At 40.6% G+C, this 100,208-nt stretch carries 79 protein-coding genes, 6 tRNA genes, 1 pseudogene and 1 riboswitch (1 of these 87 cut by a window edge); of the genes and pseudogenes, 59 read left to right on the forward strand and 27 right to left on the reverse strand.

Going from position 1 to position 100,208, the window contains the following annotated elements:
• The 6 genes from HMPREF9009_RS15480 to HMPREF9009_RS15505 all read right to left on the reverse strand — a co-directional run.
• Positions 1-220 carry the start of a thiazole synthase gene (locus tag HMPREF9009_RS15480; protein WP_049702638.1) on the reverse strand. 554 nt of this gene lie to the left of the window's left edge, so the window shows 220 of its 774 coding nt (coding positions 1-220); its start codon is at positions 218-220; its stop codon lies beyond the left edge, outside the window.
• A gap of 153 nt (positions 221-373) precedes the next feature.
• Entirely contained in the window at positions 374-994 is a 621-nt protein-coding gene (locus HMPREF9009_RS15485; protein ID WP_008022656.1) for a thiamine phosphate synthase, read from the reverse strand.
• A 4-nt stretch (positions 995-998) separates the two neighbouring features.
• On the reverse strand, positions 999-1,199 hold the full coding sequence (gene thiS / locus HMPREF9009_RS15490) for a sulfur carrier protein ThiS (protein ID WP_049702639.1): 201 nt from the start codon (positions 1,197-1,199) through the stop codon (positions 999-1,001).
• A gap of 60 nt (positions 1,200-1,259) precedes the next feature.
• Positions 1,260-1,353, reverse strand: a riboswitch (TPP riboswitch).
• A 55-nt stretch (positions 1,354-1,408) separates the two neighbouring features.
• A complete protein-coding gene (locus HMPREF9009_RS15495) occupies positions 1,409-3,391 on the reverse strand; it encodes an ATP-binding protein (RefSeq protein WP_049702640.1) in 1,983 nt (660 codons plus the stop codon).
• Between the two features lie 148 nt (positions 3,392-3,539).
• Complete coding sequence (locus HMPREF9009_RS15500; protein ID WP_049702641.1) at positions 3,540-4,157, reverse strand: superoxide dismutase; 618 nt, start codon at positions 4,155-4,157, stop codon at positions 3,540-3,542.
• A 75-nt stretch (positions 4,158-4,232) separates the two neighbouring features.
• Positions 4,233-5,972 carry a hypothetical protein gene (locus HMPREF9009_RS15505; RefSeq protein ID WP_049702642.1) on the reverse strand — a complete coding sequence of 580 codons (1,740 nt, stop codon included), beginning with the start codon at positions 5,970-5,972 and terminating at the stop codon, positions 4,233-4,235.
• Between the two features lie 146 nt (positions 5,973-6,118).
• Here HMPREF9009_RS15505 and HMPREF9009_RS15510 point away from each other — a divergent pair, with 146 nt between their 5' ends.
• On the forward strand, positions 6,119-8,497 hold the full coding sequence (locus HMPREF9009_RS15510; protein ID WP_049702643.1) for an ATP-dependent helicase: 2,379 nt from the start codon (positions 6,119-6,121) through the stop codon (positions 8,495-8,497).
• A 25-nt stretch (positions 8,498-8,522) separates the two neighbouring features.
• Positions 8,523-9,215 (forward strand): hypothetical protein, encoded by a 693-nt coding sequence (locus HMPREF9009_RS15515; protein ID WP_004313158.1) that lies wholly within the window; start codon positions 8,523-8,525, stop codon positions 9,213-9,215.
• Positions 9,216-9,317: 102 nt separating this feature from the next.
• Here the strand turns inward: HMPREF9009_RS15515 and HMPREF9009_RS15520 are convergent, their stop codons facing one another.
• On the reverse strand, positions 9,318-10,892 hold the full coding sequence (locus HMPREF9009_RS15520; protein WP_049702644.1) for an ATP-binding protein: 1,575 nt from the start codon (positions 10,890-10,892) through the stop codon (positions 9,318-9,320).
• Between the two features lie 124 nt (positions 10,893-11,016).
• Here HMPREF9009_RS15520 and HMPREF9009_RS15525 point away from each other — a divergent pair, with 124 nt between their 5' ends.
• From HMPREF9009_RS15525 to HMPREF9009_RS15680, 34 genes and pseudogenes are all read left to right on the forward strand, one after another.
• Complete coding sequence (locus tag HMPREF9009_RS15525) at positions 11,017-12,573, forward strand: ATP-binding protein (RefSeq protein WP_049702645.1); 1,557 nt, start codon at positions 11,017-11,019, stop codon at positions 12,571-12,573.
• A gap of 9 nt (positions 12,574-12,582) precedes the next feature.
• On the forward strand, positions 12,583-14,199 hold the full coding sequence (locus tag HMPREF9009_RS15530) for a redoxin domain-containing protein (protein ID WP_049702646.1): 1,617 nt from the start codon (positions 12,583-12,585) through the stop codon (positions 14,197-14,199).
• Positions 14,200-14,267: 68 nt separating this feature from the next.
• The gene (locus HMPREF9009_RS15535; RefSeq protein ID WP_049703346.1) at positions 14,268-15,224 is read left to right on the forward strand and encodes a PD-(D/E)XK nuclease family transposase; all 957 of its coding nucleotides are present in this window, start codon (positions 14,268-14,270) and stop codon (positions 15,222-15,224) included.
• Positions 15,225-15,933: 709 nt separating this feature from the next.
• Positions 15,934-16,974: a winged helix-turn-helix domain-containing protein gene (locus HMPREF9009_RS15540; RefSeq protein ID WP_049702647.1), complete on the forward strand. Its 1,041-nt coding sequence runs from the start codon at positions 15,934-15,936 to the stop codon at positions 16,972-16,974.
• Between the two features lie 174 nt (positions 16,975-17,148).
• Positions 17,149-17,373: an NVEALA domain-containing protein gene (locus tag HMPREF9009_RS15545; protein WP_004312301.1), complete on the forward strand. Its 225-nt coding sequence runs from the start codon at positions 17,149-17,151 to the stop codon at positions 17,371-17,373.
• Positions 17,342-18,424, forward strand: a complete 1,083-nt coding sequence (locus tag HMPREF9009_RS15550; protein ID WP_049702648.1) for a BF3164 family lipoprotein — start codon at positions 17,342-17,344, stop codon at positions 18,422-18,424. Before HMPREF9009_RS15545 ends, HMPREF9009_RS15550 begins: the two co-directional genes overlap by 32 nt.
• A 207-nt stretch (positions 18,425-18,631) precedes the next feature.
• The gene (locus HMPREF9009_RS15555; RefSeq protein WP_004312299.1) at positions 18,632-18,874 is read left to right on the forward strand and encodes an NVEALA domain-containing protein; all 243 of its coding nucleotides are present in this window, start codon (positions 18,632-18,634) and stop codon (positions 18,872-18,874) included.
• 5 nt (positions 18,875-18,879) lie between these two features.
• On the forward strand, positions 18,880-19,107 hold the full coding sequence (locus HMPREF9009_RS25345) for a hypothetical protein (RefSeq protein ID WP_008648128.1): 228 nt from the start codon (positions 18,880-18,882) through the stop codon (positions 19,105-19,107).
• Between the two features lie 336 nt (positions 19,108-19,443).
• The gene (locus HMPREF9009_RS15560) at positions 19,444-20,493 is read left to right on the forward strand and encodes a BF3164 family lipoprotein (RefSeq protein ID WP_032856302.1); all 1,050 of its coding nucleotides are present in this window, start codon (positions 19,444-19,446) and stop codon (positions 20,491-20,493) included.
• Positions 20,494-20,501: 8 nt separating this feature from the next.
• On the forward strand, positions 20,502-21,389 hold the full coding sequence (locus HMPREF9009_RS15565; RefSeq protein ID WP_049702649.1) for a DUF1573 domain-containing protein: 888 nt from the start codon (positions 20,502-20,504) through the stop codon (positions 21,387-21,389).
• A gap of 19 nt (positions 21,390-21,408) precedes the next feature.
• Positions 21,409-23,415: an ATP synthase subunit B family protein gene (locus HMPREF9009_RS15570; RefSeq protein WP_032849629.1), complete on the forward strand. Its 2,007-nt coding sequence runs from the start codon at positions 21,409-21,411 to the stop codon at positions 23,413-23,415.
• A gap of 41 nt (positions 23,416-23,456) precedes the next feature.
• The gene (locus tag HMPREF9009_RS15575) at positions 23,457-25,277 is read left to right on the forward strand and encodes a glutaminase domain-containing protein (RefSeq protein WP_232313593.1); all 1,821 of its coding nucleotides are present in this window, start codon (positions 23,457-23,459) and stop codon (positions 25,275-25,277) included.
• Positions 25,276-25,377 (forward strand): annotated as a pseudogene (locus HMPREF9009_RS26240) (signal peptidase I); the annotation flags it as partial. The gene HMPREF9009_RS15575 and the pseudogene HMPREF9009_RS26240, both read left to right, overlap by 2 nt.
• Positions 25,378-26,325: 948 nt before the next feature.
• The gene (locus tag HMPREF9009_RS15580; protein WP_004312293.1) at positions 26,326-26,550 is read left to right on the forward strand and encodes an NVEALA domain-containing protein; all 225 of its coding nucleotides are present in this window, start codon (positions 26,326-26,328) and stop codon (positions 26,548-26,550) included.
• A complete protein-coding gene (locus HMPREF9009_RS15585; protein ID WP_198154753.1) occupies positions 26,519-27,601 on the forward strand; it encodes a BF3164 family lipoprotein in 1,083 nt (360 codons plus the stop codon). Before HMPREF9009_RS15580 ends, HMPREF9009_RS15585 begins: the two co-directional genes overlap by 32 nt.
• 207 nt (positions 27,602-27,808) lie before the next feature.
• A complete protein-coding gene (locus tag HMPREF9009_RS15590) occupies positions 27,809-28,120 on the forward strand; it encodes an NVEALA domain-containing protein (RefSeq protein ID WP_049702652.1) in 312 nt (103 codons plus the stop codon).
• A 105-nt stretch (positions 28,121-28,225) separates the two neighbouring features.
• Positions 28,226-29,350 carry a 6-bladed beta-propeller gene (locus HMPREF9009_RS15595; RefSeq protein ID WP_049702653.1) on the forward strand — a complete coding sequence of 375 codons (1,125 nt, stop codon included), beginning with the start codon at positions 28,226-28,228 and terminating at the stop codon, positions 29,348-29,350.
• Between the two features lie 151 nt (positions 29,351-29,501).
• Positions 29,502-29,831: a hypothetical protein gene (locus tag HMPREF9009_RS15600; protein WP_147402065.1), complete on the forward strand. Its 330-nt coding sequence runs from the start codon at positions 29,502-29,504 to the stop codon at positions 29,829-29,831.
• Between the two features lie 13 nt (positions 29,832-29,844).
• On the forward strand, positions 29,845-30,969 hold the full coding sequence (locus HMPREF9009_RS15605) for a 6-bladed beta-propeller (RefSeq protein ID WP_049702654.1): 1,125 nt from the start codon (positions 29,845-29,847) through the stop codon (positions 30,967-30,969).
• A 198-nt stretch (positions 30,970-31,167) separates the two neighbouring features.
• On the forward strand, positions 31,168-33,078 hold the full coding sequence (locus HMPREF9009_RS15610; protein ID WP_232313594.1) for a transglutaminase domain-containing protein: 1,911 nt from the start codon (positions 31,168-31,170) through the stop codon (positions 33,076-33,078).
• Positions 33,069-34,949 (forward strand): DUF5127 domain-containing protein, encoded by a 1,881-nt coding sequence (locus HMPREF9009_RS15615; RefSeq protein WP_049702656.1) that lies wholly within the window; start codon positions 33,069-33,071, stop codon positions 34,947-34,949. Before HMPREF9009_RS15610 ends, HMPREF9009_RS15615 begins: the two co-directional genes overlap by 10 nt.
• Complete coding sequence (lepB, locus tag HMPREF9009_RS15620) at positions 34,946-35,821, forward strand: signal peptidase I (protein ID WP_049702657.1); 876 nt, start codon at positions 34,946-34,948, stop codon at positions 35,819-35,821. The genes HMPREF9009_RS15615 and lepB overlap by 4 nt, the downstream gene beginning before the upstream one ends.
• Positions 35,822-35,851: 30 nt before the next feature.
• Positions 35,852-36,136, forward strand: coding sequence for an NVEALA domain-containing protein (locus HMPREF9009_RS15625; protein ID WP_049702658.1), 285 nt, complete (start codon positions 35,852-35,854; stop codon positions 36,134-36,136).
• 12 nt (positions 36,137-36,148) lie between these two features.
• Positions 36,149-37,135 carry an NHL repeat-containing protein gene (locus HMPREF9009_RS15630; protein ID WP_049702659.1) on the forward strand — a complete coding sequence of 329 codons (987 nt, stop codon included), beginning with the start codon at positions 36,149-36,151 and terminating at the stop codon, positions 37,133-37,135.
• On the forward strand, positions 37,119-37,652 hold the full coding sequence (locus HMPREF9009_RS15635; RefSeq protein WP_232313595.1) for a hypothetical protein: 534 nt from the start codon (positions 37,119-37,121) through the stop codon (positions 37,650-37,652). Before HMPREF9009_RS15630 ends, HMPREF9009_RS15635 begins: the two co-directional genes overlap by 17 nt.
• A 227-nt stretch (positions 37,653-37,879) precedes the next feature.
• Complete coding sequence (locus HMPREF9009_RS15640; protein ID WP_083444203.1) at positions 37,880-38,164, forward strand: NVEALA domain-containing protein; 285 nt, start codon at positions 37,880-37,882, stop codon at positions 38,162-38,164.
• A 7-nt stretch (positions 38,165-38,171) separates the two neighbouring features.
• Entirely contained in the window at positions 38,172-39,329 is a 1,158-nt protein-coding gene (locus tag HMPREF9009_RS15645) for a 6-bladed beta-propeller (protein WP_232313596.1), read from the forward strand.
• Between the two features lie 9 nt (positions 39,330-39,338).
• Entirely contained in the window at positions 39,339-40,982 is a 1,644-nt protein-coding gene (locus HMPREF9009_RS15650) for an O-antigen ligase family protein (protein WP_049702661.1), read from the forward strand.
• Between the two features lie 127 nt (positions 40,983-41,109).
• Positions 41,110-41,475 (forward strand): NVEALA domain-containing protein, encoded by a 366-nt coding sequence (locus HMPREF9009_RS15655; RefSeq protein WP_049702662.1) that lies wholly within the window; start codon positions 41,110-41,112, stop codon positions 41,473-41,475.
• A 73-nt stretch (positions 41,476-41,548) separates the two neighbouring features.
• Positions 41,549-42,796 carry a 6-bladed beta-propeller gene (locus HMPREF9009_RS15660; RefSeq protein ID WP_049702663.1) on the forward strand — a complete coding sequence of 416 codons (1,248 nt, stop codon included), beginning with the start codon at positions 41,549-41,551 and terminating at the stop codon, positions 42,794-42,796.
• Positions 42,797-42,833: 37 nt separating this feature from the next.
• Positions 42,834-43,928 carry an efflux RND transporter periplasmic adaptor subunit gene (locus HMPREF9009_RS15665; RefSeq protein WP_049702664.1) on the forward strand — a complete coding sequence of 365 codons (1,095 nt, stop codon included), beginning with the start codon at positions 42,834-42,836 and terminating at the stop codon, positions 43,926-43,928.
• A gap of 22 nt (positions 43,929-43,950) precedes the next feature.
• A complete protein-coding gene (locus HMPREF9009_RS15670; RefSeq protein WP_049702665.1) occupies positions 43,951-47,034 on the forward strand; it encodes an efflux RND transporter permease subunit in 3,084 nt (1,027 codons plus the stop codon).
• 81 nt (positions 47,035-47,115) lie between these two features.
• The gene (locus HMPREF9009_RS15675) at positions 47,116-48,576 is read left to right on the forward strand and encodes a TolC family protein (protein ID WP_085931287.1); all 1,461 of its coding nucleotides are present in this window, start codon (positions 47,116-47,118) and stop codon (positions 48,574-48,576) included.
• Between the two features lie 279 nt (positions 48,577-48,855).
• Positions 48,856-52,101 (forward strand): efflux RND transporter permease subunit, encoded by a 3,246-nt coding sequence (locus HMPREF9009_RS15680; RefSeq protein ID WP_049702666.1) that lies wholly within the window; start codon positions 48,856-48,858, stop codon positions 52,099-52,101.
• A gap of 49 nt (positions 52,102-52,150) precedes the next feature.
• On the opposite strand, the gene HMPREF9009_RS15685 is transcribed toward HMPREF9009_RS15680, so the two are convergent.
• A complete protein-coding gene (locus tag HMPREF9009_RS15685) occupies positions 52,151-52,708 on the reverse strand; it encodes an NAD(P)H-dependent oxidoreductase (RefSeq protein ID WP_049702667.1) in 558 nt (185 codons plus the stop codon).
• 175 nt (positions 52,709-52,883) lie between these two features.
• Between HMPREF9009_RS15685 and nspC the strand changes: the two genes are divergently transcribed.
• The 9 genes from nspC (at position 52,884) to nagA (HMPREF9009_RS15730) (ending at position 57,361) form a co-directional block, all read left to right on the forward strand.
• A complete protein-coding gene (gene nspC, locus HMPREF9009_RS15690; protein ID WP_049702668.1) occupies positions 52,884-54,023 on the forward strand; it encodes a carboxynorspermidine decarboxylase in 1,140 nt (379 codons plus the stop codon).
• Between the two features lie 118 nt (positions 54,024-54,141).
• A tRNA-Gly gene (locus HMPREF9009_RS15695) sits at positions 54,142-54,214 on the forward strand.
• A gap of 34 nt (positions 54,215-54,248) precedes the next feature.
• Positions 54,249-54,330 (forward strand) — tRNA-Leu (locus HMPREF9009_RS15700).
• A 23-nt stretch (positions 54,331-54,353) separates the two neighbouring features.
• Positions 54,354-54,437 (forward strand) — tRNA-Leu (locus HMPREF9009_RS15705).
• Between the two features lie 19 nt (positions 54,438-54,456).
• Positions 54,457-54,529: transfer RNA gene (locus HMPREF9009_RS15710), tRNA-Gly, on the forward strand.
• Between the two features lie 32 nt (positions 54,530-54,561).
• Positions 54,562-54,643 (forward strand) — tRNA-Leu (locus HMPREF9009_RS15715).
• A 37-nt stretch (positions 54,644-54,680) separates the two neighbouring features.
• A tRNA-Gly gene (locus HMPREF9009_RS15720) sits at positions 54,681-54,756 on the forward strand.
• A gap of 244 nt (positions 54,757-55,000) precedes the next feature.
• On the forward strand, positions 55,001-56,167 hold the full coding sequence (gene nagA, locus HMPREF9009_RS15725; protein ID WP_049702669.1) for an N-acetylglucosamine-6-phosphate deacetylase: 1,167 nt from the start codon (positions 55,001-55,003) through the stop codon (positions 56,165-56,167).
• 21 nt (positions 56,168-56,188) lie between these two features.
• The gene (gene nagA, locus HMPREF9009_RS15730; RefSeq protein WP_009039517.1) at positions 56,189-57,361 is read left to right on the forward strand and encodes an N-acetylglucosamine-6-phosphate deacetylase; all 1,173 of its coding nucleotides are present in this window, start codon (positions 56,189-56,191) and stop codon (positions 57,359-57,361) included.
• Between the two features lie 247 nt (positions 57,362-57,608).
• Here nagA (HMPREF9009_RS15730) and HMPREF9009_RS15735 read toward each other — a convergent pair whose 3' ends face one another.
• On the reverse strand, positions 57,609-57,971 hold the full coding sequence (locus HMPREF9009_RS15735) for a thioredoxin family protein (protein WP_008639955.1): 363 nt from the start codon (positions 57,969-57,971) through the stop codon (positions 57,609-57,611).
• Between the two features lie 236 nt (positions 57,972-58,207).
• Here HMPREF9009_RS15735 and HMPREF9009_RS15740 point away from each other — a divergent pair, with 236 nt between their 5' ends.
• From HMPREF9009_RS15740 to HMPREF9009_RS15750, 3 genes are read left to right on the forward strand one after another with little or no spacing between them, the layout of a single operon-like run.
• Positions 58,208-59,473, forward strand: coding sequence for a TolC family protein (locus HMPREF9009_RS15740; RefSeq protein ID WP_049702670.1), 1,266 nt, complete (start codon positions 58,208-58,210; stop codon positions 59,471-59,473).
• A gap of 22 nt (positions 59,474-59,495) precedes the next feature.
• Positions 59,496-60,590: an efflux RND transporter periplasmic adaptor subunit gene (locus HMPREF9009_RS15745; RefSeq protein WP_049702671.1), complete on the forward strand. Its 1,095-nt coding sequence runs from the start codon at positions 59,496-59,498 to the stop codon at positions 60,588-60,590.
• A gap of 14 nt (positions 60,591-60,604) precedes the next feature.
• A complete protein-coding gene (locus tag HMPREF9009_RS15750) occupies positions 60,605-63,730 on the forward strand; it encodes an efflux RND transporter permease subunit (RefSeq protein ID WP_049702672.1) in 3,126 nt (1,041 codons plus the stop codon).
• A gap of 88 nt (positions 63,731-63,818) precedes the next feature.
• On the opposite strand, the gene HMPREF9009_RS15755 is transcribed toward HMPREF9009_RS15750, so the two are convergent.
• From HMPREF9009_RS15755 to HMPREF9009_RS15770, 4 genes are all read right to left on the reverse strand, one after another.
• Positions 63,819-65,150 carry a sensor histidine kinase gene (locus tag HMPREF9009_RS15755; RefSeq protein ID WP_049702673.1) on the reverse strand — a complete coding sequence of 444 codons (1,332 nt, stop codon included), beginning with the start codon at positions 65,148-65,150 and terminating at the stop codon, positions 63,819-63,821.
• 20 nt (positions 65,151-65,170) lie between these two features.
• A complete protein-coding gene (locus HMPREF9009_RS15760; protein WP_049703350.1) occupies positions 65,171-65,845 on the reverse strand; it encodes a response regulator transcription factor in 675 nt (224 codons plus the stop codon).
• A 141-nt stretch (positions 65,846-65,986) separates the two neighbouring features.
• Positions 65,987-67,651, reverse strand: a complete 1,665-nt coding sequence (locus HMPREF9009_RS15765) for a long-chain fatty acid--CoA ligase (protein WP_004316977.1) — start codon at positions 67,649-67,651, stop codon at positions 65,987-65,989.
• 280 nt (positions 67,652-67,931) lie between these two features.
• On the reverse strand, positions 67,932-69,398 hold the full coding sequence (locus HMPREF9009_RS15770; protein WP_049702674.1) for a potassium/proton antiporter: 1,467 nt from the start codon (positions 69,396-69,398) through the stop codon (positions 67,932-67,934).
• Positions 69,399-69,564: 166 nt separating this feature from the next.
• Here HMPREF9009_RS15770 and HMPREF9009_RS15775 point away from each other — a divergent pair, with 166 nt between their 5' ends.
• Positions 69,565-70,749: a uracil-xanthine permease family protein gene (locus tag HMPREF9009_RS15775; protein ID WP_004316975.1), complete on the forward strand. Its 1,185-nt coding sequence runs from the start codon at positions 69,565-69,567 to the stop codon at positions 70,747-70,749.
• Positions 70,750-70,956: 207 nt separating this feature from the next.
• On the opposite strand, the gene hcp is transcribed toward HMPREF9009_RS15775, so the two are convergent.
• The 6 genes from hcp to HMPREF9009_RS15805 form a co-directional block, all read right to left on the reverse strand.
• Positions 70,957-72,588: a hydroxylamine reductase gene (gene hcp, locus HMPREF9009_RS15780; RefSeq protein WP_004316974.1), complete on the reverse strand. Its 1,632-nt coding sequence runs from the start codon at positions 72,586-72,588 to the stop codon at positions 70,957-70,959.
• Between the two features lie 149 nt (positions 72,589-72,737).
• Positions 72,738-73,406 (reverse strand): Crp/Fnr family transcriptional regulator, encoded by a 669-nt coding sequence (locus HMPREF9009_RS15785; RefSeq protein ID WP_008022634.1) that lies wholly within the window; start codon positions 73,404-73,406, stop codon positions 72,738-72,740.
• Between the two features lie 10 nt (positions 73,407-73,416).
• The gene (locus HMPREF9009_RS15790) at positions 73,417-74,730 is read right to left on the reverse strand and encodes a sensor histidine kinase (RefSeq protein WP_049702675.1); all 1,314 of its coding nucleotides are present in this window, start codon (positions 74,728-74,730) and stop codon (positions 73,417-73,419) included.
• Positions 74,727-76,067, reverse strand: coding sequence for a sigma-54-dependent transcriptional regulator (locus HMPREF9009_RS15795; protein ID WP_049702676.1), 1,341 nt, complete (start codon positions 76,065-76,067; stop codon positions 74,727-74,729). The genes HMPREF9009_RS15790 and HMPREF9009_RS15795 overlap by 4 nt, the downstream gene beginning before the upstream one ends.
• Positions 76,068-76,142: 75 nt before the next feature.
• Complete coding sequence (locus tag HMPREF9009_RS15800; protein WP_008017978.1) at positions 76,143-76,946, reverse strand: hypothetical protein; 804 nt, start codon at positions 76,944-76,946, stop codon at positions 76,143-76,145.
• On the reverse strand, positions 76,927-77,730 hold the full coding sequence (locus HMPREF9009_RS15805) for a metallophosphoesterase family protein (protein WP_008022631.1): 804 nt from the start codon (positions 77,728-77,730) through the stop codon (positions 76,927-76,929). Before HMPREF9009_RS15805 ends, HMPREF9009_RS15800 begins: the two co-directional genes overlap by 20 nt.
• A 302-nt stretch (positions 77,731-78,032) precedes the next feature.
• Between HMPREF9009_RS15805 and HMPREF9009_RS15810 the strand changes: the two genes are divergently transcribed.
• Together HMPREF9009_RS15810 and HMPREF9009_RS15815 are read left to right on the forward strand one after the other, a co-directional pair.
• Positions 78,033-78,707 carry an ABC transporter ATP-binding protein gene (locus tag HMPREF9009_RS15810; protein WP_004316968.1) on the forward strand — a complete coding sequence of 225 codons (675 nt, stop codon included), beginning with the start codon at positions 78,033-78,035 and terminating at the stop codon, positions 78,705-78,707.
• 14 nt (positions 78,708-78,721) lie between these two features.
• The gene (locus HMPREF9009_RS15815) at positions 78,722-81,040 is read left to right on the forward strand and encodes an ABC transporter permease (protein ID WP_008022630.1); all 2,319 of its coding nucleotides are present in this window, start codon (positions 78,722-78,724) and stop codon (positions 81,038-81,040) included.
• Positions 81,041-81,079: 39 nt separating this feature from the next.
• On the opposite strand, the gene HMPREF9009_RS15820 is transcribed toward HMPREF9009_RS15815, so the two are convergent.
• Complete coding sequence (locus tag HMPREF9009_RS15820; protein ID WP_049702677.1) at positions 81,080-82,441, reverse strand: MATE family efflux transporter; 1,362 nt, start codon at positions 82,439-82,441, stop codon at positions 81,080-81,082.
• Positions 82,442-82,591: 150 nt separating this feature from the next.
• Between HMPREF9009_RS15820 and HMPREF9009_RS15825 the strand changes: the two genes are divergently transcribed.
• The 3 genes from HMPREF9009_RS15825 to HMPREF9009_RS15835 all read left to right on the forward strand — a co-directional run bounded on the left by HMPREF9009_RS15825 (position 82,592) and on the right by HMPREF9009_RS15835 (position 85,487).
• Positions 82,592-83,239, forward strand: a complete 648-nt coding sequence (locus tag HMPREF9009_RS15825; RefSeq protein ID WP_008639975.1) for an HAD family hydrolase — start codon at positions 82,592-82,594, stop codon at positions 83,237-83,239.
• 260 nt (positions 83,240-83,499) lie between these two features.
• On the forward strand, positions 83,500-84,321 hold the full coding sequence (panB, locus tag HMPREF9009_RS15830) for a 3-methyl-2-oxobutanoate hydroxymethyltransferase (protein ID WP_004316964.1): 822 nt from the start codon (positions 83,500-83,502) through the stop codon (positions 84,319-84,321).
• 8 nt (positions 84,322-84,329) lie between these two features.
• Positions 84,330-85,487 carry an MFS transporter gene (locus HMPREF9009_RS15835; protein ID WP_004316963.1) on the forward strand — a complete coding sequence of 386 codons (1,158 nt, stop codon included), beginning with the start codon at positions 84,330-84,332 and terminating at the stop codon, positions 85,485-85,487.
• Positions 85,488-85,590: 103 nt separating this feature from the next.
• Here HMPREF9009_RS15835 and HMPREF9009_RS15840 read toward each other — a convergent pair whose 3' ends face one another.
• On the reverse strand, positions 85,591-87,807 hold the full coding sequence (locus HMPREF9009_RS15840; protein WP_004316962.1) for a RelA/SpoT family protein: 2,217 nt from the start codon (positions 87,805-87,807) through the stop codon (positions 85,591-85,593).
• Positions 87,808-87,913: 106 nt separating this feature from the next.
• Between HMPREF9009_RS15840 and HMPREF9009_RS15845 the strand changes: the two genes are divergently transcribed.
• The 5 genes from HMPREF9009_RS15845 (at position 87,914) to HMPREF9009_RS15865 (ending at position 93,514) form a co-directional block, all read left to right on the forward strand.
• Positions 87,914-89,431, forward strand: a complete 1,518-nt coding sequence (locus tag HMPREF9009_RS15845) for a DUF4301 family protein (protein WP_015531024.1) — start codon at positions 87,914-87,916, stop codon at positions 89,429-89,431.
• A gap of 167 nt (positions 89,432-89,598) precedes the next feature.
• Positions 89,599-90,222, forward strand: a complete 624-nt coding sequence (locus HMPREF9009_RS15850) for a chloramphenicol acetyltransferase (protein ID WP_049702678.1) — start codon at positions 89,599-89,601, stop codon at positions 90,220-90,222.
• Between the two features lie 34 nt (positions 90,223-90,256).
• Entirely contained in the window at positions 90,257-91,651 is a 1,395-nt protein-coding gene (locus HMPREF9009_RS15855; RefSeq protein ID WP_008639981.1) for an acyloxyacyl hydrolase, read from the forward strand.
• Between the two features lie 47 nt (positions 91,652-91,698).
• Positions 91,699-92,262, forward strand: a complete 564-nt coding sequence (locus tag HMPREF9009_RS15860; RefSeq protein WP_004315309.1) for a Crp/Fnr family transcriptional regulator — start codon at positions 91,699-91,701, stop codon at positions 92,260-92,262.
• 97 nt (positions 92,263-92,359) lie between these two features.
• Positions 92,360-93,514, forward strand: coding sequence for an acyltransferase family protein (locus HMPREF9009_RS15865; RefSeq protein ID WP_049702679.1), 1,155 nt, complete (start codon positions 92,360-92,362; stop codon positions 93,512-93,514).
• A 111-nt stretch (positions 93,515-93,625) separates the two neighbouring features.
• Here HMPREF9009_RS15865 and HMPREF9009_RS15870 read toward each other — a convergent pair whose 3' ends face one another.
• From HMPREF9009_RS15870 to HMPREF9009_RS15895, 6 genes are all read right to left on the reverse strand, one after another.
• Positions 93,626-94,582 carry a PD-(D/E)XK nuclease family transposase gene (locus tag HMPREF9009_RS15870; RefSeq protein WP_049702680.1) on the reverse strand — a complete coding sequence of 319 codons (957 nt, stop codon included), beginning with the start codon at positions 94,580-94,582 and terminating at the stop codon, positions 93,626-93,628.
• Between the two features lie 279 nt (positions 94,583-94,861).
• The gene (locus HMPREF9009_RS15875) at positions 94,862-95,806 is read right to left on the reverse strand and encodes a fimbrillin family protein (protein ID WP_049702681.1); all 945 of its coding nucleotides are present in this window, start codon (positions 95,804-95,806) and stop codon (positions 94,862-94,864) included.
• Between the two features lie 43 nt (positions 95,807-95,849).
• Positions 95,850-96,794: a fimbrillin family protein gene (locus HMPREF9009_RS15880; protein ID WP_049702682.1), complete on the reverse strand. Its 945-nt coding sequence runs from the start codon at positions 96,792-96,794 to the stop codon at positions 95,850-95,852.
• Positions 96,795-96,847: 53 nt separating this feature from the next.
• Positions 96,848-97,732, reverse strand: a complete 885-nt coding sequence (locus HMPREF9009_RS15885) for a FimB/Mfa2 family fimbrial subunit (protein WP_053095313.1) — start codon at positions 97,730-97,732, stop codon at positions 96,848-96,850.
• Positions 97,714-98,703, reverse strand: coding sequence for a DUF3575 domain-containing protein (locus tag HMPREF9009_RS15890; RefSeq protein WP_229077639.1), 990 nt, complete (start codon positions 98,701-98,703; stop codon positions 97,714-97,716). Before HMPREF9009_RS15890 ends, HMPREF9009_RS15885 begins: the two co-directional genes overlap by 19 nt.
• A 436-nt stretch (positions 98,704-99,139) precedes the next feature.
• Positions 99,140-100,081, reverse strand: coding sequence for a tyrosine-type recombinase/integrase (locus HMPREF9009_RS15895; protein WP_049702684.1), 942 nt, complete (start codon positions 100,079-100,081; stop codon positions 99,140-99,142).
• Positions 100,082-100,208 lie beyond the last annotated feature (127 nt).

Here is a 100,208-nt window from a genome sequence, read left to right on the forward strand (position 1 = left end):
CACCGGAGGTGTTGGGCAATAACTGAATATTCGGATGAATGATATGTTTCAGCATGTCGTCTTCTTTGTTATCCATGTCGATTCGTTTCATGGCAACAGTTACCATTTCCGTACCCGAAGCCAGGATAGCTTGTTCCATTACTTCATTGGAATTGAATTTTCCTGTTCCCAGGAAAAGGCGGGAGCTAAATTCGCGTCCCGCAATTACTAACTTTTCCATTCTATATATTTTAGTTGATTATTTAAATGCTGATTTTTTGAGACAGAAGAACATAAGAACAAAAATAAAACAGTAGAAATAATTATCTAAGTGCAGCTTTTATGTTCTTTTGTTCTTCTGTCTGAATTAAAATTCCATTTATCATTTGATAAATTATAGATCACTTTCAATGATTCTACGTGTTTCTTCTACCGGATTATCTGCTCCGAGAATAGTTCCTGACAGGGCTATTCCATTTACTCCTGTATGAAGTATGGCAGGAATATCCTCAAAAGTGATTCCCCCGATAGCTACAACGGGGATTTCGATATTCGCTTCCTTCATCTGTGAAAGAATAGAAGAATAGCCCTCCAAACCCAGTACAGGGCTTAGATTCTTTTTAGTGGTAGTAAACCGGAAAGGACCGATGCCGAGATAATCGGCTCCGGCACGATAGTGTTGTACGACATCTTCGAAAGTGTTTGCAGTGCCGCCGATAATAAAGGCTTCACCAAGTATTTGGCGGGCCTGGTCGATAGGCATATCCTTTTTGCCTAGATGTACACCGTCCACTTCCAGCTTTTTGGCCAGTTCGACGTGGTCATCCAGAATCAGGATTGCTTCGTGCTCTTTGCAAAGCGGCTTCAGTTGCAGGGCTACTGCTTCCACTTCTTCGAGAGGAGCGTCTTTCATACGTAGCTGGATCCATTTGCATCCGCCTTCGAGTGCCATACGTGCCGATTCGAGGTACGAATACCGTTCGGTCTGATGCGTGATAAATTGTAGACTAATCATCTCCTTATCCTCCACAAGCAGCTTTGATAATCACTAGGTTATCGTTCTCGTGTAGAATGAAACACTCCCATTCGGTACGGGGAATCATTTTGTTGTTTACGGCGATAGCAATGCCTTGAACCGGAAGTTCGAGCTGTGCTGTCAGTTGCGTAAGGGTAGAAGCAGGAGTCATTTCCACCTCTTTGTTGTTCACTTGTACTTTCATTGTCCTATCAGAATAAATAAGTTGAAAGTAAATACAAAGAGCGTGCTTAAATGGAAAGGCGATAAGAAGAAACACAATCCCTACGTCAGTATTAACTGCCTCAGGTTCCTAGGGTATAATCTCAGCCCCTCATGGGGCACCCCTTTGTCTTTACGGGAGCAAAGTAAGCGAAAAAGAAACAGAAAAACACTAAATCAGTCGATTTTTTTTCATTTTTCTGTTGATTCCTGTTTTTTGATGGGATGAGAAAAGATAAATCGGGCGCCATTTTTGTAGCTCTTGTCAATCCATATATCACCTCCCATATATTGGATGGTCAGTTTACAGATAGCCAGTCCCAACCCTGTACCTTGCACGAATTCATTCAGCTTTTCGAAACGTTGGAATACGAGTTCCTGTTTATCTTCGGGGATTCCCGTGCCGGTATCTGTCACCGAGAACAGCATACATTGCTTTTCTTCGTCCACTTCATAATCCAGCGTGATACTTCCTCCGGCAGGAGTGAATTTCAAGGCATTATTCAGCAGGTTGATAATAATCTGTTGCAGACGCAACGGGTCCGTGTAGAGCATGTAAGGCTCCTTAGGCATTTGGAGTTTGATGTCTACATCCACTGTCTTGTTCCGGTTGGTGAGAGTAATCATATTCTGGCAATGGTTCACTAGCTCGCACCATTCATAGTTGAATTGCAGCTTTCCTGATTCCAGGCGTGATATATCCAGTACATCGCTAATCAGTTGGAGCAATAAATTGGAATTAGTCTGGACGATATCCGCATATTCTTTCAATTCATCATTCTGCTCTACCGAACCGATAATCAGGCTGGAGAAACCGACAATTGCATTTAAAGGTGTCCGTATCTCATGGCTCATATTCGAGACAAAAGCACTTTTTAATTGATTAGCTTCTTCGGCGCGCTCTTTGGCGTCGCGTAATTCGATTTCAGACTCTTCCAGTTTCTCTTTATCTTCCCGCAATTGTTGCGTGGTTCTTTCAAGGTGATTTTTCAGGATTTTCGTCCGGTAATAGTAATACAGGGAAATCATCAGACTTCCTACTAATACGAGGAAGATAATCAGGATAAATTGCACTTCTGTCTTGTAGGCTACAAAGAAGGGGATAGGCTGATTGATAACCATTGAGTTGACAGGCAACTTCTTGTTTTCAAATCCCCATTCCTTTAGTTTCTTCGCGTCAAATTTATATCGGTTGGGTAAGACATTGATGCTGCTGATACCCGTTTCCTTCTGGTCTAAAAAGCGGTAAGCATATTCTCCCATATTTTTTCCCACTCCTTCATATTGCGGGACATATCCTCCGATGGCCCAATAGCCTATTGCGGTGGAAGTCATACTGAACACAGGCAGGAGTGGATTGGCTTTGGAAAAAGCATAAACGGAGTTGTTCATGTAAGTGATTCCCCGGCTGTCAATTCTCCAGATACCAAGAAGCATTGCTGTGTTTCTGGGAAGATTGCGCAATTGATTGGCAGCCATATCGAGTGTGTGGATGCGGCCGTCAATATAGGTGATGGATAACTGCGGGAAATGTTGCAGGTTTTTCTTGAACCATGCCAGTTCGGCAAGTCCGTTATAGGTATTATCCGATACAAATACCAGGTGCTCTGTGTCCGGGTAGAAATCCTGTATCATTTCGATATCTTTGCTGATGTTATATTCGTATGTATCACAGTATTTTACGTTGTACTCCTTCATTCGTTCCGTTAAGTTGATACTTACAGGATTATAGTTCCGCATATCGATTGAATCCTCCGGAATACGGATGCCGTTGCGTGATGCCATTGCGCAGAAAACAGGAAGCTGCTTATATTTCTCATCTTCAAGATGAAGGAAACTGCTCCATGCTTCACCACCCAAAAGAATCACTAATTTAGCTTTCGGATGTTTGTCTAAAATATCGGTTAATGTTTTTTTCCATTGGTGCGCCTGCGTTAAATCCGTCGCATTCATGTTTTCTACAATGGTCGAGTATCTTCCTCCCAATTGGGTGTAGGTTTCTATAAATGTGCTGATGTTATCGTAGGTATATTTAGTGTCAGAATTGTATGAGGTAATGAACAGGATCTCTTCCTCTGGTTCTTCTGTGGCGGCAGCGTTGCAGAAAAGGGGGAAGAAAAGAAGAACGGCAATGGAGACAATATATCGTATCTCTTTTCTTTTATATAGTACCATAATTGTTTGTTATGCTAGTTTATAGGTTGCAAAAATACAACTAATGCGTTTGATATATAATAAAAGTTTGTTTTTTTAGTCTGTAAAAAAGGTCGCTGTGAAAACACAACGACCTTTTTCATAAGTATAGTTTTGCTAGTAAATCCGGTTACATTCTTTTTTCAACCACATCCCAGTCGATGATGTCCCACAGGGCATTTACGTGGTCGGCGCGGCGGTTCTGATAATCCAGATAATAGGAGTGTTCCCAAACGTCAAATCCGAGAAGCGGTTTCAAACCGGCACGTACCGGATTGCTGCCGTTGGCTTCTTTCGTGATTTTCAGTTTACCGTCTTTCCCAACGGATAGCCAGGCCCATCCTGAACCGAACAATCCGACTGCTGCTGCGTTGAATTCTTTCTTGAAGTTTTCAAAGCTACCGAAGTCACGTTTGATGGCTTCTCCCAGTTTGCCTGACGGTTCCTTCTTTGAGGGTTTCGGGGCAAATTGCAGGAAGTACAGATTGTGATTCAATACTTGTCCGGCGTTATTGAATATAGCTCCGTCCGGTGCGGTTGCAACGATTTCTTCTACCGTTTTACCTTCATATTCTGTTCCGGGTACGAGGCTATTCAGATTATTTACATACGTTTGTAGATGTTTTCCGTAATGGAAATCTATTGTTTGCTGACTGATTACAGGTTCCAACGCATTGTTTGCGTAAGGAAGTTTAGGCATTTCGTAAGTCATGGTCATCATAATTAAAGACATTAATATAGTATTCATAATGTTACAAGTTTTAATTGGCTTGTTATACTATAATAACAGAAGCCTTCTGCAAAATGTTCACAGCATCTTACTTTATTTGTAAATGTACTGTATACGTTCCACCTCTTTCGGGTGATCGCGGTTGGTCCGGCAGATCCATTGGCCCGTATTGTCATATTCATAATAAGAATTGCCGTCAATCCGGTTCCCGTATTTATCGTACAGGCAAGTCAGGCATCCGGACGTTTTTTGGTTATTACCCAAAATCCGTTGGTAGACAATCTGCGATAGATAACCGTATTTATCGTATTCATAAGCATCTTTTTGTGAAATAACCTGATCCGGAGAATTGGCAAAAAGCAAGTTTTGATGTTGGGATGAAATCAATCTTCCTTTATCATCATATTTGTTGGCGGTGTAGGTCTGAAGTTCTCCGTTCTTATTATATTCTTTGGTTTCGGTCAATAATCCCTGTTTATTATAGGAGCTTATGACGACTCTTCCGTCTGCATACTTGAGCGAATCACTCTCAATACTTCCATCGGTACCGATGCGGCGTGTCCGCCGGTAGAGATCCGTTTTGGTTTTCGGATTCGTTTGTACCTCAAAGATGCAGTGACCTTGCGGGTCGTATAATCTATTCGTCTGTATTTCATTACTTGGCTGCCCGTTCTTCATGGTAAGTGCCAGGGTGGAGACGAGCTGTCCTTTATCGTCATACGAATAAGTGGTCGAGGTGGTTCCTGTGCTGTCGTTTTCCGCAGACTTTATCAATCGCCCTCCATTATAGTATTTCACGGAAGTAGGGGTGGATATGATTGTTTGCAGAATAAAAGGTGCCCGCAGTGCGTTGGCCTGGTCGCGAAATTCCTTGTATCTGTGTGTGCAAAGAAAATCCTGCAACATACTTAACGATTCGGAACTGACAATGGCAGGTTTTAAAAGCTCAAAATCAGCTTTTTCACTAAGATATTCAAGGTCATCCAGGTGCGTACGTGCTGTGGAAGTCAGGTAAGGTGATTGCTTATAGTCGTCAATGATCTGTCGGATAGCTGTTGCATTTCCTTTCTCCCGGAGACTGTCAATCCCTTGAAACAGAAAGTCGTCGTATAACGTGCGGACTTCCGAAAGGAAGGGACGTGTATCTTTATCAGTGAAGAATTTCTGCATGGCGGCATTATCAAAGAATGCTTTGAAATTCGCAGAGGTCGGATTACTCTTTACAATCTGATAAAGCCGTTTGTTCTCCGCAGTGTTGATTTGAGAGATAAACTTGCCGTTCGGATATTCCGAGATATACGTTTGATAGATGTTCAGCGCAGGTGTTTTCAGCATCCCTTCCAGTAGGGCCAGTTCGCGGATGTCCCGCACCTTTTGCAAGAGGGCGGAGTCTGCCGGATAGCCGCTTGACTGGATGCTGTCCATCAATGTCTTGCTAAAGGGAATCTGCTCTTTCGATGCTTCTAAGATGGAGATAACAGCCTGTTCCGCTTTGTCTTGTACGTTGGAAAGCTGTATTTTCTCTTCTTCGCAGATATTCGGAAAATAAGCTTTCGTAGCTTGTTCGTAACAGCCGAAATAGTTGGTGGCAGCTTGCTCACTTTGTTTGTTCCACAATTCGTTGAGAACGTCCAACAATGCCAGTTCTTCGGCATAATAGGTTTGCGTCTCGTCATCTATCTTATCACGGTTTTTCTGCCATTTGTCGGCGTCATTATCGTTCAGATACCTTAGCAGCTTTTCCAAGCGGCTCTGTTTTTGTGCCATTGCCTGTGGAATGCAGGCAACCAGAAACAAACTTAAAATAATTGATAAAAATATACTCCTTTTCATTGCTTTTTGGGGTTAGGTTAAAATAGTTAGTGATGAAAATTCATAAAAATACCTTCATTCTCGAATGAATATTATACTTTTGTATTGAGAACAAATTTGAGTGCCAAGGGTTTGTTAAAAATCCACATTGTTTTTATAATGCTGTTATGAATACCAATTATATAGATGAATTGAACGAGAGTCAGTGTGCAGCAGTGACTTATAATGACGGTCCTTCGCTGGTGATAGCCGGTGCGGGTTCGGGGAAGACGCGTGTGTTGACTTATAAAATCGCTTACTTGCTGGAGCAGGAGAACGGGTACAATCCGTGGAATATCCTTGCGCTGACCTTTACTAATAAGGCTGCGCGCGAGATGAAAGAGCGTATTGCCCGGCAGGTAGGTATGGAACGGGCACGTTATTTGTGGATGGGTACTTTCCATTCCATTTTCTCACGTATTCTTCGTGCCGAAGCACAATATATTGGATTCACTTCCCAGTTCACCATCTATGATACGGCTGATAGTAAGAGCCTGCTTCGTTCCATCATTAAAGAGATGGGGTTGGACGAGAAAACTTATAAGCCGGGAGTAGTGCAGGCACGCATCTCTAATGCAAAAAACCATTTGGTCACTCCTACGGGGTATGCTGCCAATAAAGAGGCTTACGAAGGAGATATGGCTGCCAAGATGCCTGCTATCCGTGACATCTATACCCGTTATTGGGACAGATGCCGTCAGGCGGGAGCGATGGATTTTGATGATTTATTGGTATATACCTATATTCTGTTTCGTGACTTTCCGGAAGTGCTGGCACGTTATCGCGATCAGTTCCGTTATGTGTTGGTGGATGAGTATCAGGATACGAATTATGCGCAGCATAGCATTGTTCTGCAACTGACAAAGGAGAATCAACGTGTCTGTGTGGTGGGAGATGATGCGCAAAGTATCTATTCTTTCCGTGGGGCGGATATTGATAATATTCTCTATTTTACGAAAATCTATCCCAACACGAAAGTCTTTAAACTGGAACAGAATTACCGTTCTACGCAAACCATTGTTTGTGCTGCCAATAGTCTGATTGAAAAGAACGAACGTCAGATCCGGAAAGCCGTGTTCTCGGAGAAAGAAAAAGGGGAACCCATCGGTGTGTTTCAGGCGTATAGTGATGTGGAAGAGGGTGATATTGTGGCTAATAAGATTGCGGAGCTGCGTCGGGAATATCACTACGGATATGCTGAATTTGCCATTCTATATCGTACGAATGCGCAAAGCCGTATTTTCGAAGAGGCTCTTCGGAAACGGAGTATGCCTTATAAGATTTACGGGGGACTCTCGTTCTATCAGCGGAAAGAGATAAAAGATGTGATTGCTTATTTCCGTTTGGTGGTGAATCCGAATGATGAAGAAGCGTTTAAACGAATCATCAATTATCCGGCTCGTGGCATTGGAGATACCACGGTCGGGAAGATTATATCAGCGGCTACCAATCATGGCGTAAGTCTTTGGGCGGCAGTCTGCGAACCATTGAGTTACGGACTGGATATAAACAAAGGAACTCATGCAAAACTGCAGGGCTTTCGTGAACTGATAGAAGGTTTTATTGCCGATCAGGCGGATAAGAACGCTTATGAAATAGGAACGGATATTATCCGTCAGTCCGGTATTATCAATGATGTTTGTCAGGACACATCCCCCGAGAATCTAAGTCGTAAGGAGAACATAGAAGAGTTGGTGAATGGTATGAATGACTTCTGCGCTTTGCGGCAGGAGGAAGGCGATCCGAATGTGTCTCTTACTGATTTCCTTTCGGAAATTGCGTTGCTCACCGATCAGGACTCCGACAAGGCGGATGATGGGGAAAAGATAACGTTGATGACCGTCCATTCGGCGAAAGGATTGGAGTTTAAGAATGTATTTGTAGTCGGTCTGGAAGAAAATCTGTTTCCCAGTGGGATGGTCGGAGATTCTCCCCGGGCGCTGGAAGAAGAACGTCGCTTGTTCTATGTAGCTATTACCCGTGCGGAAGAACATTGCTATCTGTCTTTTGCCAAAACCCGTTTCCGTTACGGAAAGATGGAGTTTGGAAGTCCCAGTCGTTTCCTGCGTGATATTGATGTTGATTATTTGCGGTTGCCGCATGAAGCAGGAGTGAGCCGTGCTGTGGATGAAGGTGCGGGACGTTTCCGCAGGGAGATTGAAGGGGGCTTTGCCCGTTCTGCTTCTTCGTCGCGTGCGCCTTTCGGTAGTAATTCTTCCGAGCAGCGTGAACGTCCGAAAGCACAGATTATTGCTCCCAGTGTGCCGAGAAATTTGAAGAAGGTAAGTGCTGTTGGTGGAAGTAGCAGTGCGCAGATGGCGTCTTCCGGTTCAGCATCGGTAGCAGGAGTACAAGTCGGACAGATGATAGAGCACGAACGTTTCGGATTGGGCGAAGTGCTGAAAGTGGAAGGAACGGGAGACAATGCGAAAGCCACTATTCATTTTAAAAATGCGGGTGACAAACAACTATTGTTGCGTTTCGCTCGTTTTAAAGTGGTAGAATAAATAATAACACTAAATAGAGAGGCTCATGAAGAAACAACTAACAGTAATTTTGCTTTCCGCTTTGCTTTTGAGTGGATGTGCGTCGGGGCGTATGGGAAATCCGGGAGCTATCATGGCAGGTGCTTCTATCGGAGGTAGTCTGGGAAGTTCGATAGGCGGACTTATCGGAGATAATAATCATGGCTGGAGGGGCGGTTATCGTGGCTCTGCTATTGGAAATATTGTAGGAACCATTGCCGGTGCGGCTATTGGAAACGCATTGACGGCACCGAGACAAGAGCAGATAGAGGAGGATGCGTATATTCCTGAAGTACGGGAAGTACGTGTGCAAAAGTATAAGAAGCAGCCGCAAGTGCAGCCGCCCATTTCTCAACTGAAGTTGCGCAAAATCCGTTTCATTGATGATAATCGTAGTCATGTGATTGATGCGGGAGAAAATAGCAAGATTATCTTTGAGATTATGAATGAAGGGAGAAAGCCTGTCTATAATGTGGTTCCTGTGGTAGAAACGGTAGGAAAGGTGAAGCATCTCGGCATCTCTCCTTCGGTGATGATTGAGGAAATTCTTCCGGGTGAGGGTATCCGTTATACGGCTTCGATTCATGCAGGTGAAAGGTTGAAAGATGGTGAAGTGACATTCCGTGTCGCAGTGGCGGACGAGAATGGGGTGATTTGTGATTCGCAGGAATTTACCTTGCCTACACAGCGCGGAAACTAGAGTTAAAAGCCCGAAATATCCGGTTTAAATATAGTGACGGTATATGCCTTGGATAGTGACGCTATCCTGTGCATATACCGTCACTATGTTGGTGGGATAGCGTCACTCTTTAATGATCCATTTTCCTAAATTCCGTTTCTCGGCATCAAAGGAAACACCTACCTTTATGAGCTTCCTGCCGTCAACACTATAAGGTAACATATAATCTTTTTCATCTATCTGCCGTAAAGCGTCTTCGGCTGTACCCTCTAGTTTGAATTCGAATACATAGATATAATTGGCAGTCTTTACTACAGCATCTGCACGACCGATGGCAGTGCGTACTTCCGCTTGTGGGAATTGGCCCATTAGTTTGAAAACTAGATAGAATACAACTTGATAATAACGTTCCGTTTTCGAATTCAATTCGTAGGGGAAGTCAGCGAAGAAACAGCTCAAACGGGTGAGGAATGCTTCAACGTCTCCATTACATAGTTCGCGAACAAATTTACCGATATAAAAAGACGTATCGGTTGATGAAACTGAAGTATAAAAAGGGGTGGCAAAGTTGAGAAAACCGTATTTCACTTCTTCATTGGGAAATCCCAATGTATATACCCTGAATTTCGGGTCGTAAGACTTTATCGTCAAATACCCACTCTGATAAATCATCGGTACAGGATTGCCGATATTTGCCCTGTCGTCACTCAAAGAGACGGAAGAAACTTCGATGCCATCAAGTTCACGAAGGTCAAAATCAGTCTTTTTAAGTATCTCCACCAGGAAAGTGGGAGTGCCGCTGGCAAACCAATAGTCACCGAAACGCAGTTTGTCAAGGGCGCTAAGTACGCTAAACGGGTTATATATTGGGGCAAATCCCTTGCTCGGAGTAAAACGGTAACCGTCATATTGTCGGGTAAGTTGTTCCACTACATTGTCATAAGTTGCTTCCGTTTGTGCGGCCAGTGCTTGAAGTTCAGGAGCAAAAGTTGCTTCTATTTCAGGGCGAGTCATGCCGCAGAGAGCATTATATTCAAGGTCAAAGCTGATATCGTTGAGTTGATTCAGTGTGCTGAATATCCCCATTTGCGCAAATTTTGTCACTCCGGTGATAAAGACAAACTGCAAGTAAGCATCGGTACTTTTGAGCACGGTATAAAAGGCTGTCAATGTTTTACGATAGTCGTCTTGCAATTCCGGATTATCGAATGATTGTAGCATGGGTTTATCATATTCATCAACGAGCACAACTACCCTGCGTCCGTTTTGTTCATAGGCTTGTTGGATGATTGTGGCGAACCTGCCGGAAAATGTCATTGTTCCTTTATCAACACCGTATTGTGTTTCCCACCTTGTCAGGTGAAATTCCAACATTTTCTCTAATCGTTCTTTGCTGTCATATTTTTCAGCATTTAAGTCGAGGTGAAGTACCGGATATTCGAACCAATTCTGTTCCAATTGTTCGATAGCAAGTCCCTTGAAGAGTTCTTTCTGTCCTTTGAAATAAGCTTCAAAAGTAGATAGTAGCAGACTCTTTCCGAAACGCCGCGGACGACTAAGGAAACAAGGAGCACCTGCTTGTACCAAACGAAACACCAACGCAGTCTTATCCACATAAAGAAAACCTTCAGAGCGGAGTTTTTCGAAGCTTTGTATTCCTATCGGGAGTTTGCGGAGCATATTAACGGATGGATTCATAACAACTTTCATTTTGATATAACAATGATATGGGCAAAGATAACAAATTCGGATTGTATTTTGTCCAAGATATGCGTAAAAACGTTATCTTTGTTCATGTTTCAACAAAAAACATTAGATTGATATGAAAGAGATATTTAGAAGATATCCTATCGGGATACAGAATTTTGAGCAGTTACGTAATATGGATTGTGTATATATTGATAAAACCGCATTGATTTATCAATTAGTCCATACTGATACTGTGTATTTCCTTAGCCGCCCCCGCCGTTTCGGAAAAAGTCTTCTAGTCTCTACTCTTGACGCCTATTTCTCCGGAAAAAAAGATTTATTCAAAGGACTGGCAATAGAACAGTTGGAACAAGAATGGACTGTTTATCCTGTGTTGCATATTGATTTCAGCAGAACAAAATATACCGCTATCGAAGACTTGCAAGAGCAACTGAATCTTTATCTAAGCGGATGGGAGAGGATTTATGGGAAAAATGAAGAAGAAACGAGCTATGCAGCGCGTTTGACGGGTTTGCTTCAGCGAATTTACCAACAGACAGGAAAGCAGGTTGTCGTATTGATTGACGAATATGATGCACCTTTATTGGATAGTAATAGTGACTCTGCTTTACAAGGACAATTACGAACTGAAATGCGGAAGTTCTTCAGTCCTCTCAAAGCCCAAGGGCAATACCTTCGTTTTTTATTTCTGACAGGTATCAGTAAATTCAGTCAGATGAGTATATTTAGTGAGTTGAATAACTTGCAGAATATCAGTATGAGCGATGATTATAGTACTATTTGTGGTATTACAGAAGGTGAATTGCGGAGTCAAATGCAACCGGATATTGAGAGGATAGCGCAGAAGAACAATGAGACTTATGAAGAAGCCTGCCAGCATTTGAAACGGCAATATGACGGTTATCACTTTAGCAAGAATTGTGAAGATATTTACAACCCGTTTAGTCTTTTCAATGCTTTTTCTCAAAGGGATTATAAAAGTTTTTGGTTCTCTACCGGTACGCCCACTTTCTTGATTGAAATGTTACAGCGAATGGACTTCAGTCTCAATTTATTGGAGAAGATGGAAGTGAAAGATGAGGACTTTGATAAAGCGACGGAGGTTATCACCGATCCGATTCCTGTACTTTATCAGAGCGGTTATCTGACTATCAAAGGATATGAATCTCTTTTCCGTACATATACATTAGGCTATCCTAATGAAGAAGTTAAAATAGGCTTTATTGAGACGTTGATTCCCTCTTACCTCAATCAGCCGACCCGCGAAAGTAATTTCTACGTAGTCTCTTTTGTCAGGGATTTGATGAAAGGTGATATTGAGCAGTGCCTTCTTCGTACTCGTTCTTTCTTTTCTTCTATACCATACGATTTGGAGAACAATCAGGAGAAGCACTACCAAACTATCTTCTATTTGTTATTCTGTTTGATGGGGCAATATGTGGATGTAGAGGTTAAGAATGCTATTGGCAGAGCAGATGTGGTGATAAAGATGTCTGATGCGATTTATGTGTTTGAGTTTAAAGTGGACGGAACACCCGAAGAAGCGTTGGCGCAAATTAATAGTAAACAATATGCTATTCCTTATGAGATAGATCATCGCAAGGTTGTTAAAATTGGAGTAAACTTTGATAGTACGACACGGACGCTGGGACAGTGGAAAATAAAATAGGAAAATAATATGAGAAACACACTATTAGCAGTTGGAATTGTCCTGATGGGAATCTCTGTTTCGGCACAAACCAGAGTGATTGAATATCCGGCAACAGGAGCACGTACAACTGATGCACTGGAGTTATATCAAGTTGAGGTTTCAGATACAGCTGTTGTTATTAAGGGCGATATGTATAGTCGTCCCAATTCATGGGTTAGCATAGCGTCTTCCTCTGTACTAAAAGGAAGACAAACAGGGAAAATGTATCGTCTGATACGTGCGACAGGTATAAAATTGGATAATAAGGAATATATGCCTGTATCCTGTAACCGTTCATTTACATTACAATTCGAACCAATAGATAAACGTGATAAATCAGTGGATTTTGATGAAATGCTGACTGGAGACAATGGCTTTCAGATAAATGACATTTCTTTAGAGAAGCCGGATCAAAAGAAGAAAATACATTGTCGTATTGAAGGTAAAGTGATTGATAATCCCGCATACAGTCGTTTAATGTTGATGCCGGAAGGCACTGATCCCCGTGTGCAGGAATGGATTTCTGTCCCGGTGCGTGATGGAAAATTCTCTTATGATTTATATGTTGATAAAGAAGAGCCCTATATATTATATGCCTGGAGCGATCAGATGAATGGTGCGTGGCATCCGATTTCTTTCTTTTCCGAGAATGGTAAAATAGAATTGGCCTTGTATTCAATGGAGAAAGAACCGGAAATACATTCGAATGCACCGTTGACAAGTGAACTTCTTCGTTTCCGGAAAGAAACGAATGATCGATTTATGTTTCCTCTTGAGAAAGAGAGAGAACGTTTAGAGCAGGAAGGGAAAATAGAAACTCCGGAGATGAGGGTTTTACATGGGCAATTTGCAAAGACGGAGGACAAGCAGGAATTAGATGCGATTCGCAAAAAGGCACGTCAACTGGAAAAAGAAGGGAAAGCATATACGGAAGAATATAAAGCATTTGAACAAAAGAGCCAGGAAGTGTATAGTAAATATAGGGAATATCAAAATGAGTATATCCAGTCAAATCCTACTTTAGTGGGACTTTACTTATTGACTCGTCAGGCAAGAAGAATGCATGATTCCGATGAAAATATGACTACTTATATCAATCTATACCGTACAGTATACGCTGAAAAATTTACTGATAATCCTATGACGGAGTATATGAAATTATGGATTGTAAGTAACGAAATAAAGATCGGCGGAAATTTTGTTGACTTTACAGCACCTGATTTACAAGGTGTTCAATATACATTATCCGAAGAGATACAGGGAAAAGTAGCGTTGATCGATTTATGGGCTTCATGGTGTGGTCCTTGTCGTCGTACTTCTATCAGTATGATTCCTGTTTATGAAACGTATAAAGATAAAGGATTTGTAGTAGTGGGCGTAGCTCGTGAACGCAAGGCTGCTGATATGAAAAATGCTGTTGCTAAAGACAAATATCCATGGCTCAATCTTCTGGAATTAAATGATGCAGGCAAGATCTGGGAGAGGTATGGTGTAGGTAATGGTGGCGGATGTACTTATCTGGTGGATAAAAATGGGAAAATATTGGCTATTCATCCTACTGCGGAGGAGGTGAGAACTTGGTTGGAGAAGCTGCTTTCGGATTAAACCACGGACATAATATAAGAAGAGACATTTTATTGGGAATCAAACATTTTCTGCTTACCTTTGTTAGCATGAAACAAGATAACAAGAAAGGAGACGAACTTATGCCGAGTAATTATATTCGTTTCGATTGGGCTATGAAGCGTTTATTGCGTAATAAAGCCAATTTTGCTGTTCTTGAAGGCCTTCTGACTACTCTTTTGAATGAAAAGATAGTCATTCAGAAACTTTTGGAGAGTGAAAGCAATCAAGAAGATGAATTTGATAAGTATAATCGTGTAGATATGCTTGCTGAAAACTCGAAAGGTGAACTTATTCTGATTGAAGTTCAGAACAATAATGAGTATGCTTATTTCCAACGTATTCTGTTTGGTACTTCTAAAGTGACCGAGTATATTAATCGTGGAGAAGGCTATTATAAGGTACGTAAAGTATATAGTGTCAATATTGTCTATTTTTCTTTGGGTAGTGGTAAAGATACCGTATATCACGGTAAAACGGAATTCCGGGGAATTCATCAGGGAGATATGCTTGAACTGACTCCTTTTCAGAAACAAACTTTTAAAGTGGATACAGTAAGTCAACTTTATCCTGAATATTATATTTTGAAGGTCAATGATTTTAATCAGGTAGCTAAAAGCCCATTGGAAGAATGGATCTATTATCTGAATACAGGTGATATTCCTGATAGTGCGACTGCTCCAGGTTTAACAGAAGCCCGTGAACGATTAAAACTTGACAAGATGACTAAAGCAGAGCTTGATGCTTACTATCGCCATTTGGATAATATTGTCATATTAAAAGATAATATATTTACGGAACGTGCAGAAGGACGTGCAGAAGGACGTGCAGAAGGACATGCTGAAGGTCGTGTAGAGGGTCATGCTGAAGGACGTGTGGAAGGTATTAATGAAGGCCGTCTGGAAGAGAAAAGGGAAGCAGCAAGCAATATGAAGACTCTGAATATTCCTCTTGATGTTATTTCGCAAGTCACAGGCTTGTCCATAGAAGAAATAAAGGCGTTGTAATAAACGCCTCTATATAATTGTTAGTATCCTATATCATCTTAGACATGATATAGGATTTTTTTATATATGGAAGTCTTGAAATGAGAACATACATAAAAATTGGATATCTTATGCGTTTCTCCTGCTTGAATTTAAAACAGAGTCTTGTATGCGAATAAATATGTGAGTAATTAGGGATTGTGGAAATCCGTGGTGCTTTGTTTTTAGGTTATTTGGATGCTTATTGTTTGCTGTAAAGAGGCTATTTGCGGATATTCGTTTGATTATTTGATAAGTACTTTCTTTTTGCTATATTTGATTTGGATGGAATATAGTGTGAAATAGCTGAAAATATACCGATAAATTTGGGTCTCACCGATGAATGTATTGTTCCTCGGTGAGGAAGGGAGCGACGCACACCGGGCAACGAGTCGTTCCTCGGTGAGGAACAAAGCTTAGTTAGCGGTAAATAATTCGTTTTTTATCCCTTATTTATGTAATATTTAGTCTGAAAACGGTATATTCTTGCATTGATTTATGCATTTATTTCTCTTCTTGCTTTTATTTTGATTTAATATTTATAGAGTGAATCTTAAAAATAGACTAATTTCTTTGGTTGGAAAGGTTAATTTTGATATAACCAAAAACTCAAAATATTTTTTATATTGTCTGTCAATTATTACAAATAATGCTACCTTTGTGCTATTCAAACAGATAAATAAGTCACACTATGAAATTACTAACGAAACTAAGTGGTACAATTACATTTAAAGATAGACAAAAGATGCACTTTTTGCTAATAATATTTTTAGGGGAGATAGTATTATTTTTCATTCTAGGACAATTATATTGTGAGGCTAGAAAAAAAATGTTCAGTGAAAGAGTGGAAAGTGTTTTCAAAGCAGTTTTTTTGCAACATTTACAAGAAGATGCTTTTGACGGTTATCTTTACACTAGTGAGAGGAAACAGCGATTGGAGGAGTATCCTGATACGGTTTATATAACAGATGAAAGCGGAAAACGTGGATACTGTTTGGATAAAGAAAAAAGTCGTAGAAATATAACATCTGATCCGCGATTACGTTTTTTACATACTGCTTATTTATCTAAACATCCTTTAGTAGTGGACTCTTTATATGAAAAGTGGCAACTGCATTTGAAACAGCAAAGTTTGTCTGGCACTTTTGCGTTGCAGCTTTTGGTATCCGATAAAGATGAAAACATTACAGAAAGTGTATACCCTGACTCTTTTTTACATGAAAATTGTATACCAGAATTCGATATTACGGCAGGTTATCGTTGCGAGGTTGAAGCAAAAGGTTTTTTCTACTTTTCATTTTTTACTCTTGTGGGGGTAAGAGGCTTTGTTTATGGCTTTATTTATTGGCTGTGTGCAGTTATTATTAATATAGTGATATTTTTTAGAAAGAGATGGCAAAAGAACATTGTTGCTCCTACCTCTGTTCATATCTATCATATGGACCAAGGTATTATGTTTGATGCAGATTTGAGAAAGCTTATATTTGGTAAAGAGGAAATTCAGATATTACCACAAACAGCTATTTTATTAAAACATTTTTTAGAAGCTCCAGATTACATATTGAAAGACGAAGAAATCAAGAAAATATTTTGGTCGGATAAATCAAATAATGATCCGAGACTTCATAATGCAATAAGTCGTTTGCGAAGAGTTTTTGAGAATGTTCAATCTATTGAGATTCAAAGATATGAAAATATTGGATATCAATTGCAAATTAGAAGGAACAAATAAGAAACTATAATTTCCGATGAAATGGGATTTTTTTGAATGAGAGCCTTATCTCTATGATAGTATATATAGTAGATAGATTCGGTTAGATAGAAATGGATAGATTAATTTATTGGTGGTTGTAATCCAATTGCCTACTTTCGTTTCCATTAATTAATCGATAAAACTATAGTATATATGAAGAAACTATTATTCTTTTCTATTCTGATAATGGCGGTTCTTTCTGTAAATTACTCATTAAAAGAACCTCGAGTAAATACATTATTATTAGATAATATTGAAGCTTTGGCGGCTGACGAGCAAGATGTGCCTACTAATTGTTGGGGCAGTGGTTCTGTAGATTGTCCGGTTACAAAAGTTAAAGTAGAATATGTTGCTACCGGATATAGTCTTGAAAAATAATATAAGTCTCCTGTTTCTTTCTTTTTTCTTGTTTATCTCTTGTGACCATAAGCATAAAGAATATGCAAAAGGTGTATTATTCTATTCGGGATTTCCGCACGAGAGAGAATTAAGAGGAGAAGTGATAGAGCTTGATACTGCCTTGCTTCGTTATCCGTTTAGGATACGAATCGAAGGGGATAAAGCCATTGTGATGGATTTACATGGTCTTGATCATTATGGACACTTGTTCCAATATCCCGGTTTTCAGTATTTATCTTCTTTTGGCAAGCGTGGTGATTCACCTACAGAAATGTTATCAATGGAGAACTTTCGTTTACAGAATCATGGAGTCTGGACATTGGATGCCAATAAAAGTGAATTAACTAGGTTAGACTTTTCTTCATCCGGTGATTCACTGCTTCGTGACGAAGCGGTAACATTGGATGAAGATATACTTCGACCACTTGATTTTGCTATATATAATGATTCATTGTTTATTATTCCTGACTATTCCGGTGAAAATCGTTTATGTCGAGTTAACTGTAATGGTAAGCTTATAGATAAGATAGGAATTATTCCGACTATTGATGAAAAAGCATTGGAAAATGCTCGTCCGGCGTTAGCCCAAGCATGGAGGAGCTTCCTTGACTACAATCCTAACAATGGAATACTGGCGGTAGTCACCCAGTTGGGAGAAGTCCTTGAGGTCTATAATTTGAAAGATAGTACTCATGTTGTTCGTATAGGTGAGTATGGCGAACCTGAATTTAAAATATCAGATGGATATGGTATACCAACGGGTATTATGGGATTTAGTGATGTACAAGTAACAGATAGTGCCATTTATACTGTATTTCATGGAACGTCTTTTAAGGAGATCGCAAGACAAAGCGGAAGGCTTCCTGATGGAGGAAAATATATTTATGTATTTAGTTTGAAAGGAGAACCGTTATGTAAATATGTGCTCGACCATTATATATATGGTATTTGGGTGGATGAAGCTACGAAAACGATAATAGCGACAGATGTAAATAATGATGAGCCAATACTTAAGTTTAACTTTGGCTGAATGAGATAATTAACTTGATTAAAAGGAGCAGGATGATGAGTTTGTTTATCTTGCAGGATTTGCTTACATATCACCTGCTCCTAAATCTTTAAAAAAGATTCGGATGCAAACATAAGAATAAAAATTAATGTAGCAAACTATTGCTATTCTGTTGAAATGATAGATGCAGAAGAGAAAAATAAAATGTAATTTAAAGATTATTGAAGAATGAAAAAGAAAGTATTAGGTGTGATAGCAGTTGTTGCTGTCGCTGCTATTGCGGGATATAATGTATATACTTCGCAGAATGATGTGAAGTTGTCTGACTTGGTGTTGAGCAATGTGGAAGCTTTAGCTAATGCAAAAGAAGGTGGAAATGAATGCATAGGTTGTGTTTATACAAGATTGCAAATTTGTCGAACGTTAGGAGATTGGGGTGCATGCCTTGGTGAATATCGTCCATATATTTAAATATTATGAAAGCTAAAAGTTTATATGTTGTAGTAGGTATAATTTGTTTGTTTATATCTACATTTAGTATATATAATTGGAATACTAAAAGCTCTTCTGCCTTGTTACTTTGTAATGTTGATGCGTTAGCTAATAATGCGGAAGTGGATTTTGACTTTTGTGTAGTTACATCAGGTATTTGTGTGATATATAGTGATGGGCTAGCTATAAGGGGCTATAAACTATACCAATAAATTCTAATGAAGGTGATGAAAGTGCATGGAAAATATGCTTGTTAACATTTACTTAGAGTTTGAAACTATACTTTCATCAGTATAATTCTGTATATTATTGCTATAACTGTTGGTTTTTAATATCCTCTTGGGATTGGGGCTGAATAAAAAAGGTCGAAAACTTGATTTTTACCCCCCTCTACAGGTATCTGTAGAAGGGGTAATTGTGAAAAAATCTTTTTAGTCAGCCCCAATTGAAGTGTATTGACAACTTCTAGATTTGTTATGCATAAATAAAGCCGATTAAAATATAGCTTTATAAAAATATTCTATAAACTATTATGAATTTAGTATATTATGAAATTGAAATATGTTTTTGTGTTGATTTTCTTTTGTGCATGTAAAAATGTTAAAACAGACTGTCAAATAGACGATTTGTTTACGAATAGGATATTCTTGGAATATGAAAAGATACCATCAAACGGTTATATTTGGGGAACTCCAATGGATATGATATATTGTGATTCAGCAATTATTGTTTTCGATGAGAAGTCTGAAGATGGTTTATTTCATTTGGTCGATTTGAATGATCTAGATTCAATATATGATTTCGGAAAGAAAGGGCAAGGTGTTAATGAATTCTTAATGCCTTTTGATATACAGTTATTTGGTAAGAACTCCATAAGTGTTTATGATTTATATAAAAAGACTTTGAATGTTATGAACATATCAGATGTGAAAAATCGAATTTCGAACTTTTCAGTTTTAACTAAAGATACTATTCCTGGGACTATTAAAGTGTTTCCTACAGCATTTAATACTTTTGTATCTTTGGGATTTTACGAAGACTGTATGTTCAGACTTTGGGGTACTGGACTAATAGAAGAAGAGCATTTTATGGAATATCCATATAAAGATGGAGATGAGAAACAAATAGCAAACAGGTTGCGTGGTATGGCTTATCAAGGTATTATCCGTTTAAATCCATTTATGGATAAATTTGTTTATGCAGTAAATACTTCTGAAATTATTCATTTTTATAAAATAAATAATACTGATATTTCTTTAATAAAGAAATATGAAATGAACTACCCTATTTATAAAACTCAAGTTGAAGGGGACATGCGAGCTGCCCCAATTTCATCTTCCAATAATAGTACATTTATAAGTTTGTGTATTTCTCCTAAATATGTATATGGACTTTATTCAGGCAAAAATTTTAAAGAAAATGGTTTAGAAACACTTGCAGGAACAATAATTTATGTTTTTGATTGGAATGGAGAAGCCATAAAAAAGTATGAACTGAATGTGCCAGTTACACTGATTAGTGTGGATAATAAAGATGAGATGTTGTATGCTTTCTCTAATATGCCTGATCCTGAATTAATAAGATTTAAAATAAAATAGATAAACATATGTATAGAATGATTGTTATCCCTCTGATTTCTTTTGTTATATGTTTTTCTTTGTTTTCATGTTATGAGCATGATGAAAAAAAAATAAAGAGGTTAGTTGAAGAATGGACTTATAAGGAAATAGATTTTCCTAGTGTTCCTATTTTTACGAAATTTGCTAGAGATACAATTATGGGGTATTATGAAAGAGATTGTGACTACAAAATATTAACATATGTCGATTCAATCGGTTGTATACGGTGTCACTTAAGTTTTAGTGCATGGAAACCTTTTATTGAATTGCTAAAAGATACTTGTCCTTCATGTAATGTTCTTTTTTTTATTCATCCTATGAGCAGGAAAAATATTGAGTATTTACTAACGAAAGAAGGCTTTGATTATCCTGTATGTATTGATGAACATGATAGTATCAATAAGTTGAATCATTTTCCTATAGAAACGATCTTTCAAACATTTTTGTTGGATAAGAATAATAGGGTAGTTGCTATTGGCAATCCTATTCATAATCCTAAGATAAAAGAACTTTATTTGAATATTATTACAGGGAAAAAATCTCTGTTGAAGGAGATTGATAGTAGAACTCCAACAACAGTTGTTTTATCTACATATCAGTTCAATATAGGAACTTTTAATTGGGGAAAAAAGCAATTTGTAGAGTTTTCATTTACTAATTCAGGTGATAATCCGTTTGTTGTAGAAGAAATTTATACTCCATGTGGGTGTACTACAGTGGAATATTCTAAAGAACCTGTTCAACCAGGTGGAAATTTGAAAGTGAAGGTGGAATATCAAGCTGAACATTCTGGGCATTTCGATAAAACGATAACCGTGTATTGTAATGCAGAAGGCTCTCCGTTCCATTTGAAAATTAGTGGAAATGCAAAATGAATAATTAAGAAAAGGTTTGATGAAGTATTTGGGATATATTCAATTTATAGTCTTGGTGCTGTTTATTTGGCTAGGATGGCAAATAATAGATAGGATTACATTCAGAGAAGAAATGATAACTCCTCTCGGAGCTGCTTTGCAATCTGCTAAAAACAACAGGAAAGAATTGGAAAAAGTACTCCGTCATTATCAAAAGAATCCTGCTGATAGCCTAAAATACAAAGCTGCTTGTTTTCTAATTGAAAATATGCCTTTTTACTCTTATTCAACAAGCAAGCAGTTAGAAAACTATAAATCTTATTATGCATGGCTGAAAAAGAGTAGAGGACAGACAGCGAAACAGGTTGCGGATTCAGTCAAGAAAGTATATGGTCCGTTAGGAGAACCTGAAAAGAAACATGATATAAGAGAAGTGGATTCCGCATATTTATGTAACAATATTGAATGGGCATTTAAAGTTTGGCGAGAACAACCATGGGGCAAAAATGTTTCTTTTGAAACTTTTTGTGAGTATATATTGCCATATCGCATTGAGGATGAAACACTCGAATATTGGCGTGAAATGTATTATGAAAAATATAATTCATTGCTGGATTCATTAAGGATGTCTGATGTTTTGGATAAAGAAGACCCTATTGTTGCTGCAAAATATTTGAGAGACAGATTATTGGATAAAGAACATTATTTTACTTCTACATCACCTGCGCTTATGGGACATATTGGTCCTAGATATGTACAATATATATCTGGAAGTTGCAGAGAGGCAACGGATTTTGGTATCTATTTGTTCCGATCCTTAGGGATACCCTGTGGTGTTGACTTTGTACCTATGCGTAGTGGCGTGAATGCCGGACATTTTTGGCTAGTTGCATGGGATAAGAATCAAGAAGCTTTTGCTGCTGATTTTCCAAAAGCCTTTGAACGACAATGTGAAAATATGTGGTATAAAGAGGAGAATACGGCCAAGGTATATAGGAATACTTTTTGCGTCAATAGAAAAATGTATGAAGAAATGAGAAAGTATGAAGAAGAACTATACCCATTTTGGCGTTTACCAAAGTTTGTAGATGTAACTCGTGAATATGCTTATTATTATAAAAAAGAATTAAAAATACCTCCATCAAAAATATATAGAGAAAAATGTAACGGGAAGATTGCTTATTTGTGTGCAAGTAAACGGGATAAATGGGTTCCGGTTGCTTGGACGGAATATGACGTCAACAACATGACATTCAGGAATATAAAAAAAGGAATGATTATGCGGATAGCAACTTATGAGGAAGGAGTGCTCCATCTTGTAACGGATCCTTTTTATGTAGATCCGCATACCAATGAACTTCATTTTTATTCAAAACATGAAGAAATTCAAGATGTAGTATTGTATTCTAAGTACAATATTTTTAAAGGAGAAATTCATCTTAGAAGAAGAATGTTGGGAGGGGTGTTCGAAGGGAGTAATCAGCCTGATTTTTCAGAGAAGGATACTTTGTTTATGGTGCAAAAGGTGCCCGGTCGTTTGAAAACGGTTGTACGGAGTTGGTCAGATAAGAAGTATCGTTATTTTAGATATTTTGGAGCCAAGAATACGTATTGTAATGTGGCTGAAGTTGAATTTTATGAATGTAATGACACTTCTGCTTTGAAGGGAAGCATTATAGGAACTCCTTTGGAGGATACCGATAAAGGATTGAATTATTACAATGTTTTTGATGGCAAAACTAAGACTTCTTTCAACTATTCCAGACCGTCCGGTGGTTGGAGCGGGTTAGATATGGGAAGGAAAGTACGGGTAGATAGAATAGTTTATACACCACGTAATAGAGATAACTATATTCGCCCTGGGGATACATTCGAGTTATTATATTGTGATAAGGAGTGGAAATCAATGGGAAAGAAACAAGCTCTTTCTGATTCATTGGTTTATTCGGGTGTTCCTAAAAATACACTTTTATTATTGCGAAATCATACTCGCGGGGTGGAAGAAAGAATTTTTGTTTATGAAAACGGGAGGCAGATATGCAAATAAATAACAAAATCGGGTGGGGGATAAGAATAATATTTTTATGGATGATCTTTTCTTTACATGCATGTTGCAATGATAAAGAGGAGAATGAAGTTATTCCTATATGTATTGCGTCCAATCATTCATTAATGGCATTGGTACCGGATTTTTCTATCCAAACTGTTGGAAATACATTGCATACAAAATATCCGAAGTTATCAAGAAATAAGGAGTTTCCGATGATCGGAATTTTAAAAGTAGATGGTAAATCTTATCGTTTTATGGGAGGTGATTCGTTGCGTCCTTTTCCACTAGTACCTCTTTCTACAATTAATTGTGGGTGGCCTGCTAGATACTCTTATTTGCATCCAAAGGATGATTGGATGCGGAAAGAATATGATGATAAGGAGTGGTATAACGGGTTAGGAGCTTGGGGAGCAGAGAATCGTCCTTATCCTATTCACTCAACATGGACCGTAGCCGATATTTATATTCGCAGACATTTTAACATAAATGATAAAAAGAAATTGGAAGGATATAAATTATATGTTTGTTCTAAATGTGATGACCATGCAGAAATCTATTGTAATGGAGAACCTATTTATCAGGTAGATTATTTTAGCAATAGAATTGAATGTAAACAACTCTCCGATGAAGTAGTTGCAAAGTTACATAATGGCGATAATGTGATAGCCGCACATGGGTGGAATACGAAAGAAAATGCTCTGTTGGATTTTGGATTGTACATGGAAAATAAAACCTATAACGATGTGGATGTGGCAATATTGAAACAAATGAATGTACAAGCGACGCAAACTCATTACATTTATCAATGTGGAGATGTTGAGTTATACCTTGATTTTGTTTCTCCTTCTTTGTTACTAGAACAATGTTTAATGGGATGTCCGGTAGGTTTTATTTCTTATCAAATTCATTCTGGTAAATCAGAAATTCATGATGTAGAAATTTTATTTGATATAGATACAGAATGGATGTTTGGGAAAAATAGAGTAGAAAGCCTGTCTGAACAGGATTGGTGTATTGTCAAGTCTGATAGCTTGTATATGGGGATAGCTGCTGAAGAAACGGCTTATTCATATAATGAAGGGCATGTGCTGCTTTCGCAGAAACTGGGGAAAAACAAGAAAGATCAGGGTGTATTACTTTTTGGCTTTAATGAAGGGAAGGGTTTGCAATATGAGGGGGAAATTCTACATCCTTATTGGAATAAGGATGGAAAAAGAGAATTGAAGGATGCTTTGTTGTTTATCGGTGACAATTATAAGAAATTAATGAGGGAATGTGACAGGTTGGATGGGCAGTTGAACAGGCGAGCTTTTCAAACGAGAATCCCATCGTTTGCACGCCAGATGATTTTAGATTATCGAAAATTTATATCGGAGCATCGTTTTGTAATGTCTCAAAGTGGTGATTTGTTTTGTTTTGGAGATACTTTGGCCAATGTGAGAGAATCTTATAGTAACTTTCCGATTTTATTGTCTCTTAATCGTATGGATTGGATGAAAGGCCTTTTGGAACCGGTTTTTGAATATTGCGAGAATGATTATTGGAGGAAAAGTTATCCTCCTTATGATATAGGAATCTACCCAATTGCTAATCGTCAGGTGAAAGTTGATGATTATGCAGTGGAGATGGCTGCTGACATGTTAATAATGATAACTGCTATTGTAGAAGCAGAACAGGATTTCGGTTATGCTGATGCGCATTGGAATCTGTTGTGTTTATGGGCGGATTATTTGCGGGAGAAGATGAAGAAAGAAGTTTATCCCTGTGGAGGGTTGTTGAATGAGGATGATGAACGTGTGAAATGCGTGTTGGGGCTTATGGCTTATCGTAAACTAATTCAGCTGAAAGAAAGCGTATGAAGATTTCACTATTCATCGGATGCCCGGATGGGGAAATTTTAAGAGAAATGATATACTGGTTTTTAATTTTCCTTATCAGAAAAATCGTTGGGATAGAATTATGAAGAAAATCAAATGAAAAATGAAACATAAATTGATAAAAACCGATATAGCCTTCACCCTTCACAACTCCTTATTCATGAGGGATAGCGGGTGAAGGGCCACCTTTCACCCATCCTTTACGGATAAGTGTTGTTTTGTAAAATCTAAAGTTGTGCTTTAGGAGTTGCAAAGCATAGCTTTAACCTGCTTAAAGCGGTGCTTTACAAAAGTCTAAAAGTTTGTTTCAATCATCTAGCGTCTTTTTCACAAACATCCCGATGTTTGTTTCAAACCTTAGGAAGAAAAAACAAGATGCTATGAGCATAATTGAATTAGCTATAATGAAAATCGGATTAGCTATAAGAAGAAACTGGTGAAGAGGTGGTGAAGGAATCCCCTTCACCACCTATCCCCGATGAATAGGGAGAAGTGAAGGGTGCAGCTATAATCACTATAGATAGGATTTAAGCATGAAAAAAGTTGAAATTGATACGAATGACAAAAAAGAATATGGTAGATGTGATAACTCTTACAGGAGTTGAAGCCATCTTGAGCGTAGTATTTTTATTTCGATGATGGCTCTGTTTGGAACATATTATTGGAAAAATAATCAATATGGTGCTTGTAAGGAATGGTATCGTAATAAGATGTTATATAATATAGGTGCATATCAATATAAGAGAAAAATTAAAAGATTAAATAAGATAGATCGGAATAATAATTGTATGTAATAGAAAAGAATAACATTCTGTTTTTAGGAAAAATACTACTTGGAAAAGAGAAGGAACAAATAAAAACTATAATTTCCGATGAAATAGGCATTTTTTGAATGAAAGCCTTATCTCTATGATAGTGTATATAGCGGATAGATTCGGTTAGATAGAAATGGATAGATTAATTTATTGGCAGTTGCAATCCAATTGCTTACTTTCGTTTTCATTAATTAATCGATAAAACTATAGTATATATGAAGAAACTATTATTCTTTTCTATTTTGATGATGGCGGTTCTTTCTGTAAATTACTCATTAAAAGAACCTCGAGTAAATACATTATTATTAGATAATATTGAAGCTTTGGCGGCTGATGAGCAAGATGTGCCTACTAATTGTTGGGGCAGTGGTTCCGTAGATTGTCCGGTTACAAAAGTTAAAGTAGAATATGTTGCTACCGGATATAGCCTTGAAAAATAGTATAACTCTCCTGTTTCTTTCTTTTTTCTTGTTTATCTCTTGTGACCATAAGCATAAAGAATATGCAAAGGGTGTATTATTCTATTCGGGATTTCCGCACGAGAGAGAATTAATAGGAGAAGTGATTGAGCTTGATACAGCCTTGCTTCGTTATCCGTTTAGGATACGAATCGAAGGAGATAGAGCCATTGTGATGGATTTACATGGTCTTGATCATTATGGACACTTATTCCAATATCCTGGTTTCCAGTATTTATCTTCTTTTGGGAAGCGTGGTGATTCACCTACAGAAATGTTATCAATGGAGAACTTTCGTTTACAGAATCATGGAGTCTGGACATTGGATGCCAATAAAAGTGAATTAACTAGGTTAGACTTTTCTTCATCCGGTGATTCATTGCTTCGTGACGAAGCGGTAACATTGGATGAAGATATACTTCGACCACTTGATTTTGCTATATATAATGATTCATTGTTTATTATTCCTGACTATTCCGGTGAAAATCGTTTATGTCGAGTTAGTTGTAATGGGAAGCTTATAGATAAGATAGGAATTATTCCGACTATTGATGAAAAAGCATTGAAAAATGCTCGTCCGGCATTGGCTCAAGCATGGAGGAGTTTCCTAGACTACAATCCTAACAATGGAATATTGGCGGTAGTTACCCAGTTGGGGGAGGTCCTTGAGGTTTATAATTTGAAAGATAGTACTCATGTTGTTCGTATCGGTGAGCATGGTGAACCTGAATTCAAAGTATCAGATGGATATGGTATACCAACGGGTGTTATGGGATTTAGTGATGTACAAGTAACAGATAGTGCCATTTATATAGTATTTCATGGAACGCCTTTTAAGGAGATTGCGAGACAAAGCGGGAGGCTTCCTGATGGAGGAAAATATATTTATGTATTTAGTTTGAAAGGAGAACCGTTATGTAAATATGTGCTCGACCATTATATATATGGTATTTGGGTGGATGAAGCTACTAAAACGATAATAGCGACAGATGTAAATAATGATGAGCCAATACTTAAGTTTAACTTTGGCTGAATGAGATAATTAACTTGATTAAAAGGAGCAGAATGATAAGTTTGTTTATCTTGCCGGATTTGCTTACATATCACCTGCTCCTAAACCTTTAAAAAAGATTCGGATGCAAACATAAGAATAAAAATTAATGTAGCAAACTATTGTTATTCTGTTGAAATGATAGATACAGAAATGAAAAAGAAAGTATTAATGCAAAACTATTGAAAAATGAAACAGAGAATAATGGGCATTATTGCCGTTGTTGCTATTACCGCTGTTGCGGGATATAATGTATATAATTTGCAGAATGATGTGAATTTGTCTAATTTGGCTTTGGCTAATGTAGAAGCGTTAGCTGATGATGGAGAGGGATCAGGTGATAAGAAATTTGTTGTACCATGGACGGAAGAGGTTAGTAGGGAAGATAATGGAAACTCTATTATTGTGACTTATAAACATATTGTAAGATGTCCGCATGGAGGTTACAGTGATTGTACTCCAAGTGAAACGACTACGCAGGTAACTGTCCCCAAAGGATAATCTCTAATCTATACAAATCTACTGTGATGATTTTTTTATTTTGTAAAAATATTGCGGTGGATTTGTATGTACAATAAAAATTAGTATTTATTATCAATATATTTTATGATGAAACGAGTTGCTGGTCTTATTGTTTTTTTTCTAATAATTTTCTCATGTAATACATCAGTTAAAGAAAATGAAGAAAATTATGTCCGGACTATAAATTTAGATACACATTTAAATTTTGATATGAAAGTAGCTGAAGTGAAATATATTCCTTTAGAAACAAAAGAAGAATCTATGTTTCATGAAATGAGTAAAGTAATATATAGGAATAATCTATTTTATATTTTTGATAGAAAGGGAAAAGCTATATTTGTATTTGACAATAATGGAATGTTTATTAGAAAAATTCATAATGTTGGAGGTGGGCCGGAAGAATATATAGAGCCTTCAGATGTTGATGTTGACAAATTAGGAAATATTTATGTATCCGATAATGCGACAAAGCGTATAATTGTTTATCCTGAATCACAAAATGAAACTGTTAACGTGATTGACATTGATAGGTACTTTTGGGAGTTTGCGGTAGCGGATTCGAATTTTATTTATTTGTCTGATGTTGTTTCTAAAGGAAAGATGAATATTAAATTGGCAAAATACAATCGCCACAATAAACATTTTGATATTTTAGAAGAATCCGATTTGGACGAAACCGGGAATTTAGCTCATTTTGCCAAACACTATTTTTATCGATCTAATGATGAAATTTACTATTATATGCGTTTTTCACCTTGCATATATCGTATTGGGGGAGCTGAAGTAACAAAGGATTTTAAAATACAATCTAAGTGGCTTCCTACTAAAGATAAAATAATGCAATGGAAAGCTGGAGGCATGCAGTCTATAATAACAGATGAGAAATATATGCGTGACATATCAGCTTGTTATGAAACAGATAACACTTTTTTTATAGTGTCACAAACGACCCCTTCATTATATACAATCATAAATAAAAAGACACAAAAAGTATACAATATGCATTTGTTCAATGATAAAAGGCTTGATAGTTGTATTCATGTGCTATCATCTGATGGTAAATTTTATGTGTCCAGCTTTTTGCCGACGTCAAAAACTATTTCTTATATTCTTTCTAATGATAATTTGACAGATTCAGCGCATTTAAAATGTATTGAAAATTTAACAGAAGATTCTAATCCTGTTTTGGTACTATTTCGTTTTGAATAATTGCAGATAAATAGATAAGCAAAGTATATTATGAAAAAGAAAATAATGGGTGTTATTGCCGTTGTTGCTGTTACTACAATTGCGGAATATTAATCTCATAAGATGAATTTTTGAATCATTTTTATTTGTTCAATTTAGGCGGAATCTGATTATGAAACATTTATTATTAGTCGTTTCTCTTTTAATTTGCTTGTTTTCATGTCAAAATAGAAACAAAAAGCAGGTGGAAAAAATCTTAAATGATTGGATAGGTAAAGAGATTGTATTTCCTGAAAATCTAAACTTTAGTATTCAAGGTATGGATGAAATAGATTTTTCTATTAGTGATAGTGAATATAAGGTTATGGTATATGTAGATTCCATGGGATGTACGAGTTGCAAACTACATTTGTCAGAGTGGGAGCGTTATATTAATTATGTGGATTCTATTTATTCAAATATGATACAGTTTCTTTTTTTCTTTTTAATAAAAGAAACATAATTATAGTTCGTTTATGAAAATAATAATTGTATATATTTTTTTGTTATTGTTGGTTTCATGCAATAATCCTCGTAATAATTCTTTAAAAGAAATAGAAGATAGGAATCTTACTTTGTTGGAATATGACTATTGTAGTAAGAAGAATCATTTGCATGAATTTGATTCTGTAACTTTTGTTCCATTAGAAACAAATGAGAGATCATTAATATCTAGTATAACTAAGATATTGTATAAGAATGAGACATATTATATTTTTGATAAAGTCCAAGCTATGATCTTTTTATTTGACGATAATGGTTCATATATTACTAAAATTCATAATATAGGGAGTGGACCAGGAGAATATGCTGATATATCAGACTTTGATATAGATGCAGATTTAAATATATACATATCATCTATTGTAGGACGAAAAATAATAAAATATAAATATCCTGATTACAAGCTGTTTACAGAATATAAAACTAATGCAACTGTAATGGAAATAGCTGTTGATGAAAAAACGGGAAAGATATGGGGAACCAATATATTTCAGACTGAAGACGGTATTTGTTTAGGATTTTATTCGAATGAGAAATTTGTTCCGGTAATAGCATCTAGAGGTATTGCAGATAATGCTAATACTCCATTTAAAGCCCAAAGTTTTTATAAATCAGGGAATCATTTATTTTTTAATCCTAGATATTCTCCATATATTTATATGATAGATAATGATGAAGTAAGCAAATATATGAAAATAATATCGGATGATTTTGTAGATAATTCAGATCTTGAATTAGAAAAGGACTTTAAAAAGGAAAGAGGGGTAAGAGAACAATATTCTACTAATGAGTGCCTAATTTCAGGTGTTAATTCATTCTATCAATGTAAGGGACATTTTCTGGCCGAAATATGGAGAAACCATGGAGCACCTTTACTTTTGGAATATGAAGCAAAAGAGAAAGAAGGTTATTTATTTTGCCCTCTTTTGGACCCTCAAATAAAAGCATTTACGAAGATTGCAGCAGTTTCTTCTGATTTTTATATAAGTTATATTAATGCTCAGTCTTTTTTGAATAATTATGAGGAGACTGTTACTCGTAAATATAATTTGGTTGATGATAGTAATCCGGTATTAATGAATATATATGTGAAATAAAAAAATACATTTTTTAGCGTTGTTTTGACCTATGATAAATGAGAAAGGTCAGTAGAGAACATGAACAGGAAATACTAAGTAAATGAGGATTAATTTATGCTTAAGAAGCTTTGTATATATATTCCATCTATCCTTGTTTTGTTATTTGTGTTAGAATGGCAATATGCAAGAAAGTATTTATTCTACGAAAAAAAAACTATGCTCCCTTTAGAAGTTGCTTTACAGGCGGCAGGTGGAAATAAAAAAGAACTTCAAAAAGTACTTCACTATTATAAGAAGAATCCTATTGATAGTCTAAAATATAAAGCAGCTTGTTTTTTAATAGAGAATATGCCTTTTTACATTTATTCTAGTGGAGAACAATTAGAGAATTATAAGTCTTATTATGCTTGGCTAAAAGTACGTAAGGGTAAAACTGCGCAACAAGTTTCGGATTCAGTCAAGAAAGTCTTTGGTGCAATGAAAGAACCTAAAAAGAAACGCGATATTATGGAAATGGATTCTGCATATTTGTGCCATAATATTGATTGGGCATTTAAAGTTTGGCAGGAGCAACCGTGGGGAAAGAATATTTCGTTTGAAACATTTTGTGAGTACTTATTGCCTTACCGAATAGGGGATGAACCGTTAACTTATTGGCGTGAGATATATTATAAGAAATACAATTCATTGTTAGATTCATTGCGGATGTCTGACACCTTGGATAAAGAAGATCCATTAGTGGCAGCCAGATATTTAATGGCGAGATTGCCGGATAAAAAGACATTCTTTACTTCTATAACTCCCTTTTCTTTCGGACATATCGGACCTGAATTTGTACAATATAAAGTCGGTAGTTGTAGAGAATTGGCAGATTTTGAGATTTACTTATTTCGTGCTTTAGGTATTCCTTGTGCAATCGACTACTTACCTGCACGTAATGATACGAATTTCGGGCATCTTTGGACAATAGTATGGGATAAAAACGGAGAAGGATATATGTCCGACTTTATGACATTTTTGACACGTGTTCGCAAATGTGCTTTGTATCGGCAGGGAGGAACTGCCAAGATATATAGATATACATTTAGTGTAAACAGAGAGTTACATGAACAGATGTCACAATATGGAGAGAAGGTACATCCATTTTGGCATATTCCTAAGTTTAAGGATGTAACTTTTGATTATGCGTATTCATACCAAAAGAATCTGGTCATTCCTTTGGAAAAGCAGTATAAAGAGAAAAGGAGTGGGAGGATTGCTTATTTATGTGCCAGTAATAGAGATCGTTGGATTCCGGTTGATTGGACAGAATACGATGCCGGTCATTTGGCTTTTCGATATGTTCGTAAAGGGGCAGTTTTAAGAGTTGCCACTTATGAAAAAGGATCATTACATTTCTTGACTGATCCTTTTTATCTGGATAAAGAAACTAATGCCCCTCACTATTATTCCGTCGGGAAAAAGACGCAAGATATGGTTTTGTATGCTAAGTTTAATCTTAAAGAAGAAAGTAGTTTTAGAAACAGAATGATAGGGGGTGTTTTTACCGGAAGCAATCATTCGGATTTTTCGGATGAAGATACACTGTTTATTATACAAAGTAAACCTGATCGTTTGAATACTACTGTAAAATGCTGGTCTGATAAAGAATACCGTTATCTTAGATATATCGGTCGACCTAAAGCTCATTGTAATGTTTCAGCAGTCGCCTTTTATGAGAAAAATGATACTGTTGCTTTAACGGGAAAGATAATAGGAACTCCCGAACACGAAAAACAGAATGGGGATCATGACTATACCAATGTCTTTGACGGGAAAACATGGACTTCTTTTGATTATTCCAAACCCACCGGTGGATGGGCGGGATTGGATTTAGGAAAAGAAGTAAAAGTCGATCGTATAGTTTATACTCCGCGGAACAGGGATAATTATGTTCGACCTGGTGATGTATATGAATTATTCTACTGTGAAAGAGACTGGCAATCTGCCGGGACAATCAAGGCGACTGCCGATTCACTGGTGTTTCGGAATATTCCGGAAAATGCATTATTACTTTTACGAAACCATATTCGTGGAAAGGATGAAAGAATTTTTGTTTATGAAAATGGAGAACAACAATGGAGGTAAGGTTTAATATCAGACAAGTTGTAATGTGGAGGATAGTTTTATTTTCAGGAATTATCTCCTTGATATGTGCTTGTTCTTATTCCGGTAAGAAGGTGTGTCCTCCTTTTGATATTTCTTTCTCCGGACATACGTTGTTGGCTATAGCTCCCGGTTTTACCATAAAGGCAACAGAAGATACTTTAAATAAAACCTATCCGTGCTTAAGATCGGGGAAAATGTTTCCGTTGACGGGTATTTTAAAGGTGGATGGTAAATCTTACCGTTTTTTAGGAGGAGATTCGTTACGTATATCCTCTCTAGCCCCTCTTTCAAACGAGAACCTGGGATGGCAGGGAAAATATTCTTATTTATTTCCGGGCAGAGGATGGGAACAAAGGGAGTATAATGATTCTTTGTGGAATAAGGGTAAAGGTGCCTTCGGTTCGGAAAATGGGAAGTTTCAAGCCCATACAGTATGGGGAGCGAAAAATATATATGTTCGCAGGCACATTACCATTGCTAACAAAGATACTTTAAAAGAACGCAAAGTCTATCTCCGTTATATTTATGATGATCAGATAAAGCTTTATTGTAATGGAGAATATTTGTTAGGAGAAGAAGCATTTCTTCCTCAAACGGGATGCTATCGTTTAACGGATGAAACAGTAGCTCAAATTATTAATGGTGATAATGTTATAGCAGCTTATGGGGGTAATGCGGAAGGTACTGCTTTTTTGGATTTTGGTTTATATGTGGAAAATAAGACTTATGTTGATGTGAAACCTGCAATATTGAAACAAATGAATATGCAGGCTACACAGACTCATTATGTTTTTCAATGTGGAGATGTGGAGCTTCTGATTGATTTTGTTTCACCTTCCTTGTCGGAGAAATGGGATATGACAGGATGGCCTGTAGGTTTTCTTTCTTATCAGATTCATGCAAAAGATGAAAAGGAGCATACAGTGGAAATTCTGTTTGATGTAGATATGGAGTGGTTATTGGGTAGGAGCAAGGTGGATAGTTGGTGTGAACAGAATTGGCGTTTTGCCAAGTCCGACAGTTTATATTTAGCTATGGAGGCGAATGAATCAACTTTCTCTAGTGAGGATGGTCATGTTATTTTATCTCAAAAGTTAAGCGCAAAGAATGAGGATAAAGGTGCATTGCTAATAGGGTATGAGGAAGGGCAGACTTTACAATATGGGGGTGAAAGTTTGTCCCCTCTTTGGAAGAAAAATAGAACAGGCGAAATAAAAGAATTAATGAAATCTGTTGGAGATAGATGGCAGGAACTTAAAGAAGAATGCGATAAACAGGATTGTCAGTGGAGTGCCAGAGCTTTTCAAGTAGGTGGTGAAACATTTGCAGGGCAGATGCTTCCTTCTTATCGTAATTTTATATCTTCCCATAGATTTGTGTTATCATCAGAGAATAAAATATTTTGCTTTGGAGATACTTTAGGTAATATCAGGGAGGCTTATGAGAGTTTTTCTACTTTGCTCTATTTTAATCGTATCGACTGGATGAAAAGCCTATTGGATCCTATATTTGAATATTGTGAAGATAATCATTGGGTAAAGAGATATCCGCCTTATGATATAGGTTTGTACCCTATTATTAATAAGCAGGTAAAATTGGATGATAATGCAGTGGCGGTAGCTGCTGACATGTTGATGATGATGGCTGTGATTGTAGAAGTGGAACAGGATTTCAGTTATGCTGATGCACATTGGAATCTATTGTGTTTATGGGCGGATTATTTGCGAGAGAAGATGGAAAAAGACGTTTATCCTTGCGAAGGATTATTAAATGAGGATGATGAACGTGTGAAATGCGTGTTGGGGCTTATGGCTTATCGTAAACTAATTCAACTGAAAGAAAGCGTATGAGCAAAGTGAGGAAAATTTTGGCAATATTAGAGAATCTGGCATTTTTCGTATTCTGCATGGTGCTCATTCTCTTCTTGGTACAACTATTTTGTTTTACCTCGTTTAAAATACCTTCGGATTCTATGGAACCGGTACTAAAGGATGGAGATCGGATACTGGTTAATAAGATGATAAAGGGAGCTAGGTTATTTAATGTGTTTGCTGCTTTAGATAATGAAGACTTCACTATTCATCGGATGCCCGGATGGGGAAACTTTAAGAGAAATGATATATTGGTTTTTAATTTTCCTTATCAGCAAAATCGTTGGGATAGTATTCGAATGGACGTGATGCAGTATTATGTGAAGCGGTGTATCGCTCTGCCCGGAGACACATTGGAAATCAGAGGAGGATTTTATAAGATACGTGGTTGCAATGAACAGGTGGGGAATTATCAGGCTCAACAGTATATTGCAAATTTGCAGCATCCGAAGCAGCACGGGATTGTCTTTGGTACATTTCCATATAACAAACAACTTAAGTGGAATATTCGTGAATTCGGACCATTGCCTGTTCCACAGAAAGGACAAGTGGTAGAAATGGACTGCACGGCTTATCATTTATACAAGCAGTTGATAGGTTGGGAACAAAAGAAGAAATTGCGTCTGAAAGACGGACTGGTGTTATTGGGAGACAGTCTGATTTCTCGATATCGTTTTGAAAAGAACTATTATTTTGTGTCTGGGGATAATATGGCTAATTCGCAGGATTCAAGGTATTGGGGGATGCTGCCGGAAGAATATATTGTAGGCAAGGCTACCCGTATCTGGTATTCGGAAGATAAATTTACGGATAAATCTCGTTGGGATAGGATGATGAAGAAAATTAAATAAAGAATATATTATTAATTAAAAAAAGAAGGTATGAAAATCAAGATTTTATTTTTAGGTTTTATTTGTATTGCTACTTTATTGTCACTCTTTTTTTCAAAGGAAAAGCAACTGCATTTTATATTGACTTTGGATAATATTGAGAGCTTGGCTGCAGGTGAAGATGGCCAGTATTCATGTACTGCAAGTACAGATTGTTATAACATGATTGGGCAGAAAGATGGATCAGTATCTTGTTCTGGTAACGTTTGTAGCCGTGGTTCTGATTGGTCAGGTAAAAGATGGGTTGAATGCGATGGAAATAAAACATATTGTTAATGATCCAATGCTATGAAAAAGAAGTTACTAATTACAGTAATAATGATTTTATACTTGTATGGTTGTCAGGAAAGGAAGAATAATGGCGTTTTTTATTGTCAGGTAGAGAATAAAATTGAAGAATATCCGGATTCCAGCTTTTTTTCGAATATAACCTGTATGAACTATGATGATGGTAAGTTATATGTTTTGGATAATAAACGAGGAGATATTGTTGAACTGAATGACGATTTAAACAAAATGAAGTATGTTAGTAGACATGGCGAGGCTCCTTATGAAACGGTGATGCCATTTGCCTTTAGTTTATTAAATGATACTGTATATGTTGTCGATTTTGGTACTAGATCGATGAAGAAATTTTATAATGGGCAGTTTATGGGAGGTTTTACACTTTCGAATGCCAATGAGAACCGATTTTGTCTCAATGATTCTATGTTATTCTTATCAGCTACGACAGATACAACGAGTTTTCTCAAAATTACTCTTAGGCATCCGAGTGAACAAGTTCAATTAGGAAAAGTAGTAAAGGAAAAAACAAAGACAAGAACTATTATGCTTAATAAAAGACATCTTCTTTATAATAAAGATGGATATATATATTCAATATCAGGAAACTATCCTTATATAGAACAGTATAATCATAATGGAGAATATATTAAAACATTTGATATTTCATCTATTCCTATAATTAAGAAGTCAATGGAATATGCAGAAAGTTTACCTTATCAAGACAATTCTTTTTATAGTTATATAATGGATGCTTATCTAATAAACGATATTATATATTTATTGTGTTCTTCAAGAACTACCCAAGGAGAATATAGAGTAAATACAATATTAAAGTTGTCAATTAGTGATAATATGAAAAATGTTTGTACTTATATACTTCCACATGATTATTACTCTGCTTTTTGTGCTTCGGATTCATGTTTATTTGTAGCACAGACTACTCGTAATTGTGTTATTGAGAAACTAAGAATAGATGATGATAAAAAATAAAATTTTCATATTGGTTATATTGTTATTCTTTGTTACGTGTTGTGCCAACAGACAAAGAGAAGAATCTATTTTATCAAAAGAGAAAGATTCTTTTAAACTATTAGGGAAAAAGGTCGCTTCTGTTGATTCAATTTTGCCTTATCAGAAAAATAAAACAGTTTTCCTCTTTAATTATTATGATTGCGGGAGTTGTGTGGATGCAGGTTTTTTAATTACAAAGAGAATCGATTCTCTTTATGGAGGACAAAGAGTTTATATTGTATCTACAATGGGAGATCCTTTATATTATCAAAAGCGCAATAGCTATGATTACTATGTATATCTTGATTCGAAAGATTTAATCAGAAAAGAGTTAAAGTATATTCAAACGCCAATCGTAATTTTATTTGACTCTGCAAATTATGTACAAGATTATATATTCCCTAATGTATCAGATAGTGGGGAAATTACTTCATTTATAAAATCAACATTAAGCGGGTGTTTACCTGCTTTCACCAAAGAATCTTACAAAAAGTAATAATGATTAAAGAATGAATATATTTCAAAGTAGATTGAAATTGGTGCAGATTACCAAAAGACAGGTAGCGGAAGTGATGATGCTTTGGGGAATTTTATTGTAGGCAAGGCTACCCGTATCTGGTATTCGGAAGATAAATTTACGGATAAATCTCGTTGGGATAGGATTATGAAGAAAATTAAATAAAGGTATATTGACTATCAAATTTAATATAAAATTAATTACGTATGAAAAAGAATATTTATTTAAAAATGGCTTTAGGAATTACATTACTAGTGATGATTGGTAGTAATATTTGTAATTCGTTTAAAAAAGAAACATTATCTGATTTGGTGCTGTCTAATGTTGAAGCGCTGGCAGATAGTCGTGAGAATGGCGATAAGACTTGGACAGCTCCTAGGACAATTGCATGTGATTATCAGCAAGGTCCGTGGCATACTGCCAGTATAGAAAGAATATGCGAATTTTGTGTAACTCCTAATTCTTGTACACCCAGAGCTTGTGGAATGTAATTGAAAAATGAATAAGTGTATTGTTATAATAATGGTAGTTTGTCTTGCTGTGTCGTGTACTCATAATAAAACGTCTTTAAGTGTCGGCTCCGGAGTTATCTCTCTGTCTAGTCCGCAGGACGTTATCGTTGAAATGACAGGAGAAACTTATGATAAACTGGAAACTATATTGCAACCGGTATCTTACGTTAAACTATCGGCGATTCCTTTGTTAAGCCGTATTAAAAAGATCCAGATTGCAGATGAACGAATTTATTTATGGGATATGGGAGCAGGCATTGTATGTTATGATATGTCCGGTGAATTGTTGTTTCAATTGAATGCCAGAGGACAGGGTCCCGGAGAATATACGGATATAAATGCTTTTGCAGTAAATGCTAGTTTGCATCAACTGGTGATTTATGATAATATGAAACAGTCGTTGATGTTTTATTCGACCGAGGATGGTAGGTTTGTCAAAAGTGAGAAGTTTAATAAACCTACACCGGCTGAAATAGCCTATTGGGGAGGATACTTCTTTTATCATAACCGTTTACATCGAAACTATCAAGATGATGTTTCCTTGCATTATTACCTGTTAGCATCAAAAGATGGCATTACCATAGGGAAACGATACTTTGAACATGAAAACAATAAAGAAGACTATCCATTTTCGCCTTCAGGACACAATTTGTATGATAATAATTCGAAGTTGTATTATTGTAGGGATTTTGATAATATTGTTTATCAGATTCATGAAGATAGTGTTGTTCCGCGTTTCCGGATTAATTTGCCGAACCCCTTGCCAGCATCGATGATAGAAGAGAGACCTAATGAAATGAGTTTGTTGCGTTCAGGATACTCCTTAGGTATAACTGATATATATGAGTATGGCGGATTATTGTTTTTTCGTTTTGTGAAGGATGGATATATTTGGTCTTGTTTATATAATGTAGAAGAGAGTAAACAAGTATACTGTACCAAAAGGATTAAATTTCTGCATTCATCTTTAATTGATACGATTGACGGTATTTATAAGGATTGCTTTTACAGCATATTGACACCAGAGTATCTCGATTATGCTTTTTCTGAAAATCCTCTTGAGGATTATCCGGATTTATTTAAAACGTATGATGTAGAGGGAGATAATCCGGTTATTGCTTTTTATCGGGCAGTAGTCAGATAATTGAAGAACATGAAAGTCAAATTAAAGTTGATAAAAATTGAAAGGAAAAGTATGGCAGGTTTGATAGCACTCTTAGGAGTTGCGTCAATCTTGTGTGTAGTAGCTTTTCCTACTCCGAACGACATTTCTGTTGGTGAAATGGCCTATCAAAAACTATGGTTGGGACGCATGACTGTTGTTTTTGCTGTGTGTTGTTTGCCTTTTCTTTGCTTGAATAAGAAACAATATCTGTCTTTTCCGTCAATAGTGACGTGGGTATTGATTATATTGGGAGGGATTGAAGCTATATGGGGCTTAAGGCAAATATATGGTTTCGCTGTTTCTAATCATTCCTTATATGCACTTACAGGGTCTTTCTATAATCCGGGACCTTACTCGGGATATTTGGCAATGATATTTCCGCTTTGCCTACATGAATGGCTAAATTTGAAAGAAAAGACGGAACGTACATGGATAGAACAGGGAAAGTATTACATGGCATTAGGAGTGATGTTGTTGATTCTTTGTGTGCTACCTGCCGGAATGAGTCGTTCGGCTTGGATTGCCGTCGCAGTATCGGGGGCATGGGTGTATGGAATGCATGTTTCATGGGGAAGTAGACTGAAGGCGATTAGAAAGAGATATAAGAAAAAAGTAGTGTTGGCTTGTATCGCAGGAGGCATTATATTCATAATGGTTGTTTACTCACTTTTTCAGTTAAAAGCAACTTCCGCTAATGGGCGCCTGTTCATGTGGAAAATTAGTACTCTTGCTATTGCCGAAAGTCCTGTTATAGGACATGGAACTGGAAATTTTGTTTCAGCTTATGGCAGGGCACAGGAGAGTTATTTTGCAAACGAAGAGTATTCGGAAACGGAAGAATTGGTGGCGGGTAGTCCGGAATATGCTTTTAATGAATATCTTCAAGTAGCAACAGAATATGGGATTCCTTTTTTATTTGTCGTTTTATTAATAATTGCGTTTTGTCTTTGGAAGGGGAATAGGGAAGGACGAATAGGTATTTGCGGTGGTGTAATTTCTGTTTTAGTATTTGCTTTTTCTTCTTATCCGATGCAGATTCCCGGATTTGCAGTGACCTTCTATTTCCTTTTGGCAGCTTGTGTTATTGGGCGCTCGAAGATAATGCTATTATTTTTTATTTCGATAATAATTCTATTAGGGACATATTATTGGAAATACAATCAATATGATGCATGTAAGAATTGGTATCGTAGTAAAATGCTCTATAATATCGGAGCATACCAATCAGCTAAAGAAGAATATGAGACGTTGTATCCCGAATTGAAGAATCGGGGAGCCTTTCTTTTTGAATACGGGTATTGTTTGCATAAATTGAAACAATATGATAGCTCTACAAAAGTGTTGAAAGAAGCCATGGAGCATAGTAATGATCCAATGATTCTGAATATTATTGGTAAAAATTATCAGGCATCAGGAAAGTATGAGAAAGCGGAAGAGAGTCTGATTCGATCTACGCATCGACTTCCGGGACGAATTTATCCATATTATCTTCTGGCAAAGTTGTATGCGGAGCTGGAATATCAGCAACCTGAAAAATTAAGAAATGTGGTTGAGCTCGTTTTGACGAAAGAGCCAAAGATTCAATCGACAGCGGTAAGGGAAATGAGGGAGGAAGTAAAGAAATTAAGGTGATTATTGAAGACATATTATAAAAGAAAGGAGGTGATAGTAATAATCGGAGTGTGATAATGTTGACAAAATAGATTTTTGTTATGTTTAGGAAGAAAAAATAAGAGTTAAAAACCTGAAATGAATTACAATGAAAAAAAGATTATTCATTACGTCTATTTTGGTAGCTGTTGTAACTGTTATGGCTGGCTACAATGTATATACTTCACAGAATAATGTGGAAGTATCAGATTTAATATTAACCAATGTGGAAGCATTGGCTAGTAATAATGAATCGGATTTTGGATGGACTTGTGAGCCCTATGTTACAGATCATTATACAGAGTCTAGATGGGACTATGAAAATGGATGTAATGCTTCCACTGTTGTAGATACGTATGATTGTAATAGCGGATTGGTTGGCTCATGCAGAACTGGATATATCCAATTCTATTACGATTGTGGTGGTCATGAGACAGGAAGAAATGATCAAACCTCCACTGGAGGTTGTTGGTGATAATAAGTAATATGATAAGAGTGTATTGTTTAAAAGATACACTCTTATTGAGTAACGTAAAAACAACAATAAGATGGGAAGATATATAATTCATTTGTTAGAAATGATATTCATGAGTGCTATTATAATGAGTTGTGGAAATAGGACTCAATTGTATAATGTAGAGGGACTACTTTCAGATACGGCTCGATACATTATTGATTTGGATCATGTTGAAAAGGAATATATTATAAATATGTCTTCATATTTTGATAGTATGGAAATAATACCATTAGAAACGAGAAAAGATGTATTACTTGGAAGAATAAGCAAAATACAGGAAATTGATAACCATTTGTTTGTTTTGGATAAATCTATTTCCAAAAGTGTATTGGTATTTGATAAAAAAGGAGCTTTCTTATTTCGTATAGGAAAGCTTGGCCAAGGTCCGGGTGAATATACTTCTATTTCTGATTTCAGTATTGACCCGACCAATCGAATTATTTATCTTTTGGACAATCGATTATACTCTGTTCATAAATATGCATTAGATAATGGGAAGTATTTAAATAGTATTAGACTAAGTGGAATGGAGGTACGGAGATTTCATTTAGCGGTTTTAGATAGTTGCCTTTACACAGATGCTTTTTATTTATCGAACATCTCGGATTCTCAGAAACAATTGCTTCGTATGTTAAATATGAGCAAAGGCGAGGAGGTAACTTGGATGAATTATAAAGACTATAATTTGGGATGGGATAAGATCCATTTTGTCAGTGACGTTTTTTACGACCAACTTGATGGAAAGGATGTCAAATTTGTCCAACCATTTATGAATATGGTGATGGAGCTAACTCTGAAGGGGGTAAAACCGTATATATGTTTGAAAAGTAAGAATTGGTTAAGTAAAGAGGAATTGGAAAAAACAGAAGGAGAACCGGCAGAACGTTATAACTCTTTGCGTCGGATATCCCGCATTTATAATATAAACAGTTTTATGGAATTTGATGATTATATATTTCTTAAATATGAAGAAGGAGGAATAGCAAACTATTTATTTTATGATAAGAATACCTCAACGTTCCGCCATACGGATTTTTTAGCGAATGATTTGCTTTATAATACATCTGATTATCATGGAGTGGATTTGAATATCTGTTTTGCTGATTCTGCTGGAATCTATGGCTCTATTCATCCTTTTGCAATGGAAAGATTTATTAAAGAAAAAAATGAAGGGCGATTTAAAGAAAAGATAAACAGTTTAAAGTGTTTGGAACAACTGAATAATGAATCGAATCCTATTATATTTTATTTGAAACGGAAAAGAACAAAAATGCTGTAGTAAGAGAGTCGGCTACTTAATAAATTGGAATGTAGTTATGAGAAAATACAATTGTATATGGATTCTATTATATTGTTTAATCTATGTTGGGATAACCTCTTGCTTTGACAAGAAAAATAGTACTGATAAGCTGGAAATAGGTGTTTCCACGATTCTTCCTGATGCTAAGAATGAAGTCACTACTCAAATACTAAAGAGACGTGATTTTCATCACGAATTAGTCAGTAACGGTAAAGTAAGTGCTCTCGGACAGGCTGATCTTCGTTTTGAGACAAGTGAAGTTATTGTCCGTATTTATGTGAAGAATGGTGACCGCGTACATAAAGGACAGAAATTAGCTGAACTGGATAAGTTTCGCTTGGAGCAGAAGCTATCTCAAGCGGAAGATGCTTTGTTGAAAGCCGAATTGGAACTGAAAGATGTATTGATCGGACAGGGATATACCTCCGAAGATTTCAGCAAAGTTCCTGTAGAAACAATGAGACTTGCGAAAGTGAAGAGCGGATATGAGCAGTCGAGATCTCAATATGAATTGGTGAAAAGAGAAACGGAACATGCTACACTGGTTGCTCCTTTCGATGGAATAGTGGCTAATCTGTTTTCTAAACCATATAATTTAGCTAATACTTCCGAGGTGTTTTGTACGGTTATTGATACCCGTGGGATGGAAGCTGATTTTACAGTGTTGGAGAATGAGTTGGCTTTTATTAAAACAGGTGATAAGGTGATGATTACTCCTTATGCCGGAGGAGATTCGTTTGAAGGCAGCGTATCTGAAATCAATCCATTGGTAGATTCGAACGGAATGGTAAAGGTGAAGGCTGTAGTAAACGGACAAGGAAAACTGTTCAGTGGTATGAATGTAAGGGTAAGTGTTAGAAGAAGTTTAGGACAACAATTGGTCATTCCTAAAACGGCTGTTGTATTACGCTCCGGTAAGCAAGTGGTATTTACTTTACAAGAAGGCAAGGCTATGTGGAATTATGTGCATACAGGATTGGAAAATGCAACGGAATATGTTGTTTCGGATAAATCACAGAAAGGGATTGAAGAGGGGTTATTGGAAGGAGATACGATTATTGTGACCGGAAATCTGAATCTGGCGCATGAAGCGGCAGTAAATGTAAGATAATCTGTGCCAAAATCAAGTAATTATGATAAAATTTTTAATTCAACGCCCTATCGCTGTATTGATGGCTTTTACTGCCTGTTTTATAATCGGGCTGGTGACATATAATACTTTGCCTATATCATTGCTTCCGGATATTGCCATTCCGGAGATAACGATACAGGTGTCTGCCGCCAATACCTCTGCCCGTGAACTGGAAAACACGATTGTGAAACCTTTACGGGGACAACTGATTCAGGTGTCTACATTGAAAGATATTCATAGTGAATCGAGAGACGGAGCAGGTATGATCCATCTGTCTTTTGATTTCGGTACTAATACGGATCTTGCCTTTATAGAGGTCAATGAAAAAATAGACGCTGCAATGAATTATCTTCCCAAGGATACTGAACGCCCGAAAGTTATTAAGGCAAGCGCAACGGATATACCCGTGTTTTACCTGAATCTGACCTTAAAGAATGATAGTGCTTATAGTACGGTAGGACAGCAATCTTTCCTGAATTTGTGTGAATTTGCCGAATCGGTGATCAAGCGCAGGATAGAACAGCTTGAAGAAGTGGCTATGGTAGACGTGACCGGATTGGTGGAGCGTCAGGTACAGATTGTACCCGATGAGGATAAACTGGCTATGATGGGACTTTCCATTGAGGATATTGAATCGGCTTTGGCTGCCAATAATGTGGAGCCGGGCAGTATGACAGTACGCGACGGATACTATGAATATAGTATAAAATTCTCCACTCTGTTGCGTACCGCAGAAGATGTGGAAAATATATACCTGCGTAAGGGGGATCGCATTGTCCAACTAAAGGACTTCTGCAAAGTTACTATCGTGCCCGTAAAAGAAAAAGGTGTATCTGTATCGAACGGGAAAAGGGCAGTGACTCTGGCTGTTATCAAGCAGGCGGACGAGAATATGGATAAGATGAAGCAGTCTTTGGTAAGGACGATGGAGCATTTTAGGCGGGTATATCCGGAAATCGATTTTAGTATCAGTCGCAACCAGACAGAATTGTTGGATTACACAATTTCAAACCTGCAACAGAATCTAACTTTAGGTTTTCTTTTTATCTGCCTGGTAGCTGTCCTGTTTTTGGGAGATGTGAAATCTCCGTTGGTAATCGGACTTAGTATGGTAGTCTCTATCGTGATTAGTTTTGTTTTCTTCTATCTGTGTAATATGTCCCTGAATATCATTTCGCTTGCCGGATTAATTCTGGCATTGGGTATGATGATTGACAGTTCGATTATTGTGACCGAAAATATATCCCAATACCGGGAGCGGGGCTATTCATTGCGTCGTGCCTGTATAACAGGAACAAGTGAAGTGGTGACACCCATGTTGAGTTCTTCCCTGACTACCATTGCCGTGTTTGCTCCTTTGATTTTTATGAGTGGCATTGCCGGAGCTATCTTCTATGATCAGGCTTTTTCGGTTACAGTGGGATTGATGGTTTCGTATTTTACCGGTATTATGCTTCTTCCGGTGCTTTATCTGTTGGTCTATCGGACAGGTATTCATACCCGGAAATGGAAATGGCTTTCTTTTAAATTCAATAACCCGATGAAGGATCACACATTGGATCGTTTTTATGATGCCGGTGTAGATTGGGTATTTCGTCACAAAACGTTTAGTGTATTGTTTTGTGTTGTCTCCATCCCGCTTTGTGTATTCTTCTTTTTCTTTATCGACAAGCAACGGATGCCTGATATAGAAGAGAATGAATTGATTGCCCGAATCGAGTGGAATGAGAATATTCATGTGGATGAAAACAGGCGGCGTGTGGATGAGCTTTTTAGGGATTTAAAAGAACAGGTATTGGAGCACACGGCATCGGTTGGCAGGCAGGATTTTCTTCTGAATCGTGAAAGGGAACTTTCTTCTTCCGAAGCAGAACTTTATTTTCGAACGGAAACATCAGAAACAATCATTCCTTTGCAGCAGGAGATATACCATAAACTGAAAGAACGTTATCCGCTTTCCGTTATTTCTTTCTCTCCACCAGAGACTGTATTTGAGAAACTCTTTGTCACGGGAGAACCGGATATCATAGCTGAATTTTACACCCGTAATAAGGCAAAAGCACCGGAAGCGGAAACGATCCGGAGTGTGGAGTTGGAGTTAGCCCGTAGGACGGGAATTGCTCCTACAGGCATTGCCTTTGAGAACCAACTGAACCTAAGTATCAATAAGGAGAAACTATTGCTTTATCGTGTTGCTTACAATGAACTTTATAGAGTTTTGAAAACTGCTTTCCGGGAAAATAGTGTGACTATGTTGCATTCTTACCAGCAATATCTTCCGATCAACGTTGCGGGCAGTGAGAAGACGGTGAATGAAATATTACAGGAAACACTGATACAGACTGAACCGGACAATAGAGGAAACAGAGAGTACATTCCACTCCGGGAACTGGTGATGGTTACTCCTGCCGAGGACTTGAAGAGTATTACTGCCGGACGTAACGGGGAATATGTTCCTTTTGATTTTTATGGCGTACAGGACGGAAACAAACTGATAAAGGAGGTGAAACAAACGGCAGAAAATATGAAAGACTGGGATACTGGATTCTCCGGCAGTTTCTTTTCTAACAGTGAGATGTTGGATGAATTGGTGATCATCTTATTTATTTCACTGTTACTGATGTATTTTATTCTTGCCGCACAGTTTGAAAGCTTTTTGCAGCCTTTGCTTGTTTTGGCGGAGATACCGATTGACCTCGCATTTGCACTGCTTTTACTCTGGATTTGCGGACATACGCTGAATTTGATGTCTGCTATCGGGTTGATTGTTACCTGCGGTATTGTAATCAATGACTCTATTCTGAAGCTGGATGCTATCAATGAATTGCGTAAAGTGGGTGTTCCGTTATTAGAAGCGATACATGAAGCTGGCCGCAGGCGTTTGCGACCGATTATCATGACTTCGCTGACTACCATCTTCGCAATGGTGCCACTGCTTTTTTCTTCAGATATGGGCTCGGAGTTACAAAAACCGTTGTCTATTGCTATGATAGGGACAATGTCAATTGGTACGGCGGTGAGCTTATTTATCATACCGTTACTTTACTGGTTTATTTACCGTAACAAGAAAATAAGTAACAGCTAGAAAGTAATAACTAATAGTTCTAAAATGAAAGTTATGAATAGATTAAAGAAAAGAATTCCTGTCTTCCTCTGTGTCTTCTGTATGTTTGGTGGTGAATCTTCACTTTGGGCACAGAAACACCTGGTATTGGATTTGAACAGGACAATTTCTCTTGCTAACGACAGTTCGCTGGAATCATTCCGTACGCAGAATATGTATTTATCCGGTTATTGGGAGTATAGGACTTTTCGGGCAAATCGTTTGCCTAGTCTGACACTGGATGTTACTCCGGCACAATATAACCGGGATATAACGAAACGATACGATTCGGGACAGGATTTGGATGTATACCGTACGCAACAGTCTTACTATGCTTATGGAGGATTGAGTGTAAAACAGAACTTTGATTTAACCGGAGGTACTTTTTATCTGGAATCGAATCTTGCCTATATGCGTAACTTCGGAAGTAACAGTGCTACGCAACTTACGAGTGTTCCCATACGAATCGGATATTCGCAAAGTCTGGTAGGATATAACTCCTTCAAATGGGAACGGAAGATAGAACCGTTGAAGTATGAGCGTGTGAAAAAGGAATTTCTCTATAATGTGGAAAAAGTGTCGGAAACGGCTACGAATTATTTTTTCTCTTTGGCTATGGCGCAGGCAGAATATAATCTTGCTAAAGAAAACTTGGCTTCTACGGACACATTGTATCGTATCGGGCAACAACGTCACCGAATTGCAGCTATCTCACAGGCTGATTTGTTGACATTGAAACTGGATCGTGTGAATGCGCAGAATACATTGCAGAATAAAGCAAGTGACCTGAAACGGGCTATGTTTTCACTGGCTTCTTTTCTCAATCTGGATAAGAATACGCAAATCAAACTGGAACTTCCTTCTCGTCCGGAGATGGTGGATATTCCGGTAGATGAGGCTTTGAGGTGGGGCAGGAATAATAACCCGCAATTGTTGGAACTGAAACAGAATGTACTTGAAGCGGAACGGAATGTGGATAAGACGAAGAAAGAATCTCGCTTTAACGCAAGTGTGAATGCCAGTATCGGTTTTAATCAGGTAGCAGATAATTTTGGAGATGTGTATCATAAACCGATGCAGCAGGATTTGGTGGCAGTCAGTGTTTCTATTCCGTTATTGGACTGGGGTGTTCGTAAGGGTAAGTATAATATGGCAAGAAATAATCTGAATGTAGTGAAGATCTCGGCACGTCAGGATGAGATAAGCATCGAGGAGGAAGTGATTATGACGGTAAGTGATTTTAATATCCAGCAGCAATTGATAGCCAGTGCGGAAGAAGCGTTGGATCTGTCTATACTTGCTTATAATGAGACTAAACAGCGTTTTATTATCGGCAAGGCGGATATTAATAGCTTGACTCTTTCTCTCAACAGGCAGCAACAGGCACAACGTAATTTTATCTCTGCCTTGCAGAACTACTGGCTGAATTATTATAAGATACGCCGGCTTACTTTATTTGATTTTGCAGCGAAGCTTTCACTTTCGGACAGGTTTGATTTTAATGGAGGAAAGTTGGTTAAATGATAATTTTGCGGAGTGCCCTGAAAAGGCTTAATTATATAGCGTAGGGCAACGCCCTACGTAAAAACGACAATCTGAATTTGCGCCCTGAAAGGGCATAATTGTATACAGTTCCGCCCTTTCAGGGCTTGTGGCTGGTGTGTTTTTTTCGTAGGGCGTTGCCCTACGCTATATAATTAAGCCCTTTCAGGGCACCCCAATAAATATATAATTGTAAGGCTTTCAGCCTAACTGCAAAAGTCCCATTTAACCGCTAAATTCCCATTTATATAAATATTGATAATGCTAAATATGGATTCTGAAATAGTAAAATCTCCTAAGGCTTCTGCTTTCACATTGATTGTGGCTTTTGTCTGTGTGGCATTAGTTGGGCTGGCACTCATTCCATTGCTGCCTGTCAAACTGAATCCGTCGCGGACCTTACCCGGTTTCACGGTGAGATTCAGTATGCCCGGTACTTCAGCACGTGTGGTGGAAATGACGGCTACCAGTAAGTTGGAGGCAATGCTTGCCCGTGTGAAGGGAATTCGAGGGATTTCTTCCACTTCAGGAAACGGATGGGGAAGTGTCAGTGTAAATTTGGATAAACATGTAGATGCAGCGGTTGCCCGCTTTGAAGCTTCTACTATTATTCGTCAGACGTGGCCGGAATTACCGGATGGGGTGAGCTATCCGTATATTCAGATGCACAGTCCGGGGCAAAGTAATCAGGGGCCTTTTATGGCATTTACGATCAATGCACCCGCTACTCCTTTCTTAATTCAGCAGTATGCGGAAGAACATATAAAAACGCGTCTTGCACAGATTCCGGGAATTTATAAAATCAATCTTAGTGGAGCTACTCCGATGGAATGGCGATTGGAGTATGATTCGGAACAATTGCGTGCGCTTGGAATAAGTACGGATGATATTCGCCAGGCTGTCCGGTTACATTATCAAAAGGAATTTTTGGGTACTTATGATGTGGAACAGGCTGCTTCGGGCAGACAGTGGATACGTTTGGCATTGATTCCCGAACAGGAGGGCAAAGAGTTTAATGCGGAGCGGATAAAGGTAAAAATGAAAGATGGTAAAATCATAGGTTTGAATGAGCTTGTGAAGGTTTCCCGTATGGAGGAGCAGCCACAAAATTATTATCGAATTAATGGGCTGAATTCAATTTACCTGTCGATTGTTGCAGAGGAAACTGCAAATCAATTGGCATTGAGTGAAAAGGTAAAAGCGTTTATGGATGATAACCAGCTATTGCTTCCGGCAGGATATGAGATTCACACCAGTTACGATGCAACGGAATTTATTCAGGAAGAACTGGGGAAAATTTATTTGCGTACGGGAATGACTGTAGCGATTTTGCTCCTGTTTGTATTGTTGATCACCTTTAGTCTCAAATATCTTTTTTTGATTGTAATCAGTCTGACTGTTAATATGGCAATAGCTGTCATTCTTTATTATGCGTTCGGATTGGAAATGCAATTGTATTCTTTGGCGGGTATTACGGTTTCATTAAATTTGGTGATAGATAATACAATTGTAATGAGCGATCATTATTTGCGGCGTAGAGACCGGAAAGCATTTATGTCTATTCTTGCAGCCACGTTGACCACGATGGGAGCTTTGGTTATCATCTTTTTTCTGGATGAGAAGATACGTCTTAATTTGCAGGATTTTGCTGCGGTAGTGATTATAAATCTGGGAGTATCACTATTGGTCGCTTTATTCTTTGTTCCTTCTCTAATTGATAAAATAGGATTGAAACGAAGAAAGAAATCTTCTCTTTCAATAGTTCGATGGAAGATTGGGGAGGTGCGTTTCTTTGTGTGGATACGCTCAAGAATACGTCGGCTTCCAGTTTATTTCAGTCGTTGTTACAGGTGGCTGATACAAATACTTTGTCGTTGGAGGGTGGCGGTATGTATTTTGTTATTGTTGGCATTCGGACTACCGGTATTTCTATTGCCGGAAAAGATGAAAGGTGATGATAGATGGGCGAAAACTTATAATCAAACGTTGGGTACCACCACTTATAAGGAAAAGGTGAAACCAATAGTGGATAAAGCGTTGGGAGGTACTCTAAGGTTATTTGTGCAAAAGGTATATGAGGGGAGTTACTTTTCACGTAATGAAGAAGTAGTGCTTCATGCCAATGCTAATTTGCCGAATGGGAGTACACTTGAGCAAATGAATACACTGATTAAGAGGATGGAAGCTTATTTGAGCGAATTTAAAGAGATTAAACAGTTCCAGACATCTGTAGAAAGTGCCCGAAGAGCATCTATTCATATCTATTTTGCGAAAGAACACCAAAAAAGCGGTTTTCCTTATACGTTGAAAGCGAATATGATTAGTAAGGCACTTCAACTGGGAGGTGGAAATTGGAGTATATATGGTTTGCAGGATCAGGGGTTCAGTAATGATGTACGTGAGAATGCGGGTTCTTTCCGGGTAAAAATGTATGGATATAATTATGATGAACTGTATGATTGGGTAGAAAAATTAAAAGCAAAATTATTGTCTCATCGCCGGATTCGGGAAGTGACGATCAGCTCTGATTTCTCTTGGTGGAAAGATGATTATATGGAATTCTATTTTAATCTGAATAAACAGCGGATGGCAGAGGAGGGGATTGGAGCTGGAAGGTTGTTTTCTGCTATCCACCCGATATATGGGCGAAATATGGAAATAGGTTCGGTGATGGCGGAAGAGGGGACGGAAAAGATAAAACTTTCTTCGCGTCAGTCGGAAGATAGGGATGTGTGGGCGATGCAATTTTATCCTTTTCAAATAGGAGAGAGGGAATATAAACTTTCAGAATTGGCAACTGTGGAAAAAGGACAAATGCCACAGGAAGTGGCCAAGGAGAATCAACAGTATCGGTTGTGTTTGCAATATGAGTATATCGGTTCTTCAGAACAGGGAAATAAACTCTTGAAAAAAGATCTGGAAGAGTTTAATGAGATTCTTCCGATGGGATATACTGCCAAATCGGAAGATAATAACTGGTCGTGGGGAGGAAAGGATAATAAACAATATCGTCTGCTTTTGATTGTGATTGCTATTATTTTCTTTATTACGAGTATCCTGTTCAATTCTTTGAAACAGCCGCTGGCCATTCTCTTTGTGATCCCAGTATCTTATATCGGTGTGTTTCTGACATTCTATTGGTTCAAACTGAATTTTGACCAGGGAGGATTTGCTTCTTTTGTTTTGCTTTGTGGTATTACGGTTAATGCGAGCATTTATATCTTGAATGAATATAATTCCGTTCGTAAACGTTTCCCGCGTCTATCACCGCTTCGGGCTTATGTGAAAGCTTGGAACACTAAAGTGATTCCTATTTTCCTAACAGTGACTTCTACCATTCTGGGATTCGTTCCTTTTATGGTAGGCATGGAAAAAGAAGGCTTCTGGTTTCCATTGGCGGCAGGTACTATCGGGGGATTGATAATGTCTGTAATCGGAGTGTTTATTTTCCTGCCAGTGTTTACATTGAAAAAGAAGTGTTTGGTGAAACCTAAAGCTATGCTTTAGCAACTGTAAAGCGTAGCTTTATCCTATCTAAAGCTACGCTTTATAAATCTTACCAATTGTTCCCTGCATTACTGTTACCGATAAGCATCTCCACACGTTGTTTATACAGATTTGCTCCTTCAGCGATATTCTTGCCGGCGTCTGCCGTTCCCATCCCATAAACAACAATAGGGGTTTGCCATGACATTCCCGAATGAATGGCATTTACCTGATAAGGACGTAATAATTCGTCCGTAGTGAAACGGTTTCTGCCTCCACTGCGATAAGCCTCGTATTCGGAACCCGTGGTCGTTACTACTGTCAGCGGTTTGCCGGCGACAGCCGGAGTCTTGGATAGAAAAGTAAAGACTTCATCCTGCCATTTCTTTAGTAATGACGGTGCAGACATCCAATAGAAAGGAAATTGATAGATGACAGCCGAAGCATCGGAAATGATTTTACTCCATTCATCTATATTGAAAGCAATTTCCTGTGACAGCTCGTAAAGATTGAAAACCGCCACTCCTTCCATGTCACTGACAGCATCAACTAATGCTTTGTTTGCTTGTGATTCTTTGATGTTAGGATGTGCCAGTAGAATCACTACTTTTCTTAAATCTTTATTCATTTTAATCGGGTATTTAGGATGATACAATACTTACTATAATATATAAGGTGTAAAAATAAGAAAAAGTTCGCGAAAACCAATATCTTAATTAAAAATAAAACAATCCCTCTTTGCTTTTGAATTTGTATTTTTGCATCCACGTTCGTAAGGCGTTATTTTAGATAATAATTTATATATGATAGATTTTAATCAGTTCCCTTCTCCTTGTTACATCATGGAAGAAGAGCTTTTAAGAAAGAACCTGTGTTTGATAAAAAGCGTGGCCGACAGGGCGGGAGTGGAGATCATTCTTGCTTTTAAGTCATTTGCCATGTGGCGCTCTTTCCCCATATTCCGTGAATATATAGATCATTCTACGGCAAGTTCGGTGTATGAAGCCCGTTTGGCATTGGAAGAGTTCGGCAGCAAGGCGCATACATATTCTCCTGCTTATACGGAACAGGATTTCCCGGAAATCATGCGTTGCAGCAGTCATATCACATTCAACTCAATGCAGCAGTTTGAACGCTTCTATCCGATGGTGGTTGCAGAAGGAAGTGGCATCTCTTGTGGTATCCGCGTAAATCCTGAATATTCGGAAGTGGAAACCGAACTTTATAATCCATGTGCACCCGGCACACGTTTTGGGATAACAGCCGATTTGTTGCCCGAAGCATTACCGCAAGGTATTGAAGGCTTTCATTGTCATTGTCACTGTGAATCTTCTTCTTATGAGCTGGAACGTACATTGGAACATCTTGAAGCTAAATTTGCCCATTGGTTTCCACAGATAAAGTGGTTGAATCTCGGTGGTGGACATCTGATGACCCGTAAAGACTATGATACCGAACATTTGATAACACTATTGCAAGGATTAAAAGCACGCCATCCTCATCTGCGAATTATCCTGGAACCCGGTTCGGCTTTTATATGGCAGACGGGAGTGCTGACTTCCGAAGTAGTGGATATTGTGGAAAGTCGTGGAATCAAGACGGCTATTTTGAATGTCAGTTTCACTTGCCACATGCCCGATTGTTTGGAAATGCCCTATCAGCCTGCCGTGCGTGGTGCCGAAATGGGAAACGAAGGAAAATATATTTATCGTCTCGGAGGAAATTCCTGTTTGAGTGGTGACTATATGGGATTGTGGAGTTTCGATCATCCTTTGCAAATCGGAGAACGTATTGTGTTCGAAGATATGATTCATTATACGATGGTCAAGACAAATATGTTTAACGGAATTCACCATCCTGCCATTGCTATCTGGACCAAAGAGGGGAAAGCTGAAATATACAAGCAATTTTCTTATGAAGATTATCGTGGCCGAATGAGTTGATAATCAAAATGATTGTTTTGCGGTCGATGCAAAGTGAACAGATTTCTGTGAAAAAAGTAGGCAGAATGTTTGCAGGTTTACGGAAAATCCCTACCTTTGCAACCGCAAACGAAAAAATGCGGAAATAGCTCAGTTGGTAGAGCATAACCTTGCCAAGGTTAGGGTCGCGAGTTCGAGTCTCGTTTTCCGCTCATGTTTCTTTGAAATGTTGGAACAATAATCTTTGCCCAGGTGGCGGAATTGGTAGACGCGCACGTTTCAGGTGCGTGTGTCGAGAGGCATGCAGGTTCGAGTCCTGTTCTGGGCACAAAGGTTAAACTTTAAAATTATGGAGAGGTGGCGGAATTGGTAGACGCGCTACTTTGAGGGGGTAGTGACAGTTATGTCGTGGGAGTTCGAGTCTCCTTCTCTTCACAGTTTATGAAAGTGAAATGCGGAAATAGCTCAGTTGGTAGAGCATAACCTTGCCAAGGTTAGGGTCGCGAGTTCGAGTCTCGTTTTCCGCTCTTGTTTCTTTGAAATAATGGAACTAAGTTTTGCCCAGGTGGCGGAATTGGTAGACGCGCACGTTTCAGGTGCGTGTGTCGAGAGGCATGCAGGTTCGAGTCCTGTTCTGGGCACCCATCTTTCAGAATTCTGAATGACGAAATTTAGTTTGCGGAAATAGCTCAGTTGGTAGAGCATAACCTTGCCAAGGTTAGGGTCGCGAGTTCGAGTCTCGTTTTCCGCTCCATATAGACATAAGGTTGTCAGTCGATAAGATTGGCAACCTTTTTTTATTTATGATTGATGAATTCTGATTTATATATGGTTGAATAATCGTTTAATATTGGACTTTATTAGAAGTTTATCGGACGATTTTATCGATAGATTGAATAGAAAAACGTAATTTTGCAAACGAAAAAATCAATGTACTCCCCCCAAAAAAGAGCGTCATTGATTCACACAGACCTTTAATTAATTTAACTATTTGTGATATGTTAACACAGATCATTAATGCACGCATCCTGACGCCTCAAGGTTGGCTGAAGGATGGGTCAGTTCTTATTCGCGATAACAAAATTCTGGAAGTAACCAATTGTGACCTTGCCATTATCGGAGCCAAACTGATTGATGCCAAAGGAATGTATATTGTTCCGGGCGGTGTAGAAATCCATGTTCACGGTGGCGGTGGAAGAGACTTTATGGAAGGTACCGAAGAGGCTTTCCGGACAGCAATCAAGGCTCACATGCAGCATGGTACCACCAGTATTTTTCCTACCCTTTCTTCTTCTACCATTCCGATGATCCGTGCAGCTGCGGCAACTACTGAAAAAATGATGGCGGAGCCCAATAGCCCTGTACTCGGACTCCATCTGGAAGGACATTATTTCAATATGGACATGGCAGGCGGACAGATTCCGGAAAATATCAAAGATCCCGATCCCGAAGAATATATTCCGTTATTGGAAGAAACACGCTGTATCAAACGTTGGGATGCCGCACCGGAACTTCCCGGAGCCATGCAATTCGGTAAATATATCACGGCAAAAGGTGTTCTGGCTTCGGTAGGACATACCCAGGCAGAATTTGAGGATATACAGACGGCTTATGAGGCGGGATATACGCATGCCACTCATTTTTATAACGCGATGCCCGGTTTCCATAAACGGAAAGAGTACAAGTATGAAGGTACAGTAGAAAGTATTTATCTGATTGGTGATATGACAGTGGAAGTGGTGGCTGATGGTATTCATGTACCTCCGACGATCTTGCGTCTTGTCTATAAGATAAAAGGAGTGGAACGCACTTGCCTGATAACGGATGCGTTGGCTTGTGCCGCCAGTGATAGCCAGGTTGCCTTTGACCCGCGTGTGATTATTGAGGATGGAGTCTGTAAGTTGGCAGACCATTCAGCCTTGGCCGGGAGTGTTGCAACGATGGATCGTTTGATTCGTACCATGGTGCAAAAGGCGGAAATTCCTTTGGAAGATGCCATAAGAATGGCTTCCGAAACTCCTGCCCGGATTATGGGAGTGCTCGACCGTAAAGGAACGCTGGAGCGTGGCAAGGATGCTGATATAATTGCCTTGGACAGAGACCTGAATGTGAGAGCTGTATGGGCAATGGGAGAACTGGTGGAAGGCACCAACAAACTGTTTTAAATCTAATAAATAACAAAGACTATGTTGACTCAAATAATAAACGGAAGAATACTTACCCCGCAAGGCTGGTTGAAAGATGGTTCCGTATTGATTTGTGATGGAAAAATATTAGAGGTAACTAATAGTGATTTAGCGGTTATCGGTGCAACGGTTATTGATGCCAGAGGGATGACGATAGTGCCCGGATTCGTAAGTATGCATGCACATGGAGGTGGTGGGCATGATTATACGGAAGCAACGGAAGAGGCTTTCCGCACCGCAACCAATGCACATCTGAAACATGGTGCTACCGGTATATTTCCTACTTTGTCCTCTACTTCATTCGAAAGAATCTACCAGGCAGTCGATGTATGTGAGCACTTGATGAAAGAGAAGGATTCTCCGATTCTTGGTCTGCATATCGAAGGCCCATATCTGAATCCGAAGATGGCGGGTACGCAGTATGACGGTTTTCTGAAAACTCCGGATGAAAATGAATATATTCCTTTGTTGGAGCGTACGTCTTGTATCAGACGTTGGGATATTAGTCCCGAACTGCCCGGTGCACATGATTTTGCAAAGTATACCCGTTCGAAAGGAATTATGACTGCTGTTACACATACCGAAGCCGAATATGATGAAATTAAAGCTGCATTTGCAGTAGGATTTTCTCATGCTGCTCATTTCTATAATGCGATGCCGGGTTTCCATAAACGTCGTGAATATAAATATGAGGGTACAGTGGAAAGTGTGTATCTGACGGATGGAATGACTGTGGAAGTGATTGCGGACGGTATTCACTTGCCTGCCACTATCCTGAAACTGGTTTATAAGTTGAAAGGCGTGGAGAATACCTGCCTTGTTACCGATGCTTTGGCATATGCCGCTTATGAAGGGAATGAACCGATTGATCCTCGCTATATCATAGAGGATGGCGTATGCAAGATGGCGGATCATTCTGCGTTGGCCGGTAGTTTGGCTACAATGGATGTGTTGGTTCGCACTATGGTAAAGAAAGCGAATATTCCTTTGGAAGATGCCGTGCGTATGGCTTCTGAAACTCCTGCCCGTTTAATTGGAGTGAGTGATCGTAAAGGGGCGTTAGCAAAGGGTAAGGATGCCGATATTGTGATTCTTGACAAAGAACTGAATGTACGTTGCGTATGGTCAATGGGAAAGATCGTTCCGGGAACTGATAATCTGTTGCATAAATAACCATTGAAAGGGAAGATGCCGTCCGGAGACTTCCTAAAAGAAAAATGCCCTTTACTAAGAACTAAACTGAATCCCAAAAGTTGGATACAAAATTTTAGGAGTTCAGTTTAGTTCTAGTAAGGGGCATTTTATAAGATCAAGGCTTTTCAGCCTCTTATTATAACAGCAAATGTTCTGTATTATATCAAAAGCTCGGTAGTTTATCAGTCTATCGTCATAAGGAACTTTCCGGACTTTCGATGTTTTTCTATTCTGAAAGTAAACTGGTTTCTATTAATTCTTTCAATTGGGCTTTATTCATAGTGCCTAATTTCATTGTCGGTTTGCCGTTCAACGGGCAAAGTAACAGATTGGGAATGGTACGAATCTTAAATGCGCTTTCCAGTTCCGGTTCCTGATCGACGTCCACTTTATAAATATCTAATTTACCTTCGTATTCTTTTGCCAATTGGTCTAATATAGGCGATAATGCTTTGCAATAGACACACCAGGGTGCATGAAAATCGACCAGGCAAGGTTTATTCCCTTTGAAGTTCCAACTGTCAGGATAAGACTGATAATCTGCTACTTTCTCTACAAAACTATCTTTGGTTAAATTTATTATTTTCATATATCCTATTTTTTAATGATTCGTTTTATTTTCTCTCCTGCAAAGATAGGGGAGTTGGAATGAAAGAAGGCTGGCCATTTTTCCTGTTGTGTTTACAATTCTTCCTTTATGGCTCTTTTCTAATCAAATTCTAATCTGATATGAGAGGCTTATAATCGTTTTTTCCCGTTTCTCCGGTTGTAGAATTGTAATTTTGCTGCGACAACTACGATAAGGTAATAAAGATAAATATAGTAATGAACAGAGTATTTTTAATTTCTTTTTTTCTTCTGCTGACAGGAGGAATATGTGCGCAACAGGCTACCACAGGAACATTAACGCTGAAAGAGGCGGAACAACGTTTCCTGGAACGTAACTTATCGCTGATAGCCGAACGGTATAACATCGATATGGCACAGGCACAAGTGCTGCAAGCCAGGTTATTTGAGAATCCGGTCATCTCGCTGGAACAGAATGTCTATAACCGCTTGAATGGAAAGTATTTTGATTTTGGTAAGGAGGGTGAAACGGTTGTGGAGGTTGAACAGGTCATTCGCCTTGCCGGACAGCGAAACAAGCAGATAAAGCTGGAAAAAATCAATAAGGAAATAGCGGAATATCAGTTTGAAGAGGTGATGAGAACACTCCGTCAGGAGTTGAATGAGAAGTTTGTGCAAATCTATTTTCTTTCGAAATCTATATCCATCTACGAGAAAGAAGTGAACTCTCTGCAAGAACTGCTTGCCGGAATGAAGCTGCAACAGGAGAAAGGGAATATCTCATTGATGGAAATGTCTCGTTTGGAATCGATGTTATTTTCTTTGAAGAAAGAGAAGAACGAACGGGAAAATGAGTTGCTGACTCTTAGAGGAGAACTGAATGTCTTGTTAAATCTTCCGGGAGATGCTGCGGTTAAGTTATCACTGGACGAAGAGGTGTTAAAGCAATTGGATTTGTCTCAATTATCGTTTGCCGACTTGAAAGCGATGGTGAATGAACGTCCCGACTTGAAGATTGCCAGAAGTACGGTAAGCGCTTCTCGTGCCAATCTGAAATTGCAGAAATCGATGGCATTTCCGGAGTTCTCGGTGAAAGGGAACTATGACCGTGCCGGAAACTTTATCAATAACTATTTTGCGGTGGGAGTGAGTTTGTCAGTACCTATTTTCAATCGCAATCAGGGAAATATAAAGGCAGCCCGTTTTAGTATTCAACAGGCGGGAGCGGAACAGGAAAATGCTGCTAATCGTGCAGATATGGAACTTTATACCGCTTATGCTTCACTGGAAAAAGCTGTTCAGCTTTACCAATCTACCAATATGGATTTGGAACGTAACTTTGAGAAACTGATAACAGGAGTGAATGAAAATTTTACCAAGCGAAATATCAGCTTGCTGGAGTTTATCGATTACTATGACAGTTATAAGGAAACCTGTATTCAGTTGCATGAAATAAAGAAAGATGTTTTCCTCGCGATGGAAAACCTGAATACAACTATCGGGCAAAATATATTAAACTACTAATATTCATAAATTATCAAAGACTATGAACTGGAATAAATTCCTTCCTTGCATATTGCTTACTACCGTATTGGGAGCATGCTCCGGTAAAGGAGAACAACCGAATGTTGAACCGGCTGCCTTATGCTTGACAGATAGCTTGTTGAGAATTGTATCTGTCGATACGGTTCACGTTCAAGAAGTGATTGATGAACTGACATTGAACGGACGGGTCACTTTTAATGAAAATCAGGTAGCGCATGTATATCCGATGTTTGGAGGTACGGTGACGGAACTGAAAGCAGAAATAGGAGATTATGTTCGTAAAGGAGATGTACTGGCAGTCATCCGCAGTGGAGAAGTGGCGGACTATGAGAAACAATTGAAAGAAGCGGAACAACAATTGTTGCTCGCCCGCAGAAACATGGATGCTACGCAGGATATGTATAATTCCGGTATGGCTTCGGATAAAGATGTGCTTCAGGCAAAGCAGGAGTTGACGAGTGCCGAAGCCGAAGAAAGAAGGATAAAGGAAGTCTTTTCCATTTATAATTTCTCCGGAAATGCTTATTATCAGTTGAAATCACCTGTTTCGGGTTTTATTGTGGAGAAACAAATCAGCAGGGATATGCAGTTGCGTCCGGATCAGAGTGAAGAGTTGTTCACGATTTCGGGGTTGTCGGACGTATGGGTGATGGCAGATGTGTATGAAAGCGATATCAGTAAGATTTCTGAAGGTGCTTCTGTACGTATTTCTACATTGGCCTATCCGGATAAGATGTTTGCCGGCACTATCGATAAGGTATATCATTTACTGAATAGCGAAAGTAAAACAATGAATGTCCGTATCAAATTAAAGAATGAAGAGTATCTGTTGAAGCCGGGGATGTTTACGAATGTAAGTGTGAAGTGCAAAGCAGATGGAACTTCAATGCCTCGTATCGATTCTCATGCGCTGGTGTTTGAAGGAGGGAAAAACTATGTTGTTGTAGTAGAGCCGGATCAGCGTTTGCAGGTGAAAGAGGTAGATGTATACAAACAGTTGAGCAAGGAGTGTTATATCCGTTCCGGGCTTTCTGAGGGGGACAGGGTGCTGAATAATAATGTATTGTTGGTATATAATGCGTTGAATGCAGATTAAAAACAGAAAATAGTATGCACAAATTCATAGATAATATAGTGGCTTTCTCGCTGAAGAATAAGTTCTTTATTTTCTTCTGTACAGCGATTGCCGTTATAGCCGGAGCTGTTTCTTTTAAACATACTCCGATAGATGCTTTCCCGGATGTGACGAATACGAAAGTGACGATTATCACGCAATGGCCGGGACGTAGTGCGGAAGAGGTAGAGAAGTTTATCACCATTCCTGTTGAGATTGCCATGAATCCTGTTCAGAAGAAAACGGATATTCGTTCTACCACTCTTTTCGGACTTTCTGTAATCAATGTGATGTTCGAAGACCGTGTGGATGATTTCACCGCCCGTCAACAGGTATATAATTTATTGAATGACGCCGATCTTCCTGACGGGGTTACTCCGGAGGTGCAACCGTTATATGGCCCGACGGGAGAAATATTCCGTTATACACTCCGTAGTGACAAACGTAGTGTGCGGGAGCTGAAAACAATCCAGGATTGGGTGATCGAGCGTAACCTTCGTTCGGTATCCGGCGTAGCGGATATTGTGAGCTTCGGCGGAGAAGTGAAAACGTTTGAGGTAAGCGTGAATCCTCACCAGTTGATTAACTATGGAATTACTTCTTTGGAGCTTTATGATGCGATAGCCAAGAGTAACATCAATGTAGGAGGAGATGTCATCACCAAGAGTTCGCAAGCTTATGTTGTTCGTGGAATTGGTCTGATTAACGACTTGGAAGAATTGAGAAACATCGTAGTGAAAAACATCAACGGCACTCCGATTTTGGTGAAGAATCTTGCTGATGTACACGAATCCTGTTTGCCACGCCTCGGCCAAGTAGGACGAATGGATGAAGATGATGTGGTACAAGGCATTGTAGTCATGCGGAAAGGGGAGAATCCGGGTGAGGTGATTGCAAACCTGAAAGATAAAATAGAAGACTTGAATCAGAATATACTTCCCAAAGATGTGAAAATCGTGTCATTCTATGACCGGGAGGATTTAGTGAATCTGGCGGTAAAGACGGTGACACATAATCTGATCGAAGGGATTTTATTGGTTACGTTTATTGTATTGATTTTTATGGCAGATTGGCGGACTACCGTGATTGTTGCTGTCGTTATCCCATTAGCCCTTCTATTCGCTTTTATCTGTCTACGGGTGATGGGAATGTCCGCCAATCTGCTTTCTATGGGAGCCATTGACTTCGGTATCATTATTGATGGGGCAGTGGTGATGGTGGAAGGAGTGTTTGTGGCTTTGGACAAGAAGGCAAGGCAAGTAGGAATGCCGGCATTTAATGTCATGTCCAAAATGGGATTGATCCGTAACACCGCAAAAGACAAGGCGAAAGCAGTTTTCTTCTCCAAATTGATTATCATAACCGCGTTGATTCCTATCTTCTCTTTCCAGAAGGTAGAAGGAAAGATGTTCTCTCCCTTGGCCTATACGCTGGGTTTTGCACTGTTAGGAGCTTTGATCTTTACGCTGACACTGGTGCCGGTAATGTCGTCTATGCTGCTGAAAAAGAATGTGCGTGAGAAGAATAATCGTTTTGTCCGTTTTATCAATGCGAAGTGTACGGCTCTTTTTGATTTATTCTATGCGCACAGGAAACTGACTATCGGACTGGCAACGGTCATAGCAGGTGTCGGATTATGGCTTTTCTCTTTCTTGGGTACGGAGTTTCTTCCACAGTTGAATGAGGGCTCTATCTATATTCGTGCCACCTTGCCGCAAAGCATTTCGCTGGATGAATCGGTGACGCTTGCCAATAAAATGAGAAGGAAGCTATTAACGTTTTCGGAAGTACGTCAAGTCCTGTCACAGACCGGCCGACCGAATGACGGAACAGATGCTACCGGATTCTATAATATCGAGTTTCACGTTGATATATACCCTGAAAAGGAATGGGAGAGTAAATTGACAAAAATGGAACTGATCGATAAAATGCAGGAGGATTTATCCATTTACCCCGGCATTGACTTCAATTTCTCACAGCCGATTACCGATAATGTGGAGGAAGCCGCTTCCGGCGTGAAAGGATCTATTGCGGTGAAGGTGTTTGGTAAAGACTTGTATGAGTCGGAGAAATATGCGGTGCAGATTGAGAAAATCCTGGGCACGGTTCAAGGAATTGAAGACTTGGGTGTGATTCGGAATATCGGTCAGCCGGAACTTCGTATAGAGTTGAATGAAGGTCAGTTGGCGCGTTATGGCGTTGCTAAAGAAGATGTGCAATCGATTATCGAGATGGCGATTGGCGGAAAATCGGCTTCATTATTGTATGAGGACGAACGGAAATTCAATATCATGGTAAGGTATAGCGAACAATTCCGCCAGAATGAAGAAGAAATAGGTAAGATACTGGTTCCGGCAATGGATGGCACAATGATGCCTATCAAGGAACTGGCGGATATAACGACCATTACGGGACCATTACTTATTTTCCGTGATAATCATGCACGATTCTGTGCAGTGAAATTCTCGGTGAGAGGCCGTGATATGGGTACGGCAGTTGCCGAGGCACAGAAAAAAGTGAATGCATCCGTACATCTTCCGGCAGGATATTCGCTGAAATGGACAGGTGATTTCGAGAACCAGCAACGTGCCACGAAACGTTTGGCACAAGTGGTTCCCATCAGTATTGCTATCATTTTTATCATCCTGTTTATTCTGTTCTCTAATGCGCGGGATGCCGGACTGGTATTGCTGAATGTGCCATTTGCCGCTGTGGGGGGTATTGTAGCCCTTCTGATAACACGATTCAACTTCTCCATTTCTGCGGGTATCGGTTTCATCGCCTTGTTCGGTATTTGTATTCAGAACGGCGTGATTATGATTTCCGACATCAAGGCGAATCTGAAACTGGGTTCTCCTTTGGAGGAGGCCACGAAAGAAGGAGTACGCTCACGTATCCGCCCTGTGATTATGACAGCGGCAATGGCGGCTATCGGTTTGTTGCCTGCTGCCATGAGTCATGGAATTGGTTCGGAATCACAGCGTCCGTTGGCAATTGTTATTATCGGCGGATTGATAGGAGCGACTTTCTTTGCCTTGTTTGTCTTTCCTCTCATCGTAGAAGTGGTATATGAACGAATGTTATATGATAAAAACGGAAAGTTATTGCAAAGACGTATTTAGTTCATTTCTATTCTGTGGAAAAAACGCTCATAGATTAAATTTGTAGTTTTCAGTAGGTAGAGTGAGAAAGGGATAAAAGAAGGGTGAATTAAAAAATCACCCGTACTTTTGTTCCTTTTTCTATTTCTGAAGATATATCCAGCTTTCCATGATAAGCAGAAATGATTTTCAAAGTCAGACTAAGTCCGATACCTTGTCCGGCATAATCCCGGGTGTTACTACACCGATAGAAAGACTGGAAAATATGCTCTATTTCTTCTTGCGGAATACCGATTCCCTGATCTTCCACCTCAAGAATGACTTGTTGCTGTTCCCGATAGAGAGCCACATTTACTTCCTTATCGGAGTATTTACATGCGTTATCAATTATATTTTTCAATGCTATCTTTAACAGATAAGGATTAGCCTTAACAACAGCTTGTTGTTCTGTTGCTTCCAAGTGGAGACGGATTCTTTCAGTAGAACCGGTCAACCCTTTCAATATATCAGATAGAATGATCTCTTCCACATTATTTTTCAGGAGTTCTTCTTCCTGCCGCGAAAGAAAAAGAAGGTGGCGGATCAGGCTGGACAACCGTTTGCTTTCCGAAGAAATTCGTTGCAGGGATTCAATGTATTCTCCGGTACTTCTTTCTTTGAGCAGACTGATTTCACATTCTCCCTGAATAGCAGTAATCGGATTGTTCAACTCGTGCGAAGCATGGCTTACAAAGGATTTCTCTGCCTTGAAAGCACTATCCAAACGGTCGAGCATACTATTTAATGTTTTTATCATCTCCTCCAGCTCGTCATTGTTTCCGGTAGTCTTTAGCCGACGATTCAGACTGTTGGCCCGTATTCTTTTCAACTCCTTTAGTATGTGTTGCAGCGGAACCAAAATACGACCGGAATATATTTTCCCGATGAAAAAGATCAGGATGGAACTGGCTAAAACGAGGAAAATGGAAAGTAACAACAGATGTTCCTTGATTTCTGTTCCGTAGGCATTCCGGGACATGACAAGTACGATGAAATTCCCTTCATTATCCGGATAATAAAGGGCGGCTCCCAACTGGTCCTTATATTTAAAAGAAAAAGGAATACTGTCTTTCCCTGCCAGTAGAAGTGTTTGCTGGTGTTGCGTGAGATACTTATTCAACGTATCACGCACTTCAGAAAGACTGTCCATGTTGAGAAGAATCTCATGAGCTTCGGGCAGGAGTTCATCATATTTTCGTTGGATAATCTGGTAACTCTGTTCGTCCACTTCATCCTTTTCCCAGTGCTTCTGTGCAGTCAGGTAGGCTTTTTCACGCAGGTAGGAAGCATAGAGCTTATTGATATACTGTGTACTGAAAATATAAAATACAGCAATGATAATGACAGTGGTCAACACACTGATTAAGGTATAGAAAAAAGCTATTTTGGAACCTATTTTCATAGCCGGGATAGTTGGTGAGTTTAAGTATTCATAATGTATCCTAATCCTACGACTGTGTGAATCAGCTTTTTATCAAAGTCACGGTCTATCTTTACCCGGAGATAGTTTACATAAACATCTACGATATTGGTATTGGTATCAAAGTTCTTGTCCCATACGTCTTTAAGCAGGGTGATACGTGAGAGCGCAACCCCTTGATGAGTCATGAAATATTCGAGCAGACGATATTCCTTGACAGTAAGATCAATATCTATATTGCCTCTTTTAGCTCTTCGGGTATTGCAATCCAATATCAGATTATCACAAGTCAGCAGATTGGAGGTTACTTCTTTATTGCGTCTTAACAAGGCCTTGATGCGTGCCTCCAGTTCTTGGAAACTGAATGGCTTGACGAGATAATCATCTGCTCCCGCATCCAGTCCTTTAACGATATCTTCCGTTGTACTCAAGGCTGTCAGCATGATCACAGGAGACTGGTACCCAAACGTCTGACGATAAAGCCGGCAAAGTTCCAAACCGTTTATTTTCGGCATGATAATGTCCAGTATCAAAAGGTCGAAAGGTTCGTCCTGAAGGATTTTCCAACCAGCGTTTCCGTCATGACAGACGGTTACCGTATGTCCGAACTCTTTTAACCCCCGTTCAATGAAAGAGGCGATGTTTATTTCATCTTCAACTAATAATATCTTTGCCATCATTCAGATTGTTTATGCGCAAAGATACTTTTTTCCTGGCATCTGAAGAAAGAAATTCGCCCTACATTTAAGTGTTTCTCCTTTTTGAGTTGTACTGTTTTTCTGAAATTGCAAGGATACTTATCGCGCTATCCGGGATAATTATCCCTTTGCTTCCTGATACATAAAGCGTTTGATTGACTTTTTCGCAGTCTTTTCAAATTCCTCGAAATGGATCTTTATCTTGCTTATTTGAGAATAGTTAGGAAGCTGTTGATTCAACTCGATACGGTTTTGTTCCATCACTTTCTGAATATCCGTCTGCTGCAATCCATGAGCGAAAGCGTCATCGAAATCCGGATAAATCATTGCTACCAGCTTTTCATGCTGTAAGACAATCAGTGATTCCGCAACATACGGCATATTATTCAGCTTGCTTTCAATTTCTTCCGGATAGATGTTCTGTCCGCTAGAGGTGAGAAGCAGGTTTTTGCTACGTCCGCGAACTGTTACGTAACCTTCTTCATCCAACGTGCCGAGGTCACCGGTATGCAGCCAGCCGTTAGCATCAATAATTTGCGCGGTAGCTTCCGGATTTTTGTAATATCCCAGCATCATGTTCATTCCTCTACATACGATTTCTCCGGCATGCGTTTCCGGGTCCGGCGAGTCAATACGAACTTCCATTCGGCTGGTTGCCTTTCCGCAAGAAGCAAGTTTCAGCGTTTCCCAACGACTGGAGCAAATGATAGGACCACATTCAGTCATACCGTAAGCGATTGTATAGGGGAATCCTATCTTTTTAAGGAAGGCCTCAACTTCAGCATTGAAAGGAGCGCCTCCGATAATAATCTCGTCAAAGTTTCCACCGAAGATTTCCATGGCGGCCTGCCGTGCCAGCGATTTGATTTTATCATTCACGATAGGCACTTTAAGCAATAACTTACCGATTGTGCTGTCTACTTTAGGAAGAATATCTTTCTTAATAATCTTTTCCACAATCAATGGCACACAAGAGATCACTCTTGGCTTGATTTCAGAGAAAGATTGAGAAATGATTTTCGGAGACGGCATGCGCGTCAGGAAATAGATGTGCGCACCTGCAGAAAATCCGTAAAGGAAATCATATACCATACCGAACACATGCCCCATAGGCAACATGGAAACGATATGATCGCCCGGTTTAACGGGAAGCATCTCGAAGCAGTAAGCCACATTCGACCAAAGACTGCGATAGGGGAGCATCACTCCTTTAGAGTAACCTGTGGTGCCGGAAGTATAATTGATAATAGCCAGTTCTTCAGGATGATCCTTCCGGTAGCAAATATGTTCCGGGCGGAAGTTCTTGGGATATTGTCGACCATATATTGCATTCCGGTGTTCAAAAGCATAAGTGAGTTTCTCGTTGCGTGATACTAATGGTGAGAAATCTGTTAGTAAAGCAATACCCTCTAATAAAGGCATGGCGTCCTCATTCAAATTTTCCCAGGCTTGGTCACCGACAAAAAGTAATTTGGCTTCGGAATGGTTGACGATATTATGAATATTATCTGCCTTGAATTCATGCAAAATAGGAACAATAACGGCTCCATAAGTAATCGTTGCCAGGAAAGTAACCGCCCAATGAGCACTGTTACGTCCGCAAACGGCAATTTTATCTCCCGGCTGGATGCCGGCACTTTCCAAGACAATGTGAAATTTAGCGATTTTACGCGCTACATCCTTATATTGAAGGGTAATTCCTTTATAGTCAGTTAAGGCATCCTTGTCCCAGTTTTTGATGATGCTTTGCTCAATATAATCAATGAACTGATGTTCTTGTTCCATTCGATTTTTGCACATTTAGTTTAAAACTGCGCAAAATTAATACTTCGCTGATGTAAACCGAATTTTAAATTCAAGTTTTACGGTTAATTAACGGAGGGGAATGAACAATTTTTACGGCTTGCTAAGGCGTTTTCGTGTTTCTTCCTTAAAACTAGTCTGTTGGCCTATTTAAAACATTTCGTCTCCACACATGAAGAAGAAACGAGTGTCTTATAGGGACAAGAGGCTTCATACGTGGAGACGAATCAGTTATAGTGTATAGAATCAATCTTTTCGGATGTTAGTCAGAATCAGTCTCTTCTTCTTTTGATTTTTCGGAGATGAGCAGCAGTTTATCTCCTTCATGCAGTTTCAGCGTTCCGTTGGGAATCAGGAACTCATCTCCGCGCTTCACAATCATTACCAGCGTGCCTTTCGGGAGATTCATATCTTTCAATGTATCTGCTTCTTCCAGCATACTTTTAGTAATAGTCATATCACTAAGATCAGAGTCTATTTCTTCCGGGAGTTCCACTCCGAAATCATTTCCTGTTTTTTCCAGTGGTTTGGAAAGATTCAAGATTCGGGCTACGAAAGAAATCGTTGTTCCCTGTACCACCAATGACACGATGGTAATAAAGAAAACAATGTTGAAGATGAGGTTCGAACCTTCTACGCCCGCCACTACCGGATAGGTGGCAAAGATAATAGGAACTGCACCGCGCAATCCTACCCAGGACACGAAAATACGTGATTTCATCGTGATTTTCCGGAATGGAAGCAAACAAAGGAATACGCTTAACGGCCGGCCGATAATAATCATAAAGACACCAATCAGCAATGCCACAGCAGCTACTTCCAACATCTCGTGCGGATTGACAAGCAATCCCAGGCAAAGGAACATGATGATTTGAAACAACCAGGTCAGTCCGTCCATAAAGGTGTAGATATCCTTACGGTGCATGATTTTATTGTTTCCCACCATGATACCAGCGATATATACGGCAAGGTATCCGTTACCTTTCAGTAAGTCGGTGATGGAGAAAGTGAAAAATACAAATGCAAGTAATAAGATAGGATATAAGGCCTGATTGTCAATATTGAGCTTATTCAACATTCGGATTGCGAGCTTTCCGAGTACATATCCGGCAGCCGCACCGACGATAAACTGGATGGCAAAAGAGCCTACGATAGCTCCGACTCCCATACCAGACGATTGAATAAACTGTATCAGGACAATGGTAAGCATATAGGCCATCGGGTCATTACTTCCGCTCTCCAGTTCCAGCATGGGACGGAGGTTGTGCTTTAAATTCATCTTCTGTGAACGGAGAATGGCGAACACCGAAGCCGAGTCCGTAGACGACATGGTAGAGGCCAAAAGCAGGGAAGTGGTGATAGGTAAATAAATATTAGACCAGCTCATACCTGATATCCACCAGATAAAGAGCCCGGTGAAAAGAGCTGTGAGCAGTACTCCGACAGTGGAAAGCACGATACCGGGACCTAAAATAGGTTTGATTTCTCTGAATTTCGTATCCATACCTCCCGAGAAAAGGATAATGCTAAGAGCGACCATACCGATAAACTGCGCGTCTTTCGCGTCGTGGAATTGCAGGCCGAGGCCGTCACTTCCAAACAACATTCCTACTACGAGGAACAATAATAAGGTAGGTACTCCAAAGCGATATCCGGTTTTTCCAACAACAATGCTGACGAAAAGTAAGATAGAACCGATAAGTAGGGTGTTTTCTGCTGTAAATATCATAGGCAATATATTATAAAGTTATAAAATTGTCGTTTTAATTCTCACCGTGCGAAGTTACACATTATTAACAACAAATAAAACCCCTTTTTAGATGTATTTTTGTGAAAAAAGGGAGTTAAATTGTCTAAAAAGACTAATTTTGCAGAGATTAATCTACATTATACTTATGGATTCAAATAATCTTACACCTTTGAGGAAAGGGGTGGTGGGGGTACAATTCTTGTTTGTGGCTTTCGGAGCTACGGTACTCGTGCCGTTATTGGTAGGGCTCGATCCTTCGACAGCTCTGTTTACAGCAGGTATTGGTACGCTTATCTTTCATGCCGTTACGCGTGGAAAGGTTCCTATCTTTTTGGGGAGTAGTTTCGCATTTATTGCGCCTATCATTAAAGCGACAGAACTTTATGGGCTGCCCGGCGCTTTATCCGGCATGGTTGGAGTTGCATTAGTTTACTTTGTGATGAGTGCGCTTGTCAAATGGCAGGGAGTGCGGGTGATTGAACGGTTGTTTCCTCCTGTTGTCATAGGACCTGTCATTATTCTGATAGGTTTATCATTGGCGGGAACGGGAGTGAATATGGCAAAAGAGAACTGGGTGCTGGCTCTCCTTTCATTGGTGACTGCGGTTGTTGTTTCGATGAAAGCTAAAGGACTTTTGAAGCTGATACCTATTTTCTGTGGAATTGTAGTGGGGTATCTGGCTGCATGGATCTTCTATGGTTTGGATTTGTCCGGCGTCAGAGATGCCGCTTGGATTGGATTACCGCAGTTTGTCTTTCCTAAATTCTCATGGGAGCCGGTGTTATTTATGATTCCGGTAGCTATTGCTCCGGTGATAGAGCATATTGGTGATGTCTATGTGGTGAATACGGTTACGGGAAAAGATTTCGTGAAAGACCCGGGATTGCACCGCACCTTATTGGGTGATGGTCTGGCTTGTCTCTGTGCCGGATTGCTGGGTGGTCCTCCTGTGACTACTTATTCGGAAGTGACAGGAGCCATGTCATTAACAAAGATTACCAATCCGCAAGTGGTCCGAATAGCTGCCATCTCTGCTATCTTGTTCTCCGTTATCGGTAAAATCAGCGCATTACTAAGATCCATACCTAGTGCGGTACTGGGTGGCATTATGCTGTTGCTTTTCGGGACGATTGCCTGTGCGGGTATTGGTAATCTTGTGAATAACTGTATTGATTTGAGCCGTACAAGAAATATCGTTATCGTGTCTTTGACACTGACTGTCGGGATTGGTGGCGCTGCTTTTAGCTGGGGTGATTTTTCTTTGTCCGGTATCGGATTGGCAGCTTTGGTAGGAGTAGTTCTCAATTTGATATTGCCCAAAGAAGATTAAAAAAGGAAATCACTATAAAAGGAAGCCGGTATTCGAGAAGAAAGAATAAACGCAGGATTCCCGGTTATATATAAAAAAGATAGTGACGGTATATGATGGAAATAGTGACGGTATCATTACCGTATAGCGTCACTATCCTTATCATATACCGTCACTATCTTTTAGAAGGAAATTTGCCTGTAAAATACCCTTCTGTTCCCTTATCATTTATGATAGAAACTTCACAATATCTTCATCCACTGTACTGATACCTCCGATCCCAAATTGCTCGATCAATACGTTCTTTACATTCGGTGAAAGGAAAGCGGGAAGAGTAGGTCCTAAATGAATATGTTTCACTCCTAAAGCCAGCAATGCCAATAAAACAATGACCGCCTTTTGTTCGTACCATGCAATGTTGTATACGATAGGTAACTGATTCACATCGTCTAACCCGAAGATTTCTTTCAGTTTTAGAGCGATTACAGCCAGTGAGTAACTGTCGTTACATTGTCCCGCATCCAATACTCTTGGAATACCGTTGATATCACCTAAAGCTAATTTATTGTATCTGTACTTGGCGCAACCTGCCGTAAGAATCACTGTATCACCAGGTAACTTTTGAGCAAATTCCGTATAATATTCACGGCTCTTCATACGTCCGTCGCATCCTGCCATTACAAAGAACTTACGGATGGCTCCACTTTTCACGGCATCCACCACTTTATCTGCTAAAGCCGTCACCTGTGCATGAGCGAATCCACCGATGAGTGTTCCGTTTTCGATGGCTACGGGTGGTTGGCATTGTTTAGCATGAGCAATCAGGGCAGAAAAATCTTTCGGTTTTCCATCTTTGCGTTCGGGGATATAATGCGCGCCTTCCAGACCGCAGGCTCCTGTGATGTAAATGCGGTCTTTGTAGCTGGCATTCGCACGTGGCGGAACAATACAGTTACTTGTAAACAGGATCGGACCGTTGAAACTTTCAAATTCCTCTTTTTGTTTCCACCAGGCATTTCCGTAGTTTCCTGCCAGATGCTTATACTTCTTTAGTTGAGGATAATAGTGCGCAGGCAGCATTTCACTGTGCGTATATACATCTACCCCTGTACCTTCCGTTTGCTCCAGCAACTCTTCGAGGTCTTTTAAATCATGTCCGCTTATCAATATACCCGGATGATTACGGACACCAAGATTCACTTGTGAGATTTCCGGATTACCGTAACTGCTCGTATTTGCCTTGTCCAGCTGTGCCATTGCCGATACTCCATGTTTTCCTGTTTCCAGCGTTAATTGAACCAATTCTTCCACAGTAATATCATTGCGGGTCAATTCGGACAATGCGTGCTGCATGAAAGCAAATATCTCCGGTGACTGATAACCCAGGTTATGCGCATGCTCTACGTAGGCAGCCATTCCTTTCAGGCCATAGTGTACGAGTTCTTTTAGTGAGCGTATATCCTCGTTAGGCGTGCGAAGCACACCGACCGTTTTTGATTTTTCTTCAAATTCCTCTTCGTTTCCATCCCAAAGACATTCGTCAGGAGCATTTTCGATCTTTACCTTACCGGCAAGTTCCTTTTTCAGTTTCAGTCCTTCTTTGATTTTTTCGGTGATCGCTACTTTATCAAAATTGGCGTTAGTGATGGTGATGAACAAAGCATCATAGATAAATTTGTCTGCTTGTTCGGAAGACTGTCCCTCTTTACGCAGATGTTCGTTGTAGACAGCAATTCCACGTACTACAAAAAGCAGCAGGTCTTGCAGGTTAGCCACTTCGGAAGTTTTACCGCATACACCTTTTAAGGTACACCCCGTACCCATTGCGGTTTCTTGACATTGATAACAGAACATACTCATAACTTTTACGTTTTTAATTAGTCCAACAGTTTATTTATTAAACGCAAAAGTAGAGGAAAGGTTTCAGGTGATTCTGTAACCAATGTTACAACAATGAATATTTTATCTCAAATACTCACAATTAGATAAATGATTTTTAAATCGGAGCATTATTGGATGAGCCGGACCAGTTCTTCTTTCTGTAAGATAGTGATATGTTTACGATCCGCTATCAATAGTCCGTCTTCCTGCATGTGTGCCAGTTCGCGGGCGAGGGAAGGGCGGGACACTCCGAAGTAATCACTCAACTCCTGTTGCGAACGGTCGAGGGTGATATGTGTCTGTTGTTGCTGTTTGTACAGGCGGAGCAGGTAGGAGGCAAGTTTCTGACGAATGGTCTTGAATGACATGAAGAAAAGTTTATCTGATAAAGTCCGTGCATAATTGGCGGAGAGATTCATATAGTTTTCCAAAAACTGCTCGTTCTTGCGGAACAAACTCAAAACACTTGGTTTAGGAAGCTCGATCACCTCTGTCGGTTCATTGGCAGTTACCTCCACCGGATAGCGGTTCTGCTCACCAAACAGGAACAGGGGGGCAATCGCTTTGGGAGCAGTTATATCTTCCACCTTGATAAGACGTCCCGAATAGTCAATCATTTCCCCACGCACACTTCCTTTGGTCAGGATGACAAGACGGTTGCACACATCTCCCTGTCGCGCCAGGATTTCTCCTTTCTTATAAGAACGTGTATGAAAACTGATCTCTTCCAGATCGGCAAGAAGTCTTTCCGGAGTGATTCCACGGAATAGCGGATTATTGACTAGTGTAGGTATCATATATCAATCGTTATTTGAATTTTAAAATAAACGTTGTCTCTTTCTCTCGTAGTAACGTAAGGCTTCCTCCTGAAAGGCGCATGATTTGGCGGGAGATACTAAGTCCGATTCCGCTACCGCCTTCTTTGGTCGTAAAGAAAGGAATGAAGATATGTTCTGCTATTTCCGCTGGGATTTCGGGACCATTGTTTTTTATCTCAATCCATATTTCTTCCATGTCATTGCAGGACGCCTTCAACTCAATTCTCCCATCCGGCTGATTGCCGATTGCTTGAATTGCGTTCTTTAAAAGATTGATAACTACCTGTGAAATAAGATTCTCATCTGCATATACGATTAAGTCCGCAGGAGTAATCTCTGTGTGGAAACGGATATGCTCACATGGATGCTGATGACAGGCAAGTTCAACCATTCTTTCTATGAATGCTTTCACATAGAACAAGGAGGGTTCCGGTGTCGGTATGCGTGTGAATTGCCGGTATGATTCTACAAAGGCAAGCAACCCTTTTCCCGTCGTACTGATTGTTTGTAATCCGTGATTCATCTCTTCGTCTTTATCCGCTGATATTGAAAGAAGCGTATCGCAAAGGGAAGTGATGGGAGTCACAGAGTTCATGATCTCATGTGTCAGTACCCGTGTCAGCCGGATCCATGAATCTATTTCTTTTTCATCCAGTTCGGTATTGATATCATTCAGGGCAAGGATGCGCAGATGCTCTTTGCGTACATTGATTTCCGACACACGGATGGATAAGTTAATCGTTCCCCGTTCATTGTGAAATATGACTTGTAGTTTGTCCCCCGGGCGACAGTTCTCTATTTTCTCCATAAGCTGCGCATCCACTTGACTTAACTGGCGGATATGTGTAAACACATTCAGCCCTAAAATACGGAGTGCTTCTTTGTTCTTCTGATAAACGGCTCCATTGTCATTGAGCACTACTAATCCTGTACTGACAAAGTCGAGAATCAGTTCGTAGTATTTCTCTTGCTGGGCTGTTTCAGCTTTCACGCTATATAAGATATGTCCCACGCGGTTGAGCGCCCGGTTTATTTCTTTGCTCTCGGGAGTACCGTTTTCTTCGGTAAAATGAAATGTATTATCATTATTCTCGAGCGCATCAATCATAAAAAGCACCTGTTTGGTGTGGAGGCGATAAAGGCGGATTTGCCAAAGTATGCTAAGAACCAATAGACAAAGACTGCCCCCTAACCAACCGTATGATTGATGTATACCGAACCACACGGACGATATACAGAAAAGTGCCGTCAGCAAGACTCTGAACCAATATTGAACACCTACTTGTTGAAGCTGCACTGTCATAATCCGAACTTTTTCATCTTGTTATAAAGAGTCTGCCTGGTTATTCCCAGTTGGGCGGCTACTGCCGATAAGTTTCCTGCACAAGTGTCGAGCGCTTTCCGTATCATCTGCATTTCCATCTCTTCCAGCGTAGAAATACTTTTCTCCTGACTCTCCGTCCGTGGAATGGATAATTGGAATAATTCGGCAGGAACGAGCGGACTGTCATTGATGATAACGGCCTTTTCAATCACGTGTTCCAGTTCACGGATATTACCATACCAAAGGTGTGCTTTCAATTTATCTTTAGCGTCGGGAGTGAACTTCATCAATGTCTTGTCATATTGTTTGCAAAAGCGTACCATGAACCTTTCGGCCAATGGAATAATATCTTCTTTCCGTTCCCGCAAAGGAGGAATCTCTACATGAATGGTATTGATGCGATAGAGCAAATCTTCCCGGAATTCACCTTTCACTACCATCTCTTGCAGATTCCGGTTGGTTGCGCATATCAGTCGGATATGAATGGGAATCGGCGTGTTGCTTCCCACTCTCACAATGCTTCGTCGTTGGAGGACGGTCAGTAGCTTTGCTTGCAGGTGGTAAGGCAGGTTGCCTATTTCATCGAGAAACAGCGTACTATTATCGGCAGCCTCAAATTTGCCGGTCCGGTCGGTGTGTGCGTCGGTGAAAGAACCTTTAACGTGTCCGAAAAGCTCACTTTCAAATAAAGACTCTGTGATAGTCCCCATATCCACTGCAATCATTTCTTTGTATTTGCGGTTGGAAAGGAGATGAATCTCCCGTGCCAGCATTTCTTTCCCCGTTCCGTTTTCGCCTGTTATCAGGATATTGGCGTCGGTGATGGCTACCTTTTCAATTAATGTGCGGAGTTGTTGCATCACTTTGCTTTCTCCCCAGTACATAGGTGAGTGGGTGGTTTCTTCTTTGCTGCCCGTTTTCTTGTCGTTGTGCGTAGAAGCTGCTGCGGTTTGCAGGGTTTCCACTAGTTTTTGGTTATCCCAAGGCTTGACGATAAAGTCGGTTGCTCCTTCTTTAATCCCCCGGATAGCCAGTTCGATGTCGGCATAAGCCGTAAAAAGTACGACCGGAAGTTCTGGACGTACTTTCTTTATTTCATGCAACCAGAATAAACCCTCATTGCCGGTGTTGATGCCTGATGTGAAATTCATATCCAGCAGAATTACTTCCGGGGCTTCTTCCCTTATGACACTGGACAGGGTGACAGGAGAGGAGAGTGTGACAACCTTGGAAAAATAATTTTTCAAAAGGATTTGTAAGGCTGTCAATACTCCTTTATTATCGTCTACAATGATGATTGTTCCTGATTTACTCATTTTCGTTCAAGTTTGCAATGCGCAAACTTACGAAAAAGTAAGTTATAATTCATAATTCATAAATCATAAATTCTTTTATAACCACTGGAACTTCAATCCGAATGATAAACTAAGATAATCACGGGGACGGAGATAGCTATTGTTTACTGCACTGATAACATACAGGTCGCACGTACTTATTTCATAGAAAAAAGTCACCGACTTGGCTAAAAATCTACGTTGAGGATCAATATCGTATGTCAACCGTTGTCCCATGAAAACATGAAAACGTACTTTGCTGGAGAAACCATAGTAACCTTTCGGATAACGTTCCGGCTCATTCACCCAAAACTGGTCGCCAAACACGGTATTCACATAAAGCCCGCAGGTAAGAGGTTCCGTAGAGAAGCCCTTTCCGATATTAATGCTCCAGGGCATATAGTTCTGCTTGAGCGTCATGGTTACTTTGGCCTTCTTTGACGAATATTTCGGTATAAATCCGAGCAATATATCCGTTTCCCACTGATTATGTTTCCCGTAATCCCATCCCGTACCGAAAGAAAGTAATCCCATGTTTCCGGCATACTGTATTTTGGAGTGCGTCGGGATAATCCGTTCCCAGTGACTGCGGAAACGGTGAATCCGGTTATCGTAACGACTGTGTTTCACCTGCTTCGGTGTAACCGGCAATACAGAGTCCGCTCTGATGATCGTAAATATAGAATCTCCTGTGCGAAAAGTGATAATTGAATCATCTTTGATAATGAAACGGAGTGAATCATCCTTGTACGAGTTGATGATTGTATCTGCTTTACAAGTAGCTGAAATCAGACCGGGAAGTAACAGAAGTACGGATAATACTCCTGCGCGCAAGATATAGTTAGTATTTAACCAGTTCATATTCATATTTTTCCGGGGTTATTGTAAATACCAGATAAGTACGGAGATCCATGCAATCACTGGTAACATAATGTATTCCATCATCAAAAATCACGTCATCCTGAAAGTGATGTGTGTGGGCAGCTGTACAAAACTGTATTCCCGGGTATTGTTTGACATAATGTTGGAATACTTTTGCCACATTATCATTGAATACATCTGTGTAGGGGCGTGCGTGCATACTAATGACCGTTTTTTTGAATTCATCCTGTCTGTTCGTTAACTCTTGTTCCATAAAGGTGAAGTTTGGCACCGGTTCAGAGTAGTCATACTCCAATGCATTGGTGTTCAGGCAGACAAATTTCACATTACCTGCGATGAAAGAAAAGTTGGTGGGACCGAATACCGCCTTGTATGTTTCTGCTCCCGTCCCCAAACAATCATGGTTGCCGATAAGGACTACATAAGGCACGTTAAGTCCGTTCATGATATCCCTTTGCCAGAGAAACTCTTTGGTTAGTCCGAAGTCACTCATATCCCCTCCGTGAATAACGAAGTCGATATCATTCCGTTTATTAATCTCTTTCACGAAATCTTCCGTTTCATCGTACCATCGTTGTGAGTCGCCCATAGTCACAAAGCGTATGGTCGTTTTACCTTGGCAGTTTGCCTCTATTCTTTCGATATTATGTGCGTTGACCTCTGTTTCGCCGCTGATACGGACGTCGTATGGATGGTAATCTATCATGCCGCATCCGGAAAGTAAAAAGCACGATAAGAATACATATACACTCTTTCTCATCATAATTATTTTGTTTATAGTCTAGAAAACTAAATACAAAGATAAAGTTTTCTATTTGGATGGACAATCGGCTAACAGGCAAATAGGACTCTTTGAACAATAAATGGGAGATATGGAACAGTATCCGATTTGTCTAATAATTAGACGGTCCTGTCTAATTATTAGACAATGCTTGGGAAACTAGGAAAAGATAAATGATTGAAAATGAATAGCTATTCTTGTTTGGCATACTTTCTGCATGACTAAAAACGTCAATAGTAAAACTGGAAATAAATCTATGTAGAACAACATCATAAATAAACAAGATGATACAGATTGAAAATATTAGTAAAGTATTCCGTACTACCGAAGTGGAGACGGTCGCATTAAATCATGTAAACCTTGAAGTAAAAGAAGGAGAATTTGTTGCTATCATGGGACCGTCTGGTTGTGGGAAATCCACCTTATTAAACATCCTCGGCCTATTAGATAACCCCACTGAAGGCTCTTATCTGCTGATGGGAGAAGAAGTAGCCGGCCTGAAAGAAAAGGAGCGTACCCGTGTCCGTAAAGGTAAACTGGGCTTTGTATTCCAGAGCTTTAATCTGATAGACGAATTGAACGTCTATGAGAATGTGGAACTTCCGCTCACTTATTTAGGTCTTAAATCTTCCGAACGCCGCCGAATGGTGGAAGACATTCTAAAAAGAATGAATATCAACCACCGTGCTAAACATTTTCCTCAACAGCTTTCCGGCGGACAGCAACAACGGGTGGCGATAGCCCGCGCGGTTGTTACCAATCCTCAACTCATCCTTGCCGATGAGCCTACGGGTAACCTTGACTCAAAAAACGGAGCGGAAGTGATGAATCTGTTGACGGAACTGAATAGAGAGGGGACAACCATTATCATGGTGACCCACTCACAGCACGATGCCAGTTTTGCACATCGTACCGTACATTTATTCGATGGAAGTATTGTAGCAAGTGTAAAGGCATAAACAGAGAACCAACCATGAGACAAATCTATTATACTATACGTACCTTATTGCGTGAACGCGGATCGAATATCATACGAATCATTTCCCTTTCCTTAGGGCTTACTATCGGTGTTCTGCTTTTCTCGCAGATAGCTTTCGAACTAAGCTATGAGAAATGCTATCCGGAGGCGGAACGCCTGGCACTTGTACGTTGTCAGATGACTAATCTTAGTACAGGCGAAACCGCAGGTGATGATGGAGAGACCAGTTACGACTATACTGTTTTCGATGTGGTGGCACCTACTTTGGCAGAAGAGATGCCGAAAGAAATAGAAGTAGCCAGTAGTGTCCTTTCGATGGGAAGTGCCAATATTTATTATGAAGATAAACTGTTGCCCGATGCAGATTACATCTTTGCGGATACTTGTTTTTTTCAGACTTTCGGCATACCGGTGTTGGAAGGCAATCCCAAGGATATGATTATGCCCGGAAGCGTTTTTGTTTCGGAGCATTTTGCCCGTGAGACGTTTGGAGATGAAAGCCCTGTTGGTAAAGTGCTTTCTGTTGAAAAACAAAACACACTGACCATACGTGGGATCTACAAAGATGTACCGGAAAATACGATGCTCACCCATGATTTCGTGATATCTGTTCATCAGAATGGAGGGTATCATGCAGGAGCCGGCTGGAGAGGAAATGATGTCTTTTACGCTTTCCTTCGTTTGCGCCATGCTTCGGACATTGACAAAGTGAATGCTGACATTCAGCGGGTGATCGGGAAATATACAGATTTAGAGTATGATGGCTGGAAAATTGAATTTAGCGTCCTTCCATTGGTGAAACGTCATCTGGCTTCTCCCGATGTACAAAAGCGTTTGGTCATTTACGGATTTTTGGGTTTTGCTATCTTCTTTGTGGCTATCATGAACTATATGCTGATATCCATTGCTACTTTAAGCCGTCGTGCAAAAGGAGTGGGAGTACATAAGTGCAATGGAGCCAGTTCCACCCATATTTTCAGAATGTTTATGGCAGAGACAGGAATCCTTGTCATTCTTTCCGTATTGCTTAGTTTCTTACTGATAATCAATGCGCGTGATTTGATTGAAGATTTACTTTCCGTCCGTCTTTCCTCACTTTTCACTTGGGAAACGTTGTGGGTACCGTTGCTCACTATCCTTGTTCTCTTCATACTGGCAGGTGGCATACCGGGACGATTATTCTCCCGTATCCCTGTCACGCAGGTATTCCGCCGGTATACAGATGGGAAGAAAGGGTGGAAGCGTTCGTTGTTGTTTGTGCAGTTTACAGGAGTTTCTTTCGTTTTGGGCTTGTTGCTGGTCACTCTGTTGCAGTACAGTCATCTGATGAGCCGTGATATGGGTATCGTCGTGCCCGGATTAGCTCAAGCGCAGACATGGTTGCCTAAAGAATCGGTGGAGCATATCAAAGACGATTTGAACCGCCAACCGATGGTAGAAGGAGTGACCGTTGCCGTGAATGGGGTGTTGGGCGAGTACTGGACACGCGGACTGATGGGAAATGACGGTAAGCGGATTGCTACCCTTAATTTTAACTCCTGTCATTACAACTATCCTGAAGTTATGGGTATTAAGATTATAGAAGGCACTACGCTGAAAAAGCAGAACGACTTATTGGTAAACGAAGAACTGGTGCGTCTGATGAAATGGACTGACGGAGCAGTAGGTAAAACTTTGAATGACATTCAAGGAACAATTGTAGGTGTATTCCGTGATATTCGCAATAAAAGTTTTTACGTGTCGCAATCTCCTATTGTCCTGATTGGAGATGAAAATGCCAACCACGCATTTGATGTCCGCTTGAAAGAACCATATAACGAGAATCTGAAACGTCTGAATGAGTTTGTAGAAAACACCTATCCGAATATATCCTTGCGTTTTATTCTGGTGGATTATATGGTGAAGGACATCTATAAAGACGTATACCGCTTCCGCAATTCCGTCTGGATCACTTCCGCCTTTATCCTGCTGATCGTTATCATGGGATTGATTGGCTATGTGAACGATGAAACCCAGCGCCGGAGTAAAGAGATAGCTATCCGGAAAGTGAATGGAGCCGAAGCATCTCATATCCTCGGATTACTGACACGTGACATTTTATACGTTTCAGTGATTTCTATCCTAGTAGGCACTACCGTTTCTTATTTTGCAGGACAGGCATGGCTCGACCAATTTGCCGAGCAGATTGATTTGAATCCATTGCTTTTTGCTGCTACGGCCTTGTTCGTCCAATTACTGATTGTAATCTGTGTTGTTCTGAAAGCATGGCATATCGCGAACGAGAATCCGGTCAATAGCATTAAAGCAGAATAAGCCGAATAGAATAAATGGCAGAATAGGGTAGACACCGCCTTATTCTGCTACTACCGGATGCTGTTTGGAAACCTTCTTGATATAAATCATCAGACTGATAACGGCCGTAATAAACGCCAGCGCATCCGATACCGGCATACTGATCCAGATACCTTCCAATCCCCACCAGTTAGGGAACAGTAATAAGCAAGGCAAAAGATAAAGCAACTGACGCGTCAGCGAAAGGAAAATACTGACTTTTGCCTTGCCGATACTTTGGAAAAAGTTACCGATTACAATTTGTGCCCCTACAAACGGGAACATCAACACAGTCAGCCGGATACCGCCTACCGCCAAATCAATCAACTCATCGCTATCGGTGAAGAGAGCCGATACGGCATGAGGGAAAAACTCACAAATCACGAACCCGCTGCTCGTAATCACTACCCCGGAGATAATCCCCAGTCGCAGCGTTTGTTTCACCCGGTCTATCTTTTGTGCGCCGAAGTTGTAGCCCACGATTGGCTGCATTCCCATAGTCAGCCCCAAAACAATCATTACATAAAGCGTCAGCAACCGATTGATGATGCCATACGCGCCGATAGCCATATCGCCCCCATAGTTTTGCAGACTGTTATTGATGATAATCACGATGGCACACGCACACACATTCATCAGGAATGGAGACATACCGATGGCGAAGATACTTTCTACAATCCTCGGTTTCATTTTCCAGATATTCCCTTCAAAATGCACCGTACTGTCTTTCTTGGTGAAGTGGCTCACCACCCACACCATACCAATCAACTGCGAGATAACCGTTGCCGTAGCCGCACCCCTCATTCCCCATTCGAAGTGGAAGATAAAGATAGGAGCGAGGATGATGTTAGCCACCACCGTTACCATTGAAGTAAGCATAGCCTTTTTGGGGTATCCGGTAGCGCGCATCACGTTGTTCAGCCCGATCATTGTGTAAGTGATGGGAGTTCCCAGCAAAATCACCTGCATAAAGCTGCGTGCATATGGAAGGGTGTCGGCGCTGGCTCCGAAAAAAGTCAGTATATCATCCAGGAAGATAAAAGACAGAATACCGAAGAAAAGAGAATTTGTGATACAAAGCATCAGCGTATGTGACAAAATTTCCGTAGCTCCTTTCATATCCTTCTGTCCCAAACGGATAGAGGCGAGGGTAGACCCACCAGCCGAAACCAGTGTACAGAAAGCGACAACAAGATTCATCAGCGGGAAGCTGATAGCCAGTCCGGCAATAGCCATCGGTCCTACGCCATGTCCGATGAAGATACTATCAATGATGTTATAGATAGAAGTAATCGTCATTCCGATAATCGCAGGAATGGAATATTGTAACAGCAATTTGCCGATACGTTCTTTGCCTAAAATGTGCGGGTCGTTCTTGCTCATGCGCCAGTAGATTTTGTTGGATAAAAACGTATGTTACGTTTTTTTTAGCTTTGCAAAGGTACGAATTATTTGCCTGATTCGATGATTATTCGGAACTTTGCGGCGATAGATACACAAGGTTTAACGTTTTAGGTAAAAAGACAGTTTAATATGAATACAACGAAAACAATTGCAGCACTCTTCGACTTTGACGGTGTCATCATGGATACAGAAACGCAGTACACTGTTTTTTGGGACGAGCAAGGACGGAAATATCTGAATGAAGAAGATTTCGGACGCCGTATCAAGGGACAGACGCTATTACAAATCTATGAAAAGTATTTTGCGGACAAACCCGAAGCACAGCTCGAAATAAGCGCTGAACTCAATGTTTACGAGAAAAAGATGTCCTACGAATACATCCCCGGAGTAGAAGCTTTCATAACCGATCTTCGTCGGAACGGTGCAAAGATAGCCGTAGTCACCAGCTCCAACGAAGAGAAGATGGCCAACGTCTACAATGCCCATCCCGAATTTAAAGGAATGGTAGACCGCATCCTGACAGGAGAAATGTTTGCCCGTTCAAAACCCGCTCCCGACTGTTTCCTGCTGGGAATGGAAATCTTTGAAGCCACCCCCGAAAACTCCTACGTCTTTGAGGATTCTTTCCACGGCCTACAAGCCGGCATGACTTCCGGGGCAACCGTGATCGGACTTGCCACCACCAACTCACGCGAAGCCATCACCGGAAAAGCCCATTATATAATAGACGACTTCACCGGCATGACATACGAAAAAATGATCTCTTTCCATAAATAACGGCATTATTTTTAAATAGTTACCTCACTTATATTAATAAATGAAATAAGAAAAACAACCGAGATAAATAAAAATAGTGAGACCCACCCATCCTTTCAAATGCCTTCCAACTATCCAAGCGAAGCATTTGAAAGGATTTTTTGCTTTTCTTTCCCAGTTATGAATTAAATGTTATAACTTTGCCGCAATTTTTGAAAGCGTCCAAATGCGCAGACATCAATGACATAAATCATAATTCATAAATCATAAATTAAAAAGACATGGCTGGTTATATATCAGATGACACAAGAAAGGTGACTACTCATCGCTTGGTTGAAATGAAACAGAGAGGCGAAAAAATATCTATGCTGACTGCGTATGATTACACAATGGCACAGATTGTAGACGGTGCGGGAATGGACGTAATCCTGGTAGGCGACTCCGCTTCTAACGTAATGGCAGGTAACGTGACTACATTACCTATCACGCTCGACCAAATGATTTATCATGCCAAATCCGTAGTACGTGGTGTAAAGCGGGCGATGGTGGTAGTTGATATGCCTTTCGGATCTTACCAGGGCAATGAGATGGAGGGCCTTGCTTCCGCTATCCGCATCATGAAAGAAAGTCACGCTGACGCATTGAAGCTCGAAGGCGGTGAAGAAATCATCGACACGGTGAAACGTATCGTATGCGCCGGTATCCCTGTGATGGGACATTTGGGACTCATGCCTCAATCCATTAACAAATACGGAACCTATACCGTACGTGCCAAAGACGAAGCCGAAGCCGACAAACTGATTCGCGACGCCCATTTATTGGAAGAAGCAGGCTGTTTTGCCATTGTACTCGAAAAAATCCCCGCTACCCTTGCAGAGCGTGTAGCTTCCGAACTCACTATTCCTATCATCGGAATCGGTGCCGGCGGCCACGTAGACGGTCAGGTATTGGTTATTCAGGACATGCTTGGCATGAACAACGGATTCCGTCCGCGTTTCTTACGTCGTTATGCTGACTTGTACACAGTGATGACCGACGCCATCAGCCGTTACGTTTCCGACGTGAAGAATTGCTACTTCCCCAACGAGAAGGAACAATATTAAGATAGTATATGGCAGTTAAATTGTGGACAGTTCATTTTATGCGGATATGTGTAGCTAATTTGCTGTTGTTTATATCCTTGTATGTGTTATTTCCGGTACTTTCCGTAGAGATGGCCGACCGTCTCGGAGTGCCGGCCGCACAGACAGGAGTAATCTTTCTTTTTTTCACCTTGGGGATGTTCCTTATCGGTCCTTTCCATGCCTACCTGGTAGATGCCTACAAACGTAAATACGTATGTATGTTTGCCGCTGCCCTGATGGTAGTGGCGACGATTGGGTACGCCTTTGTGACGAACTTCACAGAACTAATCCTGTTGAGTACCGTGCAAGGACTGGCCTTTGGCATAGGCACTACTGCCGGTATCACCTTGGCTATCGACATCACCAACTCCACACTGCGGAGCGCGGGAAATGTCAGCTTCTCGTGGACGGCACGTCTGGGAATGCTTTTGGGGATTATCCTCGGAGTGTGGCTCTATCAAAGCCACTCATTCCAAAACCTGCTCACTGTATCTGTCATAACCGGAGCTGTAGGAATTCTCATGCTATCGGGGGTATATGTACCTTTCCGTGCGCCGATTGTCACTAAACTCTATTCCTTCGACCGCTTCTTATTGCTTCGTGGATGGGTTCCCGCTATCAACCTGATTCTGATAACATTTGTTCCGGGCTTACTGATTCCAATGGTACACCCTTTCTTAAACGATTTCGTACTCGGAAACGTGGGAATCCCCGTACCGTTCTTTGTCGGCACAACCCTCGGATACATTATCTCCCTGTTCATCGCGCGCCTGTTCTTTTTTAAAGAGAAGACACTGCGCTTGGTCATTATAGGAATCGGGTTGGAAATGGTAGCCATGTCCTTATTGAACACAGACCTTTCGATAGGCATCTCTTCCGTACTCTTGGGATTGGGTTTAGGTTTAACCATGCCGGAATTCCTGATGATATTTGTGAAACTATCCCATCATTGCCAACGCGGAACAGCCAACACTACCCATTTGTTGGCAAGCGAAGTTGGTATCTCCCTGGGTATCGCTACTGCGTGCTACATGGAATTGGATACAGACAAGATGCTCCATACCGGACAGATGGTAGCTTCTATCGCTTTGCTGTTCTTCGTATTGGTCACTTATCCTTATTATATAAAGAAGAAGGTAAGATAAAATAGACAGAAGAACAAAAGAACATATTTCAGGAGTGATGATTGTTTTTTGATTTTCATCATACGTATCCAAAAATATGTTCTTTTGTTCTTCTGTCTTAACTTTAATTCCTGCTCACCTGTTTTACTCCCTTCACCGTCCGTAATTTCTTGATAAGAGCCTCCAAACGCCCCGTATCACCCACCATTACCGTCAGTGTGCCAGAGAATAACCCATCGTTCGAATCAATACCGATAGAACGTAGCGTGATACCATTCTCTTTCGAGATGATCGAAGTAATATTTGTTACGATACCAATATCATCATGTCCTACAACGCGCAGCGTGATCGGATATTGCGTACCTTCCGACTTGCCCGCCCAGCGAGCCTTCACAATCCGGTAGCCGAAACGTTCGCGCATCTGGTTCGCGTTCGGACAATCCGACCGGTGTATCTTGATACCGCCGCTCACCGTTACGAACCCGAACACATCATCGCCATAAATCGGGTTACAACATTTAGCCAGTTTAAACTCCAGTCCTTTCAGATTCTGGTCAATCACCAGTACATCCTCTTTAGATGTCGTTTCCTCCTGCGCGGTTTGCAAATTATACCCTTCGGCACTCCGATAAACAATTTCATCGTGCGTATCGCTGTCCCGTTTTTGCTGCTCAATGTATTTATCCAGAATCTCGTTCACATCCAGTCCGCCATCGGCAATCCGTTGATAAAACTCCGTCACGTTCTTGAATCCCAAACGCTTGATGAGGCGCATCATGGTCGCTTCATCATACTCCAGTTTGCGGTTCTTGAATTTTCGTTCCAGCGTCTCTTTGGCAAACGCATGTTGGCGTGCCACCATCTCTTTGAGCGCCTGGCGTATCTTGGTGCGTGCTTTGGAAGTCGTCACGATGTTCAGCCAGTCCTGTTTCGGAGTCTGGGTGTTTGAAGTCATGATCTCCACCTGGTCGCCGCTGTTCAACTTCTGCTTCAACTGCACATTCTTGCCGTTCACTTTCGCGCCGATACACTTGCATCCCAACTTACTATGTATATGGAAAGCAAAATCAAGCACCGTAGCCCCTTTAGCCAGCTTGAACAAATCCCCTTTGGGCGTAAAGACAAACACTTCATCCTCGTAGAGATCCATCTTAAACTGATCCATCACCTTCATCGAGTCGTTGTCCGCGTTTTCCAACGCCTCCCGCACGGAAGTCAACCACTCGTCCAAGCCCGTTTCTCCTTTGATACCTTTATATCTCCAGTGCGCAGCCAGTCCGCGTTCCGCGATCTCGTCCATCCGTCGGGTACGTATCTGCACTTCCACCCATTTCCCTTCCGGGCCCATCACGGTGATGTGCAACGACTCGTAACCATTACTCTTCGGTATTGAAAGCCAGTCGCGCAGACGCTTCGGGTTCGGCTGGTACATATCCGTCACAATCGAATACACCTGCCAGCACTCCTGCTTCTCCTTCGCCGGGTCCGGTTCCGAATCCAGTATGATACGGATGGCGAACAAGTCATAAATCCCCTCAAAAGGAGTCTTTTGCTTCTGAATCTTGTTCCATATCGAATGAATCGACTTCGTGCGTCCCTTGATGTCGAACTTCAGTCCCGCTTCCGCCACCTTCTTTTGGATCGGTTCGATAAAAGCGGCGATATACTTGTCGCGGGAAGCCTTTGTTTCGTTCAGCTTATCCTTGATGAAATAATATGTCTCTTTCTGCGTATATTTGAGAGACAAATCCTCCAGTTCCGATTTCAGCTTATACAATCCCAGCTTGTGAGCCAGCGGAGCATACAGATATGCTGCTTCGTTTGCTACCTTGATCCGGTCCTCCTCGTTGCCTGTATCCTTTATTTTGCGCATCACGTTCACGCGGTCGGCAATCATAATCAGGATTACGCGCATATCCTCCGCAAACGACAGCAGCAGATTACGGAAATTCTCCGACTCGATGGCAGGGCTTTTGGCATACAGCTCGTTCGTCTTCACCAATCCCTTGATGATACTTGCCACGTCTTCACCATATTCGGCGTTCACCTCGTCGATAGACAATACATGGCCTTTCACGATTTCGTGCAACATGATCCCGATCAGGCACGAACCTTTCATACCGATTTCCTCGGCAACGATCACTGCTGTTTGTAAATCTCTGATGACGGGATTCATCCCGAAGTTATTGCGTTGCAGACCGTTACATTGGGCCGCCTTGATAAGATGTTTCTTTAACTTTTGGCAATCTCTCCAGAAAATACTGTCTCCGGCAGACTGTAATAAATGTCGATAGAGTGAAAAAAGCTCCTTTTTTTCCTCCAATGTAAAAAAGTCGTCCATATTCAATCTTGTTAATTCGATGTAAAAGTAGTTTTTTTTCCGGTTATTCGGCAAGAAGTAAATAACATTTTGTATTTTTGGGCATCAATTAATAAAATTAGATATTATGATAACGACACAGGACAAAGAGTTGCTTGCCAAGAAAGGCATCACGGAAGAGCAAATTGCAGAACAATTAGCATGCTTCCAGACGGGATTTCCCTTTTTAAAACTGGATGCGGCAGCTTCCATCGAAAAGGGCATATTAGCTCCCGACGCAGAAGAACAGAAGGCTTATCTGGCCGCCTGGGATGCATATACAAACACAGATAAGACTGTTGTGAAGTTCGTGCCTGCCTCCGGTGCTGCAAGTCGTATGTTTAAGAATCTATTCGAGTTTCTGTCCGCCGATTATGACCAGCCGACTACCAAGTTCGAGCAGGCCTTCTTTGACGGAATCAAGAATTTTGCTTTCTATGACGATCTGAATGTGGCCTGTCAGCGAATCTCCGGAAAAGACATTCCCGGACTGATGGAAGAAGGCAACTATAAAGCAGTGGTGTCCGCCCTGCTGGAGACTGCAGGACTGAACTATGGCGCACTACCGAAAGGTCTGCTCAAATTCCATAAATATCCCGAAGGCTCCCGCACTCCGATGGAGGAACATCTTGCCGAAGGCGCTCTGTATGCAGCCGGCAAGAGCGGCAAAGTGAACGTACACTTCACCGTGTCTACCGAACACCGCGAACTTTTCAAGAAGCTCGTGACGGAAAAAGTGGACGACTTCGCCAAACGTTACGGCGTAGACTATTACATCACCTTCTCCGAGCAGAAGCCAAGTACCGACACCATTGCTGCCGATATGGACAACCAACCGTTCCGCGACAACGGCAAACTGCTGTTCCGTCCCGGTGGTCATGGCGCGCTGATTGAGAACCTGAACGACTTGGACGCAGACATCATCTTCATCAAGAACATCGACAACGTAGTGCCCGACCGTTTGAAAGCCGACACCGTTACGTATAAGAAACTGATTGCCGGAGTGCTCGTGACCCTGCAAAAACAAGTATTCGAATACCTCACGCTGCTCGACAGCGGCAAGTATACGCACGACCAGATGATGGAAATGCTTCAATTCCTGCAAAAGAAACTCTTCTGCAAGAACCCGGAAACGAAAGACCTCGAAGACTCCGTACTGGCCATTTACCTCAAAAACAAGTTCAACCGCCCGATGCGTGTCTGCGGAATGGTGAAGAACGTAGGCGAACCCGGCGGCGGTCCGTTCCTTGCTTACAACAGCGACGGAACTATCTCCCTGCAAATTCTCGAAAGCTCGCAGATCGACATGGACGATCCGGAGAAGAAAGAAATGTTCGAGAAGGGTACGCACTTCAATCCGGTAGACCTCGTATGCGCTGTGCGTGATTATAAAGGACATAAATTCGACCTGGTGAAATATGTAGATAAAGCCACCGGCTTCATCTCCTACAAATCGAAGAACGGTAAAGACCTGAAAGCCCTCGAACTTCCCGGCTTGTGGAATGGTGCGATGAGCGACTGGAATACCGTCTTTGTAGAAGTTCCTCTTTCTACCTTTAACCCGGTGAAGACAGTGAATGACTTGTTGCGTGAGCAACATCAGTAATTTATTCACCACAGAGGACACAAAGGACACAGAGTTTTTTCGGTAAGGTAAGACCGGAAGCAATGGAATCAATTGCATTAATCCGGTGAAAAAGTTCTATAAAAACTCTATAAAATCTCTGTGTCCTCTGTGCCCTCTGTGGTGAAACTTAAAAAAGAGTGTTTAGAATGAATCAGATAGAGAAGATCATCGATATTGCTACTTGGAACAGAAGAGAACATTACGAACATTTCAGTGCTTTTGACGATCCTTTTTTTGGAGTGACGGTCAATGTAGATTGTACGCGCGCGTATCAGGAAGCCAAAGACAAAGGCGTTTCCTTTTCCCTGCTCGTCCTTCACCGCATCGTGACTGCTGCGGCTGCCGTGGAAGAGTTCCGCTACCGCATCGAAGGCGATCGAGTGGTGTGTTATGACAGTCTTCTGCCCGAAGCCACTGTGGGGCGTGCCGACCACACCTTTTCTTTTGCCGCTTTTGAATACGATCCGGACGAACTCGTCTTTATCCGTCGGGCAAAAGCCGAGATGGAACGCCTGCAAGCCACTACGGGACTCAACAAAGGAGGTACGTTTCATCCCAACGCCATTCATTATTCGGCCGTGCCGTGGCTCTCTTTCACCGATATGAAGCATCCCACCAATATGCGTTCGGGCGACAGCGTTCCCAAAATCTCCACCGGTAAATACTTCCGCGAAGGAGAAAGGCTGATGATGCCCGTTTCCGTCACTTGCCATCATGGATTGATGGATGGCTATCATGTAGCGCAGTTTATCGAGAAGCTCCATTTATAAACTTCGTTCTGAAAAAGACTAACCAGACTATGATATGAGAGTAAAGATACCCAGACGGGAAATCATCCTATTCTGTTCCGCCTTGCTTTTCCCCGTTGCTTCGCTGTGCGCGCAAGAAGTGGGGCAGGAGGTGAAAGAGGTCAGGCAAGACGTGGAGCAACTCCAGCAGGACGTCCGCGAACTTCGTGAAGAAGTGCGTCGATTGCAGGAAGAACTTCATGGATTCCGGCGCAACAGTTTCCCGCAATGTGGCATGGACACGGTAGCTCCTTACGTTCCCCATCGGTTCATTCACCGGTTGGGGATAGAAGCTCGGCCGCAATACGTGTTCCCCACCAATCCTTTCCTGCAAGGAGAGAACGAACGGTGGAAGCCCATCCAAAGTTCCTTTGCCGCTCATTTGAAATATTCCTTCAAGTTTCGTCCCAATACCTGTGCCGACCGTATCTACGGCGGAGCCTACCAAGGCTTCGGCTTGGCCGTCACCACCTTTGGCGACCGTAAGCAACTCGGTGATCCGGTGACGTTCTATGTCTTTCAGGGCGCACGTATCGCCCGTTTCAATCCCCGTCTTTCGCTCAATTACGAGTGGAATTTCGGCCTTTCTGCCGGATGGAAACCATACGATAACGATTACAACTCCTACAACGGAGCGGTAGGTTCACGGGTGAATGCGTATCTCAATGCAGGTATCTACCTCAATTGGTCGCTTTCCCGTTATTTCGATTTTATCATCGGCGGAGATTTTACGCATTTCTCCAACGGCAACACCAAATTCCCCAACGCAGGAGTGAACACCACCGGAGCGAAAATCGGTCTGGTGTACAACTTCAACCGTGAAGAATCCGACCTGACCAAGTCTTTGGTCAAGCCGTATATTCCCCGTTTTCCCCGTCATATCAGTTACGATCTTGTGTTGTTCGGCTCGTGGAGACGGAAAGGCGTGTATGTAGAAAGCGGGAAGCAGATAGCTTCGCCGGGCAGTTACCCCGTGGCGGGATTCAACTTTGCCCCGATGTACAACCTCAACTATAAGCTGCGATTCGGCGTCTCGCTGGACGGTGTTTATGACGGTAGTGCCAATGTGTACACCGAAGACCGGATTGTGGAGTACGATTACGATGGAGGCAGCGGCACTTCCGGACGCAGGTTTCTTGTGCCGGGCATTCAGCATCAGCTTGCTCTCGGACTTTCGGGACGGGCGGAGTATGTAATGCCGTTTTTCACCATCAATGTCGGTTTGGGAACGAATGTGCTGGGGCGTGGCGATTTGCGGGGGCTGTATCAGGTCTTTGCGTTGAAGATAGACGTGACACGTAGCTCTTTCCTTCACATCGGTTACAATCTCCAAAACTTTCAGACACCTAATTATCTGATGCTCGGCTTGGGATTCCGTTTCAATAATAAGTATCCTAAGGTGCGTCATTAGAAATGTCCGTCCGGTGGCCTGTCGAATATCAAGTAAGGAATCTCAAAATGGAAAACATTATTCAAAAAATCAGAGAAATCTATCCGGTATCCGATGAAGCGCTTCAGGCGCTTCAGGCGAATATGGAACTGCGATATTATCCTAAAGATACCTATATCGTCCAGTCGGGGGTAACAGACCGCCTGGTTTATTTCATTGAAGAGGGCATTGCCCGTTCCGTATTCCATCACAACGGACAGGACACTACTACGTGGTTCACGCTGGAAGGCGACATTACGTTCGGCATGGATTCGCTCTACTATCAGCAACCGTCGGTGGAGAGCATTGAAACGCTTTCCGATTGCAAAATCTACGTCATCCATATCGACAAGCTGAATATGCTCTACGAAACCTATATCGACATAGCCAACTGGGGGCGCATCCTGCATCAGAATGTCAACAAAGAGCTTAGCCACATGTTTGTGGAACGGCTCCAGCTTTCGCCTAAAGAACGGTATGAGCAGTTCAACCGTCGCTATCCCGGACTGATAAACCGGGTGAAGCTGAAGTATGTGGCTGCCTTTTTGGGCATTTCCATCTACACGCTTAGTCGGGTACGTGCTAAAAAATAGTTTTCGGTAGGGCTTTTTTGCTTTTAAGCAAAAGAACTTCGTTTCGCAAACCGTATCTTTGCCATCTGAAAATACTAACTAACTAATAGAAAAACAGATGTCGAACATTTCTTCTTCAGCCTTTGCAGATACCAAAGCACATTATGATCTTCTTGACGGACTTCGCGGTGTAGCGGCTCTTATGGTGATATGGTATCATGTATTCGAGGGATATGCTTTTGCCGGTGGTGGCAATATCGAGACTCTCAACCACGGTTATCTTGCCGTGGATTTCTTCTTTATCCTTTCGGGTTTCGTGATCGGTTACGCTTATGACGACCGTTGGGGCAAGAGTCTCACCATGAAAGATTTCTTTAAACGTCGTTTGATACGTCTTCATCCGATGGTCGTTATGGGTGCCGTATTGGGTGCTATCACATTCTGTATTCAGGGTTGTGTGCAATGGGATGGAACGCATGTAGCCATCTCCATGATTATGTTGTCTCTTCTTTGCACGATATTCTTCATTCCTGCCATGCCGGGTGTGGGATATGAAGTTCGTGGCAATGGTGAGATGTTTCCGTTGAACGGCCCTTGCTGGTCGTTATTTTTCGAGTATATCGGTAATATCCTGTATGCGTTGTTCATCCGCCGCTTGTCCAACAAGGCGCTGACGGTATTTGTGGTGTTGCTGGGTGCAGCATTGGCAGCGTTTGCCGTTTTCAATGTCTCCACTTATGGAAACATAGGAGTGGGCTGGACGCTGGACGGGGTTAATTTCCTGGGCGGCTCGTTGCGTATGCTTTTCCCTTTCTCACTGGGTATGCTGATGTCGCGCAACTTCAAGCCTATGAAGGTGAAGGGTGCGTTTTGGATCTGTACCATTGCGCTGATTGCCCTGTTCTCTGTTCCTTATCTCGAAGGAATGGAGCCGCTTTGCATGAATGGTATTTATGAAGCGTTTTGTGTGATTGTGGCTTTCCCTATCATTCTTTGGATAGGAGCGTCGGGCACCACTACGGACGTGCAATCGACAAAAGTATGCAAATTTCTGGGGGATATATCCTATCCGGTTTATGTGATCCATTATCCGTTGATGTACCTGTTCTATGCATGGCTGATTGAGAATAAGCTCTATACGTTGGGCGAGACTTGGCACGTAGCCGTGTGCGTCTTTGTCTTGAGTATCGTGCTTGCTTATCTGTGTCTGAAACTGTATGACGAACCGATACGTAAATATTTGGCAAAACGTTTCTTGGGTAAGAAACGATAGTTTTCATTGATCTATTATATCTTAAAGCCCCGTTTTATCAAAAGACAAAACGGGGCTTTTAAATTTATAATCCGCTACCGTTTCTTGGTAGGGCTTTATTTTATGAATGTATTATAAGGCGTTAATTTCTTCTGCAGATAATCCGGTACCTTGAATAATCATTTCAGTGCTAAGTCCTATTTCTTTGAACTTACGGGCTATCTCGATTTGCTTATTCTTTTCGCCTTCTGCTAGTCCTTCCGCTTTACCTTCTGCAAGTCCTTCCGCAAGTCCTTCTGCTTTACCTTCTGCTTTACCTTCTGCAAGTCCTTCTGCCAATCCTTCCATTCGTCCTTCCAGTTTGGCTCCATCCAGTACATCATTTTGAATCATGATAGCATTCAGATGTTCGTCGTAAGCATGACGTTCTTTGGGATTCATATTATAATAAACGAGTTTCCGGCGAGCTTCTGCAAGACCGGGGGCTTGCGTATCGGGTCGGATGCGGCCTGTTTTCAGGTATTCTATCCACTCTTCAAGGGGAGTGACAGCTACCTTGTCGAATTCGTTCACCCGAATAAGGAAATATTCGGGAAAGATTTCGCTGGGGAGCTTGCTCACTATCGCATTCTTTTCTTTGGTGCTGACCAATAATTGATCTCCCGTATGTACGCCTAAAAACGTATTCTGTCCGTGGTACAGATAATCATCACCTATACCGATGTCGAAATAAAGAATACTCACGGAGTAGATTTTCTTCACCTCATAGTATCGTTCGCCTAGCGAAATATGCTCGGTGATTGCTTTGGCAACTCCATACAGGATGCGTTCCAGATAATACAGCTCACGGGTATTTTGAATTTCTACAATAATGATTTCCCCTTTACTATTTTTTGCTTTAATATCTACCCGGTTGAATTTATCGTCAATAGTCTGCTGGTTGCTTTCGCTTTCCAGTAGTTCGATGATTTCTACTTTCTCGTTCAGGAGTACAGTGAGAAGCCCTTCGAGCACCCCGAAGTTGGCTTTCTGGCGTAAAAGGCGTTTTATGGCCCAATCAAATCTGATATAGCGATCAGTTGTTTCCATCTTTTGATTTTATATAATGAACGTACCTACAAAGATAATCATTATTTCTGTTACTCAATCGATTATGAACAATGTTTTCTTCTACCTATGGTCTCTTACTTAATTTGATATACCACATTTACAGTCCTAAGATGTTTAAAGACAAAGAGAAAGTAGAAAGTCCGGGAAAGTCCGAGCTTTCTACTTTCTCTTTTAATATAATAGGAGGACTAGGGAACTTGTATTACATCTTCAGCATACTAGCATATTACCAGGGGATTTTTGTTCCGGAGATGTTTTTTACAGAGTTGTATCCACTTTTCCATCATTAGGTAAAGTTACAGGATCCCAAGGAGAAATAATAGCATTTTCCACTTTTAGATCCGTCTTGTTTACGGTTACAGTATACGTATATTCCTTTCCGGCTTCGGTTTCAAAAACCTGACTGCCAGTAAATAATGTTGTATGAAGAGTATATCCGTCGTACTTGTTATTATACACTAAATCCACCTTCATACCTCCATCAACACGTTCGCCGGGACATACTATAAAAGTATAATAAGTCGCATTATCTGCCGCAACATAATTTCCACTAAATCCCCAAACAGCAGAATAAGCAAAATTCAATTCTTCTGCACTTCCAATCGGTTCCACCTCGCCTGTCTTAATATTAAATGAAACTTGAGAATGTAAATTCGAAAAAACGATGTTCCACCACGACGCAAAACCACTCGCGGAATTATAACCATTTCCTGGCACTAACTTTAAGACCACCTTACTCATTTTATGTTTAAATTGAAAATCAACTTGAGGATCGTCTTTTGTACCTGTTGCTTCAGCATACAGGAAATCTATCTGGTCGTCCAAATACGTAGAATACTGTTCTAGCAGCTTCCTTGTAATCTTATTATCTGTAATATCCTTGGCAGCAGCATACGGATAATATGCCGTAAACTGACCTTCCTCATCACCATAATAAATAACATTCGAATATGGTTTAAAAGCATTTCCACTCGTCCACTGATAACGGTAATTCGAATAACTCATTTTACCGCTCGTTCCAAAAACGCCGATCTCGTCTCCAGACTGCCATGTCGTATTTTTCATACGCGTTGTTACTCCTTCAATTCCGGCCGTCACTTCCACTGCCACCTGTTTGCTATCGGTGATATTGTTCATTTCACTATTGTCACATCCTGTCAATGTTGCAACCAAGGCAGCTGCAAAAAAATAGACTTTTCTCATAACTGTATTTTTTTTAGTTTATATTTATTATTAATCTACTTAATTAATGCGCATCTACTCCGCCGCCGTTCACCGGAGTCCATTCGGTAATAGTAGCTCCTGTGATCTCTATTTTTGTACGATGCAACTTCACGTCATACGTATACTTACTGCCTGCTGCCAATGCTTTATCCATTTCCCAAGTGAAAGGAAGATCATTGTCATTGTTCAAATCGAAAGTCAACGTGCGCGATGTAGTCGCGTCGGGTAATAAAATTGCTTCACACAAAGCACCGGACTTTGTTGTAAGTAGTGTGATGTCTGTTGTTTCCGCACCCGCCGTCAGAGTACCATCGGAAAGATTAAATGTGGCTGTGGTGTGTTGTCCGCCCACAGTGACACTAAGGTTTTCTAAATCAGCAGCAGTCAATCCGTCTCCCGGTGTAATAGTCAACACCAGTTTGGAAAGTTGATGGCTAAAATTGAACGATACTACCGGATTATTTTTTGTATACCCTTCCGCTTTGTCGGCATACATGAAATCAATAGCCTCCTGATTACTTTGGTCGGCAATATTCAGAGAACAAGTATAATCCGTCAACGGAGTGACAAATGGATAATAAGCATAAAAATCCACTGTACCGATAATCGGAAAATAGATTCTATTTGTATTCACTTCTCCCGGTTCTTCCGGCGTGACAGAAGGTTCAAATTTGCCATTGCCATTGGGGGTTATGTAACATTTATTGTCTGCTCCGTCGCAAATATTCTCCAACGTAAGCCCTACACCGTTTCCGGAATACACCATAAAAATTCCAATTTTATCATTGCTGCCCCAGTCCGTATCTATGGCACGGCTTACGGAAGCCCCTTTTGTGCCGATCTCGCCCTTTACAGTCAATGCCGTACGTCCGTCGGGCGCAGCGGTCGGTTGAGATTCGTTGTCATTGCCGCAAGCTCCCCATAAGGCAGCCAACGCAACATAAAGTACTAATTTCTTTTTCACCATTGTCTTTCAATCTATTTGTTGTTATTATTCTGTTCTGTTTACAACACGTGCAATCAATGAATATCCACATGTCCGCCTTCTACCGAATTCCAACTATTTATATTACCGGAAAAATCTCCTTGGGAAGGCAAGTCAAAGTTGGCCCCCAATACCAGCGGAGTCATCGAACCGTCGAAACATTTCTGCAATACTTCGGTAAGGTCTGTCTTTATCGTGTACACCGATTGGTTGTTTAATGCAACAGCTATGCTAAGCTCCTGTTTTTCTTCCGCGATAATTCCCAACAAACGGATCGTGGCGGTCAGTGTCGGCGTTCCGTCCTTTTCTTCTGTTTTTTCAAAAACAGGAGAAAGGGATACTCCTGTCGGGGAAGCCCATGCTCCGGTCGCGAGATTTATACTGGAGGCAATGCCGCTCAATGTGGCATTTAAACTGGTGATGCGGTCGTGATCTCCTTCTTTGAGTTTCAGCACCAACGTCAGCTGACGAATATGTTGCAACATTCCCACTGTTACAAATAAGGTGTCATCTTTTACTACGTCCAATGTCTGCGTAGCGGAAAAGAGATAACCGGGAAGAGCTTCTATGTTATTTTCGTCTGTCGAAGCTATCGTGGCAACATCACCGGTGACGGTTATGGCTTCGGGGGTGTTATAAACCAATAATTCGTAAGCTGCCGGAGCAAGCAAAGAATGAAAAATATTCGTGTTTCCCTTCACGGGCTGTTCGTCGCTTTGCCCGGACTGGCCGGACACACGAAGCGTATACGATACAGGCTGCACGGCCTGGTCTGCACGGCTGCTCCAATCTGTTGTAATCACTATCGCTCCCTGTGAAGGATGGGGCGTGTTATCAATATCGTCTTTAACGCAAGAGGTCAGCATCAAGGCGACCCCGCAAAAAAGGGCTGCGCGGGAGGTTATTTTATTAGTTTCCATATCAGTGTGATTCCTAGTTGGTTAATACCCCAATAATTTTTTGTCTTACTGCCTTTGTGGACGCGGACATCATTGATGAGTGCGTATTCGTCATAGTCAGCGTAAGTGTAGCCTGCTCCGGCGTGGAAGTCGAGAGAAAGCGAACGGTTCAGGTTGAAGATATAACCGCCTGTCAGTCCTCCGCCTTGATAATTGCCTTGCTTGCCGGTCTTGCCCAATTTATAATGAAACTCGCCCGTATGATACATGACACCTAAAAAGCCTTTGCCTTGTTTGCCCAGGTAATAACGCACTTCGGGAGAGACTTTCCAAAGGGCATAGCGACGGTTCTTATGGTCCCAGCTCCATGTGGTCCAACTACCGTTGAGCAAGAGACCGAAATGACGGTTCATCCGCCATTCGAATCCTAAATCCGGAGTAAGAGTAGCCCAATGAAGCAGGTTGGCACGCAGAGTGAGATGATGAAAGTCGGATGCCTTCAACGGAGTTTCAGTCACTTCCGAAGATGTATCCGTCGGGGATGTTGAATCTGCGGGCGTTTCCTGCTTCGGTTTTTTCGGTGCGATGATGAACGTTTCTTTTTCTCCGACAATTGGTTTTTCTTCCACTTCTTCTTGAGGAAAACGCAGACGAACGATAACAACATGTCGTAAATCCCCATAAGGTGCAGTGTGGTTGTGAGTGATAAAACAGGATTCATTCAAGCCTTTTTCGAGGATCAGTTCGGATTTCACACGGTTGCTGCTAACTCTGGCGAGTTTTAGATTTTCGACAGATGTGGGCTCGGAAGCGCAATAGCCGTCTATCAATAAAGGGACTTCACCACTAAGAATGGTAGCTTTGTGGGTTTCAACCACAGCCAAAAGATGATCCAACTGTGTTTCGTTATCTTTCCACGGGACATAGAACATATCCTTATGGGAAACAAAGCGAAAAACATAAACGGTATCAGGAATCTGATTCTGTGCCATAGAACTGACAGGCAGTAGAAACGGCAAAAACAAAAGTAAAAGATAAAATTTGCGCATTAGCATCTTATTGTATTTTGAGATTATTGTACCTCTAGTTCAACCTACATATAGCTATTTCCCACATCCGTTACTTTGTAGGTAACGGAAGAGTCTTCGTGTCTGCTCTTTCGGGAGTAGCCGCGATGCTGAAAGACGATTTTGATAATAAAATATCTTACCCCTGCTTCTGACAAGCGGCAGAGGAGAGGGATTCTTTTGCTAAAATTCAGACATTAATGAAGCCTTGATACAAAGAAGTCTCGTGTTCTGATTGTATTATTCCGTTTTTGAGTGTTTTATTAGAAAAAATGTTCGATTTAATTTGGATATTTTAAGAAATGTGCTCATCTTTGCGGCATCGATTTCTTCCGTTACCTACAAAGTAACGGTCTGTTCCTTAGTGTATTGCGTGGCCTGTTAACTGCTTCACGAAATCTATAATCTGTCTGTTTGCTTCGTCTATTTTTTTACTATGAAAGGGCTTCAAGTATGTCTCCGTCACGGTGATAGATGAATGTCCCATTGCTTCGGAAATGATTCCCGGATGGATTTCGCAGTAATAAGCTGTGGTAGCCCACGTGTGGCGGGTGGCGTAAGAACTCAACTTGTCTTCAAGTCCCAACATTTTTCCCAATGATGCCAATTGATGGTTAAAGTTGCGCAATGCCAGCTGATATTCACGATATGCTTCTTCCGTTCCCTCTTTGCTTCGCAGGATGGGAAAGAGATAGGGCGATTCAGAGTTGCGGTTCATGTGTTTTTGCAACAAGGACATTGCTTCCGGTGTCAGCGTCACGGACAAGGAACGGCCTGTTTTGCGGCGGCGGTAAGTAATCACATTTCCTTGCAAATCATTCTTGCGGAGATAGGCCAGATCGACAAACGGCAATCCGCGAAGTAGAAACATCAGGATAAACCAATCGCGTGCTTTCTCCACCATAGGAGGGATGCGGGACTGGGGCAGCCGGGTGAATACTTTTCTCATATCTTCACCATCCAACGCACGTTGGCGGTCGGCACGTGTACCCGTATAGACCGATCGGAACAAATGAGGTACATACACAGCTTTCCGCCGGTCTACGGCACGGTTGTAAACTGCCCGCAGCGTTCGGAGATACGTAGACACCGTGTTCCAACTGCATCCGCGTTCGCGCAGACTGATTTCAAAACGTTTCACCCATTCGGACGTCAGCTGACGGAACATTAACTTCTCGGACCCCTGAAAAGTGAGAATCGCATTCAAGGTGCTTTTATATACATGAGCAGTCCCCAAATTTCCCCTTCCTTGCAATTCGGCAGTCACTTGCCTCATAAACGAGAATAGATTTTCTTTCTTCATTCAGTTTTTTTTAATAATTATTATTTACGAATTATCATATTTGTTTAAATTAGTAAAACAAAAATGTAAATATAATCGGACATCTGCAATTTAAAGTATAAAAATAAAAATATTTTATCTATAATTA

The sequence above is a fragment of the Bacteroides sp. 3_1_13 genome, assembly GCF_001185845.1.
Classification (GTDB): Bacteria; Bacteroidota; Bacteroidia; order Bacteroidales; family Bacteroidaceae; genus Bacteroides; species Bacteroides xylanisolvens.

Coding starts and splice junctions, on each gene's coding strand:
- HMPREF9009_RS15485 (WP_008022656.1), bottom strand. CDS start 994: ATGATTAGTCTACAATTTATCACGCATCAGACCGAACGGTATTCGTAC.
- thiS (WP_049702639.1), bottom strand. CDS start 1,199: ATGAAAGTACAAGTGAACAACAAAGAGGTGGAAATGACTCCTGCTTCT.
- HMPREF9009_RS15495 (WP_049702640.1), bottom strand. CDS start 3,391: ATGGTACTATATAAAAGAAAAGAGATACGATATATTGTCTCCATTGCC.
- HMPREF9009_RS15500 (WP_049702641.1), bottom strand. CDS start 4,157: ATGAATACTATATTAATGTCTTTAATTATGATGACCATGACTTACGAA.
- HMPREF9009_RS15505 (WP_049702642.1), bottom strand. CDS start 5,972: ATGAAAAGGAGTATATTTTTATCAATTATTTTAAGTTTGTTTCTGGTT.
- HMPREF9009_RS15510 (WP_049702643.1), top strand. CDS start 6,119: ATGAATACCAATTATATAGATGAATTGAACGAGAGTCAGTGTGCAGCA.
- HMPREF9009_RS15515 (WP_004313158.1), top strand. CDS start 8,523: ATGAAGAAACAACTAACAGTAATTTTGCTTTCCGCTTTGCTTTTGAGT.
- HMPREF9009_RS15520 (WP_049702644.1), bottom strand. CDS start 10,892: ATGAATCCATCCGTTAATATGCTCCGCAAACTCCCGATAGGAATACAA.
- HMPREF9009_RS15525 (WP_049702645.1), top strand. CDS start 11,017: ATGAAAGAGATATTTAGAAGATATCCTATCGGGATACAGAATTTTGAG.
- HMPREF9009_RS15530 (WP_049702646.1), top strand. CDS start 12,583: ATGAGAAACACACTATTAGCAGTTGGAATTGTCCTGATGGGAATCTCT.
- HMPREF9009_RS15535 (WP_049703346.1), top strand. CDS start 14,268: ATGAAACAAGATAACAAGAAAGGAGACGAACTTATGCCGAGTAATTAT.
- HMPREF9009_RS15540 (WP_049702647.1), top strand. CDS start 15,934: ATGAAATTACTAACGAAACTAAGTGGTACAATTACATTTAAAGATAGA.
- HMPREF9009_RS15545 (WP_004312301.1), top strand. CDS start 17,149: ATGAAGAAACTATTATTCTTTTCTATTCTGATAATGGCGGTTCTTTCT.
- HMPREF9009_RS15550 (WP_049702648.1), top strand. CDS start 17,342: ATGTTGCTACCGGATATAGTCTTGAAAAATAATATAAGTCTCCTGTTT.
- HMPREF9009_RS15555 (WP_004312299.1), top strand. CDS start 18,632: ATGAAAAAGAAAGTATTAGGTGTGATAGCAGTTGTTGCTGTCGCTGCT.
- HMPREF9009_RS25345 (WP_008648128.1), top strand. CDS start 18,880: ATGAAAGCTAAAAGTTTATATGTTGTAGTAGGTATAATTTGTTTGTTT.
- HMPREF9009_RS15560 (WP_032856302.1), top strand. CDS start 19,444: ATGAAATTGAAATATGTTTTTGTGTTGATTTTCTTTTGTGCATGTAAA.
- HMPREF9009_RS15565 (WP_049702649.1), top strand. CDS start 20,502: ATGTATAGAATGATTGTTATCCCTCTGATTTCTTTTGTTATATGTTTT.
- HMPREF9009_RS15570 (WP_032849629.1), top strand. CDS start 21,409: ATGAAGTATTTGGGATATATTCAATTTATAGTCTTGGTGCTGTTTATT.
- HMPREF9009_RS15575 (WP_232313593.1), top strand. CDS start 23,457: ATGATCTTTTCTTTACATGCATGTTGCAATGATAAAGAGGAGAATGAA.
- HMPREF9009_RS15580 (WP_004312293.1), top strand. CDS start 26,326: ATGAAGAAACTATTATTCTTTTCTATTTTGATGATGGCGGTTCTTTCT.
- HMPREF9009_RS15585 (WP_198154753.1), top strand. CDS start 26,519: ATGTTGCTACCGGATATAGCCTTGAAAAATAGTATAACTCTCCTGTTT.
- HMPREF9009_RS15590 (WP_049702652.1), top strand. CDS start 27,809: ATGAAACAGAGAATAATGGGCATTATTGCCGTTGTTGCTATTACCGCT.
- HMPREF9009_RS15595 (WP_049702653.1), top strand. CDS start 28,226: ATGATGAAACGAGTTGCTGGTCTTATTGTTTTTTTTCTAATAATTTTC.
- HMPREF9009_RS15600 (WP_147402065.1), top strand. CDS start 29,502: ATGAAACATTTATTATTAGTCGTTTCTCTTTTAATTTGCTTGTTTTCA.
- HMPREF9009_RS15605 (WP_049702654.1), top strand. CDS start 29,845: ATGAAAATAATAATTGTATATATTTTTTTGTTATTGTTGGTTTCATGC.
- HMPREF9009_RS15610 (WP_232313594.1), top strand. CDS start 31,168: ATGCTCCCTTTAGAAGTTGCTTTACAGGCGGCAGGTGGAAATAAAAAA.
- HMPREF9009_RS15615 (WP_049702656.1), top strand. CDS start 33,069: ATGGAGGTAAGGTTTAATATCAGACAAGTTGTAATGTGGAGGATAGTT.
- lepB (WP_049702657.1), top strand. CDS start 34,946: ATGAGCAAAGTGAGGAAAATTTTGGCAATATTAGAGAATCTGGCATTT.
- HMPREF9009_RS15625 (WP_049702658.1), top strand. CDS start 35,852: ATGAAAATCAAGATTTTATTTTTAGGTTTTATTTGTATTGCTACTTTA.
- HMPREF9009_RS15630 (WP_049702659.1), top strand. CDS start 36,149: ATGAAAAAGAAGTTACTAATTACAGTAATAATGATTTTATACTTGTAT.
- HMPREF9009_RS15635 (WP_232313595.1), top strand. CDS start 37,119: ATGATGATAAAAAATAAAATTTTCATATTGGTTATATTGTTATTCTTT.
- HMPREF9009_RS15640 (WP_083444203.1), top strand. CDS start 37,880: ATGAAAAAGAATATTTATTTAAAAATGGCTTTAGGAATTACATTACTA.
- HMPREF9009_RS15645 (WP_232313596.1), top strand. CDS start 38,172: ATGAATAAGTGTATTGTTATAATAATGGTAGTTTGTCTTGCTGTGTCG.
- HMPREF9009_RS15650 (WP_049702661.1), top strand. CDS start 39,339: ATGAAAGTCAAATTAAAGTTGATAAAAATTGAAAGGAAAAGTATGGCA.
- HMPREF9009_RS15655 (WP_049702662.1), top strand. CDS start 41,110: ATGAAAAAAAGATTATTCATTACGTCTATTTTGGTAGCTGTTGTAACT.
- HMPREF9009_RS15660 (WP_049702663.1), top strand. CDS start 41,549: ATGGGAAGATATATAATTCATTTGTTAGAAATGATATTCATGAGTGCT.
- HMPREF9009_RS15665 (WP_049702664.1), top strand. CDS start 42,834: ATGAGAAAATACAATTGTATATGGATTCTATTATATTGTTTAATCTAT.
- HMPREF9009_RS15670 (WP_049702665.1), top strand. CDS start 43,951: ATGATAAAATTTTTAATTCAACGCCCTATCGCTGTATTGATGGCTTTT.
- HMPREF9009_RS15675 (WP_085931287.1), top strand. CDS start 47,116: ATGTTTGGTGGTGAATCTTCACTTTGGGCACAGAAACACCTGGTATTG.
- HMPREF9009_RS15680 (WP_049702666.1), top strand. CDS start 48,856: ATGCTAAATATGGATTCTGAAATAGTAAAATCTCCTAAGGCTTCTGCT.
- HMPREF9009_RS15685 (WP_049702667.1), bottom strand. CDS start 52,708: ATGAATAAAGATTTAAGAAAAGTAGTGATTCTACTGGCACATCCTAAC.
- nspC (WP_049702668.1), top strand. CDS start 52,884: ATGATAGATTTTAATCAGTTCCCTTCTCCTTGTTACATCATGGAAGAA.
- nagA (WP_049702669.1), top strand. CDS start 55,001: ATGTTAACACAGATCATTAATGCACGCATCCTGACGCCTCAAGGTTGG.
- nagA (WP_009039517.1), top strand. CDS start 56,189: ATGTTGACTCAAATAATAAACGGAAGAATACTTACCCCGCAAGGCTGG.
- HMPREF9009_RS15735 (WP_008639955.1), bottom strand. CDS start 57,971: ATGAAAATAATAAATTTAACCAAAGATAGTTTTGTAGAGAAAGTAGCA.
- HMPREF9009_RS15740 (WP_049702670.1), top strand. CDS start 58,208: ATGAACAGAGTATTTTTAATTTCTTTTTTTCTTCTGCTGACAGGAGGA.
- HMPREF9009_RS15745 (WP_049702671.1), top strand. CDS start 59,496: ATGAACTGGAATAAATTCCTTCCTTGCATATTGCTTACTACCGTATTG.
- HMPREF9009_RS15750 (WP_049702672.1), top strand. CDS start 60,605: ATGCACAAATTCATAGATAATATAGTGGCTTTCTCGCTGAAGAATAAG.
- HMPREF9009_RS15755 (WP_049702673.1), bottom strand. CDS start 65,150: ATGAAAATAGGTTCCAAAATAGCTTTTTTCTATACCTTAATCAGTGTG.
- HMPREF9009_RS15760 (WP_049703350.1), bottom strand. CDS start 65,845: ATGGCAAAGATATTATTAGTTGAAGATGAAATAAACATCGCCTCTTTC.
- HMPREF9009_RS15765 (WP_004316977.1), bottom strand. CDS start 67,651: ATGGAACAAGAACATCAGTTCATTGATTATATTGAGCAAAGCATCATC.
- HMPREF9009_RS15770 (WP_049702674.1), bottom strand. CDS start 69,398: ATGATATTTACAGCAGAAAACACCCTACTTATCGGTTCTATCTTACTT.
- HMPREF9009_RS15775 (WP_004316975.1), top strand. CDS start 69,565: ATGGATTCAAATAATCTTACACCTTTGAGGAAAGGGGTGGTGGGGGTA.
- hcp (WP_004316974.1), bottom strand. CDS start 72,588: ATGAGTATGTTCTGTTATCAATGTCAAGAAACCGCAATGGGTACGGGG.
- HMPREF9009_RS15785 (WP_008022634.1), bottom strand. CDS start 73,406: ATGATACCTACACTAGTCAATAATCCGCTATTCCGTGGAATCACTCCG.
- HMPREF9009_RS15790 (WP_049702675.1), bottom strand. CDS start 74,730: ATGACAGTGCAGCTTCAACAAGTAGGTGTTCAATATTGGTTCAGAGTC.
- HMPREF9009_RS15795 (WP_049702676.1), bottom strand. CDS start 76,067: ATGAGTAAATCAGGAACAATCATCATTGTAGACGATAATAAAGGAGTA.
- HMPREF9009_RS15800 (WP_008017978.1), bottom strand. CDS start 76,946: ATGAACTGGTTAAATACTAACTATATCTTGCGCGCAGGAGTATTATCC.
- HMPREF9009_RS15805 (WP_008022631.1), bottom strand. CDS start 77,730: ATGATGAGAAAGAGTGTATATGTATTCTTATCGTGCTTTTTACTTTCC.
- HMPREF9009_RS15810 (WP_004316968.1), top strand. CDS start 78,033: ATGATACAGATTGAAAATATTAGTAAAGTATTCCGTACTACCGAAGTG.
- HMPREF9009_RS15815 (WP_008022630.1), top strand. CDS start 78,722: ATGAGACAAATCTATTATACTATACGTACCTTATTGCGTGAACGCGGA.
- HMPREF9009_RS15820 (WP_049702677.1), bottom strand. CDS start 82,441: ATGAGCAAGAACGACCCGCACATTTTAGGCAAAGAACGTATCGGCAAA.
- HMPREF9009_RS15825 (WP_008639975.1), top strand. CDS start 82,592: ATGAATACAACGAAAACAATTGCAGCACTCTTCGACTTTGACGGTGTC.
- panB (WP_004316964.1), top strand. CDS start 83,500: ATGGCTGGTTATATATCAGATGACACAAGAAAGGTGACTACTCATCGC.
- HMPREF9009_RS15835 (WP_004316963.1), top strand. CDS start 84,330: ATGGCAGTTAAATTGTGGACAGTTCATTTTATGCGGATATGTGTAGCT.
- HMPREF9009_RS15840 (WP_004316962.1), bottom strand. CDS start 87,807: ATGGACGACTTTTTTACATTGGAGGAAAAAAAGGAGCTTTTTTCACTC.
- HMPREF9009_RS15845 (WP_015531024.1), top strand. CDS start 87,914: ATGATAACGACACAGGACAAAGAGTTGCTTGCCAAGAAAGGCATCACG.
- HMPREF9009_RS15850 (WP_049702678.1), top strand. CDS start 89,599: ATGAATCAGATAGAGAAGATCATCGATATTGCTACTTGGAACAGAAGA.
- HMPREF9009_RS15855 (WP_008639981.1), top strand. CDS start 90,257: ATGAGAGTAAAGATACCCAGACGGGAAATCATCCTATTCTGTTCCGCC.
- HMPREF9009_RS15860 (WP_004315309.1), top strand. CDS start 91,699: ATGGAAAACATTATTCAAAAAATCAGAGAAATCTATCCGGTATCCGAT.
- HMPREF9009_RS15865 (WP_049702679.1), top strand. CDS start 92,360: ATGTCGAACATTTCTTCTTCAGCCTTTGCAGATACCAAAGCACATTAT.
- HMPREF9009_RS15870 (WP_049702680.1), bottom strand. CDS start 94,582: ATGGAAACAACTGATCGCTATATCAGATTTGATTGGGCCATAAAACGC.
- HMPREF9009_RS15875 (WP_049702681.1), bottom strand. CDS start 95,806: ATGAGAAAAGTCTATTTTTTTGCAGCTGCCTTGGTTGCAACATTGACA.
- HMPREF9009_RS15880 (WP_049702682.1), bottom strand. CDS start 96,794: ATGGTGAAAAAGAAATTAGTACTTTATGTTGCGTTGGCTGCCTTATGG.
- HMPREF9009_RS15885 (WP_053095313.1), bottom strand. CDS start 97,732: ATGGAAACTAATAAAATAACCTCCCGCGCAGCCCTTTTTTGCGGGGTC.
- HMPREF9009_RS15890 (WP_229077639.1), bottom strand. CDS start 98,703: ATGGCACAGAATCAGATTCCTGATACCGTTTATGTTTTTCGCTTTGTT.
- HMPREF9009_RS15895 (WP_049702684.1), bottom strand. CDS start 100,081: ATGAAGAAAGAAAATCTATTCTCGTTTATGAGGCAAGTGACTGCCGAA.